At 67.2% G+C, this 110664-nt stretch carries 117 protein-coding genes and 1 tRNA gene (1 of these 118 only partly in view); 46 read left to right on the forward strand and 72 right to left on the reverse strand.

The window, feature by feature from the left end; translation table 11 throughout:
- Window positions 1-188 precede the first annotated feature (188 nt).
- A complete protein-coding gene (locus tag Q0044_RS09375; RefSeq protein ID WP_298161721.1) occupies window positions 189-512 on the reverse strand; it encodes a hypothetical protein in 324 nt (107 codons plus the stop codon).
- 100 nt (window positions 513-612) lie between these two features.
- Here Q0044_RS09375 and gatB point away from each other — a divergent pair, with 100 nt between their 5' ends.
- On the forward strand, window positions 613-2115 hold the full coding sequence (gene gatB / locus Q0044_RS09380) for an Asp-tRNA(Asn)/Glu-tRNA(Gln) amidotransferase subunit GatB (RefSeq protein ID WP_298161722.1): 1503 nt from the start codon (window positions 613-615) through the stop codon (window positions 2113-2115).
- 21 nt (window positions 2116-2136) lie between these two features.
- On the opposite strand, the gene Q0044_RS09385 is transcribed toward gatB, so the two are convergent.
- Window positions 2137-3057, reverse strand: a complete 921-nt coding sequence (locus Q0044_RS09385; RefSeq protein WP_298161723.1) for a glycerophosphodiester phosphodiesterase family protein — start codon at window positions 3055-3057, stop codon at window positions 2137-2139.
- A gap of 126 nt (window positions 3058-3183) precedes the next feature.
- Here Q0044_RS09385 and plsY point away from each other — a divergent pair, with 126 nt between their 5' ends.
- The 3 genes from plsY to topA all read left to right on the forward strand — a co-directional run bounded on the left by plsY (window position 3184) and on the right by topA (window position 7653).
- Window positions 3184-3822, forward strand: coding sequence for a glycerol-3-phosphate 1-O-acyltransferase PlsY (gene plsY, locus Q0044_RS09390; protein ID WP_298161726.1), 639 nt, complete (start codon window positions 3184-3186; stop codon window positions 3820-3822).
- Window positions 3819-4901, forward strand: a complete 1083-nt coding sequence (dprA, locus tag Q0044_RS09395) for a DNA-processing protein DprA (RefSeq protein ID WP_298161727.1) — start codon at window positions 3819-3821, stop codon at window positions 4899-4901. The genes plsY and dprA overlap by 4 nt, the downstream gene beginning before the upstream one ends.
- A gap of 103 nt (window positions 4902-5004) precedes the next feature.
- On the forward strand, window positions 5005-7653 hold the full coding sequence (gene topA / locus Q0044_RS09400; protein WP_298161729.1) for a type I DNA topoisomerase: 2649 nt from the start codon (window positions 5005-5007) through the stop codon (window positions 7651-7653).
- Between the two features lie 445 nt (window positions 7654-8098).
- Here the strand turns inward: topA and Q0044_RS09405 are convergent, their stop codons facing one another.
- The 6 genes from Q0044_RS09405 to Q0044_RS09430 form a co-directional block, all read right to left on the reverse strand.
- Window positions 8099-8443: an endonuclease domain-containing protein gene (locus Q0044_RS09405; RefSeq protein WP_298161731.1), complete on the reverse strand. Its 345-nt coding sequence runs from the start codon at window positions 8441-8443 to the stop codon at window positions 8099-8101.
- 174 nt (window positions 8444-8617) lie between these two features.
- Window positions 8618-8965: a low molecular weight protein tyrosine phosphatase family protein gene (locus tag Q0044_RS09410; protein WP_298161732.1), complete on the reverse strand. Its 348-nt coding sequence runs from the start codon at window positions 8963-8965 to the stop codon at window positions 8618-8620.
- Window positions 8943-9989 carry an RES domain-containing protein gene (locus Q0044_RS09415; RefSeq protein ID WP_298161733.1) on the reverse strand — a complete coding sequence of 349 codons (1047 nt, stop codon included), beginning with the start codon at window positions 9987-9989 and terminating at the stop codon, window positions 8943-8945. Before Q0044_RS09415 ends, Q0044_RS09410 begins: the two co-directional genes overlap by 23 nt.
- Before the next feature lie 5 nt (window positions 9990-9994).
- Entirely contained in the window at window positions 9995-11527 is a 1533-nt protein-coding gene (locus tag Q0044_RS09420; RefSeq protein ID WP_298161734.1) for an acyl-CoA carboxylase subunit beta, read from the reverse strand.
- 111 nt (window positions 11528-11638) lie between these two features.
- Entirely contained in the window at window positions 11639-12370 is a 732-nt protein-coding gene (gene recO, locus Q0044_RS09425) for a DNA repair protein RecO (RefSeq protein WP_298161735.1), read from the reverse strand.
- Window positions 12370-12858 carry a nuclear transport factor 2 family protein gene (locus tag Q0044_RS09430; protein ID WP_298161737.1) on the reverse strand — a complete coding sequence of 163 codons (489 nt, stop codon included), beginning with the start codon at window positions 12856-12858 and terminating at the stop codon, window positions 12370-12372. The genes recO and Q0044_RS09430 overlap by 1 nt, the downstream gene beginning before the upstream one ends.
- Window positions 12859-13005: 147 nt before the next feature.
- Here Q0044_RS09430 and Q0044_RS09435 point away from each other — a divergent pair, with 147 nt between their 5' ends.
- From Q0044_RS09435 to Q0044_RS09455, 5 genes are read left to right on the forward strand one after another with little or no spacing between them, the layout of a single operon-like run.
- The gene (locus tag Q0044_RS09435) at window positions 13006-13353 is read left to right on the forward strand and encodes an ArsR/SmtB family transcription factor (RefSeq protein WP_298161739.1); all 348 of its coding nucleotides are present in this window, start codon (window positions 13006-13008) and stop codon (window positions 13351-13353) included.
- A complete protein-coding gene (locus Q0044_RS09440) occupies window positions 13337-13840 on the forward strand; it encodes an SRPBCC family protein (RefSeq protein WP_298161741.1) in 504 nt (167 codons plus the stop codon). Before Q0044_RS09435 ends, Q0044_RS09440 begins: the two co-directional genes overlap by 17 nt.
- A 4-nt stretch (window positions 13841-13844) precedes the next feature.
- Window positions 13845-14336, forward strand: a complete 492-nt coding sequence (locus Q0044_RS09445; RefSeq protein ID WP_298161744.1) for an SRPBCC family protein — start codon at window positions 13845-13847, stop codon at window positions 14334-14336.
- A gap of 23 nt (window positions 14337-14359) precedes the next feature.
- The gene (locus Q0044_RS09450; RefSeq protein ID WP_298161746.1) at window positions 14360-14815 is read left to right on the forward strand and encodes a VOC family protein; all 456 of its coding nucleotides are present in this window, start codon (window positions 14360-14362) and stop codon (window positions 14813-14815) included.
- Window positions 14815-15201 carry a DoxX family protein gene (locus Q0044_RS09455; protein WP_298161747.1) on the forward strand — a complete coding sequence of 129 codons (387 nt, stop codon included), beginning with the start codon at window positions 14815-14817 and terminating at the stop codon, window positions 15199-15201. The genes Q0044_RS09450 and Q0044_RS09455 overlap by 1 nt, the downstream gene beginning before the upstream one ends.
- Window positions 15202-15225: 24 nt before the next feature.
- Here Q0044_RS09455 and Q0044_RS09460 read toward each other — a convergent pair whose 3' ends face one another.
- Together Q0044_RS09460 and Q0044_RS09465 are read right to left on the reverse strand one after the other, a co-directional pair.
- Window positions 15226-16464, reverse strand: a complete 1239-nt coding sequence (locus tag Q0044_RS09460) for a serine hydrolase domain-containing protein (protein ID WP_298161748.1) — start codon at window positions 16462-16464, stop codon at window positions 15226-15228.
- A gap of 218 nt (window positions 16465-16682) precedes the next feature.
- Window positions 16683-17138 carry a GNAT family N-acetyltransferase gene (locus Q0044_RS09465; RefSeq protein ID WP_298161749.1) on the reverse strand — a complete coding sequence of 152 codons (456 nt, stop codon included), beginning with the start codon at window positions 17136-17138 and terminating at the stop codon, window positions 16683-16685.
- Window positions 17139-17393: 255 nt separating this feature from the next.
- On the opposite strand from Q0044_RS09465, the gene Q0044_RS09470 reads away from it, so the two are divergent.
- Window positions 17394-18020 carry an IPTL-CTERM sorting domain-containing protein gene (locus tag Q0044_RS09470; RefSeq protein WP_298162067.1) on the forward strand — a complete coding sequence of 209 codons (627 nt, stop codon included), beginning with the start codon at window positions 17394-17396 and terminating at the stop codon, window positions 18018-18020.
- A gap of 229 nt (window positions 18021-18249) precedes the next feature.
- Here Q0044_RS09470 and era read toward each other — a convergent pair whose 3' ends face one another.
- From era to proS, 10 genes are all read right to left on the reverse strand, one after another.
- Window positions 18250-19203, reverse strand: a complete 954-nt coding sequence (gene era, locus Q0044_RS09475; protein WP_298161750.1) for a GTPase Era — start codon at window positions 19201-19203, stop codon at window positions 18250-18252.
- Entirely contained in the window at window positions 19200-19913 is a 714-nt protein-coding gene (gene rnc, locus Q0044_RS09480) for a ribonuclease III (RefSeq protein WP_298161752.1), read from the reverse strand. The genes era and rnc overlap by 4 nt, the downstream gene beginning before the upstream one ends.
- A complete protein-coding gene (gene lepB, locus Q0044_RS09485; RefSeq protein ID WP_298162069.1) occupies window positions 19913-20701 on the reverse strand; it encodes a signal peptidase I in 789 nt (262 codons plus the stop codon). Before lepB ends, rnc begins: the two co-directional genes overlap by 1 nt.
- Window positions 20702-21090: 389 nt before the next feature.
- A complete protein-coding gene (acpS, locus tag Q0044_RS09490; protein WP_298161753.1) occupies window positions 21091-21492 on the reverse strand; it encodes a holo-ACP synthase in 402 nt (133 codons plus the stop codon).
- Complete coding sequence (locus tag Q0044_RS09495) at window positions 21489-22244, reverse strand: pyridoxine 5'-phosphate synthase (RefSeq protein ID WP_298161754.1); 756 nt, start codon at window positions 22242-22244, stop codon at window positions 21489-21491. Before Q0044_RS09495 ends, acpS begins: the two co-directional genes overlap by 4 nt.
- Window positions 22241-22825 carry an orotate phosphoribosyltransferase gene (pyrE, locus tag Q0044_RS09500; RefSeq protein ID WP_298161756.1) on the reverse strand — a complete coding sequence of 195 codons (585 nt, stop codon included), beginning with the start codon at window positions 22823-22825 and terminating at the stop codon, window positions 22241-22243. The genes Q0044_RS09495 and pyrE overlap by 4 nt, the downstream gene beginning before the upstream one ends.
- 39 nt (window positions 22826-22864) lie before the next feature.
- Window positions 22865-23155 carry a hypothetical protein gene (locus tag Q0044_RS09505; RefSeq protein WP_298161758.1) on the reverse strand — a complete coding sequence of 97 codons (291 nt, stop codon included), beginning with the start codon at window positions 23153-23155 and terminating at the stop codon, window positions 22865-22867.
- Window positions 23156-23170: 15 nt separating this feature from the next.
- The gene (locus Q0044_RS09510; protein WP_298161759.1) at window positions 23171-23872 is read right to left on the reverse strand and encodes an ABC transporter ATP-binding protein; all 702 of its coding nucleotides are present in this window, start codon (window positions 23870-23872) and stop codon (window positions 23171-23173) included.
- Window positions 23865-25154 (reverse strand): lipoprotein-releasing ABC transporter permease subunit, encoded by a 1290-nt coding sequence (locus tag Q0044_RS09515; protein WP_298161760.1) that lies wholly within the window; start codon window positions 25152-25154, stop codon window positions 23865-23867. The genes Q0044_RS09510 and Q0044_RS09515 overlap by 8 nt, the downstream gene beginning before the upstream one ends.
- A 175-nt stretch (window positions 25155-25329) precedes the next feature.
- Window positions 25330-26643, reverse strand: a complete 1314-nt coding sequence (gene proS, locus Q0044_RS09520) for a proline--tRNA ligase (RefSeq protein ID WP_298161761.1) — start codon at window positions 26641-26643, stop codon at window positions 25330-25332.
- A 127-nt stretch (window positions 26644-26770) separates the two neighbouring features.
- Between proS and Q0044_RS09525 the strand changes: the two genes are divergently transcribed.
- Together Q0044_RS09525 and Q0044_RS09530 are read left to right on the forward strand one after the other, a co-directional pair.
- Entirely contained in the window at window positions 26771-27184 is a 414-nt protein-coding gene (locus Q0044_RS09525) for a DUF2141 domain-containing protein (protein WP_298161762.1), read from the forward strand.
- Between the two features lie 5 nt (window positions 27185-27189).
- Window positions 27190-27723 (forward strand): DUF2306 domain-containing protein, encoded by a 534-nt coding sequence (locus Q0044_RS09530; protein ID WP_298161763.1) that lies wholly within the window; start codon window positions 27190-27192, stop codon window positions 27721-27723.
- A 3-nt stretch (window positions 27724-27726) separates the two neighbouring features.
- On the opposite strand, the gene Q0044_RS09535 is transcribed toward Q0044_RS09530, so the two are convergent.
- From Q0044_RS09535 to Q0044_RS09650, 24 genes are all read right to left on the reverse strand, one after another.
- On the reverse strand, window positions 27727-27990 hold the full coding sequence (locus tag Q0044_RS09535; RefSeq protein WP_298161765.1) for a DUF1467 family protein: 264 nt from the start codon (window positions 27988-27990) through the stop codon (window positions 27727-27729).
- Window position 27991: 1 nt separating this feature from the next.
- Window positions 27992-28414 carry a methylmalonyl-CoA epimerase gene (gene mce, locus Q0044_RS09540; protein ID WP_298161767.1) on the reverse strand — a complete coding sequence of 141 codons (423 nt, stop codon included), beginning with the start codon at window positions 28412-28414 and terminating at the stop codon, window positions 27992-27994.
- A gap of 7 nt (window positions 28415-28421) precedes the next feature.
- Window positions 28422-29366 (reverse strand): hypothetical protein, encoded by a 945-nt coding sequence (locus Q0044_RS09545; protein WP_298161769.1) that lies wholly within the window; start codon window positions 29364-29366, stop codon window positions 28422-28424.
- Window positions 29367-29370: 4 nt separating this feature from the next.
- Window positions 29371-31047: a ribonuclease J gene (locus tag Q0044_RS09550; protein ID WP_298161770.1), complete on the reverse strand. Its 1677-nt coding sequence runs from the start codon at window positions 31045-31047 to the stop codon at window positions 29371-29373.
- The gene (locus Q0044_RS09555; RefSeq protein WP_298162070.1) at window positions 31044-31826 is read right to left on the reverse strand and encodes a type III pantothenate kinase; all 783 of its coding nucleotides are present in this window, start codon (window positions 31824-31826) and stop codon (window positions 31044-31046) included. The genes Q0044_RS09550 and Q0044_RS09555 overlap by 4 nt, the downstream gene beginning before the upstream one ends.
- Window positions 31823-32584 carry a biotin--[acetyl-CoA-carboxylase] ligase gene (locus tag Q0044_RS09560; protein WP_298161773.1) on the reverse strand — a complete coding sequence of 254 codons (762 nt, stop codon included), beginning with the start codon at window positions 32582-32584 and terminating at the stop codon, window positions 31823-31825. The genes Q0044_RS09555 and Q0044_RS09560 overlap by 4 nt, the downstream gene beginning before the upstream one ends.
- A 4-nt stretch (window positions 32585-32588) precedes the next feature.
- Window positions 32589-34034 (reverse strand): NADH-quinone oxidoreductase subunit NuoN, encoded by a 1446-nt coding sequence (gene nuoN, locus Q0044_RS09565; RefSeq protein WP_298161775.1) that lies wholly within the window; start codon window positions 34032-34034, stop codon window positions 32589-32591.
- A 7-nt stretch (window positions 34035-34041) separates the two neighbouring features.
- A complete protein-coding gene (locus Q0044_RS09570; protein WP_298161778.1) occupies window positions 34042-35529 on the reverse strand; it encodes an NADH-quinone oxidoreductase subunit M in 1488 nt (495 codons plus the stop codon).
- Between the two features lie 3 nt (window positions 35530-35532).
- Window positions 35533-37617, reverse strand: a complete 2085-nt coding sequence (nuoL, locus tag Q0044_RS09575; protein WP_298161781.1) for an NADH-quinone oxidoreductase subunit L — start codon at window positions 37615-37617, stop codon at window positions 35533-35535.
- 2 nt (window positions 37618-37619) lie between these two features.
- A complete protein-coding gene (nuoK, locus tag Q0044_RS09580; RefSeq protein ID WP_298161784.1) occupies window positions 37620-37928 on the reverse strand; it encodes an NADH-quinone oxidoreductase subunit NuoK in 309 nt (102 codons plus the stop codon).
- Window positions 37928-38554 carry an NADH-quinone oxidoreductase subunit J gene (locus tag Q0044_RS09585; RefSeq protein WP_298161786.1) on the reverse strand — a complete coding sequence of 209 codons (627 nt, stop codon included), beginning with the start codon at window positions 38552-38554 and terminating at the stop codon, window positions 37928-37930. The genes nuoK and Q0044_RS09585 overlap by 1 nt, the downstream gene beginning before the upstream one ends.
- Before the next feature lie 63 nt (window positions 38555-38617).
- Window positions 38618-39109 carry an NADH-quinone oxidoreductase subunit NuoI gene (gene nuoI, locus Q0044_RS09590; protein ID WP_298161788.1) on the reverse strand — a complete coding sequence of 164 codons (492 nt, stop codon included), beginning with the start codon at window positions 39107-39109 and terminating at the stop codon, window positions 38618-38620.
- Window positions 39106-39318, reverse strand: a complete 213-nt coding sequence (locus tag Q0044_RS09595) for a hypothetical protein (RefSeq protein WP_298161790.1) — start codon at window positions 39316-39318, stop codon at window positions 39106-39108. Before Q0044_RS09595 ends, nuoI begins: the two co-directional genes overlap by 4 nt.
- Before the next feature lie 5 nt (window positions 39319-39323).
- On the reverse strand, window positions 39324-40397 hold the full coding sequence (gene nuoH, locus Q0044_RS09600; RefSeq protein ID WP_298161792.1) for an NADH-quinone oxidoreductase subunit NuoH: 1074 nt from the start codon (window positions 40395-40397) through the stop codon (window positions 39324-39326).
- A gap of 4 nt (window positions 40398-40401) precedes the next feature.
- Window positions 40402-42447 carry an NADH-quinone oxidoreductase subunit NuoG gene (gene nuoG, locus Q0044_RS09605; protein WP_298161795.1) on the reverse strand — a complete coding sequence of 682 codons (2046 nt, stop codon included), beginning with the start codon at window positions 42445-42447 and terminating at the stop codon, window positions 40402-40404.
- Window positions 42447-42944 carry a hypothetical protein gene (locus Q0044_RS09610; RefSeq protein WP_298161798.1) on the reverse strand — a complete coding sequence of 166 codons (498 nt, stop codon included), beginning with the start codon at window positions 42942-42944 and terminating at the stop codon, window positions 42447-42449. Before Q0044_RS09610 ends, nuoG begins: the two co-directional genes overlap by 1 nt.
- A gap of 3 nt (window positions 42945-42947) precedes the next feature.
- Entirely contained in the window at window positions 42948-44261 is a 1314-nt protein-coding gene (gene nuoF, locus Q0044_RS09615) for an NADH-quinone oxidoreductase subunit NuoF (protein WP_298161799.1), read from the reverse strand.
- Window positions 44262-44648: 387 nt separating this feature from the next.
- Entirely contained in the window at window positions 44649-44921 is a 273-nt protein-coding gene (locus tag Q0044_RS09620; RefSeq protein ID WP_298161800.1) for a hypothetical protein, read from the reverse strand.
- 45 nt (window positions 44922-44966) lie between these two features.
- Complete coding sequence (locus Q0044_RS09625) at window positions 44967-45155, reverse strand: hypothetical protein (RefSeq protein WP_298161801.1); 189 nt, start codon at window positions 45153-45155, stop codon at window positions 44967-44969.
- Window positions 45152-45814, reverse strand: coding sequence for an NADH-quinone oxidoreductase subunit NuoE (nuoE, locus tag Q0044_RS09630; protein ID WP_298161802.1), 663 nt, complete (start codon window positions 45812-45814; stop codon window positions 45152-45154). The genes Q0044_RS09625 and nuoE overlap by 4 nt, the downstream gene beginning before the upstream one ends.
- Window positions 45811-47043: an NADH-quinone oxidoreductase subunit D gene (locus tag Q0044_RS09635; protein ID WP_524536166.1), complete on the reverse strand. Its 1233-nt coding sequence runs from the start codon at window positions 47041-47043 to the stop codon at window positions 45811-45813. The genes nuoE and Q0044_RS09635 overlap by 4 nt, the downstream gene beginning before the upstream one ends.
- 77 nt (window positions 47044-47120) lie before the next feature.
- The gene (locus Q0044_RS09640) at window positions 47121-47777 is read right to left on the reverse strand and encodes an NADH-quinone oxidoreductase subunit C (protein ID WP_298161804.1); all 657 of its coding nucleotides are present in this window, start codon (window positions 47775-47777) and stop codon (window positions 47121-47123) included.
- A complete protein-coding gene (locus tag Q0044_RS09645) occupies window positions 47774-48400 on the reverse strand; it encodes a NuoB/complex I 20 kDa subunit family protein (RefSeq protein ID WP_298161805.1) in 627 nt (208 codons plus the stop codon). The genes Q0044_RS09640 and Q0044_RS09645 overlap by 4 nt, the downstream gene beginning before the upstream one ends.
- Window positions 48370-48747: an NADH-quinone oxidoreductase subunit A gene (locus Q0044_RS09650; RefSeq protein ID WP_298161807.1), complete on the reverse strand. Its 378-nt coding sequence runs from the start codon at window positions 48745-48747 to the stop codon at window positions 48370-48372. The genes Q0044_RS09645 and Q0044_RS09650 overlap by 31 nt, the downstream gene beginning before the upstream one ends.
- Before the next feature lie 257 nt (window positions 48748-49004).
- Here Q0044_RS09650 and Q0044_RS09655 point away from each other — a divergent pair.
- Window positions 49005-49081 (forward strand) — tRNA-Asp (locus tag Q0044_RS09655).
- A gap of 210 nt (window positions 49082-49291) precedes the next feature.
- Here Q0044_RS09655 and Q0044_RS09660 read toward each other — a convergent pair.
- Entirely contained in the window at window positions 49292-49882 is a 591-nt protein-coding gene (locus Q0044_RS09660; RefSeq protein ID WP_524536162.1) for a polysaccharide biosynthesis/export family protein, read from the reverse strand.
- Between the two features lie 128 nt (window positions 49883-50010).
- Here Q0044_RS09660 and Q0044_RS09665 point away from each other — a divergent pair, with 128 nt between their 5' ends.
- From Q0044_RS09665 to Q0044_RS09690, 6 genes are all read left to right on the forward strand, one after another.
- The gene (locus tag Q0044_RS09665) at window positions 50011-50589 is read left to right on the forward strand and encodes a hypothetical protein (RefSeq protein WP_298161810.1); all 579 of its coding nucleotides are present in this window, start codon (window positions 50011-50013) and stop codon (window positions 50587-50589) included.
- A 131-nt stretch (window positions 50590-50720) separates the two neighbouring features.
- On the forward strand, window positions 50721-51320 hold the full coding sequence (locus Q0044_RS09670) for a hypothetical protein (RefSeq protein ID WP_298161812.1): 600 nt from the start codon (window positions 50721-50723) through the stop codon (window positions 51318-51320).
- A 97-nt stretch (window positions 51321-51417) separates the two neighbouring features.
- On the forward strand, window positions 51418-52740 hold the full coding sequence (locus Q0044_RS09675; protein WP_298161814.1) for an outer membrane beta-barrel protein: 1323 nt from the start codon (window positions 51418-51420) through the stop codon (window positions 52738-52740).
- A gap of 39 nt (window positions 52741-52779) precedes the next feature.
- The gene (locus Q0044_RS09680) at window positions 52780-55059 is read left to right on the forward strand and encodes a GumC family protein (RefSeq protein ID WP_298161816.1); all 2280 of its coding nucleotides are present in this window, start codon (window positions 52780-52782) and stop codon (window positions 55057-55059) included.
- A gap of 5 nt (window positions 55060-55064) precedes the next feature.
- Window positions 55065-56471, forward strand: coding sequence for an O-antigen ligase family protein (locus Q0044_RS09685; protein WP_298161818.1), 1407 nt, complete (start codon window positions 55065-55067; stop codon window positions 56469-56471).
- A 94-nt stretch (window positions 56472-56565) separates the two neighbouring features.
- On the forward strand, window positions 56566-57744 hold the full coding sequence (locus Q0044_RS09690) for a cell wall hydrolase (RefSeq protein ID WP_298161820.1): 1179 nt from the start codon (window positions 56566-56568) through the stop codon (window positions 57742-57744).
- A gap of 46 nt (window positions 57745-57790) precedes the next feature.
- Here the strand turns inward: Q0044_RS09690 and Q0044_RS09695 are convergent, their stop codons facing one another.
- Both Q0044_RS09695 and Q0044_RS09700 read right to left on the reverse strand, forming a co-directional pair.
- Complete coding sequence (locus tag Q0044_RS09695) at window positions 57791-58699, reverse strand: transglutaminase-like cysteine peptidase (protein WP_298161822.1); 909 nt, start codon at window positions 58697-58699, stop codon at window positions 57791-57793.
- A gap of 309 nt (window positions 58700-59008) precedes the next feature.
- Window positions 59009-59155, reverse strand: a complete 147-nt coding sequence (locus Q0044_RS09700) for a hypothetical protein (protein WP_298161824.1) — start codon at window positions 59153-59155, stop codon at window positions 59009-59011.
- Window positions 59156-59372: 217 nt separating this feature from the next.
- Between Q0044_RS09700 and Q0044_RS09705 the strand changes: the two genes are divergently transcribed.
- Together Q0044_RS09705 and Q0044_RS09710 are read left to right on the forward strand one after the other, a co-directional pair.
- Window positions 59373-60056, forward strand: a complete 684-nt coding sequence (locus Q0044_RS09705; RefSeq protein ID WP_298161826.1) for a sugar transferase — start codon at window positions 59373-59375, stop codon at window positions 60054-60056.
- 164 nt (window positions 60057-60220) lie between these two features.
- The gene (locus Q0044_RS09710; protein WP_298161827.1) at window positions 60221-60853 is read left to right on the forward strand and encodes a TetR/AcrR family transcriptional regulator; all 633 of its coding nucleotides are present in this window, start codon (window positions 60221-60223) and stop codon (window positions 60851-60853) included.
- Here Q0044_RS09710 and Q0044_RS09715 read toward each other — a convergent pair.
- The 7 genes from Q0044_RS09715 to Q0044_RS09745 all read right to left on the reverse strand — a co-directional run bounded on the left by Q0044_RS09715 (window position 60850) and on the right by Q0044_RS09745 (window position 69944).
- Window positions 60850-61608: a prepilin peptidase gene (locus Q0044_RS09715; RefSeq protein WP_298161828.1), complete on the reverse strand. Its 759-nt coding sequence runs from the start codon at window positions 61606-61608 to the stop codon at window positions 60850-60852. The two genes, Q0044_RS09710 and Q0044_RS09715, sit on opposite strands and share 4 nt — an antisense overlap.
- A gap of 16 nt (window positions 61609-61624) precedes the next feature.
- The gene (gene feoB, locus Q0044_RS09720; protein ID WP_298161829.1) at window positions 61625-63511 is read right to left on the reverse strand and encodes a ferrous iron transporter B; all 1887 of its coding nucleotides are present in this window, start codon (window positions 63509-63511) and stop codon (window positions 61625-61627) included.
- Window positions 63512-63784, reverse strand: coding sequence for a FeoA family protein (locus Q0044_RS09725; protein ID WP_298161830.1), 273 nt, complete (start codon window positions 63782-63784; stop codon window positions 63512-63514). It lies immediately after the preceding gene.
- A gap of 87 nt (window positions 63785-63871) precedes the next feature.
- Window positions 63872-67120, reverse strand: a complete 3249-nt coding sequence (locus Q0044_RS09730) for an efflux RND transporter permease subunit (RefSeq protein ID WP_298161837.1) — start codon at window positions 67118-67120, stop codon at window positions 63872-63874.
- Complete coding sequence (locus tag Q0044_RS09735) at window positions 67120-68274, reverse strand: efflux RND transporter periplasmic adaptor subunit (RefSeq protein WP_298161838.1); 1155 nt, start codon at window positions 68272-68274, stop codon at window positions 67120-67122. Before Q0044_RS09735 ends, Q0044_RS09730 begins: the two co-directional genes overlap by 1 nt.
- A gap of 120 nt (window positions 68275-68394) precedes the next feature.
- Entirely contained in the window at window positions 68395-69180 is a 786-nt protein-coding gene (locus tag Q0044_RS09740; RefSeq protein WP_298161840.1) for a hypothetical protein, read from the reverse strand.
- Window positions 69180-69944 carry a class II aldolase/adducin family protein gene (locus Q0044_RS09745; RefSeq protein ID WP_298161841.1) on the reverse strand — a complete coding sequence of 255 codons (765 nt, stop codon included), beginning with the start codon at window positions 69942-69944 and terminating at the stop codon, window positions 69180-69182. The genes Q0044_RS09740 and Q0044_RS09745 overlap by 1 nt, the downstream gene beginning before the upstream one ends.
- Window positions 69945-70100: 156 nt before the next feature.
- On the opposite strand from Q0044_RS09745, the gene Q0044_RS09750 reads away from it, so the two are divergent.
- From Q0044_RS09750 to Q0044_RS09760, 3 genes are all read left to right on the forward strand, one after another.
- Window positions 70101-71237: a DUF2336 domain-containing protein gene (locus tag Q0044_RS09750; protein WP_298161842.1), complete on the forward strand. Its 1137-nt coding sequence runs from the start codon at window positions 70101-70103 to the stop codon at window positions 71235-71237.
- Window positions 71238-71288: 51 nt separating this feature from the next.
- Complete coding sequence (locus tag Q0044_RS09755) at window positions 71289-72068, forward strand: NAD kinase (protein WP_298161844.1); 780 nt, start codon at window positions 71289-71291, stop codon at window positions 72066-72068.
- Window positions 72069-72132: 64 nt separating this feature from the next.
- Window positions 72133-72612 carry an RNA-binding protein gene (locus tag Q0044_RS09760; RefSeq protein WP_298161846.1) on the forward strand — a complete coding sequence of 160 codons (480 nt, stop codon included), beginning with the start codon at window positions 72133-72135 and terminating at the stop codon, window positions 72610-72612.
- A gap of 302 nt (window positions 72613-72914) precedes the next feature.
- Here the strand turns inward: Q0044_RS09760 and spbR are convergent, their stop codons facing one another.
- Window positions 72915-74060: a SpbR family protein gene (spbR, locus tag Q0044_RS09765; protein WP_298161847.1), complete on the reverse strand. Its 1146-nt coding sequence runs from the start codon at window positions 74058-74060 to the stop codon at window positions 72915-72917.
- A gap of 75 nt (window positions 74061-74135) precedes the next feature.
- A complete protein-coding gene (locus Q0044_RS09770) occupies window positions 74136-74927 on the reverse strand; it encodes a transglycosylase SLT domain-containing protein (protein WP_298161848.1) in 792 nt (263 codons plus the stop codon).
- A gap of 192 nt (window positions 74928-75119) precedes the next feature.
- On the opposite strand from Q0044_RS09770, the gene Q0044_RS09775 reads away from it, so the two are divergent.
- Window positions 75120-75863 (forward strand): TonB family protein, encoded by a 744-nt coding sequence (locus Q0044_RS09775; RefSeq protein WP_298161849.1) that lies wholly within the window; start codon window positions 75120-75122, stop codon window positions 75861-75863.
- Here Q0044_RS09775 and Q0044_RS09780 read toward each other — a convergent pair.
- Both Q0044_RS09780 and Q0044_RS09785 read right to left on the reverse strand, forming a co-directional pair.
- Window positions 75844-76866, reverse strand: coding sequence for an NAD(P)/FAD-dependent oxidoreductase (locus Q0044_RS09780; RefSeq protein ID WP_298161851.1), 1023 nt, complete (start codon window positions 76864-76866; stop codon window positions 75844-75846). The genes Q0044_RS09775 and Q0044_RS09780 overlap by 20 nt on opposite strands.
- 54 nt (window positions 76867-76920) lie before the next feature.
- The gene (locus tag Q0044_RS09785) at window positions 76921-78783 is read right to left on the reverse strand and encodes a phosphoenolpyruvate carboxykinase (GTP) (protein WP_298161852.1); all 1863 of its coding nucleotides are present in this window, start codon (window positions 78781-78783) and stop codon (window positions 76921-76923) included.
- Window positions 78784-78995: 212 nt separating this feature from the next.
- Here Q0044_RS09785 and Q0044_RS09790 point away from each other — a divergent pair, with 212 nt between their 5' ends.
- From Q0044_RS09790 to Q0044_RS09800, 3 genes are read left to right on the forward strand one after another with little or no spacing between them, the layout of a single operon-like run.
- Window positions 78996-79634 (forward strand): DUF938 domain-containing protein, encoded by a 639-nt coding sequence (locus Q0044_RS09790; RefSeq protein WP_298161853.1) that lies wholly within the window; start codon window positions 78996-78998, stop codon window positions 79632-79634.
- Window positions 79635-79648: 14 nt separating this feature from the next.
- Window positions 79649-80140 carry a GlcG/HbpS family heme-binding protein gene (locus Q0044_RS09795; protein ID WP_298161855.1) on the forward strand — a complete coding sequence of 164 codons (492 nt, stop codon included), beginning with the start codon at window positions 79649-79651 and terminating at the stop codon, window positions 80138-80140.
- Between the two features lie 7 nt (window positions 80141-80147).
- Window positions 80148-80903 carry a pseudouridine synthase gene (locus Q0044_RS09800; RefSeq protein ID WP_298161856.1) on the forward strand — a complete coding sequence of 252 codons (756 nt, stop codon included), beginning with the start codon at window positions 80148-80150 and terminating at the stop codon, window positions 80901-80903.
- A gap of 272 nt (window positions 80904-81175) precedes the next feature.
- Here the strand turns inward: Q0044_RS09800 and Q0044_RS09805 are convergent, their stop codons facing one another.
- From Q0044_RS09805 to trhA, 6 genes are all read right to left on the reverse strand, one after another.
- Window positions 81176-81814, reverse strand: coding sequence for a glutathione S-transferase family protein (locus Q0044_RS09805; protein WP_298161859.1), 639 nt, complete (start codon window positions 81812-81814; stop codon window positions 81176-81178).
- A 76-nt stretch (window positions 81815-81890) separates the two neighbouring features.
- Window positions 81891-83756: a M56 family metallopeptidase gene (locus Q0044_RS09810; protein WP_298161862.1), complete on the reverse strand. Its 1866-nt coding sequence runs from the start codon at window positions 83754-83756 to the stop codon at window positions 81891-81893.
- Window positions 83753-84094, reverse strand: a complete 342-nt coding sequence (locus Q0044_RS09815; protein WP_298161864.1) for a BlaI/MecI/CopY family transcriptional regulator — start codon at window positions 84092-84094, stop codon at window positions 83753-83755. Before Q0044_RS09815 ends, Q0044_RS09810 begins: the two co-directional genes overlap by 4 nt.
- A gap of 134 nt (window positions 84095-84228) precedes the next feature.
- Window positions 84229-85110 carry an AraC family transcriptional regulator gene (locus tag Q0044_RS09820; RefSeq protein WP_298161866.1) on the reverse strand — a complete coding sequence of 294 codons (882 nt, stop codon included), beginning with the start codon at window positions 85108-85110 and terminating at the stop codon, window positions 84229-84231.
- 57 nt (window positions 85111-85167) lie between these two features.
- Window positions 85168-86223: an NAD(P)-dependent alcohol dehydrogenase gene (locus tag Q0044_RS09825; protein WP_298161868.1), complete on the reverse strand. Its 1056-nt coding sequence runs from the start codon at window positions 86221-86223 to the stop codon at window positions 85168-85170.
- Between the two features lie 248 nt (window positions 86224-86471).
- Complete coding sequence (gene trhA / locus Q0044_RS09830) at window positions 86472-87137, reverse strand: PAQR family membrane homeostasis protein TrhA (RefSeq protein ID WP_298161871.1); 666 nt, start codon at window positions 87135-87137, stop codon at window positions 86472-86474.
- A 165-nt stretch (window positions 87138-87302) separates the two neighbouring features.
- Here trhA and Q0044_RS09835 point away from each other — a divergent pair, with 165 nt between their 5' ends.
- Window positions 87303-88628, forward strand: coding sequence for an acetyl-CoA hydrolase/transferase family protein (locus Q0044_RS09835; RefSeq protein ID WP_298161873.1), 1326 nt, complete (start codon window positions 87303-87305; stop codon window positions 88626-88628).
- 57 nt (window positions 88629-88685) lie between these two features.
- On the opposite strand, the gene Q0044_RS09840 is transcribed toward Q0044_RS09835, so the two are convergent.
- The 3 genes from Q0044_RS09840 to Q0044_RS09850 form a co-directional block, all read right to left on the reverse strand.
- Window positions 88686-90302, reverse strand: a complete 1617-nt coding sequence (locus Q0044_RS09840; RefSeq protein WP_298161875.1) for an FAD-dependent oxidoreductase — start codon at window positions 90300-90302, stop codon at window positions 88686-88688.
- 589 nt (window positions 90303-90891) lie between these two features.
- Window positions 90892-91317: a DUF305 domain-containing protein gene (locus tag Q0044_RS09845; protein WP_298161876.1), complete on the reverse strand. Its 426-nt coding sequence runs from the start codon at window positions 91315-91317 to the stop codon at window positions 90892-90894.
- Window positions 91318-91376: 59 nt separating this feature from the next.
- Complete coding sequence (locus tag Q0044_RS09850) at window positions 91377-91652, reverse strand: metal-sensitive transcriptional regulator (RefSeq protein ID WP_207931473.1); 276 nt, start codon at window positions 91650-91652, stop codon at window positions 91377-91379.
- 101 nt (window positions 91653-91753) lie between these two features.
- Between Q0044_RS09850 and Q0044_RS09855 the strand changes: the two genes are divergently transcribed.
- The 6 genes from Q0044_RS09855 (at window position 91754) to Q0044_RS09880 (ending at window position 96741) form a co-directional block, all read left to right on the forward strand.
- Window positions 91754-94108, forward strand: a complete 2355-nt coding sequence (locus tag Q0044_RS09855; RefSeq protein ID WP_298161877.1) for a heavy metal translocating P-type ATPase — start codon at window positions 91754-91756, stop codon at window positions 94106-94108.
- Between the two features lie 149 nt (window positions 94109-94257).
- Window positions 94258-94752 carry a DUF305 domain-containing protein gene (locus Q0044_RS09860; protein ID WP_298161879.1) on the forward strand — a complete coding sequence of 165 codons (495 nt, stop codon included), beginning with the start codon at window positions 94258-94260 and terminating at the stop codon, window positions 94750-94752.
- A 117-nt stretch (window positions 94753-94869) separates the two neighbouring features.
- Window positions 94870-95232 (forward strand): copper homeostasis periplasmic binding protein CopC, encoded by a 363-nt coding sequence (copC, locus tag Q0044_RS09865; RefSeq protein ID WP_298161880.1) that lies wholly within the window; start codon window positions 94870-94872, stop codon window positions 95230-95232.
- A 4-nt stretch (window positions 95233-95236) separates the two neighbouring features.
- A complete protein-coding gene (copD, locus tag Q0044_RS09870) occupies window positions 95237-96151 on the forward strand; it encodes a copper homeostasis membrane protein CopD (protein WP_298161881.1) in 915 nt (304 codons plus the stop codon).
- A 62-nt stretch (window positions 96152-96213) separates the two neighbouring features.
- Entirely contained in the window at window positions 96214-96546 is a 333-nt protein-coding gene (locus Q0044_RS09875; RefSeq protein WP_191558025.1) for a hypothetical protein, read from the forward strand.
- A gap of 48 nt (window positions 96547-96594) precedes the next feature.
- Window positions 96595-96741 carry a hypothetical protein gene (locus Q0044_RS09880; protein ID WP_164952583.1) on the forward strand — a complete coding sequence of 49 codons (147 nt, stop codon included), beginning with the start codon at window positions 96595-96597 and terminating at the stop codon, window positions 96739-96741.
- A 98-nt stretch (window positions 96742-96839) separates the two neighbouring features.
- Here the strand turns inward: Q0044_RS09880 and Q0044_RS09885 are convergent, their stop codons facing one another.
- The 3 genes from Q0044_RS09885 to Q0044_RS09895 are packed head-to-tail and all read right to left on the reverse strand — an operon-like array spanning window position 96840 to window position 99008.
- On the reverse strand, window positions 96840-97331 hold the full coding sequence (locus Q0044_RS09885) for a YybH family protein (protein ID WP_298161882.1): 492 nt from the start codon (window positions 97329-97331) through the stop codon (window positions 96840-96842).
- 49 nt (window positions 97332-97380) lie between these two features.
- Window positions 97381-97857: a DUF411 domain-containing protein gene (locus tag Q0044_RS09890; RefSeq protein WP_298161884.1), complete on the reverse strand. Its 477-nt coding sequence runs from the start codon at window positions 97855-97857 to the stop codon at window positions 97381-97383.
- Entirely contained in the window at window positions 97854-99008 is a 1155-nt protein-coding gene (locus Q0044_RS09895) for an acyltransferase family protein (RefSeq protein WP_298161886.1), read from the reverse strand. The genes Q0044_RS09890 and Q0044_RS09895 overlap by 4 nt, the downstream gene beginning before the upstream one ends.
- 140 nt (window positions 99009-99148) lie before the next feature.
- Here Q0044_RS09895 and Q0044_RS09900 point away from each other — a divergent pair, with 140 nt between their 5' ends.
- The 7 genes from Q0044_RS09900 (at window position 99149) to Q0044_RS09930 (ending at window position 104140) form a co-directional block, all read left to right on the forward strand.
- Window positions 99149-99415 carry a hypothetical protein gene (locus Q0044_RS09900; protein ID WP_205911595.1) on the forward strand — a complete coding sequence of 89 codons (267 nt, stop codon included), beginning with the start codon at window positions 99149-99151 and terminating at the stop codon, window positions 99413-99415.
- Complete coding sequence (locus Q0044_RS09905; protein ID WP_207931464.1) at window positions 99412-99852, forward strand: Spy/CpxP family protein refolding chaperone; 441 nt, start codon at window positions 99412-99414, stop codon at window positions 99850-99852. Before Q0044_RS09900 ends, Q0044_RS09905 begins: the two co-directional genes overlap by 4 nt.
- A 9-nt stretch (window positions 99853-99861) precedes the next feature.
- Window positions 99862-100431: an RNA polymerase sigma factor gene (locus tag Q0044_RS09910; protein ID WP_298161888.1), complete on the forward strand. Its 570-nt coding sequence runs from the start codon at window positions 99862-99864 to the stop codon at window positions 100429-100431.
- A gap of 128 nt (window positions 100432-100559) precedes the next feature.
- On the forward strand, window positions 100560-102371 hold the full coding sequence (locus Q0044_RS09915; RefSeq protein ID WP_298161889.1) for a copper resistance system multicopper oxidase: 1812 nt from the start codon (window positions 100560-100562) through the stop codon (window positions 102369-102371).
- Entirely contained in the window at window positions 102368-103501 is a 1134-nt protein-coding gene (locus tag Q0044_RS09920) for a copper resistance protein B (RefSeq protein WP_298161890.1), read from the forward strand. Before Q0044_RS09915 ends, Q0044_RS09920 begins: the two co-directional genes overlap by 4 nt.
- Before the next feature lie 20 nt (window positions 103502-103521).
- Complete coding sequence (locus tag Q0044_RS09925) at window positions 103522-103905, forward strand: copper resistance CopC family protein (RefSeq protein ID WP_298161892.1); 384 nt, start codon at window positions 103522-103524, stop codon at window positions 103903-103905.
- A gap of 10 nt (window positions 103906-103915) precedes the next feature.
- Window positions 103916-104140 (forward strand): ammonium transporter family protein, encoded by a 225-nt coding sequence (locus Q0044_RS09930; RefSeq protein WP_298161894.1) that lies wholly within the window; start codon window positions 103916-103918, stop codon window positions 104138-104140.
- 62 nt (window positions 104141-104202) lie between these two features.
- Here the strand turns inward: Q0044_RS09930 and Q0044_RS16995 are convergent, their stop codons facing one another.
- Complete coding sequence (locus tag Q0044_RS16995) at window positions 104203-104502, reverse strand: DUF7662 domain-containing protein (RefSeq protein WP_524536163.1); 300 nt, start codon at window positions 104500-104502, stop codon at window positions 104203-104205.
- Between the two features lie 197 nt (window positions 104503-104699).
- The gene (locus Q0044_RS09935) at window positions 104700-104969 is read right to left on the reverse strand and encodes a response regulator transcription factor (RefSeq protein ID WP_366941116.1); all 270 of its coding nucleotides are present in this window, start codon (window positions 104967-104969) and stop codon (window positions 104700-104702) included.
- Between the two features lie 486 nt (window positions 104970-105455).
- On the opposite strand from Q0044_RS09935, the gene Q0044_RS09940 reads away from it, so the two are divergent.
- The 4 genes from Q0044_RS09940 to Q0044_RS09955 all read left to right on the forward strand — a co-directional run.
- Entirely contained in the window at window positions 105456-105914 is a 459-nt protein-coding gene (locus Q0044_RS09940) for an RNA polymerase sigma factor (protein ID WP_298161898.1), read from the forward strand.
- Between the two features lie 9 nt (window positions 105915-105923).
- The gene (locus tag Q0044_RS09945; protein ID WP_298161900.1) at window positions 105924-106907 is read left to right on the forward strand and encodes a FecR family protein; all 984 of its coding nucleotides are present in this window, start codon (window positions 105924-105926) and stop codon (window positions 106905-106907) included.
- Window positions 106908-107005: 98 nt separating this feature from the next.
- On the forward strand, window positions 107006-109957 hold the full coding sequence (locus tag Q0044_RS09950; protein WP_298161902.1) for a TonB-dependent receptor: 2952 nt from the start codon (window positions 107006-107008) through the stop codon (window positions 109955-109957).
- Window positions 109957-110664 carry the 5' portion of a S9 family peptidase gene (locus Q0044_RS09955; protein WP_298161904.1) on the forward strand. 1740 nt of this gene lie beyond the right edge of the window, so 708 of the gene's 2448 nt are visible here — the first part of the coding sequence; its start codon is at window positions 109957-109959; the stop codon falls past the right edge of the window. The genes Q0044_RS09950 and Q0044_RS09955 overlap by 1 nt, the downstream gene beginning before the upstream one ends.

Below are 110664 nucleotides of genomic sequence, written 5' to 3' on the forward strand. Positions count from 1 at the left end.
CGACGGAGCCCCGGCGCGAGCCGAAAATTCTCATCCGGTCCCCGTAACGCGAAAGCAGGGGGCCTCATCGGTTCCGGGCGACCGCCCGGGCTCCGTCGACTTCCCCGCAACTTCCGCCCGACGGGCAGGGAGCGATGACGCACATCTCCTCCCTGTCGCAAAACGAACAGGGAGGAGACGCCCCGACCTCACTGGGTCGGCAGGGCCTTCAGATCGGCGTCGATGGCTTCGATGATCGTCGGGGTCACCGCGCCGCCCGACATCGGAGCGACCTCGGCCAGGGTGTAGTCCTGGAATTGCGGCAGAGCCGGATGCTGTGAGACGCCCGGGAGGTGTTTCTCGAGCACGGCGGCCGTGGCCGGATTGGCCAGCAGGTCCTTGATGGGGCTGTTGATGGTCGGCAGGGCGGCGGCGGCCGCCGGCGCGGGTGGGTTCGTGGGGGGAGCAGTCTGGGCGACCGCGGCGGTGGACACGGCGGCCAGGGCAGCGGCGGCGAGGACGGACTTGATCATGGAACGCTCCGGAAGGATGGGTTCACCAGATGACCTGCAAATCGCGACAGGCTCAAGACAGGAACTTTCGCTGCGTCGCACGCGGCGCTAGGAAGGCCGGATGACCGACACCCTCTCCTCCTCGAAACTGATCCAGGGCCGCACCGGCGACTGGGAAATCGTCATGGGCCTGGAAATCCACGCCCAGGTGGCCTCGAAGGCCAAGCTGTTCTCCGGCGCAGCCGTCGGCTTCGGCGCGGGTCCGAACGAGCAGGTGTCGCTGATCGATGCGGGTTTCCCCGGCATGCTGCCGACGCTGAACAAACATTGCGTCGTACAGGCCGTGAAGACCGGCCTCGGCCTCAACGCTGCGATCAACAGGAAGAGCCAGTTCGACCGGAAGAACTATTTCTATCCGGACCTGCCGCAGGGCTATCAGATCTCGCAGCTCTATTTCCCCATCGTCGGCGAAGGCGTCGTCGAGGTCGAGGCCGAGGACGGCTCCTTCTTCAACGTCGGCATCGAGCGCCTGCACCTGGAACAGGACGCGGGCAAGCTGATCCACGACCTGTCGCCGACCGAATCCTATGTCGACCTCAATCGTGCGGGCACCGCACTGATGGAGATCGTCTCGCGCCCCGACATCCGTTCGCCGGAAGAGGCGGTCGCCTATGTCAAGAAGATCCGCACCATCCTGATCTATCTCGGCACCTGCGACGGCGACATGGAGAAGGGCAACCTGCGCGCCGACGTCAACGTCTCGGTCTGCCGCGCCGGGAACTATGAGAAGTTCAAGGCGACCGGCGACTTCAGCTTCCTCGGCACCCGCTGCGAGATCAAGAACGTCAACTCGTTCCGATTCATCTCCCAGGCCATCAACTACGAGGCCCGTCGCCAGATCGAGATCCTCGAGGACGGCGGCAAGATCATCCAGGAGACCCGCCTCTACGATCCGACGGCCGGCGAAACCCGTTCGATGCGGTCCAAGGAAGAGGCCAATGACTACCGCTACTTCCCCGACCCCGACCTGCTGCCGCTGGAGCTGGAACAGGCCTGGATCGACGACATCAAGGCCCACCTGCCCGAACTGCCCGACGCCAAGCGCCGCCGGCTGATGGCCGACTACGGCCTGTCGCAGTACGACGCCGTCGTCCTGATCTCGGAACAGGCCAAGGCCGACTATTTCGAGAAGGCCGCCAAAGGCCGTGACGCGAAACTGGTCGCCAACTGGGTCACCAACGAACTGTCCGCCCGCCTCGCCGCTGCTGCCAAGGACTTCTCCGAAAGCCCCCTCCCCGCGTCCTATGTCGCAGAACTGGTCGCCCTGATCGAGGAAGGCGTGATCTCGTCGAAGATCGCCAAGGAAGTCTTCGACCACGTCTGGAACGGCGAGGGCTCGCCCCGCGCCGTCGTGGAGGCGCGCGGCCTGGTCCAGGTCAACGACACCGGCGCCATAGAGAAGGCCGTCGACGAACTGATCGCCGCCAACCCCGACAAGGCCGCCGCCGTCGCCGAGAAACCTCAGGCCCTCGGCTGGTTCGTCGGCCAGGTGATGAAGGCCACGGGCGGCAAGGCCAACCCGGCCTCGGTCAACGAGATCCTTAAGGCGAAGCTGGGGCTCTGACGGGACAGGGCCCGCCCGCAATCAGCGCGGACAACGGGCGGCGGCGGCGACCTGCGCCGCCAGCACGGTCCTGACCACCAGGGGCGCGTCGGTGGCGATCACCACCGCGCCCTGGTCGAACAGGTCGCGGTATTCCGACGGGTTGCCGTCCGCCGCATACTGGTCATCCAGCCGCCGACCGGGCGCGCCGAGCGTGCCGAACTGGGCCTCGACGCCCGCCTCGGCCAGGGACCGCCAAAGCGCCGGCCGCGCTTCCCGCGTGCCGGTCCAGGCCAGGATTTGCGGCGCACTCAGGCCTTGCAGATCGCCGACGTCGTTCAGGCCGGCGGAGATCATCATCTCGGGTGCCAGGGCCGCCACGGCGCGCGCCGTCTCCGGCGAATAGGTGATCAGGATGACACGGTCCCCGGCGCCCGCGGCCCGTACCTCGGCGATCACGGCCCGCGCCAGGGCGATGGTCGCCGTTTCATCGGCGGGCTTCAGATCGATGCTGGCGATGGCCCCCACCCGGCCGGCGGCGTCCAGGGCCTCCTGCAGCGTCGGTGGCGGCGCATCGGTGACATCGCCGTTGGTCGCCTCAAGCCGCGCCGTCCGCACCTCGGCGAAGGTCAGATCCGCGACCCGACCCGTCCCCGTCGAGGTGCGTTCCATCGTCTCGTCGTGCATCAGCACCAGCCTGCCGTCGCGGGTCAGGGCCGCATCGATCTCCAGGATCGCCCCTGGAATCGCCCGACCGGTCGCCTCGATGGCCGCGATGGAGTTTTCCGGCTGGTCATCGGCCGACTGGGCCCGGTGCGCCGAGATCGCCACACCGCCGCCCTGTCTCACGCAATCAAAATAGGCCGCGAGCGCCGGCGTGTCCGACGCGCTCCGCATCGGCGTTGCCGCACATCCGGAAGCCAGGAGGGCGGTCATCAGGGCGGGAGCGAGAAAGCGGGTCATGGGCAACCTGTACGATCGGAGCACCCTCATAACCTTCAAGATGGACAGGCGTAAGACAGGCCATCCCTTGCCCGCGCCTGCGGGCCGACGCATGTTCACCGCCAACGGACACGGGGAGAGAATCGGGTGCAGGATCTTGTGGTGCCAGCCTTGGGCACGCTCGCGGCCGTCGCCGTCGGCGGCTACCTGCTGGGCTCCATTCCGTTCGGCGTGCTGATCACCCGCGCGGCCGGCGCCGGCGACGTGCGCAACATCGGCTCGGGCAATATCGGCGCGACCAATGTCCTGCGCACCGGCCGTAAGGACCTTGCCCTCGCCACCCTCCTGCTCGATGCGGGCAAGGGCGCCGCCGCCCTGCTGATCGCCCGCCACCTGTTCGGATCGGAGGTCGCCGGCGCCATCGCGGGCGGCGCGGCCTTCCTCGGCCACCTGTTTCCGGTCTGGCTGGGCTTCAAGGGCGGCAAGGGCGTCGCGACCTTCTTCGGCCTGCTGATCGCCGCCTGCTGGCCCCTGGGCCTCATGGCCGGAGCGACTTGGCTGATCGTCGCCTTCACCCTGCGCTACTCCTCCCTGGCGGCGCTCGTGGCCGCCGCCGTCGCACCAGTCTACGCCCTGCTGCCCCTGCCCGCCCTCGGCCTGCCCGCGCCCCAGCCGATCTTCGTGCTGGCGATCGTCACGGCCGTCCTGATCTACATCCGTCACCATGAGAACATCAGCCGCCTGCTGAAGGGGGCCGAACCGCGCATCGGCGCCGCGAAGACGTGAGCCTTCCGGAAACCGAGCGCTTCGCCCGCCTGCGCCTCGCGCGCGCCGAGCGGGTCGGCCCGGTTTCCTTCCGCCAGCTTCTGGACCGGTTCGGCAGCGCGGAACGGGCGCTGGACGCCCTGCCCGACCTGATCCGGAAAGGCGGCGGCCACGGCTACAGCCTGCCGCCGGTCGAACAGATCGAACAGGAACTGGCCGCCGGTGACCGCGCCGGAGCCGTGCTTCTGGTGCTCGGCGACGCCGCCTATCCGCCGATGCTCGCCGCCGTCGATCCGCCCCCGCCCCTGCTCTGGACCCGCGGCGATACGGCCCTGCTGTCGAGAGAGGCCGTCGGCGTCGTCGGCGCCCGGATCGCCTCGGCGGGCGGCCAGAGGATCGCCCGCGGCCTCGCCCAACAGCTGGGTCAGGCCGGTTTCGTCGTCGTCTCCGGTCTGGCCCGGGGCATCGACGCGGCCGCCCATGCCGGGTCGCTGGAAACAGGCACCGTCGCCGTTCTGGGCGGCGGGGTCGACGACGTCTATCCGTCCGAGAACGCCGGCCTCTACGACCAGATCGTCGAGCAGGGCTGCGTGGTGTCCGAGAGCCCCATGGGCGCGCGGGCCCAGGCGCGGGACTTCCCGAGGCGCAACCGGATCATTTCGGGCCTCTCACGCGGCGTGATCGTCGTCGAGGCCGAACTGAGGTCGGGGTCCCTGATCACCGCCCGCCTGGCCAATGAACAGGGGCGCGACGTCTTCGCCGTGCCCGGGTCGCCGCTGGATCCCCGCTCGAAGGGGCCGAACGAGCTGCTGCGTCAGGGGGCCATCCTGTGCGAGGGCGTCGACGACGTGCGCCGCGCCTTCGAGACCCTGAGAACCCTCCGCGAGCCTCCGGCCGACCATCCCTTCGACGGCGCGCCGGACGAGATCGATGCCGCCTTTCTCGACCGGGTCGCCGATCTCCTGTCCCCGACGCCGACGCCGCGCGACGAGATCGCGCGGGCGCTGAAGGCCCCGATCGGTGAGGTCGCCGCCGCCCTGCTGGAACTGAGCCTCGTTGGTCGGGCGACCCTGCTTCCGGGCGGATCGGCCTCCCTTTAGACAGGACACAGGCCTCCCCGCAGACGGCCCGTGCAGATTGGTCGGTTGACAGGGTTCGCAACCCTGACCACGTTCCACACCCCTCCTCCCAGACTGAGCCGTAATGAATCTCGTCATCGTCGAGAGCCCCGCAAAGGCCAAGACCATCAATAAGTACCTCGGCCCGGACTTCGAGGTTCTGGCGTCGTACGGCCATGTTCGCGACCTGCCGTCGAAGGACGGGTCGGTGAAGCCTGACGAGGACTTCGCCATGGAATGGGAGGTCGACGCCAAGGCGTCGAAGCGCCTGTCCGAAATCGCCGAGGCCGCCAAACGGGCCGACCGCGTCATCCTGGCGACCGACCCCGACCGCGAGGGGGAGGCGATCAGCTGGCACGTGCTCGACGTCCTGACCAAGAAGAAGGCGCTGAAGGACACCGAGGTCCAGCGCGTCACCTTCAACGCCATCACCAAATCGGCCGTGCTCGAGGCCATGGCCAATCCGCGTCAGCTCGACATGGAACTGGTCGAGGCCTATCTGGCCCGCCGCGCGCTGGACTATCTGGTGGGCTTCACCCTGTCCCCGGTGCTTTGGCGCAAACTGCCCGGCGCCCGGTCGGCCGGTCGGGTGCAGTCGGTCGCCCTGCGGATCGTGGTCGATCGCGAGATGGAGATCGAGCGGTTCAAGGCCCAGGAATACTGGTCGATCGAGGCCGATCTGGCCGCCGACAGCCCGCCCTTCACGACGCGTCTGGTCAAGCATGAAGGCAAGCGGATCCAGCGTCTGGACATCCCGTCGGAGGCGGTGGCCTTCGCCGCCCGCGACGCCATCAACGCCGGCGACTTCACCATCAAATCGATCGAGAAGAAGCCGGTCCGCCGCTTCCCCTCCCCGCCCTTCACCACCTCGACCCTGCAGCAGGAGGCGTCGCGCAAGCTCGGCTTCGACGCCCAGCGCACCATGCGCGCGGCGCAGAAACTGTACGAGGGCGTCGACGAGACCGGCGGCCTGATCACCTATATGCGGACCGACGGCGTCCAGACGACGCCGGAGGGCATCGCCCAGGCGCGTGAGGTCATCGGCGAGACCTTCGGCCCCGCCTTCGTCCCGGCCGAGGCCCGCTACTACAAGACCAAGGCCAAGAACGCCCAGGAGGCGCACGAGGCGATCCGCCCGACCAATATCGCCCGCCGCCCCGACAGCCTGCGGCTCGAGAGCGACCTGCAGCGCCTCTATGAGCTGATCTGGAAGCGGATGGTCGCCTCCCAGATGGAGGCCGCGCGTCTGGACCGGACCACGGTCGAGGTCGAGACGCCCGACGGCCAGACCGGCCTGCGCGCCACCGGACAGGTCGTGACCTTCGACGGCTTCCTCGCCGTCTATGAGGAAGGCCGCGACGAGAAGCAGAAGGGCGCCGAGTCCGAGGAGGACGACGATTCCACCCGGCTGCCGGCCCTCAAGGAAGGCGCGAAGGCCCGGGTCGAGGCGATCCGCACCGAACAGCATTTCACCGAGCCGCCGCCGCGCTTCTCCGAGGCCACCCTGGTCAAGAAGCTGGAAGAGCTCGGCATCGGCCGGCCCTCGACCTATGCCTCGATCCTGACGACCCTGCGCGACCGCGAATATGTCCGCATGGACAAGAACCGCTTCTATCCCGAGGACAAGGGACGGCTGGTCACGGCCTTCCTGGAACAGTTCTTCCGGAAATGGGTGGAATACGATTTCACCGCGGCCCTGGAGACGCGCCTCGATGAGGTTTCGGCCGGCGAGCTGAACTGGAAGGTGCTGCTGCGCGAGTTCTGGACCGACTTCCATGTCGCGACCCAGGCGGCGGGCGAGCTGCGTACCACGGCCATCCTCGACGCCCTCAACGAGAGCCTGGGCCCGCACATCTTCCCGATGAAGGAAGACGGCTCGGACCCGCGCGAATGCCCCCTGTGCAAACAGGGCCAGCTGAGCCTCAAGACCAGCCGGTTCGGTGCCTTCGTCGGCTGCTCGCGCTATCCCGACTGCAAATTCACCCGGCCCGTGGCGGCCCCGGACGCGGCTGACGGCGGGGTCGAGGGCGGTGACCGGGAGCTGGGCGTCGATCCGGTGACCGGCCTGCCGGTGCAGCTCAAGATCGGGCGGTTCGGCCCCTATGTCGAAACCGCCGTCGAGGGCGAGGAGAAGCCGAAACGCTCCTCCCTGCCCAAGGGCTGGAGCCCGGCGTCCCTGACGCTGGACCAGGCGGTGCGGCTGCTGGGCCTGCCGCGTCCGGTCGGCGACCACCCCGAGGACGGCAAGCCGATCACGGCGGGCCTGGGTCGCTACGGGCCGTTCATCCTGCACGCGGGCACCTATGCCAATGTCGCCGATATCGACGAGGTGTTCGAGATCGGCCTGAACCGCGCCGTGGTCCTGCTGGCCGAGAAGCGGGCCGGCGGGTTCAAGGGCCGGGGCGCCGCCGTCGCGCCCCTGAAGGACCTGGGCGCCCACCCGGAGACGGGCGAACCGGTCCACGTCATGGCCGGCCGCTTCGGCCCCTATGTGAAGTCGGGCAAGATCAACGCGACCATCCCCAAGGGCACGGCGCCCGAGGACATGACCATGGAGGTGGCCGTGCCCCTTCTGGCCGCCCGCGCCCTCGCCGCCCCGTCCAAGGGCAAGAAGGCCCCGGCGAAGAAGGCGGCGCCAAAGGCCGCGGCGGCGAAGAAGCCCGCAGCCAAGAAGCCGGCCGCGAAGAAGCCGGCCACGAAGAAGGCCGCCGCGAAGCAGACGGCGGCGGAGTAGTCCTCAGGGTCCCCGCCGGCTCCGGCCGGCGGGTCCCGGTCTTCGGGACTCCGGAGAATTCAGTGCAGGTCGTCCACTGAGTCCCGCCGGCCCGAACGCGAAAACACCGTCCGAAGCGTCCGATGCGTCCGATGCGTCCGCCCATGATGATCCCCTCCGCACGAAAGGGATCAGTATGGGGGCGTTTCAGGGCGTGATGGACAAAAGGCGTCTCGTCAGAGCCGGGCTTTGATTTCAAAGGCGGAACTGGACGATGTGTTGATGGGTATGGCCTGATTTTCCTTCTCCCCTTGCGGGACAAGGTGGCAGCCGAAGGCTGACGGATGAGGGGTTGTACCGGCAGCTGAAGTGAGTTGAGCCGGCGCTGACCTTCGACGTCAGCGCGACCCCTCATCCGACTTCGCTTCGCTCAGCCACCTTCTCCCGCAGGGGGAGAAGGGCCCTTTCAACCAGGATCGCCGCTCACGGCAGCGAGAATGGCAGCGACAACCTCGTGCCGCCGGTTCTCGATGTCCGCATTGGCGAACCGTAGCACGCGGAAATTCTGTTCACGCAGGACGGCATCGCGTTCGATATCGGGAAGACTGGCGTCATGCGTCGGGCCGTCTGCTTCGACGATCAGACGATGACGGAGGCAGACGAAGTCGGCGATGTAGCGACCGATCACGACCTGTCGCCGGAACTTCAGGCCCTCCAGCCGGCGATCCCGCAGCAGCTTCCACAAACGGCGCTCATAGAGAACCGGCTCCCGCCGCATCTCCTTCGCGCGATCACGGAGCCATTCACCCATAGGTTATCTTAACCCTTCTCCCCTTGCGGGAGAAGGTGCCCCGGAGGGGCGGATGAGGGGTCGTGCCGACATCGAACGTCAGCGCGCGTTCAGCCCTCACTCGAGCCGCCGGCACGACCCCTCATCCGTCAGCCTTCGGCTGCCACCTTCTCCCGCAAGGGGAGAAGGGCGACGTCAGCGCAAATGCGGCCCCACCTTCTTCTCCAGCAAGGCCACCAGCTCCGGCTGCATGAAGCCGTAGTCGTCGGGGATGTCGAGGCAGACGACGCGGGCGGACTTCAGGCTCTTGCGGAACCGCTTCTGGAGCCGCGAGCGATGGGCGCGCTCCATGACGAAGATGATGTCGGCCCATTCGACCAGTTCATCGGTGCAGGGCTCGTCCGCATCGGGCGCCAGCCCGGCCGACGCCGTCTCCACCCCCGGCCAGGCGGCGAAGACCTGCTCGGCCGTCGGCGAGCGGAGGCGGTTGCGGGAGCAGAGGAAGAGGAGGTCGGTCAGGTTAGTCGAACTGCACCGGGCCAAAATAGCCGCCGTAAACAACTTGATTGAGCACAAATCGATTTATGCTCGTCACCGCCAACCGACCATCGTCGACCGGCTGACCGAAAATCGCGACGTTTTCCACGATCTTTGATCTCTCTTGATCACGCAGCGTCGGTATCAACCGATGCGCAAGGCCAAAGGTCGTTTCAAACGGAATCCCGCCGGTTCTCATAAGGCTAAAGTAGGAGGGAAACCGTACGCCTGCGAAGCCAGCGTCTTGCGCGGCTGCCGCAATTGCTTGGGAAATTGGATAGGCATGGGAGCGCGCTAGGAAAAGCATGTGAACGGCCATGTCCAAGCTCTCGAACTCGGTACAGGTTTCAGGCAGCACTTCAGTGAGATCTAAAATTTTGAGCTGCTCAGTTGGCTCAAGTGTTCCAACGTAGATGTCGTCTTCCGCCGATACTCGGCACTCGTGAAGGCATACTTGCAGGTCGGGTGATGCATAGAGTGTGGGACTACCCTCCGGGTTTAGGCGAGCCGCCTTGGCCAATGCCGGAGGAGGTGCATCGTATTCCCTCGCATTTTCTGGCTCGTGCGGATTCACTCGAAGCCGGTACACCTTTTCTCCAGGCTCGAGCGAGACAGATGGATACTCCGCAAGGATGCGTTGGATAATCGCATCCCTATCCCCACTCTGGAGAGCTTGCAGGGGCTCAATCTCGCCAATCATCCAAAGGCGCGGGCCGTAGTGAAATACGCCGATGCCGGCGGCCTTAGTGATGAGGTCCATATCGGATGCCAATGGCTCCCCGAAGCGCACTTCAACGTCTCGCTGATCGTTGATCTGAAGCCTTGGTGCGCCGCCGAAATCCGTTCGGATGACGCTACCTTGTACGAAGAAGCTATACGCTAGTTGGCGAATAGCACTGACGTCGAGCGCGCGGCCCTCGTCGCTTCCGCATTGAAGACACCTAGCTCCGGTCGCTTCGCGATTGAACTCTGCAAGAAGCCGCAGTCCTTGATCGCCAAAACATCTCGAACACAGCGGAGCCTCGTTCATCGAACTCACAGCGGAATGTTATCGTGCTTCTTCCACGGGTTCGTCTGCGACTTGTTCTTCAGCGTCCGTAGCGCCCGGATCAGCCGCCGCCGCGTGCCATGCGGCATGATCACATCGTCGATGTATCCCAGCCCCGCCGCCACGAAGGGGTTGGCGAACCTTTCCTTGTACTCGGCTTCCCGCGCCGCCAGCGCCTCCGGGTCGCCGGCCTCCTTGCGGAAGATGATCTCGACCGCGCCCTTGGCGCCCATGACGGCGATCTCGGCCGAGGGCCAGGCGTAGTTGACGTCGCCGCGCAGGTGTTTGGAGCTCATCACGTCATAGGCGCCGCCATAGGCCTTGCGCGTGATCACGGTCAGTTTGGGCACCGTGGCCTCGGCATAGGCGAACAGCAGCTTGGCGCCATGCTTGATCAGGGCGCCGTACTCCTGGCGCGTGCCGGGCATGAAGCCGGGGACGTCGACGAAGGTCACCAGAGGGATGCCGAAGGCGTCGCAGAAGCGGACGAAGCGGGCGGCCTTGCGGCTGGAATCGATGTCGAGGACGCCGGCCAGGACCTGGGGCTGGTTGGCGACAATGCCGATCGGCTGGCCGTCGAGGCGGCCGAAGCCGCAGACGATGTTCCTGGCGAAATCGGCCCCGATCTCGAAGAAGTCGGCCTCATCGACCGTCTTCAGGATCAGCTCCTTGATGTCATAGGGCTGGTTCGGATTGGCCGGGACCAGGGTGTCGAGGCTGGCCTCGTCGCGGTCCGGATCATCGTAGCTGTCGCGGACGGGGGGCTTCTCGCGGTTCGACAAAGGCAGGAAGCCGATCAGGCGGCGGACCTCCGACAGGGCCTCCAGATCGTTCTCGAAGGCGCCGTCGGCGACGCCCGACTTGCCGGCATGGACGCGGGCGCCGCCCAGGTCCTCGTGGCTGACCACCTCGTTGGTGACGGTGCGGACCACGTCGGGGCCGGTCACATACATGTAGGAGGTGTCCTTCACCATGAAGATGAAGTCGGTGATGGCCGGCGAATAGACGTCGCCGCCCGCGCACGGCCCCATGATGACGCTGATCTGGGGGATGACGCCCGAGGCCAGGGTGTTCTGCAGGAAGATGTCGGCATAGCCGGCGAGGCTCTCGACCCCTTCCTGGATGCGGGCGCCGCCGGCGTCGAACAGGCCGATGATCGGGGCGCCGTTGGTCAGGGCCATGGTCTGGAGCTTGACGATCTTGGCCGCATGCGCGCCGCTAAGAGAGCCGCCGAAGACCGTGAAATCCTTGGAGAAGACATAGACCAGACGGCCGCCGATGGTCCCCCGCCCGGTGACCACCCCGTCGCCGGGAACGCGCTGGTTTTCCATGCCGAACTGGTGCGAGCGATGCTCGACGAACATGTCGGTCTCTTCGAACGAGCCCTCGTCCAGCAGGACCTCGATCCGCTCGCGGGCGGTGAGCTTGCCCTTGGCGTGCTGCGAGGCGATGCGGGCGGCGCCGCCCCCCTGACGCGCGGCTTCGCGGCGGGCTTCGAGCTGGTCGAGGATGGCTTTCATGGGGGGTGCTCCTTGGAGGGAGGATTAGGAGCGGCGGCGCGGGGTGGCAAGCTGTCGAGGTCTCCTCCCCATGCGCGGAGGCGCATGGGGAGGTGACGGTCCGCGCCCAGCCTACAGCCGCCCCTGCTCCGCCAGCTTGTCGACCAGCCAGACGCGGGCCGAGGGGATGGGTTTGTTCTGGGGGTGGAAGACGAACTGCTCGAGGAAATGGCCGGTCAGGTCGAGGCCGGCGCGGACGTCGCCCTCGGACAGGCCGGCCTGGGCGCCCAGCATGAAGGGCGGCAGGGTCAGTAGCTTGTCGGCATAGGGGGCGCCGGCCTCTCGACTGACGGCGCGGCCGGTGCGGGGGCTGACCCAGATCAGGTCGTCCATCGTGCCGGTGACGGCGCAGCGCGACAGATCCAGGCCGAAGCCGAGATCGTCCAGCAGACCCGCCTCGAAGCGGACGAAGATGGCGGGCCAGACGGCCGGGATCTGGAAGGCCGCCATCAGGGCCTCGAAGGCCAGGAAGGCGCCGGGGTGGGGCTCGCGTTCAGGCAAGGCGCCCTGGGCCACCGCAGCGGCGGCGGCGAGGCCGGTCAGGGCCAGACCGTCGTCGAACAGGGCGCTGGGCCCCTCCCCCACCGGTTCAAGTCGGGCCGAGCCGAGGTGGTCGCTGGTCCGGGCGCGATAGTCGGCGATGACGCGTGCGCCCGGCTGCAGGAAGGGCTTCATGCGCCGCGACGCGCCCCCGGCGACATAGGCCGAGTGGCGGCCGTGGGTCTCGGTCAGCAGGTCGACGACCACCCCGGTGTCGCCATGGGCCCGCGCCGACAGGACGAAGGCCTCTTCGTGGAATTCCATCAGGGGGCCGGGTCTTCCTTGGCCGCTTCGTAGGTCCTGATGATCCGCGCGATGGGGCTGGCGAGATCGTTCGGGACGGCGAGGCTGAGGACGTATTGCTCGATCTTCCAGCCGTCGTCGGTCAGCCGCATGACGCCGGAGCCGCGCGTGCGACCGTAGCTGTCGTTGGTAAGCTGTTCCTCGAACCAGGCGATGCAGCGGCATTCGATCGGGGCGAGGGTTATGACCCGCGACGTCGCCGGATAGGACCAGCCCTGTCCGCGCGCGAAATAGGGGCCGACGTAGCCGCGCAGTTCCTCCAGCGTCCAGTGCTCGCCCGCGTCGGTGCCGACGAAGCGGGCGTCGGGGGCGTAGAGGGCGAAATAGGCGTCGGCGTCGGCGGCGGCCGAGGCGACGTTGAGCTGGTCGAGGACGGCGGCGACCTCGGCCTCGGGGGACGTCTCTGGCGTGGCCTGGAGCGCGGCGGCGAGGGCGAGAGCGGCGAACATGGAGGCCTCCGGCGGATGAGCCCCCGTCCTAACCCTGATCGCCGCGCTGAGGAACCGCGCCGCCGCTCTGCGCGGTTATTTAACCGATCGGTTTACAACACGGTCGGGTCGAGGCATTTAACCGATCAGTTCAACACGAAACCCGCCATGCAGACCGACCCCCTCTCCGCCAAGTTCGCCGCCCTGGCCGACCCGACCCGTCGGGCCATCCTGGCGCGCCTGACCGAGGGCGAATGTTCGGTCAGCGACCTGGCGGAACCGTTCGACATGAGTCTGCCGGCGGTCTCCAAACATCTGAAGGTGCTGGAGAAGGCGGGCCTGATCTCTCGCGGCAAGGAGGCCCAGTGGCGCCCTGCCCGGCTGGAGCCGATGGGCCTGAAGGGCGTTGCCGAGTGGCTGGAGCACTACCGCCGCTACTGGGACAAGAGCTTCGACCGTCTGGAAGATTATCTGCGCAAGATTCAGAAAGGAAACGACGATGGCCACAGAAACTGAGACCAATCCCTGCGACACGGACGGCATCGCCCATGCCTTCGAGCTGACGATCGAGCGCCTCATCGACGCCTCGCCGGAGAAGGTCTTCAAGGCCTATACGGACCCCGTGATCCTGAGCCAGTGGTTCGCGCCGAAGCCGTGGAAGGTCGTCGATCCGATCATCGAGCCCCGCGTCGGCGGCCGCTTCAACTTCACCATGCACGGACCGGACGGCGAGGTGTTCCCGAACTCGGGCGTCTTCCTGGAGGTCATTCCGAACCGCCGCATCATCACCACCGACGCCTTCACCTCCGAGTGGAAGCCGTCGGGCCAGCCCTTCATGGTCGCCCAGGTGGACATGGAGCCGACCGCCGACGGCAGGACCAAATACACCGTCGTCGCCCGCCACTGGAACGAAGACACGATGAAGCAGCACGAACAGATGGGCTTCCACGAGGGCTGGGGCACGGTCGCCGACCAGCTGGCCGAGATCGTGAAGACGTTCTGAGCCGATGCCCACTCCTGTTTCCGGCATCGTCGCCGAGGCGACCGCCCGTCCGACCCTGAACCTGCAGCGCGTCTTCGATGCGCCACGCGACCTGGTCTGGCGCGCCTGGTCCAATCCGGAGATCCTGGTCCTGTGGATGGGACCGGTCGAATGGCCGGCGGTCAGCGCGACGGTCGACTTCCGGGTCGGCGGCGCCTGGCGCATCTGCCTGCGCTCGCCGACGACCGGCGAGGACCTGTGGCAGGGCGGGGTCTATCGCGAGATCGTCGCCCCCGAACGGATCGTCTTCACCTTCAAATGGGACGACAGCCACGAGGACGGACCGCCGGTCGACACCCTGGTCACCGTCCGCTTCGCCGAAACGGCGGACGGCCGGACCCGGATGGACTTCACCCACGAGGGTCTGAAGTCCGAACAGAGCCTGACCGGCCACAGACATGGCTGGACGTCCACCGCCGACCGGCTGGAAGCCTGGCTGGCCGCCAATCCCGACTGAACGCTTTCAAGGAGGAGACCACCATGAAGATCGTGACGAGTCTGAGCTTCGCCGGAAATTGCCGGGAAGCCTTCGAGTTCTACGCCAGGGTTCTGGGCGGCGAGATCACCGCCGCCATGCCCTACGGCGACGCACCACCGGAGATGCCGATGCCGGTCGAGATGAAGGACTGGCTCATGCATTGCTGGTTGCAGGTCGGCGATCAGGCGCTCATGGGCTCGGATATGCATTCGGACTGGGCCACCCACATCAATGAACCCAAGAACGGGTTCGACGTGACCTTCCACACCGACAGCTACGAGGAAGGCCAACGGATCTTCGACGCCCTGTCCGAAGGCGGCACGGTGGTCATGGCGTTCGGCGAAACCTTCTGGTCGCCGGGCTACGGCAACTTCACCGACAGGTTCGGCATCCCGTGGATGATCAACGTCGTGCCGTCGGCCGACTGGGCCCCCGCCCACCTGCGAGGCGCGGCGTGATGAAGGCCTCGCCCATGGTCTGGACCGGTCGCGTGCTGACCGGCCTGTTCGCCCTGTTCATGCTGGGCGCCTCGGTCACGCCGAAACTAATGGGCATGCCCGTCGCAGCCGAGACCCTGACGGCGCTGGGCTGGTCGGCTGAATGGGCGCTGCCCATCGGGCTGATGGAGCTGGGATTCGTGATCCTCTACCTCTATCCGCGCACCAGCGTGCTGGGGGCGGTGATGATGACCGGCCTGCTCGGCGGGGCGATGGCGACTCAGGTGCGGGTCGACAGCCCCCTGTTCAGCCACCAGCTGTTCAGCCTCTATCTCGGCCTGATCATGTGGGGTGGCCTGTGGCTGCGGGACGAGCGGCTGAAGGCCCTGTTCCCCTTCCGGCGCTGAGTTGCGGGCCAGCGGCGCTGGCGGTCAGTCCGCCAGCGCCTGCGGGAAGGCATGGCCGAGCGCCTCGGCCATGGCCTGCTGCGAGATCAGCAGGACCTCCTTCTGCTGGTGGTAGTTGTTCGACAGCACGATCACCGCGATGCGGTTGTCCGGCTGCCAGGTCTCGATGTTGCGGAAGCCCGACCAGCTGCCGGTGTGGTAGATTTCGTACTCCTGGAAGGCGGGCGTGACGCGCGTGCCCAGCCGGTTGGCCATCAGGCCATAGCCCCAGGCGCGGTGCGGCCGCCCGCTCCGCTCGTTCGGCTGATCGGCGGGGGAATGGTCCGTGATCATCATGGCGTAGCTCGAGGCGCTCAGGACATGGCCCTGGTTCAGGGCCCGCTCCCACACCAGCAGATCGTCGAGCGTCGAATAGAGGGCGCCGGCGCCCGCGACGATCGAGACGTTCGGAAGGCGCTGGGCCGTCAGTCCCTCGGGGAAGGTCGCGTGGCCGGTGACGATGCCGAGGTCGGTGTCGTCATCGAAGCCCGTGTCCTTCATGCCCAGAGGTTCGAAGAAGGTGGTGCGGAGATAGTCGGGGAAGCGCCGGCCGCTGGCGATCTCGACGATGGCGGCGGCCAGGTTGAAACCGGCGTTGTTGTATTGGACCTTCGTTCCCGGTTCGAAGGACAGACGGAAAGCCTTTGAATCCTCTGTGAGTTCATCGAGCGTGGCGGGCGTGACTCGACGATTGCCCCAGCCGGGCCGGGCCATCAGGTCGGGAATGCCCGAGGTGTGGGAGATCAGGTGATGGATCTTCAACGGCGCCCAGGCGGCGGGGCAAGGCTGGATCCACCGGCAGACCGGATCGTCGACCGTCAGTTTCCCCTCGTCCTGCAGCTTCAGGATCGCCGCGGCCGTGAACTGTTTGGAGATGGAGGCGAGGCGGAAGCGCGAGCCGATCCGCAGCGGCGCGCCGGTGGCGACGTCGGCGGTCCCGTAGGCCTGGCGGAACAGGATGTCGTCGCCGCGCGCGACCAGGACCGCGCCCATGAACCGGCCGGCATCGGCCTCGCGCTGCAGGCGGGCGGTCAGTTGCGGCAGGGCCTCGACGACCTCGAGCGGCGGGCGTGGCGGCAGGGGCGCGAGACGCGACGAGGCGGTCGGCCGGGGATGACTGGTCAGGACGGCGGCGAGGCCCGCGCCGCCGATCAGGACGACGACGGCGATCAGGCCGAGGAAAAGCCGGGGGTGGTTCCCGGCGGTACGCGGAACGTCAAACATCGAGGCTTGGTAACGCCTGCGGACGATTCGTCACCCCATCGGCCGATCCCGTTTGCGTCATCCTCCGATTTGATCAGAAGCAGCCTTCGTGGCGACGAAGCGGCGCGATGGCTGACGGGATCTGTCGCGTTCACCTGAGGCGCCCGGGGACCTGCAATGGTGACGATGTCCGCTCCGGGGCAAGGCGCCGATGTCGCAAACCGACCCAAAGCGGAGGTTCAGAGCGCTGCTGAATACTCTTCCGTGGGCATGAAGCCCATGCGACCGTAGAGTGACGCCGAGCGCTCGCCCGCATGGAGCAGCACCCGGCCGCAGCCGCTAACCTTCAGATGCGACATGCAAGCGGACACGAGCATAGCGCCGACACCAATACCACGGTGCTCAGGCCGCACATACACGCCCCAGACGTAACCGATGCGAGCGGCATCCCCTTTTCGAAAAGCCGGAAATGCGCGCGGCAAGATGTGACAACATGCAGTGCCTACAGGTTCGCCATCGACCTTCGCCATGAAGGATGCAAGCCCGGCATGCTTGCGGGCGTCTACCAAAAACCGGTGAGCTTCGGCACGCCAGTCAGCGCGAGTGTCGTCGGTACCGATGCCCATTTCAAGCCAATGAAGCCCGTAGTTTTCAACCAGCAAGGCGTCGTCAGATGTAAGTTCAACGATCGGCATTTGAGACTTTGAACATTGAACACGCCCCGTCGCAACGTCGGCTAACCGCCCATTGCCAACAGTCCGCTCCCGACCCAATGCTGCCGTCGTCGGACATTGGGTTTCTGGGCGTGGCCGCATCTCTTAGCGTCGTTAGGCGTGCGGGAGCCCGCACAACGGAATGCCCGCCATGTGATGAGCTGATGCTTCGATGCGCAGATAATTCGCCTCTTAGTGGCGAAATGGTCAGCCTTTCCCCAGGCGATTGTCTTGGAAATGATCGGCAGTCGATCATTGGCATACTGCCGATTGGCGGCTAGAGAGCTGCTGGGGAAACAGATTATGCAGTGTACCAAGATTATTTGCGCCGCCGTTGTCGCGTTCGCACTTACCGGGGTAGCAGCCCCGGCCATGGCGCAGGTAAGCTCCACCATTCCCGTAACTTTGACCGGCGCGGACCCCGTAGCGGCGGGATATCACTTTGACGAAGGTCAGCCCTGCAATGTTCACACAGGACTAGGGGGAAATCGCGCGTATCAGACCAAGACCGTTAATGTGGCTGCAACAGGGACGTATACTCTCTCGGATCAAGGCCCCGGGGATATCGGCTTCGCGCTCTACACTGGCTCGTTTGATCCATTGAACCCGACCGTGGGCTGCGTCGCGTCGACGGACGGTGCGATAAACATCTCGCTGACTTCAGGTAACTACACTTTAGTGCAGATGGCTTGGTCAAACGGCGCCCTCGGTAATTTCAGTTCCGGATTCAATGGGCCAGGTGCTGTAACAACAGTCGCCGCGGCGGCCATCCCCACTCTGTCTGAATGGGCGATGATCCTATTCGGAACGATCCTCGCGGGTGGCGCAGCGCTCTACGTCCAGCGTCGTCGCCTGCCGGCCTGATATTGGCAGGCTGATGTCATCGAACGGCCTCGCTGGCGACGGCGGGGCCGTTTGCATGTCCGCTGTCCACCCCTGTCAGACGTCCCGAACGTCCGCTCTGCGCCGCACTGGTCATCGGCACCAACCTGCCACGGACGCATTGCTCTGGTTACGCCGGGCCGGCATCCGCGTCGCAGCGCCGGAGTGCCGGCTTCGCGGCGCGCCCCGAAGATGACGGAGGGAAGGAACCCTAGGCGTTGAAGTCCAGCCCGAACTGGGCGTAGAGCGCGCGGCTGTCCTGCCATTTGGGGTCGACCTTGACCGTGATGAACAGGTGGACCGGACGGTCCAGCAGTTCGGTCAGCTCCTCGCGCGACTTCTGGCCGATCCATTTCAGGGTCTGGCCGCCCTTGCCCAGCACGATGGGCCGCTGGCTCTCGCGCTCGACATAGATGGTCTGTTCGATCCGGGCCGAGCCGTCGGCCTTCTCGTCGAAGGCGGTGGTTTCCACGGCGGCCGAATAGGGCAGTTCCTCGTGGACGCGCAGATAGACCTTCTCGCGCGTGATCTCGGCGGCCAGGACCCGGATCGGCACGTCGGCGGACTGGTCTTCCGGATAGAGCCAGGGGCCCTCCGGCATCCCCAGGGCCAACCGCGACTTCAGGTCGTCGACGCCGTCGCCCGACAGGGCCGAGATCATATAGACCTCGGAATAGACGCCGGTTTCGAACAGGCCGTGGGACAGGGCCAGCAGGGTGTCGCGGCGCATGCCGTCGATCTTGTTGAGCACCAGGATGACCTGGGTCCCGGTGGACTTCAGGTTGGCGATGATGGTCTCGGTGTCCTCGGCGGACTTGCGGTCCGCGCCCGTGCCGTCCTTGCCTTCCGAGGCGATGTGGGAGGCCGCGTCGATCAGGTGGACGACGACGTCGGCGTCCTGGGCCCCGCCCCAGGCGGAGGCGACCATGGCCCGGTCGAGGCGGCGTTTCGGGGTGAAGATGCCGGGCGTGTCGACGAGCACGATCTGGGCGTCGCCCTCGATGGCGATGCCGCGCACGGGGAAGCGGGTGGTCTGGACCTTCTGGGTGACGATGGACACCTTGGACCCCGTCAGCCGGTTGACCAGCGTCGACTTGCCGGCGTTCGGCGCGCCGATGATGGCGGCAAAGCCTGCGCGGTTCTGCTGGGGGTTGGTATCGGTCAAATCACGCCTTCACGTTGGAGCATGGCCATGGCGGCCGCCTTCTCCGCGTCCTGACGCGAACGTCCGGCAGCGGTCAAGGGTTCGACACCCTCGATGGAAACCTCGACCTTGAAGGTCGGGGCGTGGTCGGAGCCGGTCTGGCCGACGACGCGGTAGGCCGGCAGGGGACGGCCGGCCCCCTGCGCCCACTCCTGCAGAGCGGACTTGGGATTATTCAGGGCGCGCGGCGCCGGGGTGGCCAGTTCCTCGGCCCAGGCGTGGTCGAACACGGTCCGGGCCGCGTCCAGCCCGCCATCGAGGAAGACGGCGGCCAGCAGGGCCTCCACGGCGTCGGCGACGACCCCCTCCTTGCGGCGGCCGCCCGATTTGGTCTCGCCGGGCGAGAGGCGCAGGGCCTCGCCGATGCCGAGACGGTCGCCAACCCGCCCGCAGGCGTGCTTGTCGACCAGGGCATGGAGGCGGGACGACAGCTCACCCTCGTCGGCGGACGGATAGTCCACGTGCAGTCGCTGCGCGACCAGCAGGCCGAGGACACGGTCGCCGAGGAACTCGAGCCGTTCGTTGTGACGCGCGGGCTTGCCGGCGGCCTTGTCGGCCCCCTCCCCCACGCTGGAATGGGTCAGGGCCCGCTCCAGAAGGGCGGGGTCGCGGAAGGCGTGGCCGATGCGGTCGACCAGCGCGGCCACCGCCTCGGCCCGTGCATTCGCCATCAGTCGAGGACGCGGAAGAAGCGGCTGGGCCGGACGTTGGCGAACCAGCTGACCGGATTGAACAGCGACGCGCCCGGCTCCCACGAGAACATGATGATCTCGGCCTTGCCGACCAGGTTCTCGTCCGGCACCAGGCCGACGCCGGCCGACTGCTCGACGCGGCTGTCGATCGAGTTGTCGCGGTTGTCGCCCATCATGAAGTAGTGGCCGGCCGGGACCGAATAGACCGGGGTGTCGTCCAGATCGCCGCCGGGGCCGAAGTCCTGGATGGTGATGGTCTTGCCGCCCGGCAGGGTCTCGCGGACCTCGGTCACAGGGCGCGGGCCGAAGATGTCGTTGACCTCGCCGGCGCTGACCACGACGTCCTGAACCGGCTGGCCGTTGATGTAGAGCTTGTTCTGGATCATCTGGATCGTGTCGCCCGGCAGGCCGATCACGCGCTTGATGTAGTCCGTCTTGTCGTCGCGCGGCAGTTTGAAGACGACGATGTCGCCGCGGGTCGGCGCCCGGCCGAACACCCGGTCATCGCCGAGCGGCAGGTTGATCGGCAGGCCCGACGAGAACTTGGAATAGCCGTAGGCCCATTTGGACACGACGATGTAGTCGCCCTCATAGAGGTTGGGCTCCATCGAGGCCGACGGGATGGTGAAGGGCTGGAACAGCAGGACCCGCAGGACGAAGGCGATGGCCAGGGCGACGACGACCGTCTTGACGATCTCGACCGTCTCCGAGACGGCCGATCCGCCCTCGTCGTCATCCTTGACGCGAACCTTGGCGGGACCGGGAATCTTGACCTTGCGGTCATCGAAGGGGGCGTCGCCGGCATCGCTCCAGATCGGGCGGGCGGCGGCGGCGGCCGCGGCGGCGATCGGCGCGGCCTCGGCGGGGGCAGAGTCCGTGACCTCGGGGCTGTCGGCCTCGACCGGCAGGCCGGATTCAGAGGCGGCGAAGGCCGCTTCGGCGGCGTCGACGTCACCGGCGCCCGCGACGTCCGGCTCAGCCGGGGCCGGATCAGCATCGTCGGAAGGGACGTCATGGCTGGCGACCGCAGACGACTCGCTGTCCGTCGTGTCGATCACAGGCTTCTCGCCGTCTTCGGGCTTGTTGTCGCTCATCGTGTGAAAGCTCGTCCCCGGCCGCCGAACGCGGCTCGTATCCGCGCAGCGGTATAGCCCGATTACGCCGTGGGCAAGGCTTCGATCACCACGAAGGCGAGTGCGTAGGGGTGTTCGTCGGAAAGGGTCAGGTGAATGTGCGGCGTATGGCCGGGCGGAGTCAGGCGTTTGAGGTGCTCGGCCGCGGGTCCCGTCAGGGCCAGGGTCGGCTGGCCCGAACGCAGGTTCACCACCCCCATGTCCTTCCAGTAGACGTCCCGACGCATGCCGGTGCCCAGCGCCTTGGCGCAGGCTTCCTTGGCCGCGAACCGTTTGGCATAGCTCCAGGCGACGTCCGGCTTGCGCTCCGAGCGGGCGCGTTCGATCTCGGTGAAGCAGCGGGTCTTGAAGCGGTCGCCAAAGCGATCGATCGACGCCTGGATGCGCCGGATGTCCGACAGGTCCGCGCCGACGCCGAGGATCACTCGCGCGTTACGGCCTGGGCCGCCTCCATCGCCCCGCGCATGCGCCGGATGGCGGCGGCAAGACCGACGAAGACCGCCTCCCCGATCAGGAAATGGCCGATGTTGAGCTCGCGGATCTCCGGGATGGCCAGCACCTCGGCGGCGGTGTCGTAGTCCAGACCGTGGCCGGCGTGGACCTCCAGCCCCAGCCCGTCGGCCTGGGCGCAGGCGGCGGCGAGGCGGTCGAACTCCACGCCCCGTTCTCCGGCCGGCAGATGGCAGTAGCGGCCGGTGTGGAACTCCACGACCTGGGCGCCGACGGCGGCGGCAGCCTCGACCTGGTCGGCCGAGGGATCGATGAACAGGCTGACGCGGATACCGGCGTCCGACAGGGCCCGGACCACGGGTGCCATGGTCGCCTCATGACCGGCGACGGCCAGCCCGCCCTCGGTGGTGACCTCCTCGCGCCGCTCGGGCACCAGACAGGCGGCATGGGGACGATGGCGCAGGGCGATGGCCAGCATCTCGTCGGTGACGGCCATCTCGAAATTGAGCGGTTTGCCCGCGGTCTTGCAGAGGGCGGTCAGGGCCTCGATGTCGGCGTCGCCGATGTGCCGGCGATCCTCGCGCAGGTGGGCGGTGATGCCGTCGGCGCCTGCGCGGATCGCTTCCTCGGCCGCGCGCACAGGATCGGGATGCACCCCGCCGCGCGCGTTCCGCACGGTCGCGACATGGTCGATGTTGACGCCGAGCCGGACGGGCGGGCGGCTCACTTGGACAGCCGCCGGCTGCCCGGATCCTCGACCGGAAGGGCCGCCAGTTCGGGCGGCAGGGCGTCGGCGGGATATGCGGGCACCTCAAGCGACGCCAGGGCGATCAGGGGGACGCCGACATCCGCCTTGCCGCCGGAGCGGTCGACGATACAGGCGGCGGCGACCACCGTGCCTCCGGCCTCCTGGATGGCGGCGATGCATTCGCGGCTCGACAGGCCGGTGGTGACGATGTCCTCGACCATGACGACCTTCTCGCCCGGCTCGACGTGGAAGCCGCGACGGAGTTTGAACGCCCCGCCCTCGCGCTCGACATACATGGAGCGGACCTTCAGATGTTTGGCGGTCTCATAGCCCGGGATGATTCCGCCGACGGCCGGGGAGATGGCGACGTCGACGGGTCCGACCGTGGCGACGATCTTCTCCGCCAGGGCCTTGCACAGCCGCTCGCAGCGGGCGCCGTCCATGAAGACGAGGTTCTTCTGCAGGAAGACCGGGCTGTGCAGCCCGGACGACAGCACGAAATGGCCTTCGCGCAGGGCGCCGGCGGCACGGAACTCGTTCAGGACGTCTTCGGTGTTCATGGCGCCGGTCTTAGGACCAACCGGAGCGCAGGTGAAGCGTCAGCGTGACAGACGGGCGTCGCATTCCGCCGCACCCTCAGCGACGCCCAGCTCAGCGTAGATGCGCCGCGCCTCAGCCCAGTCGACGACCGCCTCGCCGGGCCGGTCGAGGGCGTCCAGCGCGAGCGCCTTGAGCCGGAGCGCATTCGCGAGGTCGAGCGCCCGATCGGGCAAACCGGCATAGATGTCGGCCGCCGCGGTCGCGTCCGTCAGGGCGGCTGCGGCCCGGCCCGCGAGGCGTTCACGGTCGGAGCTGTGACGAAGGTCGAAGGCGCGTTGCAGATCGTCCATCGCGCCCTCTGCGGCTCAGTATTCGCGGCTCTGGGCCTGCCGCTCTTCCAGCTGGCCGTCCTTGAGGGCGAAGACGCGGTCCATATGGCCGGCCAGTTCCATGTTGTGGGTGGCGATCAGTGCCGCGACGCCGGTGGTCTTGGTCAGGTCGCGGAGGGATTCGAACACCGAGTGGCTGGTGGTCGGGTCGAGGTTGCCGGTCGGCTCGTCGGCCAGCAGCAGGCGCGGCCCGTTGGCGAGGGCGCGGCCGATGGCGACGCGCTGCTGTTCGCCGCCCGACAACTGGGCGGGCTGGTGCGTCAACCGTTCGCTGAGGCCGAGCGTGGTCAGGATCTCGTCGGCGCGACGACGCGCCTCCGCCTCCGGCCAGCCGGCGATCCGCATCGGCAGGGCCACGTTGTCGCGCGCGTCGAACTCCGGCAGCAGATGGTGGAACTGATAGACGAAGCCGACCCGGCTGAGCCGCATCCGGGTGCGGGCCCGCTCGTCCAGCTGACCGACGTCCTCGCCGTCGATGAAGACCTGACCCGAGGTCGGACGCTCCAGCAGGCCGGCGGCGTGGAGCAGGGACGACTTGCCGGACCCCGACGGGCCGATCAGCCCGACCAGTTCGCCCGGATGGATGTCGAGGTCGACGCCCTTGAGGACGGTCAGCTCGCCGTTACCCGTGACATAGGTCCGGGTCAGGCCGCGCGCAGAGAAGACGGGATCACTCAAAGCGCAGAGCCTCCACCGGGTCGATGCGGGTCGCATTCCACGACGGGATCAGACTGGCCACACACGACATGAAGAAGGCCCACATGGTAATCCAGAACACGTCCGTCGGGTCGACCTCGGCCGGAATGCCGTTCAGCATATAGACGTCCGCTGGAAACAGCCGGGTCTGGAACACCCACTCCAGGAAATGCTGGATCGACCCGATGTTGAGACAGAACAGCAGACCCAGGATCAGGCCCGTGATCGTGCCGGCGACACCGATCGAAGCGCCGGCCATGAAGAAGATGCGCAGGATCGACGACGGGCTGGCCCCGATCGTCCGCAGGATGGCAATGTCCCGGGTCTTGTTCTTCACCAGCATGACGATGCCGGAGATGATGTTCAGCGCCGCGATGGCGACGACCATGCCCAGAATGATCGACATGGCCACGCGCTCGACCTTCAGCGCGCCCCAGAAGGCGGCCAGCTTGTCGCGCCAGTCGACGACGAAACCACCCGGCCCCGCGGCCTCGCGGACGGCGGGGAGATAGTCGCCGACCCGATCCGGGTCCTTGACCTTCATCTCGATGACGTCCCAGACGCCTTCCTTGCCGAAGAACAACTGGGCCTGTTCCAGCGGCATGAAGATGAAGGCGCGGTCGTAATCGGCCGTGCCGGACGAATAGGTGCCGCCGACACGGTAGGTCTTGTTCAGACCACCGAGGTTGCCGAATGCGGAATCGGCGCCCGTCGGGGAATAGATCTCGATCGGATCGCCGACGCGCAGGCCGAGACTGTCGGCCAGGGCCTGACCGATCAGCACATTGTCACCACCGTAGGCGCCCTGGCCGAAACTGGCACGCGCCTGGTCCGACAGACTGGCGTCGACGTACTGCATGGTGTCGAGATCGGCCGGAGCGATGCCGCGCACGAAGGCGCCGGTCGTCTGGCCGCCGGCCCGGATGATGGCCTGGGACTCGGTCAGGGGCGTGACGCTGACGACGCCCTCCACCCCCCGGAGACGGTCGACGATGGCGTCGCGGTTGAAGGCACTGAGCACCTCGCCCTGGACATACATGTGTCCGTTGAAGCTGAGCATCCGGCCGAGGAGCTCGTTCCGGAACCCGGCCATGATGCTGAGCACCACGATCAGGGCCATGACGGCCAGGGTGATGCCGATGAAGGAGATGATGGCGATCAGGGCCACCCCGCCCTCCTTGCGCCGGGCGCGCAGGTAGCGGAGCGCCAGGCCGATCTCCCAGGCGGAGAAGGCGCCGGCGGGTTTCACTGGGGCGTCGGTCATCTCGAAATCTCCCTTCTCCCCTTGGGGGAGAAGGTGGCGCGCGGCGCGCGACGGATGAGGGGGCTGTCGGCTACGAGGCTCTTCGTTGGAGTGAGGAACTGCTGAACCGTCCCCCTCATCCGTCCGGCTTCGCCGGCCACCTTCTCCCCCGAGGGGGGAAGGGAAACGATCGTGCTCAACCGATGGCCTCCAGCGCAGCGGCGAGAGCCACAGTCGACTTCTCGCCGGTCGCGCGACGCTTCAGTTCGACGACGCCGTCGGCCACGCCCTTGGGACCGATGACCAGCTGCCACGGAATTCCGATCAGGTCGGCGGTGGCGAACTTGCCACCCGGACGCTCGTCGGTGTCGTCATAGAGGACCGACTTGCCGGCCTTTTCCAGGGCCTCGACCGCCGCCTCGCAGGCCTCGCAGACCGACGGATCGCTGGCGCGCAGGTTGATCACGACCACGTCGAACGGGGCCACGGCGTCGGGCCAGATGATGCCGGCGTCGTCGTGGCTGGCCTCGATGATGGCGCCCAGCAGGCGGGAGACTCCGACGCCGTAGGAGCCCATGTGGACCTCGGTGTCCACGCCGTCCGGCCCCGCGACCTTCGCCTTCATCGGGGCCGAGTATTTGGTGCCGAAATAGAAGATGTGGCCGACCTCGATGCCGCGCGCGGTCAGGCGATCGCCCTCCGCCGTCTGGCTTTCGAACTGGGCGGCGTCGTGCATTTCCTCGGTCGCGGCATAGAGCGAGGTGCGGCCGTCGACGATGGCCTGAAGGTCGTTCCAGTCGACGTCGGGACCGGGCGCCGGCATCTCGACCAGGGCCTTATCGCAGAAGACCTGGCTCTCGCCCGTGTCGGCCAGGACGATGAATTCGTGGGACAGGTCGCCGCCGATCGGGCCGGTGTCGGCACGCATCGGCACGGCCTTCAGACCCATGCGGGCGAAGGTGTTCAGATAGGCCACGAACATGCGGTTATAGGCCCGACGCGCCGAGGCTTCGTCGATGTCGAAGGAATAGGCGTCCTTCATCAGGAATTCGCGGCCGCGCATCACGCCGAAGCGCGGACGGCGCTCGTCGCGGAACTTCCACTGGATGTGGAAGAGGTTGAGCGGCAGGGCCTTGTAGCTCTTCACGAAGCCCCGGAAGATGTCGGTGATCATCTCCTCATTGGTGGGGCCGTACAGCAGCTCGCGCTCGTGCCGGTCGGTGATGCGCAGCATCTCCGGCCCATAGGCGTCATAGCGGCCCGATTCGCGCCACAGGTCGGCCAGTTGCAGGGTCGGCATCAGGAGTTCAACGGCCCCTGCCCGCTCCTGTTCCTCGCGCACGATCTGTTCGATGCGGTTCAGGACACGCAGGCCCAGCGGCAACCAGGCGTAGATGCCGGCGGCCTCCTGTTTGATCATCCCGGCCCGCAGCATCAGCTGGTGCGAGACGATCTGGGCGTCCGACGGCGCCTCTTTCAACGTGGGCAGGAAATAGCGCGACAGGCGCATTGTTCGGTCCTTGTTCGGGGTCGTCTCGTCTAGCCCGTGCGGGCGAACCTTGGCAACGCAATGGCGGCGCGTTTGACACCATGATCGCAGTATGCTTTGTTTTGCAAAGTTCTTCATGGAGAGACCAATGACCCGCCTGTTCACCACCGCCCTGTTCGCCGCCCTCGCCCTGCCCGCCGTCGCCGCAGCGGGGACGGTCGAGGTCCGCCTGACCGGCGCCGTCCCCGGCGGTCCGGTCATGGTTCAGCTGTGTTCCGAGGCCGAGGGCCTCATGCGCTGCGCCAGGACGGCCCGGGTCACCGTCAGCAACGGTACGGCCGTGGCCCGGTTCGAGAATGTCCCGGCCGGTCGCTGGGGCGTCGCCGCCTTTCAGGATGTGGATTCCAACGGCCGCCTCGGCTTCGGCATGATGGGCCGGCCGAACGAACCCTGGGGCTACAGCCGGGCCGCGCCGGCCGTCATGGGGCCGCCGGCCTTCCGGGACGCAGCCGTCAACGTGCCCGCAGCGGGCGGTGTGATCCCTGTCGCGCTGGGGCTCTGAGTTCGATGAACCTCGATCTCGTCCCGCTCGGCTGGTTGCACAGCCTCGCCTGCCTCATCGCCCTTGCGACCGGGGCCTATGTCTTCGCGACGCCCAAAGGCACCCGCCGGCACCGGCAGGTGGGTCAGGTCTTCGTCGCCTCGCAGGTGATCCTCAACCTGACGGCGCTCGGCATCTATCAGTTGGGCATCTTCTTCTTTCCGCACGTGCTGGCGATCCTGACCCTGGTCCTGATCGCGGCCGGCTGGGGATCCGCCCGGCTGATCCGCCGGCACGGCATCTGGAAACACGTCCACCTGTCGAGCATGATCCTCAGCTACTACCTGCTGATCGGCGGCGGGGTGAACGAGGTCTTCCTGCGCATCGACGCCATGCGGGAGCTCGTCAGCCGCGAGGGCGGGCAGATCATCGGCCTGACCCACAGCGTCACCCTGCTGGTCTTCCTGATCCTGCTGCTGGCCTGGAACGCGGCCGAGATCGTGCGGACGCTTCTCCGCCGGCGGCGGCGCGCACGCCTGTCGGCCGCCCAGGTCGTGTGAACTCTAGGGAACGGGCGGTGCCAGATCCGGCAGCGGCATCCAGCCGATGAAGACCAGCCACATCACGAACAGCCACAGCAGGAAGGCCACCCAGGTCGTGGTGATGAATTTGCGCTTCAGGTTCGGCGTCTTCGGCGCCCCCCACTGGCTGCCGTCGGTCGGCGGCTCGTGGGTCTCGCTGGAGGTGCCGATCGGAAGAACAGTGAACAGCACCACCCACCAGACGACGACGTAGATGGCGAACATGGTGATCGGGCCGATCGGCATGTCAGTGCGTCTCCTTGGGGGTTTCCATCAGCTCGACCAGCACCCCGCCCATGTCCTTCGGATGCAGGAACAGGATGGGCGTGCCGTGGGCGCCGATACGGGGTTCACCCGTCCCGAGAAGGGTCGCCCCCTTCGCTCGCATGCTGTCGCGGGCGATCAGGATGTCCTCGACCTCGAAACAGACGTGGTGCTGACCGCCCTTCGGATTTTTCGCGAGGAAGCCGTGGATCGGGCTGTCCTCGCCCAGCGGTTCGATCAGTTCGATCTGAGAATTGGGCAGGTCGATGAAACAGACCCGCACCCCCTGTGCCGGCAGGTCGAACGGCTCACCCGCCGAGGTCGCACCGAGAATGTCGCGGTACAGGGCGACACTGGCCTCGATCGAGGGCGTGGCGACGCCGATGTGATTGAGTCTGCCGATCATCCGCCCGCTATGGCCCCTCGTCCGCAAGCGGGCAAGCCGCGCCCATGCCGGGAGCCCGCAAAGCCAGCAGGATGGATCGTCGCACCTCGGCCGACATCAGCCCGGCGCCCTCAAGGATACAGCCGACCACGGTGTTGGAGTTGGGCGCCAGCAGGCCATAGGTCGCGTTCCTGGCCTCCAGTTCGCGCCGGGCTCTGTCCAGGGTGGCAGGGGCGGCGCGCACGACAGCCGGGTCCCGGCTGACGATGGTCATCTCGTGCAGGGCCTCGCCCGAACTCGGGAAGTCGTAGGCGGCGTCATCATAGGGCGTCAGCCGGGCGGACAGGCGGTCGCGGGCTTGGCCCGCGTCGGGGAACTTGCCCTCCTGACTGGCGGAGAAGGCCAGGGCCTGGCCCTGCTCCGGGACCACCAGGATATAGGCGTGGCGGGGGAACAGCAGATAGTGCGCCATCCATTTGGTCACCCAGACGAGAGGCGCATCGTCTGGCCCGAGGGCATGGGCACCGACGTAGACGCCGGGGGGCAGGACACGACTGTCGACCCGGCCGTTAACGGCCTGGATCCGGTCGATCATCACCTGATCCAGCAGGAAGGTGCCACCTTCGGCCGCCTGCTCGAAATGGGCCCGGATCTGGCCGGCGGTGGGGTCGTCCCCCAGATTCCCGCCGTGAAGAATGCGAAAGGCCTCGTCCGAGGTCGGCCGGTCGCCCGTTGTGCTGAACCACAGGACGGCCAGTTCGTGCGCGGTGCGCGACGCCGGGTCCTCGCCCCGGAAGGTCGACAGGCTGAGCACCAGATTGATCGCCAGGAACAGGGCGACGATCCCCGCCAGCCCCTGCCCTGCGATCACCCCCCATTTGCGCCAGCCGGTGAGCGGATGGCGCGCGTGACGGATACGGTGTTTGAGGCGGCGCGCCCGATCCTGAACCCGTTCGAACGAAGGGCGCGCCATCGACCTACAGTCTCAGGATCACCGTCTCGACGATCGGACGGCGGTCCCAGATCTGCTGCGAGGCCTTCTTCAGCACACGGGCCACGGCCTGTTCGACCACATCGTCGTCGTCGCGGGCCTCGCCCTTCAGCGAGCCCACGACCTGTTCGACGCGCTCGGCCAGGTCGTCCAGGGCGTCGCCCAGGGGCGTGACCTCGTCGCCCGGCAGGCCGATGGCGCGCACGTCGATGTCGGAGACGATCTTGCCGCGCCGGTCCATGGCGAAGCTGACGACCAGTACGCCGTTGGTCGAGGCGTGGCGACGCTCGCGCAGGGCCTCGCCCTTCTCGGTCACCACCATGCCGCCGTCGACATAGAGGCGGCCGTTCGGAACCTCGTCGATGATCACGGCCTTTCCGGGGGCGAGGCGAACGAGGTCGCCGTTGCGCGGCGTCACCGTCTCCTCGACGCCCAGATCGCGGGCGAAGGCGGCGTGCTCCATCAGGTGGCGACGCATGCCGTGGGTCGGGACCGAGATGCGCGGCCGGGCCCATTCGTACATCTGTTTCATCTCGTCGCGGCACGGGTGGCCGGAGACGTGGATGCCGGGGTGGTCCTTTTCGGTGTAAAGGCGGACGCCGCGATCGGCCATCCGGTCCTGCAGGTTGGCGATGGCCAGTTCGTTGCCGGGGATGACCCGCGACGAGAAGATGCAGTGGTCGCCCAGACCCAGTTTGATGAAGGGGTGCGACCCGTCGGCGACGCGCGACAGGGCCGCCCGGTCCTCGCCCTGGCTGCCGGTGCACAGATACAGGATCTCGTCCGCCGGCCAGTGGCGGGCCTCGTCCTCGGTCAGGATGCGCTGCGAGTCATTGAACAGGCCGACGTGACGGGCCGCGGCGGTGATGCGGTGCATCGACCGGCCGGCCAGGGCGACGCGACGCCCGGCCTTGTCGGCGGCCTTGATGACACTGACCATGCGGGCGACGTTGGAGGCGAAACAGCCGACGGCGATGCGCCCGGTCTTCAGCGAGCCGATCAGTTTGATCAGGCCGTCCTGGGCCTCCGTCTCCGACCCGGCCTCGCCTTCGACGAAGACATTGGTCGAGTCGCAGACCATGGCCAGAAGGCCGTCGTCGCCCATCTTCGTGATCGTGGCGATGTCGGTCGGCTGACCGATGACCGGGGCCGGATCCAGCTTCCAGTCACCGGTGTGGAAGACGGTGCCGAGCGGCGTGGTGATCTTCAGGCCGTTCGGCTCGGCGATCGAGTGGGTCATGGTGACGAAGTCGACCTGGAACGGGCCGAGATCGACGTGGCCGCCCATCGGGATCTCGATGATCTTGACGTCCTTGACGCCGTTGTCGCGCAGCTTCTCGCGGATCAGGAAGGCGGTGAAGGGCGTGGCGTACAGCGGCGCCTTCATCCGGCTCCAAAGCCACGGCAGGGCCCCGATGTGATCCTCGTGCGCGTGGGTCAGGACGATGCCACGGATAGTCTCGCCCTCGAGGAAGGCGGGATCGGGCACGATGATGTCCACGCCCGGCGTCGACAGGTCGCCGAAGGTCACGCCGACATCGACGATCATCCACTGGCGATCGTCTTCCGGCCCGTAGCCGTAACAGTTCAGGTTCATTCCGACCTCGCCCGAGCCGCCGAGCGGCAGGAAGACGAGTTCGTCGTTGGGTTTTGCTTTCGTCATGTGTCCGTCAGATGGGTATTGCGGCGCCAGATTTCGAGCAGGCCGCGGATGGTCAGGTCCGGATCGAACCGGTCGATGGCCGGGGTCGCCCCCTCGAACAGGGAGGCGACGCCTCCGGTTCCAATGACGGTCATGGGCGCGCCCCACTCCGCCTTGATGCGTGAGACCATGCCCTCGATGAGGCCGACATAGCCCCAGAAGACGCCGGACTGCATGTTGGACACGGTGTCCTTGCCGATTACCGTGTCGGGTTTCTGGATGGCGATGCGCGGCAGCATGGCCGCCGCCTCATGCAGGGCCTGGAGCGACAGGTTGATGCCGGGCGCGATCGCCCCGCCCTCGAACGCCCCGTCGGCGGCGATGACGTCGAATGTCGTGGCTGTGCCCGAGTCGATGACGATCAGGTCGCCGGGATAGACCAGATGCGCCCCGATGGCGTTGACCAGCCGGTCGGCGCCCGCCTCGCTCGGCTTCTTGATCCGCACGGGGATGCCGAGCTCGACATTGTCGCCGATGACCAGGGGTTCGACCGACAGATAGCGGCGCGCGAGGTTCCTCAGGTTGAAGATCGACTGCGGCACGACGCTGGAGATGATGCAGCCCGTCAGCGAGGCCAGTTCGATCTTCCGCATGGCCAGCAACTGGGTCAGCCAGACCGCATATTCGTCGGCCGTGCGGCTGGCCTCGGTGGCCGTGCGCCACTGGGCGATCCAGGTTTCGCCGTCATGGACCGCGAACAGCGTATTGGTGTTGCCCTGTTCGATGGCGAGAAGCATCAGGCGGCCCTTCCGTGCGCGTCCGAACCGAAGAAGACGTCGCCCGCCGAGATGAGGCGCAGCGCCCCGTCTGCGATGCGCAGGCGAAGCGCGCCGTCCTGGGCCACCCCCTCGGCGATTCCCTCCACCGTCTCATGCCCGAGCCGGGCGACGCAGGGGCCGTCCAGACCGGTCGTTCGGGCGGTCCAGGCGTCGAGGATCGGCTCGAAACCCAGGCTGTCCCAGCGCGCCTGCCAGACCGCGAAGGCCTCGGCGAGCACGGTCGCGGCGGCGTCGATCGAGGGCGGATAGGCGATGTCGGTGCGCAGATGGGCGGCGAGGCTGGTGGCGGGCCTCTCGGTCCCCTCCGGGGCATGGGCCAGGTTCACGCCGATGCCGACGGCCAGCCACAGGGCACCGTTCGCATGGAGGCCGGACTCGATCAGGATGCCTGAAGCCTTGTCGCCCGCGAGCATCACGTCGTTGGGCCATTTGATCGAGACCACGCCCGGAACGGCGAAGGCGTCGAACAGGTCGGCGACGGCGAGCGCCGCGACGAAGGTGATCTGCGCCGCCTCAACGGGAGGCTTCGCCGTCAGGGTCAACAGGGTGGCGAACAGGTTGCCCGTGTCGCTGTTCCACTCGCGTCCGCGCCGTCCTCGCCCTGCCGACTGGCGGCGCGCCACGATCCACTGGCTCGCGGCGTCGCCGGACTCGGCCCGGCGACGGGCCTCGGCGTTGGTGGAATCGATCTCGTCGAGGAGGTGAATGGGCGGCGTCACCGCCCTACCCAGCTCCGAAACCGGTCGCGGCGATACGGGTCAGGGGCTCCAGCCAGGTCAGACCGACAATGACCAGCGGGAAGGAGAAGGCCGCGCAGGCCCAGCCGATCCACTGGGCTTCCACCGGGGCCTTGTCGGTCGGCGCCGTGCCCTCGGGTGCCGCGTCGAACCACATCAGCTTGATGATGCGCAGATAGTAGAAGGCGGCCACGACCGACGCGACCAGACCCGCGGCGGCGACCATCCAGTAGCCGGCCGAGGCGGCGGCGCCGAAGACATAGTATTTGCCCCAGAAGCCCGAGAACGGCGGCATGCCGAGAACCGACAGGGACAGGATGGTGATGGCCAGGGCGGTCAGCGGCCGGTCCTTCTTCAGTCCCGCCAGATCGGCGATCTTGCGGATCGGACGACCATTGCGGCTCAGCGACAGCAGGATGGCGAAGAAGCCCATGGTGTCGATCATGTACAGGGTCATGAAGGTGACCATGGCCTGCAGGCCCTGTTCGGTGCCGGCGGCGATGCCGAGGATGGCGTAGCCGATGTTGGCGATCGAGGAATAGGCCAGGAGACGCTGGACGTCCTTCTGGGCCAGACCGCCCCAGGCGCCGACCACGAAGCTGGCCAGGGCGATCAGGATCAGGACCTGGGCCCACTGGTCGTGGGCGCCGAGGAAGCCTTCGGACAGGGCGCGGGCGAACAGGACCATGGCCGCCATCTTCGGCGCCGTGGCGAACAGGGCCACGACCGGCGTCGGCGCGCCCTCATAGACGTCCGGCGTCCACATGTGGAACGGCGCGGCCGAGACCTTGAAGGCCAGGCCGCAGATCAGGAAGACGAGGCCGAAGATCAGGCCCGGCCCCGGGTTGGCGGCCGCATAGGCGGCGATGTCCTCGAACCGCATCGATCCGGCGAAGCCGTAGATCAGGCTGGAGCCGTAGAGCAGCAGGCCCGACGACAGGGCGCCGAGAACGAAGTACTTGAGGCCGGCTTCCGACGCCCTGAGGTCGTCACGGTGATAGGCGGCGAGGATGTAGAGGGCCAGGGAGTGCAGTTCGACCCCGACGTAGAGCGAAATCAGGTCGCCCGACGACACCATCATCCCCATGCCGACGGCGGCCAGGACGATCAGGATCGGAAACTCGAAGCGGGCGATGTTCATCCGCTGCATCCAGCCGCCGCCCAGCACGACGGCGAAGGCCGAGGCGATGTAGATCGCGACCTTCGCGTAGATGGCCAGCGGATCGGCGACATAGGCGCCGTTGAAGGCCTCGCCCAGGGGACCGGTCGCGGCCACGGCCGATGCGGCGACCAGCAGGGCCACCGACAGGATGGAGATCAGCCGCGCCGACTTCTCGCCGATGAAGGCGCCGAGCAGCAGCAGCACGAGGGCGCCGATCGCGAGCGTCAGCTCCGAGGCGGCGAGGTTCAGGGCGTAGGACAGGTCAGGCATTATTCTCTCACCCGCCGGTCGCGAGCTGCCAGCCGTTGACGACGGCGTCGACGGAGGCTGCGGTGTAGTTCAGGACCAGGTCCGGCTGCACGCCCAGCCAGATGGTTCCGACGATCAGGGGAACGAAGATGACCAGCTCGCGCAGGTCGATGTCCTTGATCGTGGCCAGGGCCGGGTTGGTGATCTCGCCGAACATGACGTTGCGATAAAGGGTCAGGGCGTAGACGGCCGACAGGATCACGCCGGTCGCGGCCACGAAGGCGGCCCAGGTCGAGGCCTGGTAGACGCCGGTCATCGTCAGGATCTCGCCGATGAAGCCCGAAGTTCCCGGCAGCCCGACGTTGGCCATGGTGAACATCAGGAAGATGGCGGCGTACCAGGGCATCCGGTTCGTCAGGCCGCCGTAGAAGGCGATCTCGCGGGTGTGCATCCGGTCATAGACGACGCCGACGCAGAGGAAGAGCGCGCCCGAGATCAGCCCGTGGCTCAGCATCTGGAAGACGGCCCCCTGCATGCCTTGGGCGTTGCCGGCGAAGATACCCATGGTCACGAAGCCCATGTGGGCGACCGAGGAATAGGCGATCAGCTTCTTGATATCGGTCTGACGGAAGGCCACCAGCGAGGTGTAGGCGATGGCGATCACCGACAGGGTGAAGACCAGGGGCCGGTACATCACCGACGCATCCGGGAACATCGGCACGTTGAACAGGATGAAGCCGTAGCCGCCGAGCTTCAGCAGGATGCCGGCCAGGATGACCGAGCCCGCCGTCGGCGCCTGGACGTGGGCGTCGGGCAACCAGGTGTGCACCGGCCACATCGGCATCTTGACCGCGAAGGAGGCGAAGAAGGCCAGCCACAGCAGCGACTGGGCGACGGGTCCGAACGCGTATTCCTTGAGCGCCGGGATCGACGTGGTGCCGGCCTCGTTGGCCATCCACAGCATGGCCAGCAGCATCAGGACGGACCCGAGCAGGGTGTAGAGGAAGAATTTGTAGGCGGCGTAGATCCGGTTCTGACCGCCCCACACCCCGATGATGATGAACATCGGAACGAGGGTGCCCTCGAAGAAGATGTAGAACAGGAACAGGTCCAGCGACGTGAACACGCCGATGACCAGGGTCTCCAGCACCAGGAAGGCGATCATATAGTCGCCGACGCGCGTCTCGACGGATTTCCAGCTGGCCAGGATGCAGATCGGCATCAGGAAGGCGGTCAGCAGGACGAACAGGATCGAGACCCCGTCGACGCCCAGGTGATAGCCGGCGCCGGCGAACCAGACATAGTTCTCGACGAACTGATAGGCCGCGTTCGTGCTGTCGAACTGCAGCACCAGAACGGTCGCGACGGCCAGCACCACCAGGGTGGTGATCATGGCGACCCAGCGGGCGATCGTGTCCTCGCTGGACTTCGCCATCAGCTTGGCGAGCAGGATAAGGCCCGCGCCGACCAGCGGCAGGAACGTCACCACGCTCAGGATGTTGGGGATCGTACCCATAACTCAGGCGCCCCAGGTGTAGATGGCGAAGGCGAGCAGACCGGCCACGCCGAGCAGCATCACGAACGCATAGTGATAGACATAGCCGGACTGGATCTTCGCCAGTCGCGCGGCGGATTTCAGCGACGCCCATGCGACACCGTTCGGCCCCAGGCCGTCGATGATCTTCACGTCCCCGATCTTCCAGAACAGGTCGCCAAGGCCCTTGGCGCCGCGCACGAAGATGAAGTCGTAGATCTCGTCAAAATACCACTTGTTGTAGAGGAAGCTCCACAGCGGGCCCTCCTTGGCCGCCATCCGCTTCGCCAGGCCCTCACGCATGACGTAGTAGTAGAAGGCAATGAAGGCGCCGAGCAGGGTCACCACCAGCGGTGACCACTTCACCCATTTCGGAACCTCGTGGCTGTCGTGCAGGACGTGGTTGTTCGCGCCCGAGAAGATGGCGCCGCGCCAGAACTCGGCCTCGTGGTGGCCGATGAAGCTCGGGGCGAAGACGAAACCTGCCGCGACGGCGCCGACCGACAGGGCGATCAGCGGCACCAGCATGATCCACGGGCTCTCGTGGGGCTTCAGCGGGCCGTGATGGCCATGGTCGTCGTGGGCATGATCATCATGCGCGTCCGGCGCCGAATGGGCGTGCGCAGCGTGGTCGTCGTGGCCGTGGTCATGAGCGTGGGCCGCCATCGCCTCTTCCGTCCACTGGGGCTTGTTGTGGAAGGTCATGAAGATCAGCCGCCACGAATAGTAGCTGGTCAGGGCCGCCGCGAAGATGCCGACGATGAAGGCGAAATACCCCGCCGCAGAGTGACCGCTGGTCGCCGCCGCATAGGCGCTCTCGATGATCGAATCCTTGGAGTAGAAGCCGGCGAAGCCGCCGATCTCGGGGATGCCCAGACCGGTGATGGCGATCGTGCCGATCATCATCACGGCATAGGTGACCGGCAGCAGCTTCCACAGCCCGCCCATCTTCCGCATGTCCTGCTCGTGATGCATGCCGTGGATCACCGAGCCGGCGCCAAGGAACAGCAGGGCCTTGAAGAAGGCGTGGGTGAACAGGTGGAACATGGCGGATTCGTAGACGCCGACGCCCGCCGCGAAGAACATGTAGCCCAGCTGCGAACAGGTCGAATAGGCGATGACCCGCTTGATGTCGTTCTGCATCAGACCGACGGTGGCGGCGAACAGGGCCGTGACCGCGCCGGTGATGGCGATGAGCAGGGAGGCCGTCGGGGCGTATTCGTAGATCGGGCTCAGCAGGCACACCATATAGACGCCGGCGGTGACCATGGTCGCCGCGTGGATCAGGGCCGAGACCGGGGTCGGGCCCTCCATGGCGTCGGGCAGCCAGGTGTGCAGGAAGAACTGGGCCGACTTGCCCATGGCGCCGATGAACAGCAGCACGCCGGCCAGGTCGAGCGCCGACCAAGTGTAGCCGAGGAACTCCCAGCCCGTGCCGGCCTTGGAGGCGATCAGCGGGAACAGTTCGGCAAACTGGATCGTGCCGAACATCCAGAAGACGGTGATGATGCCCAGGGCGAAGCCGAAGTCGCCGACGCGGTTGACGACGAAGGCCTTGATGGCCGCGGCGCTGGCGGTCGGCTTCTTGAACCAGAAACCGATCAGCAGGTACGAGGCCAGGCCCACCCCTTCCCAGCCGAAGAACAGCTGCATGAAGTCGGCGGCGGTGACCAGGGCCAGCATGGCGAAGGTGAACAGCGACAGATAGGCGAAGAAGCGCGGCCGGGAGTCGTCCTCGGCCATATAGCCCCACGAATACAGGTGGACGAGGGACGACACGGTCGTGACCACGACCAGCATGACGGCCGAGAGGGCATCGATGCGGATCGACCAGTTCGACTGGAAGTCACCCACGGTGATGAAGGGTGAAACGACGACCGTGAACGGCTCCAGGTGACCCCAGGTCCACTGGCTGAACACGGTCCAGGCCACGGCGCACGAGAAGAACAGCAGGCCGGTCGTGACGATCTGCGAAGGAATGTCGCCGATGCGGCGTCCGAAGAAGCCGGCGATCGCGGCGCCGAGCAGGGGGGCGAAGACGCCCAGGGTAACGAGCAGTTCGAGAGACACGATCAGCCCTTCATCACGCTGGCGTCGTCAACCGCGATATCGCCGCGGTTGCGGAAGAAGGTCACCAGGATGGCCAGGCCCACCGCGGCCTCGGCGGCGGCGACCGTCAGGACGAACATCGCCATGATCTGCCCCTGCACGTCGTGCAGATAGGCCGAGAAGGCGACGAAATTGATGTTCACGGCCAGCAGGATCAGCTCGACCGACATCAGAATGATGATGACGTTCTTGCGGTTCACGAAGATGCCGAAGACACCGATGGTGAACAGCATCGCCGCCACCGCCAGATAGTGCTGCAGGGTGACTTCCATCAGCGCAGTTCCTCGCCCGTCACGCCGACGCCGGTGACGACGCCCTTGATCTCGACCGAGGTCTTGCGGTCGCGGTTGGTCTGGGCGCCCGGGTCCTGGCGGCGGACCGAGGTCCGCTTGCGCAGGGTCAGGACGATGGCGCCGATCATGGCGATCAGCAGGACGATCCCGGCCGCCTGGAAGAAGTAGACATAGTCCGTATAGAGCACCCGCCCGATCGTCTCGACGTTGGAGGCGTCAGGGCCGGCGACCGCCGGGGCCAGGGCGTCGGCCGTCGCGCCGCCCTGGACCACCACGATCGAGATCATGATCATCTCGGCCAGCAGGATGCCCGCGACGATCGCGGCCAGCGGCAGATAGGTCGCATATCCCTCGCGCAGGCGGACGAAGTCGACGTCCAGCATCATCACGACGAACAGGAACAGCACCGCGACGGCGCCGACGTAGACGACCACCAGAAGCATGGCGAGGAACTCCGCGCCCAGCAGGACGAACAGCCCGGCCGACGAGAAGAAGGCCAGGATCAGCCACAGGACCGAGTGCACGGGATTACGCGCCGTCACGACCAGAAGGCCGGACGCCACGGCTGTCGCCGCCAGCAGATAGAAGGCTATGCCTTGCAGCATGGGAGGGACGATGCCCCTTTCAGTCGGTTGGGCGGCGAACCCGCAGGGATTCGCGCGCTTCGTTTAGCGATAGGGTGCGTCGAGTTCCAGATTCTTCGCGATCTGCCGTTCCCAGCGGTCGCCATTATCCAGCAATCGAGCCTTGTCGTAGTAGAGTTCCTCGCGCGTCTCGGTCGCGAACTCGGAGTTCGGTCCCTCGACGATGGCGTCCACCGGGCAGGCCTCCTGGCACAGGCCGCAGTAGATGCATTTGACCATGTCGATGTCGTAGCGGGTCGTGCGGCGGCTGCAGTCCGAGCGGGGTTCCGACTCGATCGTGATGGCCTGGGCCGGGCAGATGGCCTCGCACAGCTTGCAGGCGATGCAGCGTTCCTCGCCGTTCGCATAGCGGCGCAGGGCGTGCTCGCCCCGGAAGCGCGGCGACTGCGGGCCGCGCTCGAACGGATAGTTCACCGTGGCCTTGGGCCGGGCCATGTATTTCAGCGACAGGCCGATGGCGCCGAACAGGTCCAGCATCATCGCGCCCTTGGCGGCCTGGGCGATACGCGTGATCATCGGACAGGGTCTCCCGGACGCGTGCAGTCGCGGCGATAGCGATCCGTGTCCTTGTTCATGATGGCGCACAGGCGGACGCGTTCTGCCTCCTGGCGCTCGATGCCCTCCTGGCGGCGTTGCCACTGATAGGGCGAGGTGGGTTCGGCTTCATACGGGGCCGGGAAGGCGCAGCCGGCGAGCGTGGCGGCCGTAAGGGCGATGAGGACCATCCGGATCATCCTCCCACCGCGAACACGCGCCAGGCCGAGGTGACGACGACCGCCACCAGCGAGGTCGGCAGGAAGATCTTCCAGCCCAGACGCATCAGCTGGTCGTAGCGGTAGCGGGGCACGAAGGCCTTCACCAGAGAGATCATGAAGAACCAGAAGACGATCTTGGCGAAGAAGATCAGGAACAGCAGCAGGTTCAGCAGGATCGGCGGCCAGCCGGCGGCGAAGTCGATCGGGAAGCCGGGGTTCCAGCCGCCGAAGAACAGGATGCTCATCATCGCGCACATGAAGATGATGTTCACGTACTCGCCCATCATGAACAGCAGATAGGGCGTCGACGAGTATTCGACCTGATAGCCGGCCACGAGCTCGGACTCGGCCTCGGGCAGGTCGAACGGCGGACGGTTGGTTTCGGCCAGGGCCGAGACGAAGAACATCACCATCATCGGCACCATGACGACGAACAGCGGCCAGGTCCCCTCGCCGCCCCCGAAGACGTACCAGTTCCAGAACCAGCCCTCCTGCGACTCCACGATGGACGACAGGTTCATCGTCCCGGCCAGCAGGATGACGTTGATGATGATCAGGCCGATGGAGACCTCATAGGACACCATCTGGGCAGCGGACCGCAGCGAGCCGAGGAACGGGTACTTCGAGTTCGAAGCCCAGCCGCCCATGATGATGCCGTAGACGCCCATCGAGGAGATGGCGAAGACATAGAGGATGCCGACGTTCAGGTCCGACACGACCCAGCCGGGCGCGAACGGAATGACGGCCCAGACCGCGAAGGCCGTGATCACCGTGATCACCGGAGCCAGAAGGAAGACGAACTTGTCCGCGCCGGCGGGGACGACGATCTCCTTCAGGACGAATTTGATCATGTCCGCGAAGGACTGAAGCAGGCCGAACGGGCCGACGACGTTCGGGCCCTTTCTCATCTGGACGCCCGCCCAGATCTTGCGGTCGGCCAGCAGCAGGAAGGCGACGGCGATCAGCACCCCGACCGTGATCAGGGCGACCGCCCCGGTCGTGGCCAGGGTCCAGCCGAGCGGCGTGGTCCAGAAGGAAGTCGATTCCATGCGTCTACTCCGCCGCCAGCAGGGCCGGAGCCATGCGCTGGGCGCTGAGCTCGGCCATGGTCGCGCTGGCGCGCGCGATCGGGTTGTTCAGATAGGGGTCGACCACGGCCGAGGCGAAGGCGACATCGCCCAGTTCGCCCTTCTGGCCCAGGCTCGCCACGTCGAACGACCCGGCCGGGGCCAGATAGTCGATACGGCCGAAGGTCGGGTGATCCGACATCAACTTCGTGCGCAGCTGGTCGAGGGTGTCATACGGCAGGGTATGGCCGACACGTTCCGACAGGGCGCGAAGGATGGCCCAGTCCTCTTTCGCATCGCCCTTCGGGAAGACGGCGCGTTCGCCCATTTGAACCCGGCCCTCGGTGTTGACGTAGAGGCCCGACTTCTCGGTCCAGGCCGCGCCCGGCAGGATGACGTCGGCGGTATGCGCGCCGCGGTCGCCGTGGCTGCCCAGATAGACCTTGAAGGCCTTCGACGGACCGGTCTCGATTTCGTCGGCGCCGAGCAGGAACAGGACATCCACCGCGTCCCGCTGCATCATCTCGTGGGCCGACATGCCGCCGGTCGCAGGCACGAAGCCCATGTCCAGGCCACCGACGCGGGCGGCCGCGTGATGCAGGACGTTGAAGCCGTTCCAGCCGTCCTTCACGACGCCGAGCTTGGCGGCGAGCTTGCCGAGTTGTTGCAGCACCCGGGCGCCGTCCGGGCCCGAGAGAGCGCCCGCGCCGACAACGATGGCCGGACGCTCTGCGTTCGACAGGGCGTCGGATGCGGCCTTCGGCAGCTTCGACAGAGTCTTGGCGCCCCGGCCGACGACGTCGAAGTCATAGGTCAGGTCCGCGGCGTCGCCGATGACGCCGACACGGGTCTTGCCGGCCAGCCAGCTCTTGCGGATCCGCTGGTTCAGCAGCGGCGCCTCGGTGCGCGGATTGACGCCCACCAGCAGGATGGAGTCGGCCTCTTCCAGCCCTTGCAGGCCGGTGTTGAACAGCCAGCCCTCGCGCGGGCCATAGCCGAGGGCCGAGCCGTCCTGGCGGCAGTCGGTGTTGTTCGAGCCCAGGGCGCGGAATAGGTCCAGCGCCGCCTTCATCGATTCCGCGTCCTGAAGATCGCCGGCGATGACGCCGATCCTGTCGGCCGAAGCCGCCGTCAGTTTCGATGCCACGGCGTTCAGCGCCTCGTCCCACGAGGCGGCGCGCAGCTTGCCGTTCTCACGGACATAGGGGCGGTCCAGGCGACGCGCCTGCAGGCCGTCGACGACGTAGCGGCTCTTGTCCGACAGCCACTCCTCGTTGATGCCCTCGTGCACGCGCGGCAGGATCCGCATGACCTCGGCACCCTTGGACTGGGCCGAGATGTTGGAGCCCAGGGCGTCCATGACGTCGATGGTCTCGGTCTTCTTCAGCTCCCACGGACGATAGTGGAACTGCCACGGCCGGTGGGTCAGGGCGCCGACGGGGCAAAGGTCGTTGACGTTGCCCGACAGCTCGGAGTTCACGGCCTGTTCGAGATAGGTCGTGATCTCGGCGTCCTCGCCGCGCGAGATCATGCCGATGTCCGGCACGCCGGCGACTTCACTGATGAAGCGCACGCAACGGGTGCACTGGATGCACCGCGTCATGAAGGTCTTGATGGTCGGACCCATGTGCTTTTCTTCGACCGCGCGCTTGTTCTCCGCATAGCGGGAACCGTCGCGGCCATAGCCCATGGCCTGGTCCTGCAGGTCGCACTCGCCGCCCTGGTCGCAGATCGGGCAATCCAGCGGGTGGTTGATGAGCAGGAACTCCATCACCCCTTCACGCGCCTTCTTCACCATCGGCGTGTCGGTGAAGATCATCTGGCCTTCGGCGGCCGGAAGCGCGCACGAGGCCTGGGGCTTCGGCGGTCCTGGCTTCACCTCGACCAGGCACATGCGACAGTTGCCGGCGATCGACAGTCGCTCGTGATAGCAGAAACGCGGGATCTCGTGCCCGGCGCGCTCGGCGACCTGGAGCACGGTCATGCCGGGCTCGAACTCGACATCGACGCCGTTGACCTTGGCGACGGGCATCAGCGGACCTCTTCTTCAGCGCGAACGACCTCGGCGGCCGTCTGCGTCGTGCCGTCAGGCAGCGTTTGGGTGATCTCGATCTCGTCGCCGCGCATGGCGTAGCGCACGACCGGATCGCCGGACTCATTCATCCACCGCACGGAGGCGGGGTCGGGCAGATCCAGCGGCTTCCACACGACGAGACCATCGGCCGCGCGGCACTGGGCCTTCATCAGGCCGCCGTCAACCGGCGCGCGCCACTGGGCAGTCAGCACGTCGCCTTCGGTCCCCGTCAGTTCGATCGCAGTGATTTCCTGTCCATGGATGGCGGCGAGGCCGGCCTTGCAGACCCGGCGCAGGTCGACCGCCGTCAGCACCGCCGGCGTCTGCGCCACGGCGTCGGACACCGGCGCCTCGGCGGCGACGATCTCGGTCGGCGTCGGCCCGGCCGTCTCCGGCGCCGGGTTGCAGGCGGCCAGGGTGGTCAGCGCTAAGGACAGGATGAGCACAGGCCGCATCCCCTACTCTGCCGCAATGGCATGGCCGGCGAAATTCGCGCGGCGCGAGCGGTAGGCCGAGATACGGTCCTCGATCTCGTGACGGAAGTGACGGATCAGACCCTGAACCGGCCAGGCGGCGGCGTCGCCGAGGGCGCAGATGGTGTGACCCTCGACCTGGCCGGCGACGTCGAGCAGCAGGTCGATCTCCGACGGATCGGCCTCGCCCACGGCCATCCGTTCCAGCACGCGCCACATCCAGCCCGTGCCCTCGCGGCAGGGCGTGCACTGGCCGCAGCTCTCATGCTTGTAGAAATAGCTGATCCGGGCGATCGCCTTCACGAGGTCGGTCGACTCGTCCATGACGATGACGGCCGCGGTGCCCAGGCCCGACTTCATGTCGCGCAGACTGTCGAAGTCCATCAGCGCCGTCTCGGACATCTCGCGCGTGATCAGCGGAACGGAAACCCCGCCCGGGATCACGGCCTTCAGATTGCCCCAGCCGCCGCGAACGCCGCCGCAATGCTCTTCCAGCAGCTGGCGCAGCGGGATCGACATGGCCTCTTCGACATTGCACGGGCGGTTCACATGGCCCGAGATCGACATCAGCTTGGTGCCGGTATTGTTGGCCCGGCCGAAGCCGGCGAACCAGTCGGCCCCGCGACGCAAGATTGTGCCGACGACGGCGATCGACTCGACATTGTTCACCGTGGTCGGGCAGCCGTACAGGCCGGCGCCGGCCGGGAATGGCGGCTTCAGGCGCGGCTGGCCCTTCTTGCCCTCCAGGCTTTCCAGCAGGGCCGTCTCTTCGCCGCAGATGTAGGCGCCGGCGCCATGGTGAATATAGACGTCGAAGTCCCAGCCATGGATGTTGTTCTTGCCGATCAGCTTCGCCTCATAGGCCTGCTTGACCGCCGCCTCCATGCGCTCGCGCTCGAGCACATATTCGCCGCGCAGATAGATGTAGCAGGCGTGGGCCTGCATCGCGAAGGAGGCGATCAAACAGCCTTCGATCAGCAGATGGGGATCATGGCGCATGATCTCCCGGTCCTTGCAGGTCCCCGGCTCGGACTCGTCGGCGTTGACGACCAGATAGTGGGGACGATCCTTCAGCTCCTTCGGCATGAAGGACCACTTCAGACCCGTCGAGAAGCCGGCGCCGCCGCGTCCGCGCAGGCCCGAGTTCTTGACGTTAGTGATGAGCCAGTCGCGGCCCATGTCCAGCATGTCCTTGGTCGCGTTCCAGCAGCCGCGGGTCTTCGCGCCCTCGAGGCCCCAGTCCTGGAGCCCGTACAGGTTGGTGAAGATGCGATCCTTGTCTTGCAGCAGGCCGGCCATCAGCGGGTTCCCTCCACGACCTGAGCCGCCGACGCCCTTGCCGCGCGGGCGCGAGAGTTCGCTGCGGCGATCGCCCGTCTGGCGCTCGCTGGGCGGAGGCGGACGCTGGCCGCCTGAGTTCGTAGGTGTCTGATCAGGCGCATTCGGGGAACCGGCGGGAGGAGACGGAAGTGACGGTGCGGCGGGCGACGCAGGGGCAGGCTGTGCCGGAACCCCGCCCAGAGGCAGGGCGCCGGCGCCCATGAGATTGGCCATAAACAGGCCGGCGACGCCGCGCTTCGGTTGTTTCGATGTCACGACGGTCCCCCGAACGTCTTGAGATCACGAACACTGCACCGGTCATCGGACAATCACGCGACGGTTCGCCAAAGGCGGGACGCAAGTCGCTCATTGTGCGCCTCCGTCCAGCTCGGCCATGCGACGGCGGTGATAGCGGGTGCGCAGGAAGATGGCGGCCAGCATCAGGGCCCATCCGGCCGCCAGCGCCGCATAGCCTGCCATCTGCACGATTTCGGAGAGCCCGCCAGCGCGTGTCGCGCCCCAGACCAGAATGGCCCCGAGCAGCACCAGGCCGAAGCCCGCCAGCCGCTGGTTGCGGCCCACGGCGCGGATTTCCGCACGATAGGCTGCCACCTTCTCGTCGGTCCTCTCGTCGGTCATGCCCTGACCTCGCCCGAGCCGCAGATTGCTGGTTGAGCGCCCATATCACTTGTCGCCCTTGGGCTTGCGCACCCGTCCGGCCAGCCCGATGGCGATGAACGCAATACCGATCGCGAGAAAGGCCGCGTTGTTGTCCCCGGACAGCCCGAGCACGAAAAACACGAACCCGATCGCGAAGAAGGCGTCGGTGTTCTTCAGGGATTGGCCCGACTTGGGATCGACAGGTTCGGTCACGCCGTCACCGGCTCGGAGTTCGGGAGTTTCTTGATCTTCTTGGCGGCCGAGCCGTCATACAGCTTCGGATCGGTCAGGGTCAGGGCCCCGCCCTCCGGCGCCGAGTTGACGCGATCGACGCGCGGACCCGGCTTCGGCGTCTTGCCCGCCGCGAAGTCGTCGATGATCTGGTTCATGTCCGAGGCCGTCAGGTCCTCGAAATAGTAGTCGTTGATCATGGCCATCGGCGCGTTGACGCAGGCGCCCAGGCACTCGACCTCTTCCCAGTAGAATTTGCCGTCGGCCGACAGGGTCTGTTTCGGACCGATCCGGTTCTTGCAGACCTTCATCAGCTCACCCGAGCCGCGCAGCATGCAGGGCGTCGTGCCGCACACCTGGATCAGGGCGGCCGAACCCACCGGCTCCAGCATGAACATCGTGTAGAAGGTCGCGACCTCCAGCACCCGGATGTAGGCCATGTCGAGCTTGTCGGCGATGGCGCGGATGGCGGGCTCGGAGACCCAGCCCTCCTGCTTCTGCACCAGCCACAGCATCGGAATCACGGCCGAGCGCGCGCGGTCCGCCGGATATTTGGCGATCCACCAGTCGACCTTCTTCATCGTCTCCTTCGAGAAGGCGAATGAGGCTGGCTGTTCCTTGGCGAGGCGGCGAACGCTCATCGGTCCACTTCTCCGAAAACGATGTCGAGCGAGCCGAGGATGGCGGAGACGTCGGCCAGCATGTGGCCGCGGTTCATCCAGTCCATCGCCTGCAGGTGACGGAAGCCGGGGGCCGAGATCTTCACCCGGTACGGCTTGTTGGTGCCGTCGGACACCAGATAGATGCCGAACTCGCCCTTGGGCGCCTCGACAGAGGCGTAGACCTCGCCGGCCGGGGTGTGGAAGCCTTCGGTATAGAGTTTGAAGTGATGGATCAGGGCTTCCATCGACCGCTTCATCTCGCCGCGCTTGGGCGGAACGATCTTGTTGTCCTCGACCATGACCGGATCGCCGGGACAGTTCCGGAGCTTGTGGATGCACTGCTCCATGATGTGCACCGACTGCTTCATCTCCTCGATGCGCACGAGGTAGCGGTCCCAGCAGTCGCCGTTCTTGCCGACGACGATGTCGAACTCCAGCTCGGCATAGCATTCGTAGGGCTGCGACTTGCGCAGGTCCCAGGCGATGTCGGACCCGCGCAGCATGACCCCGGAGAAGCCCCACTGCTGGGCCTGCGCCTTGGTCACCACGCCGATGTCGACATTCCGCTGCTTGAAGATGCGGTTCTCGGTGACGAGGCTCTCGATGTCCTTCAGCGCCGCCGGGAATTCGGCGCACCAGCGTCCGATGTCGTCGATCAGGGCCATCGGCAGGTCCTGGTGGACGCCGCCCGGCCGGAAATAGTTGGCGTGCAGACGCGCGCCACAGGCCCGCTCGTAGAAGACCATGAGCTTCTCGCGCTCCTCGAAGCCCCACAGCGGGGGCGTCAGGGCGCCGACGTCCAGGGCCTGGGTCGTCACATTGAGCATGTGCGACAGGATGCGGCCGATTTCCGAATACAGGACCCGGATCAACTGGGCGCGGTAAGGGACCTCGATCTCGAGCAGCCGCTCGATGGCCAGGCAGAAGGCGTGCTCCTGGTTCATCGGGGCGACATAGTCGAGCCGGTCCAGATAAGGCACGTTCTGGAGGTAGGTGCGCGCCTCCATCAGCTTCTCGGTGCCGCGGTGCAGCAGGCCGATGTGCGGATCGACGCGCTCGACCACCTCGCCGTCCAGCTCCAGCACCAGACGCAGCACGCCGTGGGCGGCCGGATGTTGCGGGCCGAAGTTGATGGTGAACTTGCGGTCGTCCATCTCGCGCGCGTGCGCGGTCAGACCGTCGTCGAAGACGCCCATGTCGTGGGACATATGGCCCAGGTCGTCCGTGACGAGGTCGAGGTCGGCGCGGGCGGGCGTCTCGTTCGCGATGGTGTGTCCGTCAGCCATCAGGCCTTGCCTCCCGAAGGCGTTCCGGCCGAGCCGACGGCCTTCTCGTCGCCCGGAAGGACCGGGGCCGGATACTCCGCGCCTTCCCAGGGGGACAGGAAGTCGAAGTTGCGGAATTCCTGCGTCAGCTTGACGGGTTCATACACCACCCGCTTCTGCTCCTCGTCGTAGCGGACCTCGACATAACCCGTCATCGGGAAGTCCTTGCGCAGCGGGTGCCCCTGGAAACCGTAGTCGGTCAGGAGCCGGCGCAGGTCCGGGTGGTTCGAGAACAGCATGCCGTACATGTCGAACGCCTCGCGCTCGAACCAGCCGGCCGAGGGATAGACACCGATCACGCTGGGGACGGGCTGGACCTCGTCGGTCGCCACCTTGACCCGGAGGCGGGCGTTCCGCGTCAGGGACAGCAGGTGATAGACCACGTCGAACCGCTCGGCCCGATCCGGATAGTCGACGCCGCAGACGTCCAGCAACTGCTGGAAGCCGAACCGGTCGCGCAGGTCGGTCATGACCTCGACGATCCGGTCACGGTGGCAGGTGATGGTCAGCTCGCCAAAGGCCACGGTCGCATCGACCTGCAGCTCTGCGACCATTTCCTGACCCAGGGGGGTCAGGGTCTCGGTGTTGCGCGCGACCGTCGCGAGGTGCCCGTTCATCGTTCGATCGTCCCGGTGCGACGGATCTTCTTCTGCAGTTGCAGCAGCCCATAGACCAGCGCCTCCGCCGTCGGCGGACACCCGGGCACATAGGCGTCGACCGGCACGATCCGGTCACAGCCGCGAACCACACTGTAGCTGTAGTGGTAGTAGCCGCCGCCGTTGGCGCACGAGCCCATGGACAGGACATAGCGCGGGTCCGGCATCTGGTCGTAGACCTTGCGGAGCGCCGGAGCCATCTTGTTGGTCAGGGTGCCGGCGACGATCATCAGGTCCGACTGACGCGGGCTGCCGCGCGGCGCCATGCCGAACCGCTCCAGATCATAGCGCGGCATCGAGGCCTGGATCATCTCCACGGCGCAGCAGGCGAGGCCGAAGGTCATCCACATCAGCGAACCCGTGCGGGCCCAGTTGATGACGTCATCCAGCGACGCGGTCAGGAAGCCCTGCTCGGCAATCTCGGTGTTGACCGCCTCGAAGAACTTGTCGTGCAGCTTGGGGTCATAGCCCTGGACCGTCGACCGCGCGCCTTGGCCGAAGGCCGTCGGCAGCGGGGACGAGGGAGCGATCAGGCCGCCTGAGGGGGGAGAGATCACTGCCATTCCAGCGCGCCCTTCTTCCATTCGTAGATGAAGCCGACGGTCAGGACGCCCAGGAAGGCCATCATCGACCAGAAGGCGAAGATCATGCCGCCGCGGGTCAGGTCGAAGATCGACACCGCCCAGGGGAACAGGAAGGCCACTTCGAGGTCGAAGATGATGAACAGGATCGACACGAGATAGAACCGCACGTCGAACTTCATCCGGGCGTCATCGAAGGCGTTGAACCCGCATTCATAGGCCGAGAGCTTCTCCGAGTCGGGGCTGGTCGGCGCCATCGCCCACGAGGCGACCATGAAGCCGACGCCGATGATCGCGGCGATGCCCACGAAGATCACGATCGGCAGATACTGAAGAAGAAATGCGTTCATTGGATACGTCCACGCCGCGAGGGAGGGCGGCGGATTCGGCGCTTTCTAGACCCAACCTTGGCCCGGTTCAAACCCAAGCGACCAAAGGTTTTTTCTTGCGAGCGGTTCGCAGAAGTCAGCGGCTGCGGCCGCGCTCTGCAGGCCGTTTCAGGCAACAGAGAAATCTGTCGCAATCCGCCAGATCGTCGCTTGACACCCGGGGGACCCCCCGCCTAAACGACGCCCCTCGCCGCGACGGAAACGCCGCAGCGGGAAACGCGGGTGTAGCTCAGTTGGTTAGAGTGCCGGCCTGTCACGCCGGAGGTCGCGGGTTCGAGTCCCGTCACTCGCGCCACTTTCTGTGATTGCAGAAAGTGGCGCGTCCGCCCCCTTCCATATCCCTGCACAACCAACCCAAAGCCGTCAGTTGCGTCATGTCGATGCACAGGACTCCGTGCAGCCAGGTCCGGGTCAGGCGCGTCGATCGGGCGTCATGCGTCAAGGGATGCAATTCAGGAACGACGCACCGGCCAGGCTGCCTCTTCGGGCCCGAGGCCTGACCCGCCTAGAACAGACGCTCGCGAATCCGGATGGTGTCGCCAGGCGCGACCCGGGTCGACGTCGTCAGGGGAACCTCCTGCTCCCGGTCGGCGTCGGCGCGCTTGATGAAGACCCGTCTGTTGTCGGCGCGGTAGGTAAAGCCTCCCGCCGTCGCCACGGCGTTCAGCACCGTCAGGCTGTTGGTGTAGGGGTATTCTCCCGGAGCGTTGACCTCGCCCAGGATGTAGAATGGGCGATAGTTCAGCACCTCGGCGCTGACCCTGGGCTCGGTGATGAAGCCGTTGCGCAGGGCCTCGGCGACCTCGGCCTGAAACTCCGAGATGGTCAGGCCGCCCGCCCGGGTCTCTCCGATCAGCGGCAGGGAGATCTTCCCGTTGCCGCCGACGAGAAATTCTCCGGTCAGGGCGGCTTCCCCGAACACCGTCACCCGGACCTTGTCCGCCACGCCGAGGCGATACTCCTCAAGCAGCCTCGCCACTTCGGGATCATTCTCGGACCCTGCCGTGACGCCGGACGCCATCACCCCCTGGGCGCAGGATGACAGGACCATCGCCAGGACCAGCCCCACCGTGGCCGCCCACACCAGTCGAAACATCTGATCCCTCCCGCAGATCCGAAGCCTAACCCGGCCCGACGTCTCCCGCCACCACCCAAGGCTGAACATCGACCTTTGCTGCAGATGGATCACAGTGTTATCTGCGAAAGGCGGAAAGGGATCCTCGCTTGGCCAAGACAGCAGACTGGCGCGTAGCGGCGGCGGCCCTTCTGGGCGCGTGCGCCGCAGCAGGCTGTTCGGCAGCGGCGATCGCGCTCGCCTGGCCGGAGACCCGGATCGCCGGGTGGCTCGGACTGGCGCCCTCGTTTGAAGCGAGGGCGTCCAGCAGCGCCGCCGGAGCGGCCGATCACCCGAACCTGGCCCGAATCGCCCGCGTCGAAACGATGACGTCATTGAGCCAGGCGCCCGCCAACCCGACCGCCTGGCTGCGCCTCGCATTCCTCGACAGTCTCCAGCCGCAAGGGCTTGGCGAGGCGGGAAACCGCGCCCTGGCCGCCTCCTACGCCGTCGCGCCCTACGGTCCCGACGACACCGGATGGCGGCTGGTCTTTGCATTCAATCACTGGGCCGAGGTCGATCGTTCCAACCGGTTGCTTGTTCTCGATGAACTCAGGGCGACGCCCTTCCCCTACTCCCCGGGCGATCTGCAGAACGCCATCTCCGATCCCGCGGGCCGGCTCGCGCTGGCGCTGGCGCTCGACACGATCCGCCGGAACGGTGAGACCGGACCGTCGGGCGCGCCATGAGTTGAGACAGAGTCTCCTTTCGGCCACAGCCCCTGCCGATCCGATGTTGCACCGCGAAGCAATGCCCCTTCATGGTTTAAAACCATCGCTATATATAATAGCGTTCTCCGGGACTGCAGAGGGGCGCCGGCATGAAGCAGAGCATTCTGAGGGCGAGAGCGCTGGTGGCTGCCGGGCTGGTGGCCCTGTCCGCCGGGATCGCGTTTGGCGCACCCCAGGTTGCAGGGGTGGTTCAGGACGGCGCCGGATCCGACATCACTGCCGAGGCCCTCGCGGCCCAGATCGTCACCGCCTCAGAGGCCGCCGCGACCGAGGCCGCCGCAGGCGTCGATACTGAAGCTGTCGCCGACGCCGCGACCGCCGAGGCGGCGGCCCTGGGCCTCTCGCCGGAAGCCACTGCCGCATTCGTCCAGTCGGCGATTGCGAACGCCATCAATGCTGCGGTGACCCTGGCCGTGCAGAACGCCATCGCAACCACCATCAGCGCCTCGGGCGCGACCCAGGCGGTCGCGACCGCCGCTGTCGCCAGCGCCTCGGCCACACTGGCGGCGTCTCCGGTCATCGCGGCCGTGGCGCCGGGCGCCGCCACGGCTGTTGCCGCTGCTGTCACGGTGGTCGCCACCGCTGTCCAGAACGCTGCGGCGCAGCAGACCAGTCAGCCGTCATCCACGAATACCGCGACCAACGGCACCCCGCCTCCGGTCGTCACCGTGGTGGTCTACCGCGGCTAGGACAGACCGCCTGAATTCATTCGCCGGTTCTTGTCGCGTGGACGGGCTGAACTTCGAGTGCCTCTCCCGACCCTGTCGCCAGTCTACCGAGGGTAAAATGTTCAACGTTCTGAAGAGCCTGGCCGCATCGGTTTCCGCCGGATCGCTGGCGCTGGCCTCCGGCGCGGTCAACGCCCAGATCGTTCCGACCGCAGCCGGCCAACTCGACCAGACCGAGGACGCCGGGGTCGATAATTTCTCGCGGAACCGCAATACGGCGGTGTCCCAGCGGCTGCGGCCTGACTACGAGGCGCTCGGTCTTCGCGCCGGCGCCTTCCTCGTCTATCCGCGTCTCGAACTGTCGGCGGAGACCAACAGCAATATCTATGCGACGGGCGCCGGCGAGGTCGATGACACGATCCTGCACCTTCGGCCGGAACTGGTCGTGGAGTCTGGCTGGTCCCGGCATTTCCTGTCCGCCTATGCCCGTGGCTCGATCAACCGCTACGCTGACAATGGGGACGAGAACACTGAAGAACTCGGGATCGGAACCGCCGGCCGCGTCGATGTGACACGCCAGGCCAACATCGGGTTCGGCGCCGATTACCTCAGCGCGTTCGAGCCTCGCACCGCGCCCACCGCTCCGCGGAATGCCGTCGCCCCGACCGAACTCGACACGGTCCAGACCTATCTCAGCGCCTCGCGGTCGGCCGGCAATGTCAAACTCACCGGTCGCGCGGACTGGCGCGCCTACGACTACGCCGACGGGCGCGACGGCCTCGGCGCCGTCATCGACCAGGACAACCGGGACCGTGACGTGGCCAGTCTGTCCGGTCGTGTCGATTTCGCGATCAGCCCGGACACCGCCTTCTTCTTCCAGGCCACAGGCAATACGCGGACCTATGACACGGCCTCAACGGCGGCCGCGCCCAATCGCGATTCCAGCGGTTCCGAGTTTCTGTTCGGCGCCAATTTCGAACTCAGCGCCGTCGTGCGCGGCGAGATGGCCGCAGGCTATCTCCAGCAGGATTTCGACGAGGCCGCCTTCGATGACGTCCAGGGATTCGGCGCGCGCGCCCGGCTCGAGTGGTTCCCGTCCGAGCTCACTACGATCAATGTCGCCGCGGGCCGGACGGTCGAGGACACCCCCATAACCGGTGTCGGCGCTTTTGTGTCCAGCAGCGCGAGCGTCGGACTGGATCACGAACTGCTGCGGAACGTCATCCTCAACGCCAGGCTCACGTGGAGCCGGGACGAGTACGAAGGCGTGGATCGGGAAGACACACGCCTCGGGGCCAATATCGGCGGCACCTATCTGATCAATCGCAATCTGGGTGTGAACGCGAGCGTCTCGACCCTGGACAGCGAATCCACAGGCGCCGCGCGTGACCAGGACTTCAGGGTCAACAAGCTGGCCATCGCCCTGGTCGCCCAGTTCTGATCCCGGACACGGTCCGGCCGCCACAGTGAAACGCGTCAGATGAACCAGCCTTTCGAGTTCCGCGGCCTGAACGCCCGGCCTGTCGCGGAAGCGCCCGGATTTGACGATGGCCAGGGTTGGTCAGGCGCCGCCGGCGCCCGGATCGTCGACCTCCACCACCTGCTGGCCACCTTCCGGCGTCGGCTGAAGCTGTTCCTCGCCGTTGCCCTGCTGGTGTTCATCATCGCCCTGGTGGTCACCCTGAAGGCGACGCCGCTCTACACCGCGACCGCCAGTGTGATGATCGACAACCGAACCGAGCAGGTCGTCGATTCCCAGGCCGTCCTCTCCGGGCTGCCGGCCGACACAGCGACGGTCGATACCGAGGTGGAGGTGCTCAGGTCCCGACAACTGGCGGAACGTGTCGTCGAGGCGCTCGCGCTGGATGAAGACCCCGAGTTCAACAGCGCCCTGGCCGCTCCGGGACTTGCGGACCGGATCAGCAACAGCATCGACGCGATGTTCGCGGCCTCGGCGCCCGACAAGGCCAGATCGCGACTGACCGGGATCGAAACCCAGAGACAGCGCGAGCGGGTCGTGGACACGGTTCGCGAGCGTCTCGTCATCCGGCGCGTGGGCCTGACCTACGTCATGGGTGTCAGCTTCACCTCGCCAGACCCGGCCAAGGCGGCCCGGATCGCCAACGCCTTCGCCCAGAATTATCTCCTCGAACAGCTTCAGGCCAAGTTCGAGGCCACGCGCCAGGCCAATGCCTGGCTCAACACCCGGCTGGACGATCTGCGGGGCGAGGTCATCCAGGCCGAAGCGGCCGTCGAACAGTACCGCAACGCCAACAACCTGCTCAGCGCCTCGGGGGCGACCCTCACCGAGCAGGAAATCTCGACCTACAACACCCAGCTGGCGACCGTGCGGGCGCAGCAGGCCGAGGACGAGGCCCGCCTTTCGACCGCTCGCGCCCAGATGGCGCGCGGATCGACCGGCGACGATGTCGGAGAGGCCCTCGGTTCGACCGTCGTTCAACAGCTCCGGGCACGGCGCGCCGAGGTCAGCGGTCGCGTGGCGGACCTGTCCAGCCGTTACGGTCCCCGCCACCCGGACATGGTGCGCGCGAACCGGGAGCTCGCCGACATCGACAGCCAGATCCAGGCCGAGATCGAACGGATCGTGTCCAACCTGGAGGCCCGCGTCCAGGTCGCACGGCAGCGCACAGCCTCCATGCAGGGCAGCCTTTCGGGCGCACGGGGCACCCTCGCCGCCAACAACAACGCGGGCGTCCGGTTGAACGAACTCCAGCGCAATGCAGAGGCGTCGCGGACCCTCTATCAAGGGCTCCTGGACCGCTTCAAGGAAACGACCAGCCAGGAGGGTCTGGAGGAATCGGACGCCCGGATCGTGTCCAGGGCGATCATCCCGGGCAGCCCCAGTTCACCCAATGTGCCGCTGAACCTCGGCCTCGGCCTTGTTCTGGCCATGGGCGCGGGTCTGGCCGTGGTGGTTCTGGCCGAGATGCTCGATGCGGGCCTCGCCACCGGAGAGGATGTCGAGACCCGGCTCGGCATGCCTCACATCGGTTCAGTCCCGCTGGTGTCCTCCGTGGCCGATGCCCGGGATCGCCACCTCAGCCCCGCCGACTATTTGCTGGACAAGCCCCTCTCGGCCTTCGCGGAAGCCATCCGGGCGCTCCGGACCTCCATCCTTTTCTCTCGCGTCGGACACCCGGTACGCCTGATCGCGGTGACCTCGACCCTGCCCGGCGAGGGCAAGACGACGACGGCCGTCTGTCTCGCGCGTTCGGCCGCCCAGGCCGGTCAGAAGGTGGTGATCATCGACTGCGATCTGCGTCGACGCGCGGTCAACAAGCTCCTGGGAATCGATCCCGAGGTCGGATTGCTCGAGGTGCTGAACGGTACGGCGACGCTCGAGACCGCCCTGTATTCCGACGACGCTTCGGGCGCCTGGGTGCTGCCCCTGACCCCGGCCAGTTTCACGCCCAGGGACGTCTTCAACTCCCCGGCCATGGACGCCCTGCTCACGCGCCTCGGCGAGAATTTTGACCTTGTAATCATCGACACGGCGCCGGTGCTTGCGGTCGCTGACACCCGCATCCTGGCGGCCAGGACCGATGCCGTCGTGTTCCTGACCCGCTGGCGCGCCACGCCCCGGAAGGCGGTCGGAGCCTCGCTCAAGCTTCTGGACCAGGCGGGCGCCCATGTCGCAGGCGTCGCCCTCGTCCAGGTCGATATGAAGAGCCAGGCCCGCTACGGCTACGGCGACGCCGGCTACTACTACGGGGCCTACAAGGCCTACTATACGGCCTGATGAGGATGGGTCCGCGCGCGCGACCGGCGGGATCGGACTTCCCCGACTGGACGTCGCCGGCGCTTTCATCGGCCTTGCGCAGGGCCGCGCCCGGCCTCGTTCCGGCAACCATTTTCCTGGCCCATTTCTTCTACGGGGCTGCGCTTGATCTGCCGGCCCTGGTCCTGTTCGCGGGCTTGTCGGCCATGGCGTCGATCGCCCTCATGTTCGGGCGGGAGCGGGCGGAACTGGCGCGCCTTACGCCGACGGGGACCATCCTGGCGCTGTTTGCGGCCGTGGTTCTCGTAGCCGCCTGGACCCTGACGCCGGCCGTGCCCGGAGGCCCCCATCCGATCTGGGACTGGGCGGGACTGCCGCCGGCCGCCACCATGAACAGGTCAGCGACCGTCATCGAGATCCTCAAGCTGCTGGGCCTCGGCAGCGTCTTCGTCCTGGGCTGTCTGCTGGGGGCGACATCTGAGCGAGGCCGGGCCACGATCGGCCTCATCCTGGCTCTCGGAGGCCTCTATGCCCTGGTGTCCCTCGGGCTGTTCGTCAGCGGGAGTCAGATCGCATCCGGCGGCGGACGTCTGGCCGGCGGCTTCTACACCCCCAATGTCGCCGGCGCCCAGTTCGGCGTCCTTCTCATCCTGTCCTCGGCCTGGATGGTGCGACAGTGGCGCCGGTCGTCAGGTCAGACGCCCACCGACCGCATCACTGTGCTGGCTCCCGTTGCGGCCCTGCTCATCCTTTTCCTCGCGTGCCTGCTCCTGACGGCATCGCGGGCCGCGATTACGGCCACCCTTGTGGCGGCGCTGATATTCCTCGGGGGGTCGGCTCTGGATGATCGCCGGTCCCGCTGGCCCCTCCTGGCGCTCGGCGGGCTCTCGATCCTGGTGGCGGTCCTCTTTCTGGCTCAGGGAAACACCCTGTTTGCCGACCGCTTCGGCCTGCTGGCGCAGGCCGACGGCACCCGTTCGATCGTTGCGGCGGCCCATTGGCGCGCCTTCCTCGACGCTCCGCTACTGGGCTACGGGCTCGGGAGCTACCCGCAGGTCAACAACCAGATCATGACCGCCGCCAACGCCCCGGCCCTGTCCGTCAGCGTGATCCAGCACAACGCCTATCTGCAGTGGCTGGAAGAGGCCGGCCTTCTGGGCGCGACGCCCATGTTCGCCCTCATAGGCGTCATCCTCGGGGTGACCGCCTGGCGGGCGATTCGCCGTCCCCGGAACCGCACGCTGGTCGCCGGTCTGCTGAGCGCTTCGCTGGTCGTTCTCCTTCATGCCGCTGTGGACGTCCCGCTCAACACTCCGTCGTTCGAAGCCTTCTGGTGCCTGTTGCTCGGCCTCGGCTTTGCCCTGTCCCAGGCGCAACCCCGGTCCTTCAGCACGCGATCCTTCGGCGCTCGTCACCTGGTGCCCCCGCCATGAGCATGCCCGCCACAGTCCCGTTTTCAGCCTCCCTTGACCGCCAGGCCGCCCAGGTCCGGCGTGCCTTGCGTCATCCGGGTACCGGGTCGCGCCGATGACGGCTTCAAGGCTGACCTCCGATCCAGACGCGCCGAGGTCCCTGAAGGCGCGGGTCAAGGCGCTGGGGATGCGGATCCGTGGCTGGGCCTCGACCGAGGCGGGAGGCTGGACCATCGTCGGCGTACTGCTGGTTTGTGCGCTTGCGGCCGCCGCCGCCTCCATCATCCTGCCGAAGATCAATGCCGCCAGGCCGATCCCCACCACCCCGACGCCTCTGGATGGGGCCTCCGCATCTGCCGAGGCCAGGATCATCGAGGACTTCACCCTGGCTCCGGAGGCGGTGCAGGATATCAGCCGGGACGCCGCTCGCGCCTGGAACGCCGCCCTGCCCTTCTCCACCGATCCGGTCAGGCCGTCGGCCCCGTTTTTCGCCCCTGCGGCCGACACCGAAAGCTATAGCCGGGCGCTCGATTGCCTGACGACGGCCATCTACTATGAGGCGGCGTCGGAAAGCGCTGCGGGTCAGGCCGCCGTGGCCCAGGTCGTGCTCAATCGCGCCCGACATCCCGCCTATCCGCGGACCGTCTGTGGCGTCGTCTTCCAGGGCTCGGAGCGGACCACCGGCTGCCAGTTCAGCTTCACCTGCGATGGAGCCATGAGCCGACCGCCGTCGATCGCGGGCTGGCAGAGGGCCAGGGCCGTGGCCGCAGCCGCCCTGAACGGCCATGTGGCGACCGCCGTCGGGACGGCGACCCACTATCACACCGACTGGGTCGCCCCCTACTGGGCGGCCCGGTTGTCCAAGATCGTCCAGATCGGAACCCATGTCTTCTACCGCTGGAAGGGCGCCTGGGGCCTGCCGGCCGCCTTCCGCGGCGTCTATGCCGGGGCGGAACCGGTCGTGAGCAAGATGGCCGCCCTGTCCACGATCCGGTTCGAGACCCCGGCGGAAGTGCTGGATGTCTCGGTCCCGGCGCCTCTGGATCTGGACGCCGGCCCCGCGTCCGGAAGGATACAGCTGACGTCGCGGCTGTCGCTCCAGGATGCCGGAGCCCCATCGCCCTCCCCGGTCGCCCCGGAGTCTCCGGAGACGCCGCTCCAGACACCGCTGGCGCCGGCGAGCCCGACCGTGGTCCTTCAGCGCGACGCGCCCATCATGGCCGATCCTCTCGCCAATACCGGCACGGCGCAGCCCCGGCAACGCCAGCGGATTGCGACGCCGTCGGGCTGGTAGCAGGGCCGGGCCCTTCCCGTCCCGATCGCAACACACGACGCCCGGATCAGGACGCCCGGGTCGCCGCCTGAACCCAGACCAGAGGCTGGCCCGGCGCCTGGCGTTCCAGCCATTCGTAGGGCGCCTCGTTCCACCTCAGAACCCAGGGGCTCAGGTTGTCGAGAACCCGTTCGCCCTCGGGCGTGGCCACCAGAAGCACAGCGTGACGTTCGCCGGCCCGCGTGAGGACGATCGCGATCGACAGGGCGGCAGGATCAACACCCTCTTCGATCAGCAACCGTCGCTTCGCCAGGACATAGTCCTCGCAGTCGCCGACCGCTCCGTGGCCCCGTGGGGAGACCCAGACGTCCGCCTGCCCATAGGCGACGGCGTCCGGGGCCCGGCGGATCGCCCGGTTGACGCGACGGGTGACCGTCTCGAGGCGCTGGACCGTCACGTCGGCGACCGGCAGGGACGGAGCCATCGGCACGGCCGCAGGCGTGTCGCGCGGCAGCGTTTTCGATAGCGGGCCGCGCCGGTATTTGCGGCGGTCGTCCTTGAGCCTGCGGATATCCTGCGGCGTCGGCTTCAGTTGCCCCCATCCGGCGGTCGATCGCCCGGGGCCGGCCACGACAACGGGATCCATCCCGGTGACCGGGCCGACCGGGGGCGCAACCGTCGATGCCGGGCCCGCCGCAGTTGCGCTCGCGAGGCCTGCAGTCTCGAAGACCGCGTTCCAGCGGGCGCGCGCCGCCCAGGTGCGGACCTCGGACAGAAGAGAGTCGGTGGGCCGTGTCACGGCGAGGCATTCCGACGGCGTGCGCTCACACATCTCAATGAAGCCCGTCGGCGCGGAGGCCGTCGGCCCCAGAGCCATGGGATCCGGTACGCCGTCCGCGGCCCAGGCCGATCCGCTCGTCAGGCAGAGCAGAACAAGGCTCAGAAGAGCGAGACGGCCATGGATGTGTAAGATCATGCGAGACCCCATTGTCGGGGGCGATTACTGCATGATGACTTATAAGGTTCGGATTATGGACTTGGTACAGACAGTGTTTAGACTTATAGTTTCTGCTTCTTAACCTTGCCTTGGCATGAGCCCGCACCGTGGGCCCAGGGCCACTCACATTTCATCGGTTTCCAGAGTTTCGTTGCGGCAGATCTTTTCCGGGTCGATCGAAGGCTCCCGGCCGGCTTGCCTGCCCTATCGAACATACAACCCGAGGATTATTCCGGGCGTTTGTGGGAAGAGCCCAAAGAGCAGCTTCGCACAGGCTGCGAGCGTCTTTCAGACGAGGACCGACATCACAAGGCCCGCCAAACCCCAGAACAGGGCCGCGCCGCCGATCATCAGTCCGTAGCCGGACTGCGGCGTCCAGCGACGGGTTTCTCGGGCCCTCACCAGGCCGTTCCAGCCGGCGGAATGACGGGACATGGGTGAGCTCCGGCGATCAGTCTCGGGCGCGGCTTGCAACGGGCCGGGTTGCGATGGCCGTAACGCATGAGGTTAAGCGCGATTCATTCCTCCGGTTGTGTGTTCTGAAGGTCACGAATCGCCGTTCCGTGAACGAAAGCCGCCCACATCTATTGCGCCGCAACACGAGACGAAGCTTAACTCCGCATTAAGCACACCCTCAGGGGGCTCTCTCGACATGTTTGACGGCGTTGTCTCGCACAGGTCTCGTTCGGCTGTCGTCTACCGGGCCGACGGCGCGCACTGGCGACCCCGGTTCGGTCGCTCTGGACTCTGCCGGTCGCTCAAACGCGCCTTCGACCTTCTGGCGGCGTCATTCCTGCTGCTTTTCCTGCTGCCCGCCTGGGCTGTGATCTCTGCGGCGATCGCACTGGACAGCCGGGGACCGATCCTGTTCCGCCAGCAACGCACCGGCCAGCACGGACGCATCTTCAACATCTACAAGTTTCGCTCGATGACGGTGGCGGAGCCCGGCGTGTCCGTGAACCATGCGACCCGCGACGATGCCCGTGTGACGCGCGTCGGCAGAGTCCTGCGCGAAACGAGCCTGGATGAGGTTCCGCAACTCCTCAACGTGCTCCGGGGCGAAATGGCTCTCGTCGGTCCTCGTCCGCATGCGGTGGAACACGACCGGCACTATGCCGCCATCCTGCCCCACTATGACCGGCGCTTCGCCGTCCGCCCCGGATTGACAGGGCTGGCCCAGATCCAGGGTCTGCGCGGAGAGATCCATGACATCAGCAGCATGGCCCGCCGGGTCGACGCCGACGTCCTGTACGCCAGTCACTGGAGCTTCCCCGGCGACCTGGCCATCATGGTCCGAACCCTGCCCCTGCTGCTCGCCCGGGTGAACGCCTACTAGCACCGGGCGCCAAGGGGCCGCCCCTGCCTGCCCGCGGGGGTCGTCCAGGCGCGGCTTTGACGGCCCGGATCAACCATGCGAAACCCTGCGACGCTGGCGTCCGGGCGGGATGTCGCGGGTTCGTCGCCCGCAACCGGCGCCACCTCCTTCCGGGCCTTCTCCCCATGGCCGAACGCGCGATCAACAAATTGGGTCACCGCATCGGCGCGCGGGGCGGAAAGACGCGCGCCGCAATCCTCGACGCCACCCGTCGTTTGCTGGATCGCCGGCATCTGGGCGAGATCCGGGTCGCCGACGTGGCCCTTGAGGCCGGGGTATCGCCCTCGAATTTCTACACCTATTTCAAGACGGTGGAGGAGCCGGTTCTGGCGCTTTGCGAAGCGGCGGCCGTCGATTTCGCCCCCCTGTCGCGCCATCTTGAGGGCGACTGGTCCGCCGATCAGGCCTTCGGCGCCGCCCGCGCCTACGTCATGGACGTGCTGCTGATCTGGCGCGACCACGGCCCGGTGCTGCGGATCGAGCATATGCTGGCCGACAAGGGCGAGGCCGGATTCGTGGAGGCGCGCATCCGCCGGCTACGCCGGGTTCACCTGTCGCTCGAGCGGCGCATCGCGGTGGCCCACGCGACCGGCTACCACGCCCCGGGCCTCGATCCGCGCCTGACCTCCTATGAGGTCGCCAATCTGGTGGAATCGGTCGCCGCAGGCTTCGACCTGATGCGACGCGGCGATACCCCCCCTGACGCCATCATCGACACCACGGCCCATATCGTCGTGAAGCTGGTGACGGGGCGCTAAAGGCCGAGCGGCCCATAGAGCCAGGTCAGCCAGATTCCGATGGCCAGAAAAGTGCCGAACGGCAGCTTCTGCGTCATCTCGACCTTCCGCCGGGTGATGAGCAGGGTCAGGACGATGCTGAAGCCCGCTGCACAGGCCCAGAGCAGCACCGTCGGAAGGCCGGTCCACCCGACCCAGGCCCCGGCGCCTGCGAACAGGATGGGGTCGCCGCCGCCGAGCCCTTCCCTCCCGCGCACGCGGCGGTAGACCTCGGCCAGGAGCCACAGAATGCCGAACCCGATGGCGGCCCCGACCAGTTGCGGGATCGGCCAGCCCCGGGCCAGCCATCCCGCTGCGACCAGTCCCGTCGCGATCAGCGGCAGGGTCAGCTCGTCCGGCAGCCAGAAATTCTCGGCATCGATCAGGGCGATGAGCAGAAGCTGCCACCCCAGGGCCGCCGTCGCCCCGACCAGAAGCCAGCCGCCTTCATGGCCCCACAGCGCGGCCCAGACGCCGATGGCCGCGGCCCCACTTTCGATCAGGATATAGCGCGGCGACACGGCCGCACCGCACACAGCGCATCGGCCGCGCTGGACCAGCCAGCTGATCACGGGAACCAGCTGCCACGGCTTCAGCGTTGCGCCGCAGCTCATGCAGTGGGACGGCGTCAGGACGATCTCCTCGTCCCTCGGCATGCGCACGGTCACCGCAGCGATGAAGCTGCCGAAGATCAGGCCCAGCAGGCCCATGACGATGGCGAAGACGACGGGTGACATGGTCCACCCTTACCCGTCAGCCCCCTCCGAGCGCCACCGCGATCCGATAGGTGACGAGGGACGCCAGATAGGCCAGGGCGAACATGTAGACGACCATGACCCACATCCATTTCCAGCTGTTCAGCTCCCGCTTGACCACACCCAGGGTCGCCACGCATTGCGGCGCGAAGACATACCAGGCCAGGAAGCTCAGCCCCGTCGCCAGCGACCATTGCGCCGCCAGGGTCGCGCCCAGCAGACTGCCCGCGCTCTCCACGTCGGCGACGGAATAGACGGTTCCGAGCGCCGCGACCGCGACCTCGCGCGCCGCCATTCCCGGCACCAGGGCCACGACCATCTGCCAGTTGAAGCCGATGGGTGCGAAGATCGGCTCCAGCGCGTGGCCGATCATCCCGGCGAAGGAATAGTCGATGGCCGGCTGTGTCGCGCCCTCGGGCGGATAGGGGAAGGTCGAGGCGGCCCAGACGACAATCATCAGCGGCAGGATGATCCGCGCCGCGCGCTCCATGAATATCCGGGCGCGAAGCCACAGATTGAAAAGAATATTCTTCGCGTCGGGCAGCTTGTAGGCCGGCAGTTCCATCATGAAGGGCTCGACCGCGCCCCGCCAGAAGATCTTGCGGATCACGAAGGAGACCAGCAGCGCCGACACGATGCCCGCCGCATAGAGGCCGAACATCACCAGACCCTGCAGATTGGCGAAGCCCCAGACTGTCTGCTGGGGAATGAAGGCGCCGATGATCAGGGTGTAGACCGGAATCCGCGCCGAACAGGTCATCAGGGGCGCCACCATGATGGTGGTCAGCCGGTCGCGCCTGGCGTCGATCACCCGCGCGGCCATCACGCCCGGAATGGCGCAGGCGAAACTGGACAACAGGGGAATGAAGGCGCGCCCGTGCAGCCCTGCCCCGCCCATGATGCGGTCCATGAGGAAGGCCGCCCGGGCCATATAGCCGAAGTCTTCCAGCAGGATGATGAAGGCGAACAGGATCACGATCTGCGGCAGGAAGACCAGCACGCCCCCCACGCCCGCGATCACCCCGTCGACGATCAGGCTCTGCACCAGGGGCCAGACCGGCCCCGAGTCCGGAACGACGGCGCCGACGCCCGCGCCCAGCAGGCCGAAGCCCGCCTCGATCGCATCCATCGCCGGGGTCGCCCAGGCGAACACCGCCTGGAACATCACGAACAACAGGGTCATGAGGATGACGAGGCCGATGACGGGATGCAGCAGGACCCCGTCGATCTTCCCGGTCAGGGTGTCGGGCCGCTCGGGCGGACGCACCGTGGCCCGCATGATCTGTTCTGCCCGCCGGTGCGCGCCGCGAATGGCGTCGGCGTCCGGCGCGGTCCAGGTTTCGCCCCCGGAAATCCACCCGGGTCCGGCCGCAGTCTCGATCTCGGCGACCAGGTCATCAATGCCGCGCTTGCGCGTCGCCACCGTGGTCACGATCGGCACCCCCAATTCAGCCCGCAGCGTCTCCAGATCGATTCGAAGACCCTGCCGCTGGGCGATGTCGTACATGTTGAGGGCCAGAACCATCGGCCGGCCCACGGCCTTCAGCTCCAGGATCAGCCGCAATACAAGCCGCAGGTTGGTCGCGTCGGCTACGGCCACGATCACATCGGGCGCGGCCTCGCCCTGAAGCCGTCCAAGGACCGCGTCCCGGGTGACTTCCTCGTCAGGGCTGCGGGCCCGCAGGGAATAGGTGCCGGGCAGGTCCAGCACCGACATCGACCGCCCTGAGGGGGACTGGATGCGGCCCTCCTTCCGTTCGACGGTGACGCCGGCGTAGTTGGCCACCTTCTGGTGGGCGCCGGTCAGGGCATTGAACAGGGCGGTCTTTCCCGAGTTGGGATTGCCGACCAGGGCGACCCGGACGGGCCGAACAGCGACGTCCATCTATTCAGCGGCTTCCGCGAACAGTTCGACGGTCAGGCCCCGCGCCTCATGCCGACGCAGGGCGACACGCATATCGTCGACTTTCAGGGCCATGGGATCACGGCCGAACACGCCCTGATGAAGCAGCTGGATGCGCGCGCCCTCGACGAAGCCCAGTTCCAGCAGGCGGCGCTCCAGTTCTGCGCCGTGCTCGTCGCCGCCGACTGATCCGACCCGGGTGATGACGCCCCGGTCGCCCAGCCGTGCGTCGCTCAGGGATATGACGTTGCTCATTGCGAACGCTTATCAGGAGCGACGGGAAAGTCCAGCGGCGACACGACGCACCCCGCCTCTCTCGAGGGATCCGGGACGTGGTGAGGCCTATTCCGCCGCGGCCGGGATCGGATCGTTGGCGGTCGCTTCCCGGGCCTCCCACTCCTCGATCTTGCGGGCCGTGTATTCGGGCGACCGCGTGAAGCGAGCCAGGGCGCCATAGATCACCGGCACCACGAACAGGGTCAGCAGCGTAGAGAACATCGCTCCGGCGAAGATGACCACGCCGATGGTCTGGCGGCTCCCCGCCCCCGCGCCTTGCCACAGGACCAGCGGGAGCGCGCCGAACGCCGTGGCGATCGAGGTCATGATGATCGGGCGAAGGCGCAGCGCCGAGCTCTCGACGATGGCCTCCTTGATGGAGCGACCCTGATCCCGCAGCTGGTTGGCGAACTCCACGATCAGGATGCCGTTCTTGGCCGCGATCCCGATCAGGATGATCAGTCCGATCTGCGAATAGATGTTCAGGCTCGACCCGGCCATGAGCAGGCCGAACAGACCCCCGGCCGCCGCGAGCGGCACGGTCAGCATGATCACCGCCGGAGTGATCCAGCTTTCGAACTGGGCCGCCAGCACCAGGAAGACGAGCAGCAGAGCCAGGCCGAAGGCCCAGGCCACGGCGCCGCCGGCCTCCTGCTGGTCCCGCGCCGCGCCGCCGTACTGGATGCTCACCACGCCCTGCGGCTGTTTGGCGATCTCCGCCTCCATGAAGGCGACGGCGTCGGCGATGGTCGTACCGGGATTGAGGTCGGCGCTGATCGTGATGGCCCGCTGCCGATCCAGACGTCGCCGGTCCGGCGTATCGCCGGAGGTCTGGGTCGTGACAACCGAAGACAGAGGGACCAGCGCTCCCGAGCCCGCGCCAACATAGAGCCGTTCAAGGTCGGCGATCGACGTCCGGTCGGCACGATCCGTCTGCAGGATGACATCGTACTCCTGCCCGCCACGGATATAGGTCGTGGCCCGGCGCGATCCGAACATCGTCTCCAGCGTCCGCCCGATCTCCTGGGACGACACGCCGAGGGCGGCGGCCTTCTCCGGATCGACATCGACCAGCAGGCGGGGCGCGTTCGGCTCATAGTTCAGACGCGGACGCGAGAAGCCCGGATTCTCCTGAGCCGCCGCGAGGATGGGCTGCAGCCAGTTGTAGATCTCCTCGTATTCCTGACCGGTCGCGATCACCTCGATCGAGTTTCCGCCACCGCCGCCACCGCCACCGCCCCCGCCACGCTGGAAGGCCCCCGGCACCGAGGCATTGACCTGGGCCCCCGTCTGACCGCGCAGCTTGCCGTTCAGCTCCTGGGCGATCTCGTCGGCGGACCGGTCGCGCTCGGACCAGTCCTTGAGGATCAGCGACGCATTGCCGGAGTTGAAACTGCCCCCGCCGAAGCCGGGAGATGAGATGAGGAAGCTCTCGACCTCGCCGGCGTTCTTGTACTCGGCCAGGATCGGTTCGAGGCCCATCATGATGTTGCGGGTATAGTCGAAACCCGCGCCTTCAGGCCCGGCGACCCGCACCTGAACGCGGCCCCGATCCTCCGGCGGCACCAGCTCATCGGGCAACGTCAGGAACATGCCCGCGGCCCCGGCCCCGACCAGCAGGATCAGCAGGGAGACTCCGATGACGGCGAACCGCTGGCCGACCATGGCGTCCAGCGAATGAGCGTAGGAGGTTTTCAGCCCCTCCATCGCCCGGTCGACATTCCGCGCCAGCCAGCCGGAGCCGGCGGCGGGCCTGAGGATCTTTGAGGCCAGCATCGGCGACAGGCTCAGCGCCAGGAAGGCCGAGAAGGCCACGGCCGCGGCGATCGCCGCCGCCAATTCGACGAACAGCCGCCCGACATATCCGGGCAGGAACAGCAGGGGGGCGAAGACGGCCAGCAGAGTCACAGTCGTGGCGATGACAGCGAAGAAGACCTGACGCGTGCCGCGCTCGGCGGCCACCAGCGGCGGCTCGCCGTGGTCGAGGCGGCGCTGGATGTTCTCGGTCACGACGATGGCGTCGTCGACGACGAGGCCGATGGCCAGAACGAGGGCCAGCAGCGTCAGCAGGTTCAGCGAGAAGCCCAGCGGCGCCAGGACGATGAAGGTCGCCAGAAGGCAGATCGGGGCCACGATCGACGGGATCAGCGCCGCCCGGAAACTGCCGAGGAAGATGAAATTCACGAGGGCCACCAGCACCATGGAGATGCCGATGGTGATCCAGACCTCGTCGATCGCATGGGAGGTGAAGACCGAGTTGTCCGAGCCCACAACCAGTTCGGTGCCCGGCGGCAGGGTGCCCTGCAACTCGCCGACGAGAGCCGTGACGCCCTTGGAGATTTCAAGGTCGTTGGACTGGGCCTGACGGGTGACGGCCAGACCGATCTGATCGAGACCGTTGCCGCGGAACAGGCGCCGCACCTCGGCGGGCCCTTCCTCGACGCGGGCGATGTCGCCCAGCCGCGTCACATAGGTGGCGCGCGCCTGCAGGGCGCCGGTCGCGCCCGAACCGTTGGGGATGGAGCCGGTCGAGACCGCGCCGGAGGCGCCGCTGGATCCGATCGAGGCGGACCCGGCCGTGCCGATCGGCAGCTGGGCGAAGTCCTGGGGCCGGGCATAGGTCCGCGCCACGCGGACGGTGTAGTCCTTGTCCGTTGACTCCAGGGCACCGGCCGGCAGTTCGACGTTCTGGCTGGTCAGGGCCTGTTCGACATCCGAGACCGTCAGGCCGCGCGCCCCCATGGCGGCGGCGTCGAGCCAGATCCGCATGGCGTAGCGCTGCTCGCCGTAGATCTGGGCCTGGGCAACGCCGGGCACGGTCGCCAGACGGTCCAGCAGGTTGCGGTCGGCGTAGTCGGTCAGTTCCAGCCGGTTCATCGACGACGACCGCAGGAACAGGATCATGATGGGGGCGCTGTCGGAATCGGCCTTGGACACTTCAGGCGGCTGGGCCTGATCCGGCAGGCGGCCCTGCACCCGGCTGACCCGGTCGCGCACGTCCGAGGCGGCGACGTCGATGTCGCGATCAAGGGCGAACTCGATGGTGACGTTGGATCGGCCGTCGCGGCTGGACGAGGTGATCCGCTCGACGCCCTGGATGCCGGCGACCTGCTGTTCGATCGGCTCGGTGATCCGGTTCTCGATGACCTCGGCCGAGGCCCCTGCATAGGCGGTCGACACCGAGACGATCGGCGGATCCACGTCCGGCAGTTCCCTCACCGGCAGGAAGAAGAAGGCCGCCGCCCCGATCACGCAAAGGACGATCGCGGCCACGGCCGCGAACACCGGCCTCCGGACGGAGACGTCAGACAGCATCATCGCGTGGCCGCCGGGACTTGCGCATTGCCCTGGCGTGCGCCGCCGCCTGGACCACCGCCCGCGCCCGCAACGGTCACAGGGGCATTGGGCTGTATCCGGTTCAGGCCGGAGCCGACGACCCGGTCGCTGGCCGACAGACCGGAGACGATCTCGACAAAGCCGTTCTCGACCGCGCCGGTCTCGACGGTCACCCGCTGGGCGGTCGATCCCCGCTCGCCGGCGGCGATACGATAGACGAACGCCCCGTCGCCTTCGTACTGGATCGCGGATTCAGGGACGGACGGCGTCTGCCGCTGGCCCTGCTGGATACCGACCCGCATCAGCATGCCCGGCCGGATACGCCCGCCGGGATTGGGGAACTCGGCGCGCGCGGTCACCGCGCGGGTCGTCTCATTGATCCGGGTGTCGATCAGGGCGATCCGGCCCGAGAACTGTTCGGCCCCGTAGGCGTCGGCCGTGGCCACGATCGGCAAGCCCTGACGCAGCACGCCGAGATACCGTTCGGGCACCGGGAAATCGACCCGGATCACAGACGTGTCGTCCAGGGTGGCGATCACCGCCCCCGGGCTGATCAGCGTCCCTGCCGTCACCGTGGAAAGCCCGAGTGTGCCGGCGAACGGCGCCCGGATCATCCGGTCCCCGCGACGCGCCTCGGCGGCGGACAGGGCGGCCTGGGCCGTTTCCAGCGCGGTCTCGGCGTCCTCGGCGGAGACCCGGGGCGCGACTCCCCGCTCGGCCAGTTCCCGGAACCGATCGTACTCGCGCTGGGCCTGCGCCACCTGGGCGCGGGCCTGGATGATGCTGGCGTCCTCCTCGCGCGCCTGAAGCTGCACCAGAGGCGTCCCCGCCGCCACCCGCTGGCCGTCCGAGAACAGGACCGCCGTGATCAGTTCGGACGTGCTGGAGGTGATGTTCACGGAACGTCGCCCGCGCGCGACGCCGAGCACATTGATCTGGTCGCTGAAGGGACGGAGCGTCACCACCGCTTCCGACACCGTCTGACCGCGCCCGCCGCCCGGACCGCCCCGGCCGCCGCCCGGGCCACCCGCGCTGCCTCCATCGCCCGCGAAGGCGACGCGCAGCACGGCGGCGACGATCATCAGACCGAGCACGGCGGCGGCGATGACGAGGAACGAATGACGTCTGATCACGCGGCACAGTCTCTGAAAGCAAGCGGGCGGGGCCCGGAATAACCATTCCGACCCCAGAGGCAACCTAAAGAGTATGTAACGCCTGCCGTTCCGGTTTCCGTCGCGCCATTCGGTCGCGGATCAGAACCGTCGCCACAGGGCGATGACCGCGCCCTCCGCGAGCGGCGTCTCCCGTCCCGCGACGGTGCGTCGCCACCCGGCCTGCAGACTCCACTGGCCGAGATTGCGCACCACTGAAGTCTCGACCGACAGCCAGCGCGCGCCGTCACCGTCGGTCATTCCGCCGAACGCCTGACCCAGGACCATCCAGCCTTCGCCGAAGTGGCTCCCGAACGTGACATCCGCCCGCGTCTCGTCCGGCAGGCCGTCGCGCATCCTTCGAGCCGCCTGGACTTCCACGAAAGACCGGTCCGGCCCCCATCCGCCCGCAAGCCCCCGGCCCGGCCCGCCCAGTGACCGGCCTGCGGACACGCGGACCTCCCAGTCCTGGTCGCCTACGCCCGGCGCGGCATAGCCGGCGTTGCGCCCGTCGCCCGCCATCGCATAGCCGGCATAGAGGCTGACGGCATTGCGATCGTCGCGATACGCCTGCCAGGTCAGGCCGAGTTCGACGGGTCCCCGCCCGACATAGTCGACGAAAGCGTCCTCCCCCGACTGCCAGTCACCCTTGAACTGCAACGTCAAGGTCTCGGTCAGCCCGTACTCGACGAACAGCCCCAGCGAGCGATCCTCCCGCTCCGCCGGCAAGGTCAGGACGGCGCCCGTAGGGTCGTACCCCTCCTTCGCCCGCATCGCCTCTGCCTTGACGATCACCTGGCCCTTTCCCCTTTGCTGGGTCCAGGCGTTGGCCGAGGCCGAGGTGGCCGCCGTCGCGAGCAGCAGGCCCGCGAGGCAGCGATGCAGCATCAGGCGTCGTAGCCTGGAGATTTGCGATCCAGCAGACGCAGCGCGCCGGGCCAGGCGAGGGCGGAAACGAACCCGATCCCGCGCCCCTGCTCCTTCGTCTCGGCCTGGGCCGCGTCCGGCGCCATCAGCACATGCTCGCGTCCGCCGGACAGGGCCGCAATCTGCTGAGCGCAGGCCCGCTCCAGGAAGAACATTCCGACCCAGGCCGCCGCCGCGGTCTGACCGACCGCCAGCGTCCCATGATTCCGCAGCAGCATCAGCGGCTTGTCGCCCAGATCGGCCACCAGCCGTTCGCGCTCGTCGTGGTTCAGCGCCAGCCCCTCATAGCCGTGATAGGCGACCTGGTGCTGCAACAGACAGGCGTTCTGGCCGATCGGCAGAAGGCCCTCCTGCTGCGCCGCCACCCCGACGCCGGCCACGGTGTGCAGATGGATGACGTAGTGCGCATCCTCGCGCGCCCCATGGATGGCCGAATGAATGGTGAAACCGGCCGGATTGATGAAGTTCTGTGTCTCCTGGACGATGTTCCCGTCCAGATCGACCTTCACGAGAGACGAGGCCGTGATCTCCTCGAAATAGTAGCCGTAGGGGTTGATCAGGAAGTGGTGTTCCGGACCGGGCACCCGCGCGGAAATATGGGTGAAGATCATGTCGTCCCAACCGTGCAGGGCGACCAGCCGGTACAGGGCGGCCAGATCGACCCGCGCCTGCCATTCCTCGGCGGACACTCGCGATTTCATGGACTGGGCGGCGCCGTCGGCCATACTGACTCCTCCATCGCCTCTTTGCGGGCGACGCCTACCGTCGCGCCAACCTCCGATCGGGTCAAGGCAAACGGCATTCAGCCTTGATTAACCGAGTTTTCACCACCCACGGCCAAGGTGGCCCCGTCGGATATTCAAATCCGGCCGGAGTTCGCCGTGACCGCAGTCGTCAAGCTTCAGTCCCATCGCTCTTCGGACACGGAGACCCTGTCGTCTGCACAACATCTGCTTGAGCTGGCGCGAAGCAAACACGTGGACGACCGCCGCCGGCTGCTGCTCGGCATCGCCGCCCTTTGCGACGCGACCCCGCCCGGCGCCGAGGCCTCCCCCATCCTCGGCGAGATCTTCATGGTCATCGCCCGTCAGGCCGAACGCGAAATCCGCAAGGCCCTGTCCGACAGCCTCGCCGCCGCCGAATGGGCCCCGCCCGCGCTGATCGCCATGCTGGCGCTGGACGAGATCGAGATCGCGCGGCCCGTCATCGCACGGAGCCCGCTGCTCAAGGATCAGGACCTTCTGCGCGTCCTGGTCGAGGCCACCATCGAACATCAGATCGAAGTCGCCCGTCGTCCGCACATCAGCGGTCGCGTCGCCGACGCCATCATCGACCGCGGCGAACCGGCCAGCCTCACGGCCCTGGCCGGCAACAAGACCGCCGAGGTCAGCGATGACGCGCTCGGCCGGCTGGTCGAACAGTCGCGGCGCATCGCCGCCCTGCGCGCGCCCCTGACCCGACACCCGCGCCTGAACGACGCCCTCGCGACGCAACTCTATCAGTGGGTGGGTCAATCCCTGCGCGAGGCGATCGGCGAGCGGTTCCGCGTCGATGAAAGCAAGCTCGTAGAGGCCATCGACACCGTCGTCCGGCCCACTCCTTCAGGAGGAGCCGAGCCGCTCGGCATCGCGGCTGCTGATGTCACCGATCCCGAGGAGATGGAACGGCGGCTCGTCGCCAAGCTGCAGAGCTCGGGCCAGTTGCGGGCCGGTTTCCTGATCCGGGCCGTGCGCGAACAACGCCTGAGCCTGTTCGAACATGGTATCGCGGCCCTCGGCGGCTTCCCGATCACCCATATCCGCGCCGCGATCGTGCGCCCCAGCCCGGACGCCCTGTTCCTGGCCTGCGCCGCCGTCGGCATCGACCGGGCCGTCTTCCCGGCCGTCCTCGATGAAATCCGGAAGTTGAACGGCGGCTGGCCCGGCGACGGCGACGAAGGCTATGCGGGGCGGCTGACCCTGCCGCCGTCAGCAGCCATGCGCGAATTCCGCGCTCTGATGGGTCACATCGGGTCCTGAACGACCGCGAGGCGTTTGACTTCCCTCGCAGGCTCGGCTTCTCGTGACCGGGTGAGCGTAGACCCGTCCTCTCTCAGAATCGCTTTTTGCGCCAGCGACCGGCCGGAGGCCGCGCAGGCTCGCGAACGGCTGTCCGAACGCTACGGCGGAGTTCCGGAGGCCCAGGCCGATGTTATCGTGGCCCTGGGCGGCGACGGCTTCATGCTTGAGACGATGCACGCCAATCTGATGCGCAAGATTCCGGTCTACGGCATGAACAGGGGCTCGGTCGGGTTCCTGTTGAACGACTATGACGAGGAAGGCCTGCCCGAACGGATCGCCGCCGCAGGCCGCGCCGTCATCCACCCGCTGCAGATGGACGCCGTGACCGGGACCGGCGAGACCCACACGGGGCTGGCCATCAACGAGGTCTCCCTGCTGCGCCAGACCCGCCAGTCAGCCAAGCTCAGGATCAGCGTCGACGGCAAGGTCCGGCTGGAGGAGCTGACTTGCGACGGCTGCCTGGTGGCGACCCCCGCCGGGTCCACCGCCTACAATCTTTCGGCCCATGGACCGATCATCCCGATCAATGCACGGATGCTGGCGCTCACGCCGATCAGCGCCTTCCGGCCCCGACGCTGGCGCGGCGCCCTGCTCTCCCACCGCGCCAGAGTGGAGTTCGAGGTGCTGGAAGCCGACAAACGCCCCGTCAGCGCCGTGGCCGACGGACTGGAGATCCGCCACGTCGTGAAGGTCGCCGTCAAGGAACGCCGCGACGTCGGCCTGACGATGCTGTTCGACGCCGGCCGGTCCTTCGAGGAACGCGTTCTGGCGGAGCAATTTACGGGCTGATTGCAAGTCACGGGTTCTTAAGGCCCCGCGTGCATCTTGTGCGGGTTCGTTCTCAGGAGTCGTCGTGAGCAATCCGGCCCAGGTCATCCGTCCGCCCAACATGCTGCGCGCCAAGGTCGGCGGCGGCTTCGGAGGCATCAATGCCGACGCCATCGCCAAGGCCGAAGAGGCCCTGAAGGCGATGTCCGGCCAATTCGGCCAGTGGCTTCAGGACGAAATCACCAAACTCGACGCCGCCCAGGCCGCGATCCGCGCGGAAGGCTACAACGCCGCTACGGCCGAGGGCCTGTACTACCGCGCCCACGACCTGAAGGGTCTTGGCGCCACCTACCAGTATCCCCTGGTCACCCGTCTCGCCGGTTCGCTGTGCAAGCTGATGGACGATCCCATCAAGCGCCTCGACGCCCCGATGATGCTGATCGACGCCCACATCGACGCCATCCGCGCCGTCGTCCGCGACCAGATCCAGACCGACGACCATCCCACGGGCCGCGTCCTGTCGGAAACGCTCGAAGCCAAGGTCGCCGCGCACCGGGCCGGGTAAGCGCTCCCTCTCCCGGCTGGAGACGGTTCGTCTTTGATACCCATCAACGGATCGTCCGAATCCGCTTTTGAAATCAATGCTCGGCCCTGACGAGAGCCTTTATCTGAGGCGCCCGGTTAAACGCACGTACACTGCCGTTGTCCGGTCTTTGACAATCCAGGTGCGCCGACCAACAGGCAATTTCGCATAATCCTGTCCGGCGGACATTTACTCGCCAGGCAAACCCCTGAAATTGCTCGGGCGACTAACCGTTTCGTCCGTTTCGTCAGGGTATTTTCGTCCGGACTGCGCGGACGAACGTCCTAGGCTGCGTTCGCGGCCGTCATTCTGCCGGGCGCGACGGCCGGCTGATCCAGCCGCTCCATCAGATAGGCCAGGTCATCCCTCGGCGCGTTCGGCCGCTGGGTCAGGAACCGTTCCAGCATCCGCTCGCGGAAGGCCTCGCCGGATGTATCCGCGCCCTCGGCCGAAAGCTGACGCCAGGTGTCGACCCCGGCCCGGAAGGCCTGGAACAGACGCGGCGGCAGACCGGCCCGGTCGTAGATCGCCTTCAGCCCCAACGGCCCCGCATCGTGCACCATCAGCCAGGCGCGTTGATGCGGCGTAGACGACAACTCGGCGAGCCCATGCTCGAACAGGGTCATCTTGCCGCGCGCCAGGGCCCGCAGAAGCAGGGACGCCGTCAGGGCCTTCCGCGCATTCAATTGCGAAACAAAGGTCGTCAGATCGGCGCTGGCCCCTGCCTGGTCGATCAGATCCACGGTCGCCCGCTCGCGGGCGAAGCCCGACAGGCGGATCGCGGTCTCCGGCGCCACGGCGTGGCGGGTGATCAGGTGTTCACGCACGGCATCTGACGCAAGCGCGACCAGCCGTTCAGTGATGTCCAGCGGCAGGACCTGGCGATAGGCCAGAGCCGCGACGACCTCGGGCTTGTCGCCGAACCGGTCCACCACCTTGCCCATCGCGCCTTCCGAAAGGTCGGCGTTGTCGTTCGAGGCCAGGGTTCGAACTGCGGTCTCGCAGCCGTCGGTGCTCAGAACATCGGCCACGTCGCGCGAGACAGTCGGACGGGCGGCGATCGCGACCTGCCGCACTGCCGAGCCGGCGCGCACGATCTCGATCAGGTCCTCGTCGCTGAACACGGGCGACGAGCCGATGATCGGCAGGGCGATGGAATCCACATCGGCGGCCAGAATCCGGGCCACGTCCCGCGGCAGGAGATCAGAGCTTTTCAGCGTCACGGCCAGGGCCCGGCGCACCAGTTCGGCGGCGTCGTTGGCCAGGACCCGCAGGATCTTCTGCGCCGCATCGCGATCCTCGTCTGTCAGATCGGCCCGGTCGATGCTGCGACACAGTTTGTGGGCGGCCGAGGCGCGTTCGTCGTCATCGGTCGCCTTGATCAGGCGGCGGATGTCGAACTCGGTCAGGCGGGCGCGATGGGCGGTCATGGGGTTCTTCTGGCGAGTCGCGGTCGGACGACGTCAGGGTGAACCTGCAGGCTTAACGCCCGGTTTACTATGGCCTCACGCGCCCGATTTGGCCTCAGGCGAGAATGCCCCGCCGAAACCCCCGCCCTTCCCGTCGCCGTCCTGACCCAGAAGCAAGGCCAGCAGGCTCTGGTCCTGCTTCAGCCGGTCAAGCCGGGCCGCCAGGGCCTGATCCTGTTCGCTCAGCGGCGGCGCCGAAGGACCGACCGGCGTCACCGCCCCGCCCTCCCCGGCCGTGCGCTGGAGATTGGCGTGAACCTCGGCCACCGTCGCCGCCCGCCCGTCGCGATAGAAGATCGAACGGTTGGCCGCCGCCGCCTGCGGGAACATGGCCACGGCGCTGGATCCCGGCCGGGTCTGCATGGCTTCCATGATCTGGGCGGCGCCCGCAGGTCCGAGGAAGTGGGCGGCATAGAGGTCGCCCGCGCCCGGCTCCCGCCCCGTCCGGCCACGGAGATAGGCGGCGTTCGACGCCGTCAGCTCGCCCGCCATGATCGATGCGGCCTGGGGATCGAAGCGAAGGTCCAGCACCACGTTCCGCGCCGAGCCCTCGACGCGCCAGCGACCATCCGATCCGCGATGGATCAGGTCGGCATACTGGCCGTATCCGTGCTTGGCCCCATGCTGCTTCACCGTTGCCAGCCAAGTCTGCTCGATGAACTGGAACAGGCCCGAGGCCGAGGACGTCGGCGCCTTGGCATTGGGATTGAACGAACTTTCCCGCCGCGCCGTGCGCATCAGGAAATCGTAGTCCACGCCGGTCGAGTTCGAGGCGCGTCGAATCGCGGCCTCCACTCCTCCCGACGCTGGAATCGCTCCGACGCTCATGCGGCGCAGGCTCGGAGATCATGGTTAATCGAGCGTTAATGTCGGTTAACGACGTCGCTCTCGCTCCAGATGGTTTCCTGATCGTCGTTCAGTCAGAAACGGTGATTTCGGACGCCCCAATCCCGCCATGAGCCGCGCGCGTCATTCTCCCATGGGTTGCTGGGGAGCGGCACTGAGAGGGAAGTGACGGCCATGATGATACAAACCGCAGGCGGCCCCGGACTGGTCAGCCCCATCGACTTCGGCGAGCGGCGAAAGCCCCTGCCCCGTGCGACATGGATCGCGATCAGCGTGGTCGCTCTCGCCCATATCGGGGTCGGGACGGCGCTGTACTACCAGCGGTTCGAACTCAAAATGCCGCCGGACCGCAGCGAGCCGCGGGTCATCGACGGCAGCGTCATCGTGCTCGAACGCAAGCCGCCGCCCCCGGTCATCGCAATAGACCCGCCGGCGCCGAATCCGCCGGTGCATCGTCCGGAGACGCCGCCCGCAAATGTCGAGACTCTGGCCACGGTCATTCCCGACGTCCCGACCGCCGCGACCGGCCCGGTCATCAACACGACGGTTCTGGTCGATCCTGCAGCGGCGACCGGTGCGGCTGCCGAACCAGCCGTAGAAGCGCCGCGCAGCCCTCCGGTCATCCGCTCGCCGCAGTGGATCAGCCGCCCCACCGGGGACCAGTTGACGCGTGCCTATCCCTCGCGTGCGCTCACCGGCGAGGTCGCGGGCTCGGCCACGCTCAGCTGCCGCGTCCAAGCGGCCGGTACGGTAACAGGCTGCACCGTCGTATCGGAAACACCAGGAGGTTACGGCTTCGGCCGGTCGGCCCAGCAGCTGGCCCGTTACTTCCGGATGAGTCCCCGGACGGTCGACGGTCAGGCGATCGACGGAGCCCAGGTCAGCATCGGCATCCGCTTCACCCTGCCTGAGGACTGAACCTAAGCGGGTCGAGGGCGGTCGCGTGGGATCCGCGCGGCCGCCCTTCGACCCCGTCGGCCACGATACGGCCGACGAGCGGTCCCAGCAGCCAGCCGTTCCGCCTCGGCGCCAGGGCGAGATGAAGTCCTGTGCCCACCGTGCCCGCCAGAGGAAGGCCGTCGGCCGTCGCTCCGCGTACGCCGCCTCGCCATTCGACTGCCTCCGGAGCCGCCGCTGCGGACAGCCGCATGGCGACCTCGATCAACCTCGCCGACTCCGCCGGGTCAGGCACGGCATCCCGGCTGCGGCGGACCATCGTCGCCCCGATCAGAGATCCTGCCGATACCGGCGCGACATAGCCCCCGGCGCCGCGCACCACCCTGTCGGTCAGAGGCGCTTCGGTCCGCCCGATCTGACCGGCGATCGGCTCGATCCCGCTGATCAAGTCCCTGACCATCGGCGGCAGGCCCGGCAAGGCGGCAGCGACCCCGGTGGCAATAACCAGTTGTCGAGTTTCGATCGGGCCAGCCGTTGTCTCGACACACCAGCCCCGGCGCGTCGAGACGACACTCCGTGCCTCGGCGACGACCAGACCGGCGCCCAGTCCCCCCCGAAGGGTTTCAAGCGCCATCACCGCATCGATGCGTCCGTCGCTCCCGGCTGTGACCCTGTCGCCCGCCGCACTTGCCGGGAAGCCGAGACGGCAGAGCGCTTCAGCGACCTCGCCCGCATCCGGCCCACGCCACTCGGCCGGCCTTGTGTCCAGCGACAGTCCTGACCGCGCAGCAAACTCCGGCCACAGGGCCGCCGCGTCGCGCAGCAAGGCCGCCCTGTCGGCATCGACCCTTTCCAGCACGCTTTCGAAGGCCGGTGCGATCATGCCCGCAGCGACCGAAGAGGCGTTCGGCCCACCGGGATCCACGACGCGGACATCGTGCCCGCGTGCCCTCAGTTCGGCGGCGACCGACAGGCCCAGCACGCCGGCCCCGATCACCAGGATGTCACAGGAGATGTCCGCCACGGCCGGTCCTTCGACCGACCGGGCGGGGATTTCAAGCCTCAGGCAACCCTTGACCTATTCTGCCGCAAGTTCCGCCGCCTCGCGTTCGTCCTTCGCAGCGTCCAGCCGGTCGACCAGGGCGTCGTGCTGACGCCAGAGGGCGGCAGGCAAACGGTCGGCGAACTGGGCGTAGAACTCGGGAATCAGGGCGGCTTCCTCGGACCAGACGTCGACGTCGACATCCAGCAGGGTCGCCAGGCCATGATCCGACAGGGACAGGCCTTCGAGATCCAGAGCGGCCCGCGTCGGCACGCGGCCGACGGCCGTGTCCAGCGCCTCAGCCTTGCCGTCCAGCCGCTCGGAAATCCACTTCAGGACGCGGGCGTTGTCGCCGAAGCCCGGCCAGACAAAACGGCCGTCCTCGTCCTTGCGGAACCAGTTGACGAAATAGACGCCCGGCAGTTTCGCCGGATCGGCCTTCTCGCCGAGGCTCAGCCAGTGAGCGAAATAGTCGCCCATGTTGTAACCGCAGAAGGGCAGCATCGCGAACGGGTCGCGGCGGAGGGTTCCGATGGCGTTTTCCGCCGCCGCCGTGCCTTCAGAGGCAACGGTCGAGCCCATGAACACCCCATGCTCCCAGTCGAAGGCCTCGGTCACCAGAGGCACGGCGCTGGCGCGGCGGCCGCCGAACAGGATGGCGTCGATCGGCACGCCCCTCGGGTCCTCCCACTCCGGCGCAATCGTCGGGCACTGGGACGCGGGCGCGGCGAAGCGGGCGTTCGGGTGAGCCGCCGGTTCTCCGGACACCGGATCGTGCGGCTGACCCTTCCAGTTGGTCATGCCCTCTGGCGCCTCCTTCGTGAGGCCCTCCCACCAGACGTCGCCATCGGCCGTCAGGGCCGTGTTGGTGAAAACCGTATTGGTCGCCAGGGTCGCCAGGGCGTTCTGATTGGTGTTGCGGCTCGTGCCCGGCGCGACGCCGAAGAAGCCGGCTTCCGGGTTCACGGCGTACAGACGCCCGTCATCGCCGAAGCGCATCCAGGCGATGTCGTCGCCGATCGTCTCGGCCTTCCAGCCCGGGATCGACGGCTGCAGCATGGCGAGATTGGTCTTGCCGCACGCCGACGGGAAGGCGGCGGCCATATACTTGGCCTGACCCTCGGGATTGGTCAGCTTGAGGATCAGCATGTGCTCGGCCAGCCAGCCCTCGTCGCGGGCCATGACCGAGGCGATGCGCAGTGCGTAGCATTTCTTGCCCAGCAGGGCGTTGCCGCCGTAGCCGGAGCCGTAGGACCAGATTTCGCGCGTCTCGGGATAGTGGACGATCCACTTGTCGGCATTGCAGGGCCACGGCACGTCGGCCTCGCCCTCGGCCAGCGGCGCGCCCAGCGTATGGACGGCCGGCACGAAGACACCCTCGTCTCCCATCAGGTCCAGCACCGGCTGGCCCATGCGGGTCATGATGCCCATCGAGACGGCGACATAGCCGCTGTCGGTGATTTCGACACCGAGGGCGCTGAGCTCGGAGCCCAGGGGCCCCATGGAGAAGGGCACGACATACATGGTCCGGCCGGCCATGCAGCCGTCGAACAGGCCAGCCATCCGTTCGCGCATCTCGGCCGGATCGGCCCAGTTGTTGGTCGGGCCGGCGTCCTGTTCGTCCGTGGAACAGATGAAGGTGCGGCTCTCGACCCGAGCGACGTCGCGGGGGTCGGAGGCGGCATAGTAGCTGCCGGGCCGTTTGGTCTGGTCCAGGACCTTCAGCGTGCCCTTGTCGATCAGGTCGGCGATAATCGCCGCCTTCTCCGCCTCCGACCCGTCGCACCAGTGAACCCGTGACGGCCTGGTCAGGGCGGCGATCTGTTCGACCCAGGCGATCAGGCCCTGATGACGGGTCGGCGCCGGGCGAAGGCCCGGTACGGCGGTGCTGGAATCCACGCGAACTCTCCTGATGCGTCGGCCCGGCTGGTCTGTCGCCGCCGTGGCCTCTCCCAATTGTTACAAGACCTCACGGGCTGTAACAGGCGCAAAGACACCCGACGCGACGCCACGTCAACCGGCGCAAGATTTCGCCTCCGCACTGCGCCCCCACGCACCCCCATGGGCCGAATCCGGTCGCGCGACGGCGTCAGCGGCTGTATCTGCCTTCTGTGCAGACGCTCGATTCCGTCCAGACCGCCGCTCCGCAGGGCGCCCTCGCCTCCCCGGCCGTGGCCCGCAACACTGCGCCCATCCTTCAGGTGCTGCGCGCTCACCTGCCCGCCCGCGCCCGCGTTCTTGAGATCGCTTCCGGCTCCGGCGAACACGCGATCGCCTTCGCCCGAGCCCTGCCCGCCACGACCTGGACGCCCAGCGACCCGTCGCCGGAGGCCCGCGCCAGCATCGCCGCCTGGACCACAGAGTCCGCCCTGGCCAATGTCGCTCCGGCCCTGGCGCTGGACGCCGCCGATCCCGACCGATGGCCCGAGGTCGATGTCCAGGCGATCTTCTGCGCCAACATGATCCACATCAGCCCCTGGGCCGCGACAGAGGGGCTGATGGCCGGAGCCGGGCGCGTCCTGCCCGATCCCGGCGGTCTTCTGGTTCTCTATGGTCCGTACCGCGAGACCGACATCCCCCTGGCCCCGTCCAATGTCGCCTTCGATGAGAGCCTGAAGGCGCGCGACCCGGCCTGGGGCCTGCGCGAACTGGACGATGTCGTCGCCCTGGCAAGGTCCCATCGCCTGCACCTGACCCGCCGGGTCGAGATGCCCGCCAACAACCTGTTGCTTCTCTTCCGCCGCGCCTGACTGGAGTTTCGACCATGAAAGCCCTGATCCTCGCCCTGGCCCTCACCGCGCTTGCGCCCGTCGCAACGGCGCAGACGACGCCCGGGCTCTCCAAACAGGCCAACCCGCCCTCCTACGGCGCGCCGATCTCACTGGCCGCCGCCGAGGACCTGATCGACCGCGCGGTCACGGCCGCGCGCGCCGCGGGCCACCGCATGGCCGTCGCCATCGTCGAACCGAACGGCGAACTGGTCGCCTTCGCCCGCATGGACGACACCCAGTACGGCTCGATCCGCGTCGCCCAGCGCAAGGCCTGGACGGCCGCCCGGTATCGGACGGCCACCTCAACGATGGAGGAGCGGACGCTGGCCGGGCGGACCGTGACCCTGGCCAACGACGACTCCTTGCCGATTGCCGGCGGCATTCCGATCGTCGTCGACGGCCTCATCGTGGGGGCCATCGGCGTGTCGGGCGCCTCGGCCGCCGAAGACGCCGTTGTCGCCACCGCCGCGCTCGCGGCAGACTGAGCCCGCCTTGGCGATTTCCCGCACCTATGACGGCGCCGAACCGAGCCGGATCAACAAATGGCTGGGTCAGTCGGGGGTCTGCTCGAGGCGCGAGGCGGACGCCCTGATCGCCGACGGTCTCGTCTCCATCGACGGAGAGGTCGTCAGGGACGCCGGCCGCAAGATCGAGGCGGGCCAGACCCTGACCCTGTCGGACCGGGCGACGACGGCCCTGGCGGCGGGCGTCACCATCGTGATGCACAAGCCGGTGGGCTATGTCTCCGGCCAGCCTGAGCCGGACAAGATCCCGGCGGTGCGGTTGCTGACCGACGCCAACCGCATCGGCGAGGGCGCGACCCCGGCCGCCGACGCCTCCCTGCCGCCCATCGGCCGGCTGGACGAGGATTCGCGGGGGCTTTTGATGCTGTCTTCGGACGGCGTCGTGGCCAAGGCGGTGATCGGACCGGAATCGAAGCTGGACAAGGAATATCTGGTCCGGGTCGCAGGGGACGTGACCGAAAAGAAGCTGAACCTGCTGCGCCACGGCATCATGCTGGACGGGCGTCAGTTGAAGCACGCGCGGGTCTCGCGGATGGAGCAGCAACGGCTGAAGTTCATCCTGACCGAGGGACGCAATCGCCAGATCCGGCGCATGTGCGAGCATGCGGATCTCGAAGTGGTGGATTTGCTCCGTGTACGGATCGGACCCATCCATCTGAACAATCTGCCCGAAGGCGCCTGGCGGATGCTGACCGCCGAGGAGCGGGCGGCGCTGGTCGGTTAAGCGGCCTGACTCCGGAATTCAGAGTCCAGATAGTCCGTAGAGTCCCGTTCAGCGTCGCGCCGAACCCGAAAACACAGTCCGAAGCGTCCGAAGAGACCGAAGCGTCCGGAGCGGCCCCACCTCGGCGCGACGAGGGCTCAACCTTTCAAAGACCGGTTCCGGCAAGTGGCGACTGGGTATCGGGCCTGCAAGACGCTCTTCGGAATAAATTCTCTCGCCTCACCCCTGACTCTGACGGTGCCGGTCCGACCCCACCCTCCGACGTGGCGGGTCTACCCCTCGCCGGGGCGGGTCAAGGTATAGGGTCGGTAGACCGAGGCGAAGGCCGGCAGCCTTTCGCAGGCGTCGGCATGGGCGGTCAGGGCTGCATAGGCCGCCATGTCGAACGCCCCCTCCAGCGCCTCGGTGATGAACCGGTAGACCGTGGCGAGGATGACGTCGGCGTGGCTCAGGCTGTCGCCGAACAGCCAGGGCGTGGTCCGCGCCGCCCGCTCCCGCTCCAGCACAGCCAGGGTGTCACCGACCTGGCTGCGGCAACGCGCGACCCACATGTCCAGGGCCGTGTCGCGGAAGGCCCGTTCGTAAAGCAGGCTGACCCCCTTGTCGGCAACGCCCGCCGTCAGGGCCGCCAGCCGCAACATCTCGCGCCGCTCGGGCCAGGGCCGGTCCAGTGTCGCGGCAGCCGGCCCGACCAGCCGATCAAGAGCCTCAAGAATGACCATACTGTCGGTCAGGGCGACGCCGTCGTCCATCACCAGCACCGGGACCCGTCGCAGCGGATTATAGGATGCGATCGCTTCCGCATCGCCGAAGGTCGAGAGCGGGGCGTTCTCGTAAGGGACGTCGTAGAGGTTCAGCGTCACCGCGACCCGACGCACGAATGGCGAGTCGTATTGACCGATCAGCAGCATCCATCCCTCCCGAGAGCACCGCTTCCGGCGTAGCGAGTGCAGGCGGCAGGGTCCAGCCCGGCCGCCCGCCGGTCACTCAAACGTCGTCGGCGCGTGCGGCCAGTTCATCGGCGCGCCGTTCCAACTCCGCGGCCTGGGCAGGCATTCTGCGGCCGGCGGCCTGCAGTTCGGCGTCGGTGACGGTATTGCCGCGGGAGGCATTCTCGCGGATCTGCCGGGCGCGGTAGGCCGGATCCTGAAGGCGGCGGCTCTCTTGCCGCAGTTGCTCCGCGCCGCGACGCATGTTCACCACGCCGGCGCGCATGTTGACGCGGGCGTCGGCCCGGGCGCGACGCGCACCTTCCATAGCGACACGAGACTGGGCCTCGGCCTGGGTCCTCGCCTGTTCGGCGGCGCGGCGGCCTTGGTCCGCATGGGAGAGAGCCACCTGACGCGCGCGCTCTCCGGCGAGACGGCCGTGTTCGGCCGCGGTCCGGGCGGATTCGGCCTGCAGGCGGGCGATGTCCGCCTGATGGCGGGCCATGTCGGCCTGATCGCGATCCCGGTCCGCCTGACGACGGGCGAGGTCAGCGTCACGGCGGTGCTGGTCGGCTTCAATCCGGGCCTCCACGGCGGCCTGGCGGGCTTCGACGGCGGCCTGGCGCGCCTCCTCGACCCGGGCCTGCTCAGCGGGAGTCAGATCCTCCCAGCGGCGGCCGTTGTAGGTGTAGACGTGATGGCCGGACTGCGACACGGCAGGCGGCGCGGGCGGCGCAGGGGGCGAGGGCGGTGTCGGCCAGGCGCCACGCGCGGGCGGGGCCGGAGGGGCCGGCGGAGCCGGAGGCGCGAGCCCCACCCACGAGAGCATGGTCCTGGCCGGAGCAGCCGGCACCGCGGGAACGACCGACGGCGGCGCCGGGGGAGCGGGCGGAGCCGGCGGCGCCGGCATGTCTCCGTCGTCGTTGATCTGAACCGCCGAACCCCCGTCGGAGATCAGGTTCGTCCGGGAATGCAGTTCGAGCGCTGCGATCGGGGTGGCCACGGCGGCCAGGGCGGCGACGGCGGTCAGGATGACGGCCGGACGACGTGCGGGGGACTTGTCGGTCATGAGGTTGGCGATCCTTCGTTTCAGGGAGCGGCCGTCGCCCGCCATCGCGGTCGCGGCCAGGGACGTGTTTTGCGGGCCCGGAGCGGCGGCGAGGCCGATCAGGGCGCGGGCGTAGGCGTGACGATCCACCTGTCCGACGGCGACGGCGTCGGCCGCCTCCTCGGAGCGTTCGATCAGGCTGCGATGAAGCATCCAGACCAGGGGATTGAACCAGAACAGGGCGAGGGCCAGCCGCGACAGGACCAGGAACAGCCAGTCCCGACGGCGGATGTGGGCCATCTCGTGAGCCATGACGGCAGCGGCCGTATCGGGTCGGGAGAGGGTGACCGGGTCGATCAGGACAGCCCCGGGCGGCAGACCCCAGCTCAGCGGACCGGTGATCCGGTCGCTGGACTTCAGCTGCGGGCGGGCCGCCGGTGCGAGGCCTGACAGGGCCTCGCTCCAGACCCCGGCCTTCACGGGCTTGCCGGCCTCGGTCCAGCGCGACAGGGTCCAGACGCCGGCCGCGAACCGGCCGGCGACGACGAGGGCCCCGACGGTCCAGACGAGCGCCAGGGTCTGCCCCAGCGACGGCAGCAGGAGGGAGCCGGAGACGGTCACCCCCTCGACCGGATGCAGGTCGCCGCTCCACAGGGCGGGTGGTGGCGCAGCCTGGACAGCCGCAGGCAAGAGGGCGAGGCTGAGCGCCGGGCCGAAGGTCATCAGCACCGGCAGGGCCAGGACGATGCAGACGGTGGCGCGCAGCACGTCGACCCGGTCGAAGGCGCTGCGGGCGACGGTGGCGGACAGGGCCAGACCGAGCGCCGTGACGACCGACGACTTGGCGAGCAGGGCGACCAGGAGGGCGGCGCTCATTGATCCCGCTCCCGGGCGGCGTCGAGCAGTTTTTCCAGGGCCTTGATCTCGTCGGGCTTCAGCGGCTCGCCCATGCCCAGAAGAGCGGTGGCGGCGCTGGCGGCCGAGCCGGCGAAGAAGGTGTCGACCATCCGCTTCAGGGCGCCCGCAGCGACGGTTTCAGTGCGGGGAACGGGCCGATAGTCGAACCCGTCCCCGCCCGCCGCCCGCGACACAAGCCCGCGATCTTCCAGTCGCTTCAGCAGGGTGCGGACGGCGGAATCGCTCAATGTGTCAGGCAGGGCCGCGCGCACGGCCGCGGCGGTCGCGACCTCCAGGCGGCACAGGAGTTCGAACACCTCTCGCTCCCGCCTCGGCAATCCCTCGATCATCGCCGTCACTCCGCCTTGGTCCGCTACATTTGTAGCGTTACATTTGTAGCGGATTAGGGCGGGATTGGGGCGACGAAGATGAAGCTTTGGACAGGCGTCCGTCAGGCCTCGACGGGCACGTGAAAGTCGAGGGTCACGCCCGGCGTCGTCGGCTCGAACCGGCTGTCGTACAGTTCGAAGTCCGGGCTTTCGGCCAGGGTCAGACCGCTACCCGGAACCAGTTCGCCCCAGATCGTCTGCATCGCAGCCTTGATCTGCGGATGGACCGGACCGCCGTCGAGGGTGATGCGGAACACAAGGTAGGTCGCGGCCGGCACGTCTTTGGCCTCGAATCCCTCGGGCGGCGTCGCGCCGGGTTCGATTCCCACCCCGGCCATATAGGCGAAACTCCCCTCCTCCCGGTCGACGCCCCAGACGACGCCATAGGTGTTCCAGCCTGGAACCTGCCCCTCGAACGGCAGGGCTCCGACCAGCCGGGCCCAGAGCTGGGGAATGCTGGACTTGGTGGCGTCATCGAAGCGGCGCGAAGGGCCCGCGACGGTGAAGGCCTCCATCGTCTTGAGCCCGGGCAACCGGGCGACGGCGGCTTCGCCGGAGACAGATGCGGTCATGGGGGAGTGTCCTTGCATTGGGGTGACGGGGACGACGCGTCGACGGAACCGGCCGGGCGAGACGCCGAAGATGCGGACGAAGGCGCGGGTGAAGGCCTCTTGCGACTCGAACCCGCTATCGAGCGCCAGATCGATGAGGCGCAGGCCGGGGTCGTCGACCATCCGGCGCGCCGCGCGGATCAGCCGCCGGGCGCGCACATGGGTCATCACGCTCCGTCCCATCCGGGCGGAGAAGACGCGCGAGAAATGATAGGGCGACAGGCCCGCCTGATCCGCGATCGCGGCCAGGGTCAGCGGCGCGTCCAGATGCGCCTCGATCCAGTCGACCGTGGCGGTCAGACGATCGGTTCCAGTGGTCGGCGCAATCTCCATGCGCCGGAATATGGACCGGTCAGAACGCCTCGTCCTGACCGGTCTTGCTGTTCGCGATCAGGCTGCGGGGGCGTCCAGCGTCGCCATGTCGATGACGAAGCGGTAGCGGACGTCCGACTTCTCCATCCGGTCGAAGGCGTGGTTGATCTCGTCCATGCGGATCATCTCGACGTCGGGGTGGATGTTCTTCTCGGCGCAGAAGTCGAGCATCTCCTGGGTCTCCCGGATGCCGCCGATCGGCGAGCCCGAGACACGGCGACGGGCCATCAGCAGCGGCAGGGTCGACATCTCCTCCATCGGACCCAGCTGGCCGACGATCACGAGCGTGCCGTCGATGTCGAGCAGGGGCATATAGGAGTTGAGGTCGTGCTTGACCGGCACGGTGTCGATGATCAGGTCCAGGCTGTTCGCCGCCGCCTTCATCGCCGCCCGGTCGCTCGAGACCAGCAGTTCGTGCGCGCCCAGTTCCTTCGCATCAGCCTCCTTGTCGGCCGTGCGGCTCAGCACAACGACGTGGGCGCCCAGACCCACGGCCAGCTTGACCGCCATATGGCCGAGACCGCCCAGGCCGATGACGCCGACGCGGGTGCCTTCCTTGACGCCCCAGGTCTTCAGCGGCGACCAGGTCGTGATGCCGGCGCAGAGCAGAGGCGCGGCCTTGGTGATGTCGAGCGCGTCCGGCACCGACAGGACGAACTCCTCGCGCACCACCAGATGCTTGGAATAGCCGCCGTAGGTCGGCTCGCCCGTGACCCGGTCCCGGCCGTTATAGGTCTGGGTGTTGCCGTTCCGGCAGAGCTGTTCCTCGCCCTTGTCGCACTGGTCGCAGTGCTGGCAGGAATCGACCATGCAGCCGACGCCGACGCGGTCGCCTTCCTTGAACTTCGTGACCTCGGGGCCGACAGCGGTGACGACGCCGATGATCTCGTGGCCCGGCACGACCGGATAGGAGGAGAAGCCCCAGTCGTTGCGCGCCTGGTGCAGGTCGGAGTGGCAGACGCCGCTGTACAGGATCTCCATGGCCACATCGTTCGCGCGCAGGTCGCGCCGGTCGAACGCCCAGGGAGCCAGCGGCGTCGTGGTCGAATGGGCGGCGTAACCGATGGTCTTCATGGAGTAGTCCTTCAAAAGGCGGACAGGAGCCGGCACCGCACATCCGGAACGCACCGATCCCGTCGATCGATCCGGAACAGGCCGCGATTCCGCATCCGATTGCGCGATATAGTCGACATCGACCCGTGAATGGCAATCATCAATGAAGCGCGGCGGTCCCGGCGACCTCGCCGCCTTCCACACCCTGGCCGACGCCGGCGTTCACGGCCCTGATCGACGCCCTGCGGTATCGACGGCCGTAGCGCGACCTAGTGGTTGGTGGTCAGGACGACGCCGACGAGCACGGCGGCCCAGTGGACGCTGGCGGCCGCGACGACGTGGCCGTGCCAGATGGCCCGGAACCACTTCAGCTTCTTGCGCACATAGAAGACCGCACCGGTCATATAGAGGACCCCGCCGATCGCCAGCAGCAGCAGGGCGATCCACGACCCGTGCGCGACCATCGGCTGGAAGGCGATCACCACCAGCCAGCCCAGGGCGATATAGACCCCGACCCAGAACCCCTTGCCGATACCGGGCAGGAACAGCTTGCCGAGGGCCCCGAGCGTCGCCAGCCCCCAGACCGCGCCCGTCATCGCCCAGGCCCAGACGCCTTCCAGATTGTGGGTCGTGAACGGCGTGTAGGACCCCGCGATCATCAGGAAGATGCCGGCGTGATCCAGACGGCGCAGCAGGGGCCGCCACTGGGGCTTTGCGAAATTATAGGCGGTCGAAAAGCCGAGCATCGCCAGCATCCCGATCGCATAGACCCCGACCGCGACCACCAGCCCCAGATCGCCCCGCGCCACCGAAAGACCCAGCAGAACACCGCCGCCGAACAGGGCGAAGGCCAGGCCAGACAGGTGGACCACGAGGTCCGCGCACTTGGCGCGAGGCGTCGGATAATGCCGGGGCGGAAGTGGCGTCGATGTCATGTCGTCAGCCTAGCAGAAAACGGAGTGCTGTCGTCTGGTCTTCCGCGTGCATGCATGGCCCAGGTGCTCGAAATGGGGCGCGACGGCGATCCTGGGCCCGACGTTTTGTGAGCGCACGGCCGGAGATGACGCTAGAACCGGCGGAACCCGCGGATACGAGACGCCATGACCGACTTCCATTCTGTCTATGCGTCCCGGCTCATGCCGCCGGCCGAGGCCGCCGCCCTGATCCCGTCCGGCGCGAAGATCGTCATGTCGCTCGGCGTCGGTCAGCCGCCCGCCATTCTCAAGGCCATCGCCGACCGGGCCGAGGCGGGACAGGTGGAGGGCCTGCGCTTCTACTACCTGCTGTCGACCGCCATCGCGGGCGAGACGGTGCTGCGCTACGAGCTGATGGACCGGATCCGACCCTGCAGCCTTTTCCACAGCGCCATCGAACGCCGTCTTGACGCCCAGGCCCGCGCCGAGGGTCGCCCGCCCGTGGTCGAGTTCATCCCGACCGGCTTCCAGCAGACCCCGCGCGTCCTGTGCGAGGAGATCGGCGTCGACACCCTCGTCGCCACGGTCTCGCCGATGGACGCGGACGGCCACTTCAGTTTCGGGACCAATACGGACTATGCCGAGCCGGTGTCGAAGACGGCGATGCGGCTGATCCTCGAGGTCAACCCCAACATGCCGCGGGTCTTCGGCCAGTCGACCGTCCACGTCTCGCGGGTCACGGCCCTTGTCGAGAATGCGGTTCCGCTGCTGGAAATCCCCAAGGCCGCGCCGCAACCGGCCGACACCGTCATCGGCGGACTGATCGCGGCCCAGGTCGAGGACGGCGCCACGCTCCAGATGGGGATCGGCGCCTTGCCGGACGCCGTCTGCGCGGCCCTGACGGGGCATCGGGACCTCGGCATCCACACCGAAATGCTGACACCCGGTCTGGTCGAGCTGATGAAGGCCGGGGTCGTGACCAACGCCCGCAAGACCCTGCATCCAGGCGTTACCGCCTTCGCCTTCTGCATGGGCGACCGTTCGACCTATGCCTATCTGCACGAGAACCCGGCAATCGAGGCCTATCCGGTCTCGTACATCAACGACGTATCCGTCATCGCGCGGAACGAACGGATGGTGTCGGTCAATGCGACGCTGGAGATCGACCTCAACGGCGCCTGTTGTTCAGAGCATCTGAACGGCCTGCAGTTCACAGGCTCAGGCGGCCAGCTCGACTTCGTCCGGGGGGCCTATGCCTCGGCCGGCGGCCAGTCGATCATCGCCTGCCATGCCACGGCGAAGTCCGGGACCCTGTCGCGCATCGTGCCGAAGCTCAGCGGGCCGGTGACCACGCCGCGCAATGACGTGCACAAGGTCGTCACGGAATACGGCGTCGCCGACCTGAAGGGACTCAGCACCTCGGAGCGCGCCCGCGCCCTGATCGCCCTCGCCGCGCCGCAGTTCCGCGAGGACCTGACGGCCCAGGCGAAGGCGATTGCCCTGATCGGCTAGGCCGGCATGCCGTCGTTTTGCGGCCCCCCGGCAGGGCGCCCCGAAGACCGGCCGCCGTCAGTCGTTGAGATGGCTCCAGACCCTGGAAATGACCACCGAGCCTTCGCCCACCGACGATGCGACCCGTTTGACCGAACCGGCGCGGACATCGCCCACGGCGAAGATTCCCGGTTCTGACGTCGCATAGGGCGAGGCGGCCGACGCGGCGTCACCGGTCAGGACGAAACCCTTGTCGTCGAGCGCCACAAGCCCAGAGAGCCACGCGGTGTTCGGTTCGGCTCCGACCATTATGAACAGGGCGCAGGTCGAGACCACACGGTCCGTTCCATCCACCCGGTTGCGGAGGACGACGGTCTCGAGCCTGGCCGATCCACCGACAGCTGTGACCTCCGTCTCGTATTCGATCGTGATCCGGGGATCGGCCTCCAGACGGCTGGAAAGATAGCTCGACATCGAGGCGGCCAGCGACCGGCCCCTGACGATCAAATGGACGCGGCTGGCCGACCGGCTCAGATACATGGCGGCCTGACCGGCGGAGTTGCCGCCGCCAATGATCACGGCGGCCGTATCGCGGCAGTATCGCGCCTCGTTTTCGGTTGCGGCGTAGTAGACCCCGGCGCCCTCGTAGTCCGCGAGACGGTCGATCGGCAGTCGCTTGTACTGGACGCCGGTCGCCACAACGACGGCCCCGGCCGAAATCCGGCGACCATTGTCGAAGACGGCGCAGAAGCGCCCGGTGTCCTGGTGCTCCAGAGAGACGACGCGACGCGGCATCAGGAAGCGTGCCCCGAACTTCATGGCCTGGACCTCGCCACGCCAGACCAGGTCCGCGCCCGAAATCCCGGTCGGGAAGCCCATGTAGTTTTCAATCCGGCTCGATGTGCCCGCCTGGCCGCCGATGGCGGTATCCTCGACCACCAGGGCGCTCAGCCCCTCCGCACCGGCGTAGACGGCGGCAGCGACCCCCGCCGGACCGCCGCCGACGATCAACACGTCGAACGGCGCGTCGTCGTCGAGATCATAGTTTACGCCCAGAAGGCGGGCGACCGTCTCCGGGGTCGGATCCTCCACCACATGCCCGCGACCGAAGATCACTGCAGGCGTGTCGGCGGAGAGGTCGCAACTGGTCGCAACCTCCAGCGCCTCGGGGCTTCCGACCTCGTACGAGGCATAGGGCAGACGGTTACGGCTGACGAAGTCCGCGATCCGGCGGACGTTTCTGTCCCGGTCCTCGCCGATCAGGACCAGCGGACTGAACCGTGTCTCGAGCTGTTTGCGTCGCCGCGCAGCCAGAACAGTGATGATGATGTCCGACATCTCCGGAATCTCGGACATCAATCGCAACATCGCGGGCCGTGGGACTTCCAGAACGCTTGTCGTGCGCACGGCGCGCAGGGGCATCGACCAGTTTCCCCCGTTGAGAAAGGAGATCTCGCCCATGAATTGGGCCGGACCCAAGGTGGACCCCGTCGCACGCGCGTCAGAGAACGGGTTTACGACCTCGATCTCGCCATCGAGAAGATAGACGAACCGGTCCACCGGATCGCCCGGCTGCACCAGGAAGACGCCGCCGTCATAGGTCACGACCGTTCCGACAGACCGCATCGCATCGACATGCGCCGCCGCCAGCGGCGTGCGCTGCATCTCTTCAAGGTCGCGGCCGATCGTTTCCAAGCGGGTCCCCTCCCCTCCGCCCGCGCGCGGGCCACCTGACGAGTGAACCCTAGGCCTGGCCGGGGAAATCAGGGAGCCCCCCGGGCGGGATTATTCCCACTCGATTACACAAATTACCCCAAGCCCCTGATCGGCTTGGGGTTTTTTCTCGCTCATCGGCCGCCGGACCGATTGAACAACCGACAGACGAGAAGTATTCTGAAAACATTCAGAAAATTCTAAGCAATAACATTTGCGTGAATTCGTCATCTTTTGCGGTCTATCGGACTTTCTGAGCACTGAGATGCAATGCAACGAGTTCGATTCGCCTTGCCACCTTGCACCATCACTTGGACGTACACTGTATCTCATCCGCACGTCCGTCGTCGAGCTTACCGGGTCGATCGTATGGCGATAGCGACAAGACTCGTCGGTGCCTTTCATGTCGCGCTCGAACACCGGAAGACAAACGCCGCACTGGCTTTGGGGCCGACGGCGTCCTGACTTTCGACGACGGCGGGACTGGCCGATCGGTCTTTTGCCACGAGGACGACAGATGGCGGATTACGCACATCCGTTGGTCCTCGGACGCGGTGCGCTGATCTCGCGATCAGGCGGGGGGAGTCGCCGACGCTCCCTTCTGGGCGAGCCAGGCGTCGATCAGGGTGATTTCGCGCTCCTGCGCCGTGATCACTTCTTGGGCCAGACTCCGCGCCTGAGCGTCCTTGCCTTGCGCAAGTTCCACACGGGCCATCGAGATGGCGGCGACGTGGTGACCCCGCATCTGCTTCATGAAATCGATGTCCGCGTCTCCGGTGAAGGCCGGCATCGCCTCCATCATGGTGTTCATCGAGGCCTTGTAGCCTTGGGTGGCGATGGAGTCGCCGGCCGCGGCCGCGGCCATGCCGCCCTCCATCGCGCCGTGGGCGCCCGCCGTTGCGACGACCTCCGGCGCGGCCACTGCTGGCTCGTCGGCTTGCGGGGAACAGGCCGCTGACAGGGCGCAGGCGGCGAGGACGAGGCTGATGCGTTTCATGAAGGCTCCTTGGGATCCCGACATTAGCGACCGGACCGTCTCGTTCGTTCCGTAAGGCCCTACCGACTGGCCCGCGCCAGGAGTTCGATCAGCTCGCTGGCCTTGGCTTTTCGATCCTCGAGATCGTCGCCGGTCATGGCTCCCATGACGCAGTGGTCGAGGTGATCCCTCAGCACTTCGGTCTCAACGCGATGGAGCGCGGCCCGGACAGCCTGCAACTGGGTCAGCAGATCGACGCAGTACCGGTCGTCTTCGACCATGCGGGCGATTCCCCGCACCTGGCCTTCGATCCGGCTGAGCCTGTTGAGGACTTTGGGTTTCGTGTCGGTTTGCATGCGGCCTGTCCTCCTGAGCCTCCCATATACCCCACAAGGGTATCTTGCGATATACCCCCCGTGGGTATATGTGAGCCCTTCGATCATCCGGAGAGAGCGACATGTCTACGCATCCTCACAATCATGACTCGGGTCACGCCTGCTGCGCGGCGAAGGCCTCGGATGGAGCGGCTGCGGTCAAGGATCCCGTCTGCGGCATGTCGGTCGATCCGACGACTACCGCTCATCGAGCCAGTCATGATGGTCAGGACTATTTCTTCTGCTCGGCGGGGTGCCGGACCAAATTCGTCGCCGATCCGGCGCGTTACCTGACTCCTCGTGCGGAAGCCGAGCCGGTAATTCCCGGCGCCATCTACACCTGCCCGATGCACCCCGAGATCCGGCAGGAAGGCCCAGGCTCCTGCCCGATCTGCGGCATGGCGCTCGAGCCGGAGACGGTCACCGCGGAAGCCCCGCCCAACCACGAGCTGATCGACTTCACGAGACGCTTCTGGGTCGGTCTGGTCCTGACCCTGCCGGTCTTCGCCCTGGAAATGGGCGGACACCTGGCCAATCTCCACATGTTCATCCCGGGCCAGATGTCGAACTGGATCCAGTTCGCTTTGGCGACCCCCGTGGTTCTCTGGTGCGGCTGGCCCTTCTTCGAGCGCGGCTGGACATCGCTGCGCACCCGTCGGCTGAATATGTTCACCCTGATCGCCATGGGGGTCGGCGTGGCATGGCTTTACAGCGTCGTGGCCGTCGTCGCGCCAACCCTGTTCCCGCCCGCCTTCCTGAAGGCCGACGGAAGCGCGCCGGTGTATTTCGAGGCGGCGGCGGTCATCACCGTGCTGGTCCTCGTCGGGCAGATCCTGGAACTGCGCGCCCGCGAACAGACGTCGGGCGCGATCCGCGCCCTGCTTGACCTCGCGCCCAAGACCGCGCGCCGGATACGGGCGGACGGCGTCGATGAAGACGTCTCGCTTGACCAGATCGCCGTCGGCGACCGCCTGCGGGTCCGGCCCGGAGAGAAGATCCCGGTCGATGGCGAACTCCTGGAGGGTCGGGTCGCTGTCGATGAATCCATGGTGACCGGCGAGTCCATGCCGGTGACCAAGGACGTCGGCGACCGCGTCGTGGCCGGCGCGCTCAACAAGACCGGATCCTTCATCATGCGCGCCGACAAGGTGGGCGCCGACACCCTTCTGGCGCAGATCGTCCAGATGGTGGCCCAGGCCCAGCGCAGTCGCGCTCCGATCCAGAGGTTGGCCGATACGGTCTCCGGATGGTTCGTTCCCACAGTGATCGCGATCGCCCTGCTCGCCGCCGTCGTCTGGGGCCTGGTCGGTCCCGAACCCCGCCTGTCCTACGCCCTGGTCGCCGCCGTTTCGGTGCTCATCATCGCGTGTCCCTGTGCGTTAGGTCTGGCCACGCCGATCTCGATCATGGTCGGGGTCGGACGTGGGGCGCACGCCGGCGTCCTGATCAAGAACGCCGAGGCCCTCGAACGCTTCGAGAAGGTCGACACCCTCGTTCTGGACAAGACCGGCACCCTGACCGAGGGCCGTCCTTCGGTGACGGCGATCCTGCCCGCCCAAGGCTTCGACGAAGCGGACATCCTGCGTCTTTCGGCAAGCCTTGAGCGTGGCAGCGAACATCCGTTGGCCGACGCGATCGTCCGAGCCGCCAACGACCAGGACATTCCCCTTTCGGAGGCCGTGGACTTCGACAGCCCCGTCGGTCGCGGAGTCCGCGGGACGATTGACGGCCGCCAGATCGCCTTGGGCAACACCCGTTATCTCGGCGAGCTTTCGATCGACGTCTCCGCGCTGGAGCCGAAGGCGGAAGCCCTCCGCCACGACGGCGCCACAGCGATCTTCGTCGCGATCGACGGAAAGGCGGCCGGGGTCATCGGCATCGCCGATCCCATCAAGGCCACCACGCCGGAGGCGATCCGCGCGCTGAAGGCAGCCGGTCTGCGGCTGGTGATGATGACGGGAGACAACCGGACGACGGCTGAAGCCGTGGCGCGACGGCTCGGCATCGACGAAGTCCAGGCGGAGGTCCTGCCGCAGGACAAGGCGTCGGTCGTTCAACAGCTTCGTTCGCAGGGTCGAATCGTCGCCATGGCGGGAGACGGCGTCAACGACGCCCCTGCCCTCGCCGCTGCCGATGTCGGCGTCGCCATGGGGGCGGGTTCGGACGTCGCCATCGAAAGCGCCGGCGTCACCCTGCTGGGCGGCGATCTCCAAGGGATCGTGCGCGCACGGCGTCTGTCCCGCGCGGTGATGGGCAACATCCGCCAGAACCTCGTTTTCGCCTTCGGCTACAACGCCCTTGGCATCCCCGTGGCGGCCGGCCTGCTCTATCCCGTCTTCGGCTGGCTTCTCTCGCCGGCGCTGGCGGCGCTCGCAATGGCGCTCTCCTCGGTCAGTGTGATCGGCAATGCGCTGAGACTGCGCGGGGTGAGGCTCTAGCCAGGACGGGCTGACCAACAGTCCCTTCCACCGACCCAAGGGAGGAACCGGCGGCGACGAGCCGGATTGTTCCGGACGTCACCCGCATTCACCGGGTATTCGCAACCCACCGGCGATGGCGAACTGACATTTCTGAAGAGGAACCGACGATGTCTCATCAACAGATGGATCACGACCGGCGAGGCGGCGCTCGTGGACTTGGCCCTTACCGGAGCCTGTACCTGGAGTTGGCGCTCGATTTCGTCATCATGTACCTGGTCATGTACACGATGATCGCCACGCTCGGTCATTTTTACCTCAACCTGAACAACGTCTACATGACGCTGATGATGGTCGCACCGATGGCGGTCTTCATGCTCGTCTTCATGCGGTCCATGTATCCGTCGCGCAAAACGAACCTGGTTATTGGAGCGGTCGCGGCCGTGATCTTCGTCGGCAGCTTCATCGGCATGCGCACACAGGCGTTCGTTGGCGACGACGAATTCCTGCGATCGATGATCCCGCACCATTCCGGGGCCGTGTTGATGTGCGAGCAAGCCTCCCTGACCGATCCGGAGATCATCGCCCTGTGCGACGGCATCGTGCGTGGTCAACAGGAGGAGATCGCCCAGATGCAGGCGCTCCTCGAGAAGCGTCGCCGCTGACCCCGGCGTGCGGGGGAAGGCCTCAGCCGCCGCCCGCTTCTTCTTCATGAGGGACGCGGTCGTGTGGCGCGTAGAGAAGCAGAAGGCCGGGACCGGCCAAACGTCTGGAGACTGAGTATGCGTTACTTCAACCCCGCGCCCTTTATCGCCGTCGCGGCGGTCGTGGGCTTCGCCGCCGGACCGGCGGCGGCCCACGCTCGCTTGGTCAGCGCCACCCCGGCGCCCGACTCCACCGTGGCCGCGACCCGGACGCTGACCCTGACCTTCAGCGAACGCAGCGTTCCCGCCTTTTCCGGCTTCGACGTCGTCAATGCGGCGGGGGAGAAGATCGCAATCCGCACCTCGGTCGCCGAGGACGGCAGGACCCTCACGGGCGCGCTGGCTCGCCCTCTGGTCGCCGGCGCCTACCGCGTCGACTGGCGTATCGCCTCGAGCGATGGCCACCGCATGACGGGATCCTACACCTTCACGGTGCGCTGACGCCGTGCTGGAAGTCGCGGTCATCGCACTTCGCTGGCTTCAATACGGCGGCGGCGTCGTCCTTCTCGGCGCGCCGCTGTTCCTTCTCTACAGCTTCAGAGGCGCCGACGCGCCGGACCTGGCCTGGTCGCGACCGACATTGCGCCTCGCCGCGATCATCGTCGCGCTCGGCTCGCTCGCCGCCCTGGTGGCACAGACGGCCGTCATGGCGGGGTCGCTGGGCGAAGCCGTCAAACCCGCGTCACTGTCCTTCATGGTCACCGGCACGGCCCTGGGCATGGCGATGGTCGTGCGGGCCGCCGCCGCATTGCTTGAGCTTGTCGCCTTGGTCGCCCTGAAACCCGGTCGCGCGCTCTGGAGCGTGACGACCGCCTTGGGTCTGATCGTGGCCGCCAGCTTCGCGTGGACGGGTCACGGCGCGGCCACCGAGGGCCCTGGCGGGCCCATCCATCTTGTCGCCAACATCATTCACGCGGTGGCAGCGGCCTTGTGGCTGGGCGCCCTGGCGGCGTTGACGGCCCTGCTTCTGCGCCGAACCGGTCCGGACGACCTTGCAATCCATCGCGCCCTGCATGGCTTCGCCGGCCTTGGAACGCTCGCGGTCCTGTTGCTGGTGCTGACCGGTCTCGTGAACAGCTGGTTCCTAATCGGTCCCGAGCGCGTGGCGTCGATCGCGGGCAACCTCTACGGCCAGCTTCTGGTCGCCAAGCTCGTCCTCTTCGGTTGGATGCTTGCGCTGGCGGCGAGCAACCGGTTCCGGCTGACGCCGACACTGGGCTCTGCGCTGGAGACGGGCCAACCCTCCGTCGCCGCCATGAGCGCGCTCCGGCGCAGCCTGTTGGTCGAAACGGGCCTGGGACTCGCCCTGATCGGCGTCGTGGCGGTCATGGGAACCCTGCCGCCCCCGGCGTCTCTGTAGGTTCGATTGCGATGATCAAAATGAGATCGTCGCTCCGCCGACCGTTGAAGTATGATCAGACAATGCCGTTCCTGCGTCATGACCTCGTCCGACTGACGACCGCGCTGCTCGCGGCGTTTGCCGTGCTGTTCGTGTCCACCGCTTCGATCGCCTGCGAAGCTCCGGTCGATCAGGATATGGCGTCCATGTCGATGAGCGGCGACGGCGTCCCGTGCGAGCCGAAGACCGTCAGGATCTCGTGCCATAAGGCGTGTCTGGCCATCTGCCAGGGCCTTGTCCCCCAGGGCGGTGAACCCACCCCCGCACGGGTCTATGCATCTGTCCTCTATCCATCCCTTGATGCGCGCCATGCCGATTTCACTGCGGAGGCGGACGACCCTCCCCCACGACGCTGATCCTGTTGAAGAAGACCGAACTCATTCAATCAAACAGAGATCAAAAACATGAAACGCACTCTCACCCTCGCAGCCCTGGTGCTGCTGGCTTCCGGTTCAGCCGCCTTCGCGGCCGCGCCGGACGCCGTGGCGCAGGCCGTATGCGCTTGCTGCGACGCTATCGCAGCCTGCGCGGAAGCTTGCACCTGCTGCTGATCGATTGATCGGGGACGCCCGCCCGCGAGGGCGGGCGTCTTCTCGAGGTTCCCCACCGACGTCGCAGGGCCGGCGACCCGCTGGCGCGGGCCTGAGCGTCAGCCGGGCGCGCGCGACGACCAGTGAATGTGGTGGATGCGCCAGCCGTCGGCATGGCGTTTGAGGACCATGGTTTCGGTCGTCAGGCGGTCTACGGCGCGGCCGTTGAATTGGCCCGTAGTGCGGCCTTCGGTGGTGATCCAGGCGATGTCCCCGTCGGCCCATCCCGATCTGCGCGTCACCGTCGCTTCAGAGGCGGCGGCGAAGGCGGCGTCCGAGCCCAGGTGATGGGACGCATACTCGTCGCGCGATCGCTCCGCGCCACCCTCCTCGAAGATCATCACATCCGGCGCCATCAGGGCCAGGGCGACGGCCGTGTCGCCGGCCTTCAGGGCGACGTGAAAGGCGTCGACGGCCGCCGCCGCGTCCGCAGCTTCCGCGGCGACCGAGCCGGCGGCCTGGACGTGCCCGTGGGCGTGGTCCTGGGCGAAGACGGAGGTCGCCGAAAGCACGGCGAGCGACAGGACGAGTGCGAGAGAGGTGCGGGACATGGCGAACTCCGGATTGTGGGTGATCTGAACGGGCTGAGCGCGATCTGCGTCAGGCCGGCGGGTTGTGGCGGGCGAACACGCGGGTCGCGCCCGAGCGAAGCACCAGCAGGGTGTCGTAGGGCTCCTTGTGCCCCTGCGGCGTCTCCATGCCGGGCGAACCGAGCGGCATGCCCGGGACCGCGACACCCACCGCCGCCGGTCTCTCGGTCAGCAGTCGAATGACGTCCGGGGCCGGCACATGACCCTCGACCAGATAACCATCGATCAGACCAGTATGACAGGAGGCGAGCGCGTCCGGCATGCCCCGGCTGCTCCGGACCGATTGAAGGCTCGGAAGGACGGTGATGGTGGTGGTGAAGCCCGCCTCGCGCATGTGGGCGATCCAGGCGTCGCAACAGGCGCAGGTCGGCGTCTTGAAGACGGTGAGGTTTCTGGACGGACGGGTCTTGGCGCACGCGGATCCGCCCATGCCGATGAAGACGGCCGCGCCCATCAGCAGACGACGGTTCAGATTGGCGGGATTCAAAAGGGTTCTCCCTGATCGCTGTGGACGGATCGCTGCGCCTCGACAGGGTCAGCGCGCTCCGGCGCCAGCCGCGCCCGCAACCACCGTCGGCCAGGCTGCTCCACGAAGACATGGATGGCGGCCGCAGCGGCGAGCGTCAACACAAGCATGGCGGCCAGTTCAACCAGGCCCATTCGATAGTCGGCGCCCCAGCCGGCGAACGCCTGCGCCGCGTTGCGCCACACCATCAGGATGGGGATGTGGACGAGATAGAGGGCGAACGAGGCCTCGCCGGCGAACAGAAGGACGGGGTGAGACAGGAAGGTCTGGACCGGAGCCTTGGCCAACAGGGCGAGCGACAGGATGAAGGGACCGGCCGCCGCCACGATGACCCGGTCGTCGGCGCCGATCTGCATGAGCGTCAGCAGCAGGGTCGTGGCGGCGAGGGCGCCCATGAGGGACAATCGCGGCGAAGGCGTCCAGCGCTGACCGAGATAGTAGAGGCCAATGCCGTAAAGGAATTCGGGAACGATCCGCAGGATCCCGAGGCTGTCCTCGGCTCGAGGCAGCATCCGGCCGAACCAGGTGCGGTAGAAGGCGTCGAGGGCGACGAACAACAGCATGGCGAGTGCGATCAGGACCCACGGCCTGGCCCGCAGCCGGAGCGCGAGGGCGGCATAGGCGGGAAAGGCCAGATAGGCGAACCACTCCGCCGACAGCGACCAGGCCGGTCCGTTCCAGAGCGCCATGCTCTCGCGCGGGAACCACGCCTGAACCAGTAGAAGGGTTCCCGCGAAGTCGACGGGATTAAACCGGCCAGGCTCGAGCCCGACGCCGAACACAGGCGCGATCAGCACCAGCCCAAGCATGGCCAGGAGGATGAACAGGTGAGCCGGATAGATCCGGGCGAAGCGCGCCGCCAGGAATCGACCGTAGTTCGGGGCCCTGTCTCCCTGCAGGTAGACGTGGGTCAGGATGAAGCCCGACAGGATGAAGAAGACATCCACGCCCAGGCGCGCGCGGTTCAGCAGGCCCGCGCTCTCCGCCGGGAGCGTCCAGTAGAGCTGGAAGTGGAACAGCACGACGCCGAGGGCGAGAAAGAACCTCACGCCCGTGAGCGGATCGAGCACGTCGGGGAATGGAACCCGCGTGGGCCCTGCTCTGTCGCTCACGTCTTTTCCCCGGACGACAGGGCGCGTCCCGGTCGTTCTCTGGTATCTACGCGGGCGACGGCTCGTCCCCTCGTGAGGGGACCGGAAGGCCGGCGCGTATGGCATATGGGGCGTGACGCAGGTGCGCAATGACTGACGACATGAATGAACTGATCGCAGCGGTCGGGCCGGGCGACGCCGGCCGGCTGGTCGGCATGGAAGACGCGGTCTGGGTGCGGATCGGCGAACGCAGGGAGCGCGCCCGCATGGGTCAGGTCCGGGTCGCCGCCGTTGCGCTCGCGCTGGTGATCGGCGTCGCGAACGGAGGGCTGATGCTCATGGCTCCGCGGCCGGAGCCGTCCGAGATGCGGATTTTCACCGTCTCGGCGGGCTTGTCGCCTCTTTCCGGCCTGGACGTTCGGGGATGAGGGCCGCCTGGAAGTCGATTTTCATTACGGCCATCCTGGCCGCGCTGGCCAGCGGCGCGGCGACCTGGGCGAGCGCGACCTGGGTCATGCGGGAGCGGCAGCCGCCAAGCCTGCACAGCGTCGTCCATGAGAAACTCGACCTGAGCCCTGAGCAGGATCGACGGCTCGACGTGGTCGAAGCCCGGTTCGCCGCTCAGCGGCCCGCGCTCGAAGCGGAAGTCCGCGCGGCCAATCGCGAACTGGCGGCCGCCATCGCCGCCAGTGACGGCGACACGCCCCAGGTCCAGGCCGCGGTTGATCATTTCCACGCCGCCATGGGCGATCTGCAGAAGGCGACGATCACCCACGTGTTCGAGATGCGATCCGTCCTGACCCCCGCGCAGGCCGAGGTGTTCGACGCCGCCGTCGTCGAGGCCCTGCACGACGACGCCGGCTAAGCGGCGCGCGTGGGTGCCGAGCAGAGCATCGAGGCCCGTGCAGCGACCGGAGACCGGGCCGCCTTCACCGCCTTGATGGCCGCCACAAAGGCCGATCTCTACCGGTTCGTGCGCCGCTATGTCGGCGATGAGTCCGAAGCGCATGACGTGCTTCAGGAAAGTTATGCGTCCGCCTGGCTCGCCCTGCGGCGGTATGATCCGGCGCGGCCGTTCGACGTCTGGCTTCGCTCCATCGCCCTCAACAAATGTCGAGACTGGGGCCGGCGGCGCGCGGTGCGCCGGGTCGTGCGCGGCGTCATGGGCCTGGAGGCGCCCGAGGCGGCGGCGGTGGGCGACGATGCGCCCTCACCCGAGACCCGGCTGGACGATCAGCGCAGGGCCGAAGCTCTGCAACGCGCCTTGCGGGACCTTCCCGACGCCCTGAAGGGGCCGCTTCTGCTCGCCACGCTCGAGGGACGGTCTCACGCCGAGATCGCCTCGATCCTCGGCATTACGCCCAAGGCGGTCGAGACCCGCGTAGCCCGCGCCCGCAAGACCTTGACGGCGGCTCTGGGCCAGGCTCCCGGCGGAGACGCTTGACCTTGCCATGATGGGAAGGTGCACAGGCTGCGATCCCGACGTCTGTGGCGTCCTGACGCAAGGGGTACGCCGCCCGGCTGCGTATCTGAACGAACGGCTGAATAGCCCGACCAAGGAATTTCTCGCCTATGTCCACGCCCCGCCTCGATCGCCGAACGCTTCTCCGTGGCGCAGCCGCCGGCGGCGGGCTGCTGGGCCTGCAGGGTTTGCTCCCCGCCTGGGCGCAAACAGGATCGGCGGGACTGCGGGCGGATCTTCCGACACTGACGGGACCGAACATCGACCTGACCGTCGGACACACGCCCTTCACCGTGGGCGGCCGCACCGGCCATGCGGTGACCATCAACGGCGTTCTGCCGGCGCCGCTGTTGCGTCTCCGGGAGGGCCAGAACGTCCGGCTGTCGGTGACCAACGGCCTGGACGAGGACACCTCGATCCACTGGCACGGCCTGCTCGTCCCGTTCCAGATGGACGGCGTGCCCGGCATCAGCTTCCCCGGCATCCGGGCGCGTGAAACCTTCGTCTACGAGTTCCCGATCAAGCAGTCGGGCACCTTCTGGTATCACAGCCACTCCAACCTTCAGGAGGCGATGGGCCACTACGGTCCGATCGTCATCGACCCGGCGAGCGCCGATCCGGTCGCCTACGACCGCGAGCATGTGCTGGTCCTGTCGGACTGGAGTTTCATGCATCCGCACGAAATCCTGGCCAAGCTGAAGAAGAGTCCGGGCTACTTCAACCAGCAGCGCACCACGCTGGCGGGGCTCATGGACGGCAGCGACCGCATGAGCCTGGAGGAACGGCGCATGTGGGGCCAGATGCGGATGGACCCGCGCGACATCCTCGACGTCAGCGGATCGACCTACACCTATCTGATCAACGGCCATGGGCCGCAGGAGAACTGGACCGGCCTGTTCCGGCCCGGCGAGCGGGTGCGGCTGCGCGTCATCAACGCCTCGGCCATGTCGATCTTCAACGTCCGCATCCCGGGCCTGCCGATGACCGTGGTGCAGGCCGACGGCGAGAATGTGCGCCCGGTCGAGACGGACGAGTTCCAGATTTCAGTCGCCGAGACCTACGACGTCATCGTCCAGCCGACCGAGGACCGCGCCTACACCATCGTCTCCGAAGCCATCGACCGGTCCGGCATGGGCCGGGCGACCCTGGCGCCGCGCCTGGGCATGACCGCAGAGGTCCCTCCCCTGCGCGAGATCCCGAACCTGACCATGCGCGACATGGGCATGGGCGGAATGGATCACGGCGCGATGGGCGACATGTCCGGTATGGACCATGGCGCGATGGCCGGCATGGACCACGCGGCTCCGGCCCAGAACGCGCCCGCAGCCGGCGAGATGACCGGGATGTCCATGTCGGGCATGAACATGCGCGATCCCGAGAACGCTCCGCCCGACATGGCGGTAGGCGTCGGCGTCGATGCGATCGCCATGGACCCCGCCAACCGTCTGGGTGAGCGTCCGATCGGTCTCACGACCGTCGATCATCGCGTCCTCGTCTACACCGACCTGGTGTCGCTCCAGCCGAACAAGGACCCGCGGCCGCCCTCGCGCACGATGGAAATCCACCTGACCGGCAATATGGAGCGGTTCATGTGGGGGTTCGACGGCCGCAAGTTCAGCGAACTGGTCGAACCCATCCGCTTCGAACGCAACGAGCGGGTGCGGGTGACCCTGGTCAACGACACCATGATGGCCCACCCGATCCATCTGCACGGCCACTTTTTCGAACTGGTGACGGGCGGGCCCGCCGGGCATCAACCGCTGAAGCACACGGTCAACGTCGCGCCCGGCGGCAAGGTGACCTTCGACCTGACCGCAGACGCACCCGGCGACTGGGCCTTCCACTGCCATATGCTGATGCACATGCACGCCGGCATGTTCAACGTCGTGACGGTGCGGCCCATGGACGGAGCCGCCCAATGATCCGCCTCGCCGTCGCCTTCGCCCCGCTGATCCTCGCCGCCAGCGCCTTCAGCGCCCAGGCCCAGGACCCGCACGCCGGCCATACGATGCCGGCGCCGACCCGCCCTGCTCCGGCCCCGACGCCGCAGGCGCCCGCCCGACCGGCGGCGCAGGACCCGCACGCGGGTCATGTCATGGTGCCCGCGCAGACCCCGCCCGCACCCGATCCTCATGCCGGTCACCCGATGCCGGCCCAGCCCGCGCCCGTCGATCCCCATGCGGGCCACGACATGTCGGCCCCGGCCCCGGCGCAGCCTGATCCGCACGCCGGACACGACATGTCGACCATGAGCATGGGACCGCCCGACGTGCCGACCAGCGCCGACAATCCCGGCCGTCCTCCGGAGGACCCGCTCCCGGCCGCCGCCCTGGGCGGCCCGGTCCATGCGGCTGACCTCGTCTTCGGCGCCGAGGCGATGGCCGCCTCCCGCCGGACCCTGGTCCGCGAGAACGGCGACGTCCGCACCACCGCCGTCATCATCGACCGTCTCGAGGCCGGTTTCAGCGACGACGGCGAATCTTATCTCTGGGACGTCCAGGGTTGGACGGGCGGCGACATCAACCGCTTCTGGTGGAAATCCGAGGGCGAAGGCGACTTCGGCGGCGATCTGGAGGAAGTCGAACTCCAGGCGCTCTACAGCCGCGCGGTCACGCCCTTCTGGGATGCTCAGGCCGGCGTGCGTCAGGACTTCCGTCCCGACGGCGAGGACACCACGCATCTGGTGCTCGGCCTCCAGGGCTTGGCGCCTTACTGGTGGGAGATCGACGCCGCCGCCTTCCTGTCGACCGAGGGCGACCTGACCGCCCGCATCGAGGCGGAGTACGACCAGCGCATCACCCAGCGCCTGATCCTCCAGCCCCGCCTCGAAATCGACGCTTCGGCCAGCGATATTCCGGAGCAGGAGATCGGCTCGGGCCTGTCCTCGGTCGAGGCGGGCCTGCGACTGCGCTACGAGTTCCGCAAGGAGTTCGCCCCCTATATCGGCGTCGAGTGGAGCCGCGCGCTCGGAGACACTGCCGACTACATCGAGGCCCGAGGCGGCGAGGCTGACGACATCCGCTTCGTCGTCGGCCTCAAGGCCTGGTTCTAACCGAAGGAGCCCACCCCATGATGATCCGTACCCTCGTTATCACCGCCGCCCTGGCGGTCGCCGGCGGCGCCGCCGCACAGGACCCGCATGCGGGTCACGCTATGCCGGCCCAGGCCGTCGCGCCCCAATCCGGCATCACGACCGTTCCTGCGAATGGCGCGATGACCCAGGGTTCGCCCGATCGGTTCAGCGTCACGTTCCCCCACGCGATGGTCCTCAAGACCGTCACCCTCTCCGCCGAAGGTCAGGCTCCGGTCGACGTCACTGTCCCCGCCGCGCCGGCCGCCGCCACCGTCGGCGTGGCTCTTCCGCGCCTCGCGCCGGGGACCTACACTGCCGCCTGGACCGCCGAAGGTCCGGACGGTCACAAGATGTCCGGCTCCGTCAGCTTCATGGTTCACTAGGAGAACGACGATGAAGGTTTCCAACCTGTTGGCCGCCGCTGGCGCGATTCTGACCCTGAGCGCGGGCGCGGCCCTGGCGGCCGAAGGCTGCGAGTGTTGCAAGGACATGGCCGCGGACGCCGCCATGACGTGCTGCGACGAGATGAAGACCGAGCCCGGTCCGGCGGAACCCGCGCCGCCCGCGCCGGCGCCATCAGACACGCCGGCGCCACAGGGGCACGCCGACCACCACTGATCGCCGCGGCTCGATCGGCTCCAGCGTCCTCCGGTTTGGGGGGCCGCTGGAGCGGTCGGGAATCAGAGCGGCCCGCCCCATTCGTCGACCTGCCCTGCGTTGGCCGACGCCCTGATCGCGTCCCGCCGGACGAAGTGAACGGTTTCCGCTCGCGTTCGCGGTACGGCGACGAAGCCGGCATTCGCGAATGCGATGTGCTGGGGCATCAAGGGTCCGGATGGATCCGCTCGCCACCATCCGTCCACGGCCGCAGCCTTGGGAAGGATGCCGCCTACAATCCGTTCGATGTCCCGGAACGTCAGATCGACCTCAGCCTGCTTCTGCCGCCGAAGGAAGGATGTGAGGGGAGCGTATTTGGCCATCGGCGTGTTTTCCTCTCTCACCGCGGTCGGTCAAGCCCGACTCGCGAGACCGGCCATGAGTTGTGTAAGATCATCAGCGGCGGGTTCCGGGAACGATAGGCGCCGATCAAGAGCCAGGGGACGCGTGAGCGTCGGCGGCGATCGGCGGTGAAACGCCGGGCTTCTTCACAGAAGTTCCTGGCCCGCCCCCTTTCTCCTCAGGCCGGATCGATCAATCCGTCGCGGACGGCGGTCGCGACCGCCTCTATCCGGGTGCGGACCCGCAATTTGGCGCAAACCTTTTCGAGATAGGAATCGACCGTTCGGGGCGACAAGGACAGGATTATCCCGATGTCAGCGGAGCTTTTTCCGCGACACACCCACTGAAGGCACTCTTGTTCGCGCGGGCTCAGGGAGACGGCGCTGGGCTGTCGATCCGGATCTTCGGCAACGGCTTCCATTGTACACCACTGGTTGTCCGCTCTCATCCGTACACGGGGTATTTGCTCACGGGCAACGTCAATGTTTTGCGGGTCATCCGCCGCTTTTTTGCGGGTTCAAGGCCGGCTCGACAGAGTTGAAGCGTGCGCCGGCGGCGACTACAGCCATGGCGTCGGGCGCCGTGAGATAGGCGTGTAGCTGGAGTCAGGGTTCGCCTATGGCGGAGGCAGCGCTGGGCGCCGAAGTAGCGGGCCTCATTCGCAGAGGATTCCAACGCCCGACCCCTCCGCCTTGCGTCTCGATTCCGTTTGATTCATGCTCCGGTGTCGGCGTCCGCGCCGATAGGGGCCTGGAATCCCCTGTGCGAAGTCAAACTCAACGACGCGCGTCCTACGCGCCTGTCGCTTGTCAGCGGCCCGAACTCGTGCGCTCGCCCGGGCTGCGGAGCTTGCGCGATCTCGTCTGCGGATTCCCCGTCCTTCCCCGGAGGCCGGAGAGATGCGTTGACCGATGCCAAAGAGCTGAAACCGGAAGTGGCGGAGGGCCTGAACGGCCTTTATCGCCGCTATGCCGGCTGGCTCGATGGACGGCTCAGGGCGCATGTCGGCGCCGATCAGGCGGCCGACGTGGTCCAGGAGACCTATCTTCGCGCGGCACCCTATCCGAGTGGGGACATCCGGCACCCTAAGGCCTTCCTGCTGCGGATCGCGCTCAATCTGGTGCGCGATGAGAGTCGACGCCTGAAGCGCCAGCGCGAGTCGTCAGGCGATTTCGGGCAAGATCAGAGCGAGTCCGCGTCTCAGGCGGAACAGCTGATGCTGAAGCAGATCGTCATCTCCATGCCTCCGCTTTATCGGGACATCTTCGTATTGAGCCGCTTTGGCGGTATGACTTATCCCGAGATCGCCGCGGCGCGCGGCCTCAGCGTCAAGACCGTCGAGTGGCGGATGTCGAAGGCGCTGGAGCACTGCGTCGCCCGGCTGGACGATTAGGCAGGTATGATGACGGTCGATGGCGACCTCGACATCCGGCGGCAGGAAGCCGCTTCCTGGTTTGCCCGCCTGAGCCAGCGGCGCGTCTCCACGGACGACGTCAAGGCGTTCAGCGCCTGGCGGCGAGACCCGGACAACGCCCGCGCCTACGAACGGGTCGAATCCGTCTGGAGCGCCACCAACACTCTGGCGGGCGACCCCGACATCAGCGCCCTGACGGCGGAAGCGCTGGGCAAAGCCCCGCCGCCCGTGCGCGCGCGGGCCATGGTGTCCCGGCTCTGGAAGCCGCTCGGCGGCGTTGCACTCGCCGCGGTCGCGGTCCTCGCCGCCGGAACCCTCTGGGCCGTCAACCGGCCGCTCGACTATGCGACGGCCGTCGGTGAGCAGCGCACGGTTCGTCTGGACGACGGGTCGCGCGTCACGCTCGACACGGGGACCCGTATTCAGGTCCGACTGCGCGACGACCGAAGATCGGTGGCGCTCCTGTCGGGACAAGCCTTCTTCGACGTGGCCGGCGACCCGGCTCGGCCCTTCGTGGTCACGGCGGGCGACACCGACGTCACGGCGGTCGGAACCCGTTTCGACGTGCGGCGGGATGGCGACGGCGCCCGGGTGACGCTGATCGAAGGCCGGGTCGCGGTCCGGGAGACTACCCGGGCGGGGACAGGCTGGTCGCTCGATCCGGGTCAGCAGGTGGTCACGACGCAGGCCCGACCAGCGGTGGCGTCGATCGATGTCGTGCGCGAGACGAGCTGGACCACGGGCCGGCTGATCTTCGAAGGGACCCCGATCCGTGTCGCCGTGGCGGAGGTGAACCGCTACAGCGACGCCAAGATCGATCTGCGGGCGTCCCACATCGCGGACATCCCGGTCAGCGGCGTCTTCGACACCGGCGACACCGACGGCTTCATCGCCGCGCTTCAGGACCTCTATGGCGTCACCGCCGAACGGCGGCCGGACGGCGCCGTGATTCTGTCGGGCCCGACGGCCTGAAATTAATTCGTAAGCGGACTTAGGGTGACCCGCCCTCCCCGTCGTCTCTTCCCCGTCCCGCCAACGAGCGGGTAACCTAAGGGGGAAAGAGTATGCGTATGGGTCTGGGTTCAACAGCGCTGTCCGCGCTGCTCCTGGCGTCGGCGACGCCGGTGATCGCGCAAACCGCGGACGCGGTGAGACGCTATGACGTCGCCGCGGGACCGCTTGATCGCGCACTGACGGCCTTCGCCCAGCAGAGCGGGCAACAGATCCTGTACCCGGCCGCTCTCGTCGCCGGCCGTCGATCGCCGGGCCTCAGCGGGAGCCATTCGGCCGAGTCCGCCTTGGCGGCGTTGCTCCGCGACACCGGCCTGTCGCATCGGCGGACCCGTCCCAATGTGTTCGTCCTCTACGACCCTTCGGCGCGGGCGGACGCGGATGCGGCCGAAGCGACCGAACTTGAGGAAGTGGTCGTTACGGGAAGCCTGATCCGTGGAGCGGGCGATGGCCCTTCGCCCGTGGTGACTGTGACCCGCGACCAGATGGACCGCGAAGGACGGGCGACGGTCGCCCAACTGCTCGCGAGCCTGCCGCAGAATTTCGGCGGCACCGCCAACGAGGGCGCACTGAACAATGGCGCCGACCGATCGGGGACCAACTCGACCTTTGCGAACGGCGTGAATCTTCGCGGCCTGGGCAGCGACGCCACCCTGGTTCTGATCAACGGTCGACGCCTGGCCGGCACCGGGGCCAAGGGTGACTTCGCCGATGTTTCCTCGATCCCCACGGCCGCGATCGCACGCGTCGATGTTCTGCTCGACGGGGCCTCCGCCCTGTATGGCGCCGACGCCGTGGGGGGCGTGGTGAACATCATCCTGCGTGATGACTACGACGGTGCGGAGACGCGGATTCGGTTGGGCGACACTTGGGACGGCGCGAGCGGCGAGTATCAGTTCGGACAGACGATCGGCCGGCGATGGACCGGCGGCGGCGCGATGATCACCTATGAATATTACGATCGGGAGGCGCTGGCGGGGTCTAAACGGCGGCTCGCCAGCGACGCGGACCTGCGTTGGCGCGGAGGAACGGATCGGAGGCAATACTATAGCAATCCGGGCAACATCGTCGTGTTCGACGCCGCTTCGGGGAGCTACGTTCCAACCTACGCAATCCCGCCGGGGCAGACAGGCGTCGGCCTTCGGCCCGGCGACTTTCTTGCCGGGCAAACCAACCTCGAGAACCACCGGGCCGGGGTCAATGTTCTCCCCCGTCAAACCCGGGAGAGCGTCTACGCTGCCGCCCGGCAAGACCTGGGAGACCGCTTCGAGATCAGCGGCGACGCGCGCTACGGACGACGCAACTACGAGACGGTGTCCTTCCCAATCAGCACCCTGTTGACGGTCACCTCGGCCAACCCGTTCTTCGTGTCGCCGACCGGCGCACGGTCGCACACCGTCGCCTATTCGTTCCAGAAGGAGATTCCGGCTCCGCGCATCAGTGGCGAGGTGGAAAGTCTCGGCGCCACCGTGGGCGGCGTGGCTGATCTGTTCGCGGACTGGAAGCTCGACGCCTATGTCGCCTATTCCTCCGAGGAAAGCCGCAACGCAACGGATGGCGCGCTACAATCGACCTATCTGCGAGAGGCGCTCGGAGCCGTAGCAGACAATCCGGCCACGCCTTTCAGCGCCGTTCGGGACGGCTATCTGAACCCCTTTGGCGACGGGCTGATCAGTAACAGAACCGTGCTTGATTTCATCAGCTCCGGCTACACGCGGACCTACAGCCGCACGACCGTCTCATCCGCCAATCTCCAGGTCGGCGGCACGATTCTCGATCTCCCGGGCGGCCCGTTGCGGCTGGCTGCGGGCCTGGCCTTCCGGGAAGAAACATTCGAGCGCCAGTTCACTGGATTCACGTCCGGGAGCGCGCCGGCCGTGGGCGCATCGACGGAAACGAGCCGACAGGTCTCGGCCGCCTTCGCCGAGGTGCGCCTGCCGCTCTTCGGCACCGACAACGCTCGCCCGGGATTGGAACGCCTTGAGCTCTCCCTTGCGGCGCGGTTCGAGGACTATGGCGACGTGGGGCAGACGACCAGTCCCAAGGTCGGCGTTCTCTGGAAGCCCACGAACGAACTGCTCTTCAGAGCCAACTACGGCCGCTCATTTCGCGCGCCCGCCCTGCGCGAGCTTAACGATGCGCCCAGCGCCAGTCCCTCCATCCTGCCGCGAGGGTCTCAACAGATCCTCTCGATGATCCTCTACGGCGGCAACCCGGATCTTCAGCCCGAGGAAGCCGACACCTGGACCGGCGGTTTCGAGGTCCGGCCGGAAGCGGTCCCCGGGCTTCAGTTCGGGGTGAACCTTTTTCGAACCGACTTCGACAACAGGATCGGCCAACCGGCGCTGGAGAGCATTCTCACGGCCTTGGGCGACCCGTCGCTGGCGCCGTTCGTGCGCACACTCGACCCGACCAACAACGCCGACGATCGGGCGGCAATCCAGGCCATTCTCGATCTGCCGACCACGGGTCTTCGAGACCTTTTCCCCGCCACCTCTTACGGCGCGATCGTCGATGCGCGTTACGTCAACACGGCGCGGGTCCAGGTTCAGGGTGCCGACCTCACCGCCGACTACGGCTTCGATCTCGGCCCGAACACGTTCAACGTGGCGGTGAACATGACCTGGCTGGAGCGTTTCGACGCTCAACCGACACCGACATCGCCCACCGTCTCACAGGTCAACCGCCCCAATTTCCCAGTCGGGCTTCGCGGCCGGACCTCGGGCAGTTGGTCGCGCGGATCCTGGACCGTCGCCCCTTCCCTGAACTACGTCGGATCGTACCAGGACCTCGTCGGTAACAGGATCGGGTCATGGACGACCGCTGATGTGCTGGTCCGATATGCGCCGGAGGACGGCTTCCTCGCCGGGACGAAGCTTTCGCTCACGGTCCAGAACCTGTTCGACCGTGATCCCCCATTTTACGACGCGCCCCAAGGCGTGGCCTACGACGCGGCCAACACCAATGTACTGGGCCGGTTCGTGTCCTTGCAGCTGACCCGGAGCTGGTGATGCGGAGCTCGCTATTGGCGCTCGCCGTGGCGGCGAGCCTGGCCGGAGTCTGTCCCGCGTCAGCCCAGTCCGGCCGACCGTTCACCGTCGATGACCTCGTCGGACACGAAGACACCGGCACGGTTCGCGTCAGTCCTGACGGACGGTGGATCAGCGTCGAGCGACAGGCGGCCTATGATCAGGCCGGCTCCTATGCGCTGTCGACGGCGGTGAATTGGCTGCTGAGCGAACTTGAGGTTCGCCCCGCCGCGGGTGGCGAGCCGACGGTCCGGCTCGCTTCTTCCGGCCACGACGTCGGCTATGTTTCCGGGCCCTTCTCTCCGGATGGCGCACGGATGGTGGTTTTCCGCGTCACCGAAAACAGTGTGCGCCTGGGCGTCCTGACGCTCGACACCGGCGCCGTTGATTGGCATCCGTTCACGCCGGAATGGATCCAGTTCGGCCGGACGGTCGCCTGGCGCTCGCCGACTGAACTGGTTTTCGTGGCTCGGCCCACGGATGATCCGCCGGTGGCGATGCGCGTCGGCTACCAGGCCCAGGCGCGGATCGAACGGCTGTGGCGTACAGCCGCGAGCGGCCACGGCGCCAGCTCGGTCTACATCCCGAGCGGCAGGCAGCGCGACAGCCGATCTCAGGCCCTGGCATCCAATCTTGTCGCTCTCGACGTCGCCAGCGGGCGTTCGCGGGTCTTGGCTTCGGGCGAATGG

The sequence above is a fragment of the Brevundimonas sp. genome, assembly GCF_027484365.1.
Lineage (GTDB): Bacteria > Pseudomonadota > Alphaproteobacteria > Caulobacterales > Caulobacteraceae > Brevundimonas.

Excerpts from the sequence above, each read along its gene's own strand:
- Q0044_RS09375 (WP_298161721.1), bottom strand. The coding sequence starts at position 512 with ATGATCAAGTCCGTCCTCGCCGCCGCTGCCCTGGCCGCCGTGTCCACC.
- gatB (WP_298161722.1), top strand. The coding sequence starts at position 613 with ATGACCGACACCCTCTCCTCCTCGAAACTGATCCAGGGCCGCACCGGC.
- Q0044_RS09385 (WP_298161723.1), bottom strand. The coding sequence starts at position 3,057 with ATGACCCGCTTTCTCGCTCCCGCCCTGATGACCGCCCTCCTGGCTTCC.
- topA (WP_298161729.1), top strand. The coding sequence starts at position 5,005 with ATGAATCTCGTCATCGTCGAGAGCCCCGCAAAGGCCAAGACCATCAAT.
- Q0044_RS09405 (WP_298161731.1), bottom strand. The coding sequence starts at position 8,443 with ATGGGTGAATGGCTCCGTGATCGCGCGAAGGAGATGCGGCGGGAGCCG.
- Q0044_RS09415 (WP_298161733.1), bottom strand. The coding sequence starts at position 9,989 with ATGAACGAGGCTCCGCTGTGTTCGAGATGTTTTGGCGATCAAGGACTG.
- Q0044_RS09420 (WP_298161734.1), bottom strand. The coding sequence starts at position 11,527 with ATGAAAGCCATCCTCGACCAGCTCGAAGCCCGCCGCGAAGCCGCGCGT.
- recO (WP_298161735.1), bottom strand. The coding sequence starts at position 12,370 with ATGGAATTCCACGAAGAGGCCTTCGTCCTGTCGGCGCGGGCCCATGGC.
- Q0044_RS09430 (WP_298161737.1), bottom strand. The coding sequence starts at position 12,858 with ATGTTCGCCGCTCTCGCCCTCGCCGCCGCGCTCCAGGCCACGCCAGAG.
- Q0044_RS09435 (WP_298161739.1), top strand. The coding sequence starts at position 13,006 with ATGCAGACCGACCCCCTCTCCGCCAAGTTCGCCGCCCTGGCCGACCCG.
- Q0044_RS09440 (WP_298161741.1), top strand. The coding sequence starts at position 13,337 with ATGGCCACAGAAACTGAGACCAATCCCTGCGACACGGACGGCATCGCC.
- Q0044_RS09445 (WP_298161744.1), top strand. The coding sequence starts at position 13,845 with ATGCCCACTCCTGTTTCCGGCATCGTCGCCGAGGCGACCGCCCGTCCG.
- Q0044_RS09450 (WP_298161746.1), top strand. The coding sequence starts at position 14,360 with ATGAAGATCGTGACGAGTCTGAGCTTCGCCGGAAATTGCCGGGAAGCC.
- Q0044_RS09455 (WP_298161747.1), top strand. The coding sequence starts at position 14,815 with ATGAAGGCCTCGCCCATGGTCTGGACCGGTCGCGTGCTGACCGGCCTG.
- Q0044_RS09460 (WP_298161748.1), bottom strand. The coding sequence starts at position 16,464 with ATGTTTGACGTTCCGCGTACCGCCGGGAACCACCCCCGGCTTTTCCTC.
- Q0044_RS09465 (WP_298161749.1), bottom strand. The coding sequence starts at position 17,138 with ATGCCGATCGTTGAACTTACATCTGACGACGCCTTGCTGGTTGAAAAC.
- Q0044_RS09470 (WP_298162067.1), top strand. The coding sequence starts at position 17,394 with ATGATCGGCAGTCGATCATTGGCATACTGCCGATTGGCGGCTAGAGAG.
- rnc (WP_298161752.1), bottom strand. The coding sequence starts at position 19,913 with ATGGCGAATGCACGGGCCGAGGCGGTGGCCGCGCTGGTCGACCGCATC.
- pyrE (WP_298161756.1), bottom strand. The coding sequence starts at position 22,825 with ATGAACACCGAAGACGTCCTGAACGAGTTCCGTGCCGCCGGCGCCCTG.
- Q0044_RS09505 (WP_298161758.1), bottom strand. The coding sequence starts at position 23,155 with ATGGACGATCTGCAACGCGCCTTCGACCTTCGTCACAGCTCCGACCGT.
- Q0044_RS09515 (WP_298161760.1), bottom strand. The coding sequence starts at position 25,154 with ATGACCGACGCCCCAGTGAAACCCGCCGGCGCCTTCTCCGCCTGGGAG.
- proS (WP_298161761.1), bottom strand. The coding sequence starts at position 26,643 with ATGCGCCTGTCGCGCTATTTCCTGCCCACGTTGAAAGAGGCGCCGTCG.
- Q0044_RS09525 (WP_298161762.1), top strand. The coding sequence starts at position 26,771 with ATGACCCGCCTGTTCACCACCGCCCTGTTCGCCGCCCTCGCCCTGCCC.
- Q0044_RS09530 (WP_298161763.1), top strand. The coding sequence starts at position 27,190 with ATGAACCTCGATCTCGTCCCGCTCGGCTGGTTGCACAGCCTCGCCTGC.
- Q0044_RS09535 (WP_298161765.1), bottom strand. The coding sequence starts at position 27,990 with ATGCCGATCGGCCCGATCACCATGTTCGCCATCTACGTCGTCGTCTGG.
- mce (WP_298161767.1), bottom strand. The coding sequence starts at position 28,414 with ATGATCGGCAGACTCAATCACATCGGCGTCGCCACGCCCTCGATCGAG.
- Q0044_RS09545 (WP_298161769.1), bottom strand. The coding sequence starts at position 29,366 with ATGGCGCGCCCTTCGTTCGAACGGGTTCAGGATCGGGCGCGCCGCCTC.
- Q0044_RS09550 (WP_298161770.1), bottom strand. The coding sequence starts at position 31,047 with ATGACGAAAGCAAAACCCAACGACGAACTCGTCTTCCTGCCGCTCGGC.
- nuoN (WP_298161775.1), bottom strand. The coding sequence starts at position 34,034 with ATGCCTGACCTGTCCTACGCCCTGAACCTCGCCGCCTCGGAGCTGACG.
- Q0044_RS09570 (WP_298161778.1), bottom strand. The coding sequence starts at position 35,529 with ATGGGTACGATCCCCAACATCCTGAGCGTGGTGACGTTCCTGCCGCTG.
- nuoK (WP_298161784.1), bottom strand. The coding sequence starts at position 37,928 with ATGGAAGTCACCCTGCAGCACTATCTGGCGGTGGCGGCGATGCTGTTC.
- Q0044_RS09585 (WP_298161786.1), bottom strand. The coding sequence starts at position 38,554 with ATGCTGCAAGGCATAGCCTTCTATCTGCTGGCGGCGACAGCCGTGGCG.
- nuoI (WP_298161788.1), bottom strand. The coding sequence starts at position 39,109 with ATGATCACGCGTATCGCCCAGGCCGCCAAGGGCGCGATGATGCTGGAC.
- Q0044_RS09595 (WP_298161790.1), bottom strand. The coding sequence starts at position 39,318 with ATGGTCCTCATCGCCCTTACGGCCGCCACGCTCGCCGGCTGCGCCTTC.
- nuoH (WP_298161792.1), bottom strand. The coding sequence starts at position 40,397 with ATGGAATCGACTTCCTTCTGGACCACGCCGCTCGGCTGGACCCTGGCC.
- nuoG (WP_298161795.1), bottom strand. The coding sequence starts at position 42,447 with ATGCCCGTCGCCAAGGTCAACGGCGTCGATGTCGAGTTCGAGCCCGGC.
- Q0044_RS09610 (WP_298161798.1), bottom strand. The coding sequence starts at position 42,944 with ATGCGGCCTGTGCTCATCCTGTCCTTAGCGCTGACCACCCTGGCCGCC.
- nuoF (WP_298161799.1), bottom strand. The coding sequence starts at position 44,261 with ATGGCCGGCCTGCTGCAAGACAAGGATCGCATCTTCACCAACCTGTAC.
- Q0044_RS09620 (WP_298161800.1), bottom strand. The coding sequence starts at position 44,921 with ATGACCGACGAGAGGACCGACGAGAAGGTGGCAGCCTATCGTGCGGAA.
- nuoE (WP_298161802.1), bottom strand. The coding sequence starts at position 45,814 with ATGAGCGTTCGCCGCCTCGCCAAGGAACAGCCAGCCTCATTCGCCTTC.
- Q0044_RS09635 (WP_524536166.1), bottom strand. The coding sequence starts at position 47,043 with ATGTCCCACGACATGGGCGTCTTCGACGACGGTCTGACCGCGCACGCG.
- Q0044_RS09640 (WP_298161804.1), bottom strand. The coding sequence starts at position 47,777 with ATGAACGGGCACCTCGCGACGGTCGCGCGCAACACCGAGACCCTGACC.
- Q0044_RS09645 (WP_298161805.1), bottom strand. The coding sequence starts at position 48,400 with ATGGAAGAAGGGCGCGCTGGAATGGCAGTGATCTCTCCCCCCTCAGGC.
- Q0044_RS09650 (WP_298161807.1), bottom strand. The coding sequence starts at position 48,747 with ATGAACGCATTTCTTCTTCAGTATCTGCCGATCGTGATCTTCGTGGGC.
- Q0044_RS09660 (WP_524536162.1), bottom strand. The coding sequence starts at position 49,882 with ATGTTTCGACTGGTGTGGGCGGCCACGGTGGGGCTGGTCCTGGCGATG.
- Q0044_RS09670 (WP_298161812.1), top strand. The coding sequence starts at position 50,721 with ATGAAGCAGAGCATTCTGAGGGCGAGAGCGCTGGTGGCTGCCGGGCTG.
- Q0044_RS09675 (WP_298161814.1), top strand. The coding sequence starts at position 51,418 with ATGTTCAACGTTCTGAAGAGCCTGGCCGCATCGGTTTCCGCCGGATCG.
- Q0044_RS09680 (WP_298161816.1), top strand. The coding sequence starts at position 52,780 with ATGAACCAGCCTTTCGAGTTCCGCGGCCTGAACGCCCGGCCTGTCGCG.
- Q0044_RS09685 (WP_298161818.1), top strand. The coding sequence starts at position 55,065 with ATGGGTCCGCGCGCGCGACCGGCGGGATCGGACTTCCCCGACTGGACG.
- Q0044_RS09690 (WP_298161820.1), top strand. The coding sequence starts at position 56,566 with ATGACGGCTTCAAGGCTGACCTCCGATCCAGACGCGCCGAGGTCCCTG.
- Q0044_RS09695 (WP_298161822.1), bottom strand. The coding sequence starts at position 58,699 with ATGATCTTACACATCCATGGCCGTCTCGCTCTTCTGAGCCTTGTTCTG.
- Q0044_RS09700 (WP_298161824.1), bottom strand. The coding sequence starts at position 59,155 with ATGTCCCGTCATTCCGCCGGCTGGAACGGCCTGGTGAGGGCCCGAGAA.
- Q0044_RS09705 (WP_298161826.1), top strand. The coding sequence starts at position 59,373 with ATGTTTGACGGCGTTGTCTCGCACAGGTCTCGTTCGGCTGTCGTCTAC.
- Q0044_RS09710 (WP_298161827.1), top strand. The coding sequence starts at position 60,221 with ATGGCCGAACGCGCGATCAACAAATTGGGTCACCGCATCGGCGCGCGG.
- Q0044_RS09715 (WP_298161828.1), bottom strand. The coding sequence starts at position 61,608 with ATGTCACCCGTCGTCTTCGCCATCGTCATGGGCCTGCTGGGCCTGATC.
- feoB (WP_298161829.1), bottom strand. The coding sequence starts at position 63,511 with ATGGACGTCGCTGTTCGGCCCGTCCGGGTCGCCCTGGTCGGCAATCCC.
- Q0044_RS09725 (WP_298161830.1), bottom strand. The coding sequence starts at position 63,784 with ATGAGCAACGTCATATCCCTGAGCGACGCACGGCTGGGCGACCGGGGC.
- Q0044_RS09730 (WP_298161837.1), bottom strand. The coding sequence starts at position 67,120 with ATGCTGTCTGACGTCTCCGTCCGGAGGCCGGTGTTCGCGGCCGTGGCC.
- Q0044_RS09740 (WP_298161840.1), bottom strand. The coding sequence starts at position 69,180 with ATGCTGCATCGCTGCCTCGCGGGCCTGCTGCTCGCGACGGCGGCCACC.
- Q0044_RS09745 (WP_298161841.1), bottom strand. The coding sequence starts at position 69,944 with ATGGCCGACGGCGCCGCCCAGTCCATGAAATCGCGAGTGTCCGCCGAG.
- spbR (WP_298161847.1), bottom strand. The coding sequence starts at position 74,060 with ATGACCGCCCATCGCGCCCGCCTGACCGAGTTCGACATCCGCCGCCTG.
- Q0044_RS09770 (WP_298161848.1), bottom strand. The coding sequence starts at position 74,927 with ATGAGCGTCGGAGCGATTCCAGCGTCGGGAGGAGTGGAGGCCGCGATT.
- Q0044_RS09775 (WP_298161849.1), top strand. The coding sequence starts at position 75,120 with ATGATGATACAAACCGCAGGCGGCCCCGGACTGGTCAGCCCCATCGAC.
- Q0044_RS09795 (WP_298161855.1), top strand. The coding sequence starts at position 79,649 with ATGAAAGCCCTGATCCTCGCCCTGGCCCTCACCGCGCTTGCGCCCGTC.
- Q0044_RS09805 (WP_298161859.1), bottom strand. The coding sequence starts at position 81,814 with ATGCTGCTGATCGGTCAATACGACTCGCCATTCGTGCGTCGGGTCGCG.
- Q0044_RS09810 (WP_298161862.1), bottom strand. The coding sequence starts at position 83,756 with ATGAGCGCCGCCCTCCTGGTCGCCCTGCTCGCCAAGTCGTCGGTCGTC.
- Q0044_RS09820 (WP_298161866.1), bottom strand. The coding sequence starts at position 85,110 with ATGGAGATTGCGCCGACCACTGGAACCGATCGTCTGACCGCCACGGTC.
- Q0044_RS09825 (WP_298161868.1), bottom strand. The coding sequence starts at position 86,223 with ATGAAGACCATCGGTTACGCCGCCCATTCGACCACGACGCCGCTGGCT.
- trhA (WP_298161871.1), bottom strand. The coding sequence starts at position 87,137 with ATGACATCGACGCCACTTCCGCCCCGGCATTATCCGACGCCTCGCGCC.
- Q0044_RS09835 (WP_298161873.1), top strand. The coding sequence starts at position 87,303 with ATGACCGACTTCCATTCTGTCTATGCGTCCCGGCTCATGCCGCCGGCC.
- Q0044_RS09845 (WP_298161876.1), bottom strand. The coding sequence starts at position 91,317 with ATGAAACGCATCAGCCTCGTCCTCGCCGCCTGCGCCCTGTCAGCGGCC.
- Q0044_RS09850 (WP_207931473.1), bottom strand. The coding sequence starts at position 91,652 with ATGCAAACCGACACGAAACCCAAAGTCCTCAACAGGCTCAGCCGGATC.
- Q0044_RS09855 (WP_298161877.1), top strand. The coding sequence starts at position 91,754 with ATGTCTACGCATCCTCACAATCATGACTCGGGTCACGCCTGCTGCGCG.
- Q0044_RS09860 (WP_298161879.1), top strand. The coding sequence starts at position 94,258 with ATGTCTCATCAACAGATGGATCACGACCGGCGAGGCGGCGCTCGTGGA.
- copC (WP_298161880.1), top strand. The coding sequence starts at position 94,870 with ATGCGTTACTTCAACCCCGCGCCCTTTATCGCCGTCGCGGCGGTCGTG.
- Q0044_RS09875 (WP_191558025.1), top strand. The coding sequence starts at position 96,214 with ATGCCGTTCCTGCGTCATGACCTCGTCCGACTGACGACCGCGCTGCTC.
- Q0044_RS09880 (WP_164952583.1), top strand. The coding sequence starts at position 96,595 with ATGAAACGCACTCTCACCCTCGCAGCCCTGGTGCTGCTGGCTTCCGGT.
- Q0044_RS09885 (WP_298161882.1), bottom strand. The coding sequence starts at position 97,331 with ATGTCCCGCACCTCTCTCGCACTCGTCCTGTCGCTCGCCGTGCTTTCG.
- Q0044_RS09900 (WP_205911595.1), top strand. The coding sequence starts at position 99,149 with ATGAATGAACTGATCGCAGCGGTCGGGCCGGGCGACGCCGGCCGGCTG.
- Q0044_RS09905 (WP_207931464.1), top strand. The coding sequence starts at position 99,412 with ATGAGGGCCGCCTGGAAGTCGATTTTCATTACGGCCATCCTGGCCGCG.
- Q0044_RS09915 (WP_298161889.1), top strand. The coding sequence starts at position 100,560 with ATGTCCACGCCCCGCCTCGATCGCCGAACGCTTCTCCGTGGCGCAGCC.
- Q0044_RS09920 (WP_298161890.1), top strand. The coding sequence starts at position 102,368 with ATGATCCGCCTCGCCGTCGCCTTCGCCCCGCTGATCCTCGCCGCCAGC.
- Q0044_RS09925 (WP_298161892.1), top strand. The coding sequence starts at position 103,522 with ATGATCCGTACCCTCGTTATCACCGCCGCCCTGGCGGTCGCCGGCGGC.
- Q0044_RS09930 (WP_298161894.1), top strand. The coding sequence starts at position 103,916 with ATGAAGGTTTCCAACCTGTTGGCCGCCGCTGGCGCGATTCTGACCCTG.
- Q0044_RS16995 (WP_524536163.1), bottom strand. The coding sequence starts at position 104,502 with ATGGCCAAATACGCTCCCCTCACATCCTTCCTTCGGCGGCAGAAGCAG.
- Q0044_RS09935 (WP_366941116.1), bottom strand. The coding sequence starts at position 104,969 with ATGAGAGCGGACAACCAGTGGTGTACAATGGAAGCCGTTGCCGAAGAT.
- Q0044_RS09945 (WP_298161900.1), top strand. The coding sequence starts at position 105,924 with ATGACGGTCGATGGCGACCTCGACATCCGGCGGCAGGAAGCCGCTTCC.
- Q0044_RS09950 (WP_298161902.1), top strand. The coding sequence starts at position 107,006 with ATGGGTCTGGGTTCAACAGCGCTGTCCGCGCTGCTCCTGGCGTCGGCG.